Here is a 115,343-nt window from a genome sequence, read left to right on the forward strand (position 1 = left end):
GCCGAAGCGCCGGCCCGCCCGGGACCCGGAGCCCGCGAGGCAGCGGGACACGGCGCACCGGGGAGCGGTGCCGCCGGTCAGGTCCGGCAGCGGGGCACCGGCGCCGTCGGCGGACTCGGACTGCCACCCCGTACCGCGGGCGGCCGCCTCGGGCAGGCGCCCCGGGCCACGGAAGGCGACCTCGGACAGCCACCCCGCGGCGGGAGTCCGGGACACGGACCGGGCCCGGTCCCGACGGCGTCCGGCAGCGCCCCGGAGCAACCGGCCGAGGGCGGCGCCAGTCCGCTGCGGCGCCGCGTGCGCGGCGCGACCCTGCAGGCCACCACGGCCTCGACCCGGTTGCCCAGAGAAGCCGTCACCACCCCCAACCCGCGCCCGCCCGCCTGGCAGACCGCCGACGCGGAAGCGGCGCGCTCCGAGATCGACGAGTTCGAGGAAGCCGTCCTGCGGGCCGAGCGTGAGAGCGCTGCCGGGTACCGGGGCAGCGGCGACGGGCCGGACCGTTCGAGGAGCCGGCCCGACACCTCGACCGAACACAGCACAGAGAACAACAGACCCTCATTCCCGGAAGGCACGAGCAAGTGACCATGTGGACAGGCGGACCCGAGTCCGCGGCCGTGGAACCGGCGACGGACGTGAAGACCGCCGCTGCCGACTTCAATTGGCTGCTCAGTCGTTTCGCCACCGAGACGGCCGGGGTCGTCGACGTGATCGGCGTGTCCTCCGACGGTCTGCTGATCGCGGTGTCCCAACTGCGCGGCAAAGCGGACTCGGAGCGGCTCGCGGCCATCGTCTCCGGGATCACCAGCCTCGCCATGGGCGCGTCCGGCAACTACGGCCTCGGCGGGCTCAACAAGGTCATCATCGACCTCGAGGAAGGCCACGTCCTGGTGTCCGCACTGGGCGCGGGCGCGGTGCTCGGCGTGGTCGCCTCGAAGGAGGCGAAGCTCGGGAACATCGCGTACGAGATGACCCTCTTCGCCAACCGCGCCGGCGCCGCCCTGAGTCCGCAGCTGGTCATGGAGCTCAAGAACACCGTGGGGATCGCGCCGACCCGTTGACGGTCGGCGGGGGCGTCGCGAAGGCCGCGACGACCCGCGAGGTGAGGGGTGAGGACGTGATGACGGCCGGCGAGCCATCAGCCGCCGACGACGGCGCGTGGGGTGTGGAACCCCCCGCGTCGGTCGTCCGGCCATTCCTGCTGACCGCGGGACGGATCGCCGGAGGTGACAGTCTGGTGCCGCCGATCCCGATCGAGACGCAGGTCGTCGCGACCGAACTCGGGCTGGCCACGCTGGAGGCCTTCGTCTTCGACCAGCACCGCGACATCATCACGGTCTGCCGACAGCCGCAGTCACTGGCGGAGATCGCGGCGAAGCTGCGGATGCATTTGAATGTGATCAGGGTGCTCGCCGACGATCTGCGCGCCGACGGTCAACTGGCCTTGTACGCACCGCAGGCCGAATCCGCCCGCGACGCCACCGTATTGCGAAGGGTTATCGATGGTCTCCGAGCAATCCCCGACTCCCGGGGCGCGATCCGTGAGCGCTGACGCCGAGGCGTCCCGGCCGCCCATGCCGCCCATGCCGGTCAAGATGGTCATCGCGGGCGGTTTCGGCGTCGGCAAGACCACCACGGTGGGCGCCATCTCCGAAATCGAGCCGCTCACCACCGAGGCGTCCATCACCTCGGTCGCCGCGGGCATCGACGACCTGTCGCACACCCCCGAGAAGGTGACGACCACCGTCGCCATGGACTTCGGGTGCGTCACGCTCGATCCGACCCTGAAGCTCTACCTGTTCGGCACACCCGGGCAGGAACGTTTCGGTTTCATGTGGGACGACCTCGTCGAGGGCGCCCTCGGCGGGCTCGTCATCGTCGACACCCGCAGGCTCGACGACTGCTACGCGGCCGTCGACTACTTCGAGCACCGCGGGATCCCCTTCGCGGTGGCGGTCAACGCCTTCGACGGCAAGGTCGAGCACGACCTGAACGACGTACGGTGGGCGCTCGACGTCGGCGAGCACGTGCCGCTCACCGTCTTCGACGCACGTGAGCGCGGATCGGTGCGGGACGCGCTCCTCGTCGTCCTCGAACACGCCCTGGCCACCGCGGAGAAGTGACGGTCCGGGACTGACGGCACGAGTCGACAGGGAAGGGGGGACGGGCCGGGCCCGTCCCCCCTTCCGGCTGTTCCTCCCGCTTCGCGTCAGGCCGTACGGCGCCTGCGCACCCCGGGGGACACCGCCACCCGGGTGATGGCCCAGAACAGGACGAGCACGAGCAGTGCCAGCACCGCGGTGAGCGCGGCACCACCCGCCACCTTCTCGTAGTTGCGCTGGTACAGGCCGTCCAGGATGTAGCGGCCGACCCCGCCCAGACTCACATAGGCCGCGATCGTCGCCGTCGACACGATCTGGATCGCCGCCGAGCGCAGGCCGCTGAGGATCAGTGGCAGCGCCGCGGGCACCTCGACCTGGAACAGGATCTTCCGCTCCACCATGCCCATGCCCCGGGCGGCGTCGACGGGGGACGGGTCCACGGTGCGGATCGCCTCGTAGGTGGTGATGAGGATCGGAGGGATCGCCAGAACCACGAGCGGGATCATCACCGGCACGATGCCGAGGCCCAGCCAGACGAACATCAGCACCAGCAGTCCGAAGGTGGGCAGCGCGCGGGCGCCCGCCGACACGAACGCGAGCGCGTTGCCGCCCCGGCCGGTGTGCCCGGTGACCAGGCCGATCGGCAGACCGATGGCCGCGGCGATGGCGAGCGCCCCGGCCGTGTACTGGACGTGCTCCCACACACGCTGCGGGATCCCGTCGTAGCCGTGCCAGTGGGACCCGTCGGTGAAGAAGGACTGCATGAAGTTCAGTACGTTCACGAGACGTTCTCCGGTGTGCGGGTGGGGCCCGGGATCGTGGACGTACCGCGCCCGGCCCTGCGGGACGAGGGCGGCTGCCAGGGGGTGAGCACCCGCTGGAGCAGCACGAGCAGGGCGTCGACCAGCACCGCGAGCACGGCGGTGGTGACCACCGAGTTCACGGCGAGCAGCGGGCGGTGGTAGAGCATCGCGGTGGTCAGCAGATTGCCCAGCGCCCCCTGGTTGCCGATCAGGGACCCGACGCTGACCAGACTGATGCTGGAGGCGGTCGCCACCCGCAGGCCGGCCATGATCGCCGGTACGGCGATGGGCAGTTGGACCTGGAGGTAGCGGCGCACGGTGCCGATGCCCATCGCGGCCGCGGCCGCGTTCGTCTCTTCGGGGACCGAGCGGACGCCGTCGACGACCGCCGGGATGATCACCACGAGACTGTACAGACACAGCGGGATCATGACGGTGGTCCGGCTCAGACCCGTGTAGTCGATGAGCACCACGAAGAAGGCGATCGACGGGATCGCGTACAGCACCGTGGTGGTCCACAGCACCGGCGGATAGATCCAGCCGAAGCGGACGCAGGCCAGTCCGACCGGCAGCGCCAGCAGGAGGCCGACGAGCACGGGGACCAGCGCTTCCAGCATGTGCCCGCCGATCAGGCCGGCGTAGCTGCTCTGGAGGTCGCTCGGGATGTCGAAGAAGCCGTTCATCGAACGACCTTCGCGGGAGCGGACTCCTGCGGGGTGTCGGCGGCACGCCGCTGCCTGGCCGCGCGGATCGCCGTCGCGACCGTCTCCTGTCCGGCGAGCCCGAGCACCCGTCCGGACGGGTCCACGCCTACCGCCTGACCCGTGGGGGACAGCACCGCCCGGTCCAGCGCGACCCGCAGCGAGTCGCGTCCCACCTCGAAGCCCTGCCCGTACGGCTCCAGGGTCTGCACGTCACCCGTCCACACCGCCAAGTCGGCCCAGCCCAGGGGCTTTCCGTCGGCGTCGGTGACCAGCACGGGTGCCTGCGCGGTCTTCTGCCCGGAGAGCTGTTCCCAGTCGGTGCCGACCGGGAAGACCTGGGAGGGGTCGAGCGCGAGGTCGCGCGTGGACAGGAACGACAGACCGCGGATGCCCCGGTCGCCGCCGAGAAACTCCTCCACGAACGCGTCGGCGGGCGCCGACAACAGCTCGTCGGGGGCGGCGAACTGGGCGAGTTTGCCGCCGGTGCGCAGCACGGCCACCCGGTCGCCGACGGTGATGGCCTCGTCCATGTCGTGGGTGACGAACACGATGGCCTTGCCCAGTTCGCCCTGGATGCGCAGCAACTCCTCCTGCAGCCCCCGGCGGACGACCGGGTCGACCGCGGAGAAGGGCTCGTCCATCAGCAGGATGGGCGGGTCCGCCGCCAGCGCGCGGGCGACGCCGACGCGCTGCTGCTGACCGCCGGAGAGCTGGTACGGATAGCGGCGGGCCATGCCCGGTTCGAGCCCGACCCGTTCCATCAGCTCCGCCGCACGGGCGCGGGCACGCTCCTTGGACCAGCCGAGCAGCCGCGGCACCGTGGCGATGTTGTCGAGGATCGTACGGTGCTGGAAGAGCCCGGCGTTCTGGATGACGTAACCCATGGACTGACGCAGGGCGTTGACCGGCCGGCGGGTGATGTCCTCGCCGTCGACGCGGATCGTGCCGCTGCTGGGCTCGACCATGCGGTTGATCATGCGCAGTGTGGTGGTCTTGCCGCACCCCGACGGTCCGACGAGCACGGTGATGGAGTGGTTCGGTATTTCTAGGGACAGGCGATCGACGGCCACCGTGCCGTCGGCGTATCGCTTGCTGACATCTTCGATGGCTATCAAGCGTCGAAACCCTTCGGGAACGGCTGTGACCGGACGTGACCGAATCACGTGCACGAGGGTGCGTAGTCTAGCCAGTTGGTCCGTACGTTCGGTCACCCCAGGGGGTCCCCTGGCGCGTGATGCCCAGGTCGAGCGCACCGCGCGGCGCGAGCCGCCGCGGACGGCGCGCCCTCCACCGGGCGGGTGACCTCCGGGCGTGGCGGCGCCGCGCGGTCGTGGGCGCCCGGTGAGACTGTCGCCCTCACGCCCGCCGCCCGGGGACGCAGTCCCTGCCACAGCCCGGAGAAACCTCGTGCGATTCCCCTTTCACCGGGCCGCGCTGGCCGGCGCCGCCGTCCTCGTCGTGTCGACGACCGCCCCGATCACCCCCGCCGTCGCGGACGACACGGTCGCCGACCCGGCGCGCTATGTGAACCCCTTCGTCGGCACCGCGCCCGGAGGGGCCGATTTCGGCCACGGCGGGGGCGCCGGGAACACCTTTCCCGGAGCCACGGCACCGCTCGGCGGAGTGCAGTGGAGCCCGGACACGATGACCTACCAGCACGGCGGCTACGCGTACGCGGACAACCGGATCAGAGGGTTCAGCCTCACCCACCTCTCCGGAGCCGGGTGCAAGGACTACGGCAACGTTCCCTTCATGCCGTCGCTCGACGGCGACACGACCGGGCAGGCCACCTTCTCCCACGCCCATGAGCAGGCGTCGCCGGGCAGCTACCGGGTCACGTTCGACAACGGCATCCGGACCGAACTCGCCGCCACCCAGCGCTCCGGCGTCGCCCGCTTCACCTACCCGGCCACCGCCGGCCGGCCCGCGGCGCTGAGCGTCGACGCCGGCAAGGCGTTCAACGCGGCCACCGGAACGGTCGACATCGGCGCCAACACCCTGTCCGGCTACACGGACAGCGGAGGCTTCTGCAAGTCGCACAACCGCTACCGGCTCCACTTCCACGCCACGTTCGACCACCCCTTCGCCCGCGCCGCCCACCCGGACGGCAGACGCGGCGCGGCCCTGGTCTCCTTCGGGCCCGAGGTCCGCACGGTGACCGTGCGGGTCGGCGTCTCGTTCGTCGACACCGGGGGCGCGCTCCGCAACGTCACGGCCGAGCAGCAAGGACGCCCGTACGACGAGGTCCGGCGGGCCGCCCGCGCCCGCTGGAACGACTGGCTCGGCCGTATCGCCGTCGGCGGCGGCACCGAGGTCCAGCGCCGCGTCTTCTACACCGCTCTCTACCACGCGCTCCTGCACCCGAGCGCGTTCAGCGACACCGACGGCCGGTACCCCGGAATGGACGGCGCCGTGCACCGCACCCGCGCGGGACACGCCCAGTACGCCGACTTCTCCGGCTGGGACGTCTACCGCTCCCAGGTCCAGCTGATCGCCCTGCTGGCCCCGGGCGAGGCCTCCGACATCGCGCAGTCCGTCCTCGACCAGGGGCTCCAGGCCGGCTACTTCGACCGCTGGACCGTCGCGAACGGCGGTACCGGCGTCATGGTCGGCGATCCGCTGCCGGTGATCGCCTCCGCCGTGCACGCCTTCGGTGCCACCGACTTCGACGCCCGCGGCCTGCTGCGCGCCGCGATGGCGGGCCGTGAGGACGAGCGGCAGCGGCCCGGACACCGGCAGTACGACGCCCTCGGCTACGTTCCCGCGGGCGCCAAGGGCGTGTGGGGTCCGGCGGCCACCACCCTCGAATACGCGGTCTGCGACTACGCGTTGGCCCAGCTCGCGCACCGTCTCGGCGACGCCGCCGCGTACCGCACCCTCCTGAAGGCCTCCGGGAACTGGCGCAACCTCTTCAACCCGGCCACCGGCTACCTGCAGCCGCGTGCCGCCGACGGAAGCTGGCCGGCCTTCGCCCCCGCGCAGACCACCGACTACGTGGAGGGCAACGCCGCCCAGTACACGTGGATGGTCCCGCACGACCTGCCCGGCCTCTTCCGTCTCATGGGCGGCAGCGCCGCGGTCACCGGCCGTCTCGACACCTTCTTCACCCGGCTCAACGCGGGCGGCGCCGAGCCGTACGCCTACCTGGGCAACGAGCCCTCCTTCGACACCCCTTGGGCGTACGACTACGCGGGCCGTCCCGACCGCGCCCGTGACACCGTCCGCCGTGCCCTGGCCGCCCTGTTCGCAGACCGCCCGGACGGTCTCGTCGGCAACGACGACCTCGGCGCGATGTCCTCCTGGGCGGTCTGGGCCGCTCTCGGCATGTACCCGCAGACGCCCGGCACCGGACGACTGGCGCTGGCGAAGCCCCTCTTCCCCACCATCACCCTGCACCGCCCCGGCAGCCCCAGGATCGCGATCAAGGCGCCCGAGGCCTCGGCCACCAGCCTGGACCTGAGCACGATCACCCGCACGGCGGACACGCGCAAGGGCCTGTGACGGACGAGGCGAGCATGACCGTCAGACGGCGAGGACCCGCACCCCCGCCTCCTCGAACCGGCGCACCGTCTCCGGATCGGCCGACGTGTCCGTGACCAGCGTGTCCACCGCGTCGGTCGGGCAGATCCGGGCGAAGGCGTGCTGCCCCAGCTTGCTGGAGTCGGCCGCGACGATCACCCGCTCGGCGCGCTCGCACAGCAGCCGGTTGACGGCGGCCTCGGCCTCGTCGTGGGCTGCCGTGCCGTGGACGACGTCGAAGGCGACCACACCGAGGACGGCGACGTCCATGGTGATCTGACCGAGGACGCCGTTCGCGAGGGGGCCGACCAGCTCGTACGACTGCGGGCGGGCCACCCCGCCGGTCGTCACGATCTTGAACTGAGGGCGCACGGCCAGTTCGGTGGCGATGTTGAGCGCGTTCGTCACCACGGTCAGGGCGGGCGACCCGGCGGCGAGGTCGGGACGTACGGCCAGTGCGCGGGCCACCTCGGTGGTGGTCGTGCCCCCGGTCAGCCCCACGGCCTCACCGGGGGCGACGAGCCCGGCCACCGCCGTCGCGATGCGCTGCTTCTCCGAGGCCCGGCGGGCGGTCTTGTAGCGCAGCGGCAGTTCGTACGACACCCCGTGCACGACCGCGCCGCCCCGGGTGCGGACGAGCATCTGCTGCTCGGCGAGCTGGTCGAAGTCGCGGCGGATCGTCGCCGCCGACACCTCCAGCTCCGCGGCCGCCTGCTCGACCTCCAGCCGGCCCCGCTCCACGAGCAGTTCCAGCAGCGCCTTCCAGCGGGCGTCGCGCGACATCCGCACTCTCCGTTCCTCGATCCTCCGCGACCCTAGCGCACCACATTTCTGACTCCGAATGCTTGATTGTGCTTGAAAGGTGGCTATATCTTGCACGAACGAGCATCGGTGCCCGGAGTGGGCCTTGGGGAGGGGCAGGCATGACGCATGTCGAGAACGAACTGACCAGTCAGCCCGAGTGCTGGATCCGTGCCGCCGAGCTGGCCGCGACGCACGGCGACGCGCTGCCCGCGGCGGGGGAGCGCGTCGCGATCGTGGGGTGCGGGACCTCCTTCTTCATGGCGCAGTCCGCCGCCGCGCTGCGCGAGGGCTCCGGGCAGGGGGAGACGGACGCCTTCGCCGCGTCGGAGTTCCCGCACACCCGCGCGTACGACCGGGTGGTCGCCCTGACCCGGTCCGGCACCACGACCGAGGTGCTCGAACTCCTCGGGCGGCTGCGCGGACGTACCCGCACGACCGCCGTCACCGCCGACCCCCGGACCCCCGTGATGGACTCGGCGGACGACGTGGTCGTGCTCGACTTCGCGGACGAGCGTTCCGTCGTACAGACCCGGTTCGCGACCAGCGCTCTCACCCTGCTGCGCGCCCACCTCGGACTGCACACCGACGCCGCCGTCGCCGACGCGCGCACCGCGCTCAAGACCCCGCTGCCCGAAGGCCTCGTCGACTGCGGGCAGTTCACCTTCCTGGGCCGCGGCTGGACGGTCGGGCTGGCCAACGAGGCCGGTCTGAAGATGCGCGAGGCCTCACTCGCCTGGACCGAGGCGTACCCGGCGATGGAGTACCGGCACGGCCCCATCAGCATCACCACCGACGGCACCGCCACCTGGATGCTCGGCGAGGCGCCCGAAGGGCTGGCCGAACAGGTGCGGGCCACCGGTGGACGGTGGGTGGCCGGCGGACTCGACCCGCTCGCCGAACTCGTCGGCGCCCAGCGGCTGGCGGTCGCCGTGGCCGCGGCCCGCGGACTCGACCCCGACCGGCCGCGCCACCTCACGCGCTCGGTCGTCCTCGACGCCCCGGCTCACTGAGCCCGCCCAACCGCTAGTCGAGAAGGAGGAGTTGTGCCACTCGCAGCCACCGGTGACCTGGTCGCCGCCGCGGCCGGGGCGCGGACCGCCGTCGCCGCCTTCAACGTCATCACCCTCGAGCACGTCGAGGCCGTCATCGCGGGCGCCGAGTCCGCGCATGCCCCGGTCGTCCTCCAAGTAAGCGAGAACGCGGTGAAGTTCCGCTACGGACGACTGCTGCCACTGGCCCGAGCCGCCGCCGCCGCAGCCGAACGCGCCTCGGTGGCGGTGGCGTTGCACCTGGACCACGTCCAGAGCGACGACCTGCTCCGGCAGGCGCCCGGCGCCGGATTCAGTTCCGTGATGTACGACGCCGCGCGGCTCCCGTACGAGGAGAACCTGGTCGCGACGCGGGCCGCGGCCGACTGGGCGCACGCCCGGGGGATATGGATCGAGGCCGAGTTGGGACAGGTGCGGGGAAAGAACGGCGAGCCGCCGCTCGACGCCCACGCTCCCGGCGCGCGCACCGACCCCGCCGAGGCCCGCGCCTTCGTCACCGACTCCGGCGTGGACGCGCTGGCCGTCGCGATCGGCAGCTCGCACGCGATGACCACGCGCACCGCGGCTCTCGACCACGACCGGCTCGAACGGCTGACCGCGGCGCTCGACGTGCCGCTCGTCCTGCACGGCTCCTCCGGAGTGCCGGACGACGAACTCACGGCCGCCGTCGCGGGCGGCATCGCCAAGGTCAACATCGGAACGGCCCTGAACATCGCCATGACCGGCGCCATCCGCGCGTACCTCGCGGGCCGCCCCGAGGCGGTCGACTCCCGCAGCTACCTCAGTGTGGGGCGGGAGTCGATGGCACGGGCGGTGACGCGTCTCATCGGCGTCGTCGGCGCACCTCCATACGGGAACGGGTGACGACGCGGCGCGGAGTTACTTCCTGACGGCCCGCAGCACCACGAACTTCGCGTCACTGGCCACGAGTTCACTGTTGCCGAACAGCCGGCGCAGCTTCAGGTGATAACCGAGGTGGCGGTTGCCGATCACCCACAGCTCGCCCCCGGGCCGCAGCGCGCGGCGCGCCTGTGAGAACATCCGCCAGGCCGCGGCGTCCGTGGTCGCCTGGTGCGAGTGGAACGGCGGATTGTTCACGACGAGGTCCACGCTCTCCGCCGGGATCTCCGTCAGCCCGTCGCCGACCAGGAACTCCGCGCCGCCGTCGGCGTTCGCCCGGTGCGTCTCGCGCGCCGAGGCGACGGCCTGGTACGACTCGTCCACGAACAGCACCTCGGCCTCCGGATTGGCCAGCGCGATCGCCGTACCGACGACCCCGTTGCCACAGCCCAGATCCACGACGCGCTCGGCGCCGCGGCTGCGCGGCATGTGCTGGAGGAGGAACCGGGTGCCGACGTCGAGGCGGTCGGCACAGAAGACACCCGCGTGGTTGGTCACGGTACGGCCGGAGACCTGCCCGACGCCGTCGGGCAGCTGGTAGCGGTACGGCCACGGGTTGGCTTCCCGCGCCAGTCCCTGGAACGGGGTGCAGAAGATCAGCCGGGCCTTCTTCTCGGCCAGCGAGGTGCGGGTCGGGCCGAGGATTCGCTCGAAGAGGCGCAGCGTCGAGGTGTGGATCTCCTTGACCATGCCCGTGCCGACGACGACGGTTCCCTCGTGCACGCCGGGTGCCAGCCGGTGCAGTTGGTCCTCCAGCAGGGCGAGGCTCCTCGGCACCCGGACGAGGAGTACGTCGATGCGGTCCGGCGGGGTGTCCTGCGTGGTGAGGAGGCGTACCGCGTCCGCCGTGGCGCCGTTACGGGCCAGGTTCGCCCGGGTCGCCTCCTGGGCGAGGAAGGAGTCGGTGATCTGCGTCGGCCGGTGCTCCGACAGCGCGGTGGTGAGCGCGCCCCAGCGGTCGCCGACCACCACGACCGTCCCGGACAGCGCGGTGCCGCTCTCCGCGAGGTGCCGCAGCAGATTCGTGTCGGCGGCGTCCCAGGCACGCAGCTGGTCGCGGGGGTCTTCGGGGAATCGGGTCAGCGCGTACTCGGCCCAGGGTGTCGTCATCCGGTCGTTCATCGTGGGTCCAGGCTATCCGAGCACGGCCCCTGCCCCGGCCGGGACCGCCTCGGGACGCGGGGGAGCCCGGAGGAGTCCCGGACGATGCGGGATGATGGATTCCATGGACGGCGAGTTGTTTCCCCGTACCCGGACGGAGGTCGCGCCGGGCGCGGTGCACCTGCCCGACTGGCTCGACGCCGGTCTCCGGCGGGAGTTGCTGGAGGCCTGCCGGGCCTGGGCCCGTCCACCGGCCGGACTGCGCACGGTCCACACCCCCGGCGGCGGCACGATGACCTCCCGCCAGGTGTGCCTCGGCTGGCACTGGTACCCGTACCGGTACGCGCGCACGGCCGTCGACGGCGACGGCACCCCCGTGAAGCCCTTTCCCGCCTGGCTGGACGAACTGGGGCGGCGCGCGGTGACGGACGCGCTCGGCGCCGACGCGGTGACGGCGGCGTACGACATCGCGCTGATCAACTTCTACGGCGCGGACGCCCGTATGGGCATGCACCGCGACGGCGACGAGCGGTCGGACGCACCGGTCGTGTCGCTGAGCCTCGGCGACACCTGCGTCTTCCGGTTCGGGAACGCCGAGTCGCGGACGAAGCCCTACACGGACGTGGAACTGCGCAGCGGGGATCTCTTCGTGTTCGGCGGGGCGTCCCGCCTGGCCTACCACGGAGTGCCCCGGGTGTACGCGGGCACGGCGCCGCCCGAACTCGGGCTGAGCGGGCGCCTGAACATCACCCTGCGGGTGAGCGGCTTCCCGGTCGCGCCGGGCACCGCGGGTGACCGGACGGTGAGCGGAACGTCACGCCGGCGGTGAGGTTCTCCGGACGGTCGGGCGGGTCACCGTTCGAGCGGATCATGGGAGACTCGCCCTCATGAACGGCAAGGCGGGCCCCCGGGTGGCGGGGGAAGGGAACACACGGACGCGGCTGGACCGGGGGCGCGGCGCGCTCGGTCCGGCGCTCGAGCTCGTGCACACCGGACGTGCGCCGACGCGTGCCGTGCTCACCGCCGAGCTGGGGGTGACCCGGGCGACCGCGGGCGCGGTGGCCGCGGAGCTGGAGGCGCTGGGGCTGATCCGGGTCGACGCGCGTCCCGGGGCGGCGGCCGGTTCGCAGGGGCGGCCCTCGCACCGTCTCGAAGTCGCCGAGGACGGGCCGGTCGCGCTCGCCGCGCAGGTGCACGCCGACGGCTTCCGGGCCGCGCTGGTCGGTCTCGGCGGCCGGATCGTCGCCACCGCGCCCGGCTGCGAGACCGTCGACGCCGATCCGGCGAAGGTGCTCGGCTCCGTCGTCGAGGCGGGCGCCGAACTGCTCCGCGCGACCGGACGGCGCTGCGTGGGCGCCGGACTGGCCGTGCCGTCCGCGGTCGCCGAACCGGACGGACTCGCCCTCAACCCGTTGCACCTGGACTGGCCCGCGGGCGCCCCGGTACGTCAGATCTTCGCCGAGCGGGTACGCGCGGCGGGTATCCAGGGGCCGGCCTTCGCGGCCAACGACGTCAACCTCGCCGCCCTCGCCGAACACCGGCACGGAGCGGGCCGCGGCTCCCGCGACCTGCTGTGCGTCGCCACCGGGCACCGGGGCGTCGGTGGCGCGCTGGTGCTCGACGGCCGCCTGCACACCGGCAGTTCGGGACTCGCCCTCGAAGTCGGCCACCTCACGGTCAACCCCGAGGGCCGCCCCTGCTACTGCGGCAGCCGCGGCTGTCTTGACGTCGAGGCGGACCCCCTGGCGTTCCTCACGGCGGCGGGCCGCGACCCGGGCCCCGAGGTGTCACTGCTCGAGCAGTCCAACGACCTCATCCGCGACCACTACACCGATCTCTCCGTACGCACGGCCACCGAGGCGCTGATCGACCGGCTGGGCCTCGGACTCGCGGGACTGGTGAACATCCTCAATCCCGACCGGATCATCCTCGGCGGGCTGCACCGCACCCTCCTCGACGCCGACCCGGGCCGGCTGCGCGCCGTCGTCGCCGACCGCAGCCTGTGGGGGCAGAGCGGCGGCGTCCCGATCCTCGCCTGCACACTGGACCACAACAGCCTGGTGGGAGCGGCCGAGTTGGCGTGGCAGCCGGTGCTGGACGATCCGCCCGCGGCGCTGGCTCACGCCTGAGACGACCCGAGGCGAGGCCCGCACACGCCTGCGAGGCCCCGCGGCGCCACCGGCCCACCGCCGACACGGTCCGCCGCGGTCCGCCGGAGCTGGCTCACGCAGGTGACGGCGGGTGTCCGTCCGACGCCACTCCACGGCGAAGGCGCGCCCTGGGTTCTCGGTGAGGACGCGTTCCACCAGCCCCCCGCCCAGGGCGAGTCCGAGTCTCGGCCGGACGTGGCGCAGCGGATACGGCAGCCCGGCTCAGCTGTTGACCGCGCGCGCCCTGGGGTGGTCCGGTCGCCCAATGCAGTTGCTTGAGGCATTGCCTCACTTGGCGAGTCGGTTGCATCGTGATGCCGTCCATGCCCGCCCAGTCCACAGGGCTCCTCTCTGCTTCGCCGCCGCAGGCGTCCGCCGCCATCACCGCAGCTGCCAGGCGGCCGCGGGATACACTGCTCCGCCCACCCCGACCGGAGGTCGTCTCAGTGTTCCCTGCACGGGTAGTTGCCGGTGCTCCGTTGGCTCTGGTGATTCTCGCCCTGTCCGGCTGCTCCTCCGTCTGGGGCTGCACCGACACGACGGCGAAGCGCGGTGAGGCCGGTGTGAGAGTGCAGGTCGTGGACACGTATGGGCAGCGTCGCGACGGCACCGTCAAGGTCGTCGACTGGCGCCTTGAGTCCCACCCGCAGAAGCCCTCCGAAGTTGACGTCAACTTCCACTACCGCTTCGACGGCGCCGACGAATATTCCGGCCCTGCAGTGGACGCCTGCGCGGTCGACAAGAAGCGCGTGGCGCTGGAGTGTCAGACAATCTATTCGTCCGCGGCATGGCGCCAGCCGGACGGTGCCCTCACGGGCGACGACTGGCTCGCCGTCGAGCACCCTGAGCAGGTCGCCGGAGTGCTGTTGATTCCCAATGACCAGTCCTACGACCCACGAACCTGCGATCAGGACATCAAGGACGGTGGCGGGACGCATCCTCCGAAACCAGCCAGCAAGGGGGACCAACTGTAGGAGGTCAAGGCGGTTGAGCTCGCGGCACGGGTCTGCCGGCGCCCCGGTGTTTGCGCTGTTTGGTGGTCTGGTTGTGCGCCCACCGCCCCGGCTCGACCTTGCTGCGACCGCTCCGAGTTCTCAAAATCGGCCACCGCATCGGCTTCTTGATGGCTCGGGGCCAGTCCCGGCCGGACCGGGGCGGCAGCAGACGGGACCGCGCCTCGTGGCTGGCCTCCTTCCAGGCGTTGGTCAGCGTGCGCCTGGAAGTGTCGTGCTGGGACGGCACGCTGCGCCGGGCGATCCGAACGCAGCGGAAGTAGGAGAGCCGGTCGGCATCCAGGACCGGGCCACTCGCCGCAGCGGCGTGCGCGAACCGGCGGACGGCCTGCTGGACCGCGAGCAGGGCCCACAGCTCCTGCCGCACGGCTTCAGGGGTGCGCGATGGGAGCGGGTCGCCGGGGCCGGGGTGGTTCTAGATCTCGTCGAAGGCGAGCTCGATCTCCCAACGCTGCCGGTAGAGGGCGATCAGCTCGTCCGCCGGGTACTGCTCGGTGTCCAGCAGGGCCGTGCCCAGGTGCACGGCCTTGTCGTCCTTGGCGAAGGTGATGACGCGGTAGGTCGTCTCCTTCGGCAGGACCCGGCCTTCGCGGGCTGCCCGGAGGCGGACATCCTTGCCGGGGCGCATCAGGGACAGCCGGGAGCCGTCCGGCAACTCCGCCTGGGTGGTGCCGAGGTGGTCGGACTGGAGTCTGGCCGGCAGATGGGCACCGGACGTGGTGAAGGCGTGGACGAATTCGACCGACCAGAACCCGCGGTCGGCGATGACAAGGTCACCGGGGCCTGTCGAGCCGGCGAGCGGGCAGGCCAGGCGTCGTTCGCCGTCCCGGTAGCCGCCCAGGCCGGCGTCGAGGACGGCGTGCGTGCCGATCTCCGCGAGCACGGCGGCTCGCACCTGCCGGAAGCCGAACGGCGTCCCGCCTGTGGAGGGGCCGTCGAAGGTGTCACCGTTGCTCACCGAGTCCGGCACGTCGAACTGCGTGCCGTCCAACGCCAGGAGGCGCAGACCGCGCCACCACGCGCCCGGCGTCTCCGGGACCGCCAGCGGGCCGGCCACCTGCCGGAACACCGTCTCCAGCACCCCGTCACCGAGCCGGACTCGCGCCCGGCACAGCGACGAGCGGTTGACTTGGGGGCCAGAACCCGGCTGCCAGGTACGCCGCTGGGCAGCATGCGTATCACCTCCTCGTACGACTCCCGGGCGAACAGGCACAGCGCGAGCACCGAAGTACACGACCAGCCGGGCCGGGAGCAGTCGGCGCCGCAGCTCACCCCGCCCGTGCTTGGCGACGGCCGCGTCCACGAGCTCCGGCGTGAACACCTTGGTCAAGCTCCCTATGCGTGACCGGCACCCCGGCCCCCACCCCTCCACCAGGAGGTCAACGGACCAGCCAACTCAAAAGCACCTGCATGGGGTCGTGTCGCCCCCCAGCAGCAGGCGGTCGCCGAATCCCGTGTCGGTGAGCGCCCGGAGGGCGTCGGGCATGCGCCAGTCGGTGGCGGCGGAGTCCGGACGGGCGAGGAGGAAGCCCCGGGCCTGACCGGCGGAAGCAGCCGAGGCCGTCCCGCGTACTCCCGCGGAGGTACGCGAACTGCCGCTGGCCGTACGACGCCCCGGGAGCCCTCCGGGAGCGACTCTCGAGGCGGTACAGCGGACCCCGACGAGGAGATGACCTGAGATGCAGACCCTGGCGAACTGGGACGGCGGCCCCGGGCCGTGGATCCTCTTCCTCCCCCTGGTGTGGGCGGCCGCCGTCATCGGTGTCGTGACCGTCCTTCGCCGTACGGCCTGGCGCGGTGGCCGCGGACCGTGGCGCGCGCGGGGCGACCTCGGCCCGGCCGGGACACCTCCGGTGGCCGGCGACTCGCCGATCGCCGTGCTCGGCCGCCGCTTCGCGTCGGGCGAGATCGACGAGGACGAGTACTGGCGCCGGCTCTCCGTGCTCGACGAGCGGTTCGGGCTCACGGGCAAGGGCGGAGCGGCATGAGCACGGTGACCGCGACACGTCTGGCCGCGGGCGTCACCGACGCCGTGAAGGTGTACGGCAGCGGCGACACCGCCGTACGGGCCCTCGACGGGGTGAGCGTCGGCTTTCCTGCCGGGCGTTTCACCGCGATCATGGGGCCCTCGGGCTCCGGCAAGTCCACCCTGATGCACTGCGCGGCGGGCCTGGACACGCTCTCCGCCGGCACCGCCTTCATCGGGGACACCGAGTTGAGCACGCTCGACGACCGGCGCCTCACCCTGCTGCGCCGCGATCACGTCGGCTTCGTCTTCCAGGCGTTCAACCTGGTCCCGACGCTCACCGTCGCGGAGAACATCACGCTGCCCCTGGACCTCGCCGGGACCAAGGGATCTCCCGAGTGGATCGACGCGCTCATCGACGTCGTGGGCCTGCGCGACCGGCTCCACCACCGCCCCTCCGAACTCTCCGGCGGGCAACAGCAACGCGTCGCGGTGGCACGGGCGTTCGCCGGGCGGCCCGACATCGTCTTCGCCGACGAACCCACCGGGAACCTCGACTCCCGGGCCGGCGCCGAGGTCCTCGACCTGCTGGGCACCGCGGTCCGCCGGACGAACCGCACGGTCGTCATGGTCACCCACGACCCGGTGGCCGCGGCCCACGCCGACGAGGTCGTCTTCCTCGCGGACGGGCGCCTCGTGGACCGGCTGGAGTCCCCGACCGCCGACAAGGTGCTGGACCGCATGAAGGCCCTCGACACCAAGGGGGCACCCTCGTGAACGCCTCGCTCCGCATCAGCGTCGCCTCCCTGCGCGCCCACGGACGACGCTTCGCCGGTACGTTCGTCGCGGTGTTCCTCGGCGTCGCCTTCCTGACCGGAACGCTGGTCATGGGCGACACCCTGCGGGCCAGTTTCGACACCATGTTCGGCAACGCGGCCAAGGGCACCGACGCGGTCGTCCGCGGCGCCGACACCATCACCACGCCCGGCGAGAGCCAGGGCGTCCGGCGGCCCGTGGACATCGCCCTGGTGAGGACGGTCGAGAAGGCCCCCGGAGTGGCCGCCGCCGCGCCCGACATCGAGGGCGCGGGCCAGCTCGTCGACGCGCACGGCAGGCCCATCGGCGGCAAGGGCCCGCCCACCCTCGCGGGCAACTGGATCGAGGACCCCGGGCTCAACGCGTACCGGATCGCCGAAGGCCGCGCCCCCGCGAAGTCCGGCGAGGTCGTGGTCAACCGGGGTGCCGCGAAGAAGGGCGGCCTGCGGATCGGCGACACCACGACGCTGCGCACCCCCGACCCCGTCAGGGTGACGATCGTGGGCCTCGCGACCTTCGGCGGTGCGGACGGCATGGCGCAGGTGACCTTCACGGGCATGACACAGGCCGACGCCGAGAAGTACCTCACCGCGAAGCCCGGCGAGGCCGCGGGCATCCGGGTCCGGGCGGCCCCCGGGGTCGGCCAGGAGAAGCTCGTCGCCGGCCTGACACGGCTGCTGCCCGACGGCGTGGAGGCGATCACCGGTCAGGCGTCGGCGCAGGAGAACACCGACATGATCTCCAGTCGGTTCCTGACCGTCTTCACCACCTTCCTGCTCGTCTTCTCCGGCGTCGCCCTGCTCGTCGCGACCTTCTCCATCCACAACACCTTCGCGATCGTCGTCGCCCAACGCACCCGCGAGAACGCCCTGTTGCGCGCTCTCGGCGCCTCCCGCCGCCAGGTGAGCGTCTCGACCCTGGCGGAGGCGAGCGTCGTCGCCGTGGCCGCCTCGGCCGTCGGCCTCGGGGGCGGCATCGGCATCGCGGCCGGACTCCAGGCGCTCTTCCCGGCCATCGGATTCCCCTTCCCGTCCGGCGACCTGGTGATCGGCGGGCTGTCCCTGCTGCTGCCCCTCGCGGTCGGCGTGGTGGTCTGTCTCGGCTCCGCGCTGCTGCCCGCCGTACGCGCCGGACGCACCGCGCCCCTGGCGGCGCTGCGCGAGACGGCCGTCGACCGGTCCGGGGCTTCACGGGCACGGGCCGCCGTGGGCGCGGCGCTGGCCGTGCTCGCGGCGGGGGCCACCCTGACCGGCGTACTGGCCGGCCCCTCCCTGTGGCTCGCGGGCCTCGGTGCCGTACTGGCGCTCGCCGCCTTCGTGGTCCTCGGCCCGGTCGCGTCCTCGACGGCCGTACGCGTCATCGGCGTCCCTCTCGACCGGTTGCGGGGCGTCACGGGTTCACTCGCCCGGCGCAACGCGTTGCGCAGCCCCGTACGGACCGCGGCCACCGCGAGCGCCCTGATGGTCGGCGTCGCCGTCGTCTCGCTCTTCACGGTCTTCGGCGCCTCGTTGAAGGCCACCATGGACCGTACGGTCTCCCGGTCCTTCGCCGGGGACGTGGCCGTGAGCACCCCGTCGTTCGGCGCGGGCGGCAGCGGGCTGAGCCCGGGACTGGCCCCCGCGATCGCGCGGCAGCCCGCCGTGAAGTACGCCGTCGGACTGGGCCGTGGCGTCGCCGAGGTCGACGGGAAGGGCCGCGCCCTGACCGTCACCGATCCGGCGGTGCTCGGCAGGGTCTTCGATCTCGGGGAGGTACGCGGCTCACTCGGCGACCTGGGTGCCGACGGGATCGCCGTCACCAGGAGCGAGGCCGTCAGGCAGCACCTCACGACCGGTGACACCGCCCGGCTCACCTTCACCGACGGCAGGCAGGTGAATTTCACCGTCCGCGCGGTGTACGGGCGTTCGGAACTCGCGGGCGACTACGTCATCACCCGCGCCGCGTGGGCTCCGCACCGCACCCAGGACGCCGACACGCTCGTCGCCGTCACCTTCCGGGACGGGGTGAGCGCGACCGACGGCAAGGCCGCGGTGAAGCGGGTGGCCGCCCGCTACGGCGACCCCGAGGTGCAGACCCGCGACGAGTACGCACAGTCCTCGGCCGGCGGCGTCGACATGATGCTGACCCTGGTCTACGCGCTGCTCGCGCTCGCGGTGCTCATCGCCCTGCTCGGTATCGCGAACACCCTGACCCTCGCGATCCATGAACGCACCCGTGAACTCGGTCTGTTGCGGGCGGTCGGACAGACCCGCGCGCAACTGCGCGCCATGGTCCGCTGGGAGTCGGTCCTCGTCGCCGCCTTCGGCACGGCGGGCGGTCTCGCCCTCGGTGCCTTCCTCGGCTGGGTCCTGGTGAAAGCCTCCGACGGCGCGTCGGACAGCGCCTTCGCCTTCGCGGTCCCGCCCGCGCGACTCGTCGTGGTGGCGCTGGTGGGCCTCGCGGCCGGAGCCCTCGCGGGCCTGCGTCCGGCACGACGGGCGGCACGCCTGGACGTGCTGCGGGCCATCGGCACGGAGTGAGCCGCCGGGGGCCGTGCCGCCCCCCGCTCCAGCCCGTGGCGCAGGAGGAGAGGGTCACCGCCCGGTCAGCCGGCAACGGCCGACCGGGCGGGAGCGTGTTCGGTCCTGCGCCCGTCCAGCGGGTCGACGGCGCGCCGGAGGGTGGGCTCGCGGAGCGTGTCGTACGGCGCGAGGACGGGCGCCGCCACCGCGGGCGAGGGCGCGGGAAGGGTGAACCACACGACCTTGCCCGACTCCCCGTCCGGTCGTACGCCCCAGCTCTCGCTGACGGCGGCGACCATCGCCAAACCCCGCCCGCCGGTGGCGGTGGGTCCGGCGTCCCGCAGCTCGGGCAGGCGGGGGTCGTGGTCGTGCACCGAGACCGTGAGCCGGTCGAGCAGCAGCTCGATCTCCACGGTGCACACCTTGTCCGGCTGGGCGTGCAGATGAACGTTGGTCAGCAGTTCGGTCACGCCGAGCGCGGCCCGGTCGATCAAAGGGTCCAGATGCCAGTAGCGCAATTGCGCAGAAACGATTCTGCGGACCTGGCCGATCCGCGACGGCAGGGCTTGGAGCTCCACCGTGCAATGCCTGTTCGGCTGGCTGATCACGGCTGCGACTCCCCGAATTGAGGTCCGGAAGAAGGCGGAGATCGAATCCAGCAGAGTGGCTGAGTGGGGCAGCCGCCTGCTGTGGTGACCGGCGGCTGGTTCGCAGCGTTATCGCCGGTAAACCCAGAGTGATGTGAGAACAGCGTGACTCAGAGGGTGCCGTCCCGCAACTCGCCGCACTGTCGGCGGACACGGCCCGCGCTCCGGGCCGTCGCGGGGCCGGAGCGAAGGGGCTCCCGCCGCGGCCGTCACGGCCACCACGTCAGCCGCTGCTCCCCGCCGCCCTGCGTACCGCCTCGATGAACCGGCGCGCCGACGGCGGACCCGGTTTTCCCGGCGCGGGATCGTGCTCGCCGAGCGTGAGCGAGTAGCGCGTGCCGTTGACGTCCGCCAACGCCCGGTCCTCGGGCGCGAACCAGGGCCGTGAGGCCCGCACCGCCTGCACCGGGGCACTGTCGATCTCACTGCCGTAGCTCGTGAGCAGCTCCAGCCTGCCGTCGCTGATCCGGACCTGTCCGGCCCGGGTGAGCGAGCGCAGCCTCTTCCCGATCCGCACGCCCGTGGCCGTGAACTCCGGCTCCGCCATGATGCCCCGCCCCCTTGTGCGCCTCGGCTGTGCCCTGTCCCGGATCCCGCGCGGGCGGCGGTCCGGTGTGCGCACCCGGCGCGGGAGTGTCGCCCCGTGCGGTGCGGTCGGACGCGGGCAGCGTCCCGTGCGGTGCAGTCTGCCCGCAGGCAGCGGCGAGCACCAGTGCGCACGACGAGGTGACAGCGGGGACGGGAGCACTCGGCCGGGTGCGCCCCCATCGCTTCGGACATCCTGCCCCAGGGGTGCCTTTGAGTCGCTCAAAGACGTGTTTATGCAGGTGAGAAGCGTGCGCAAGGTGTTTATGATCGGGGCGTCCGACCATCTGATCCGGCGTCGGCGCGATGTGTAAGGAGCCCCGCCGTGAGCAGCCCCCAGCAGATCCGGACCGGCGAAACCCTCGACGTCGACCACAGCGACGCGCGGTACCGGACCTGGCTCAAAGAGGCCGTCCGCAAGGTGCACGCCGACGCGAACCGCTCGGCGGACACGCACCTGCTGCGCTTCCCGCTGCCCGAGGCGTGGGGCATCGACCTGTATCTGAAGGACGAGTCGACCCACATCACCGGGAGCCTCAAGCACCGGCTCGCCCGGTCACTGTTCCTCTACGGCCTGTGCAACGGCTGGATCCGTCCCGGCCGTCCCGTGATCGAGGCGTCCAGTGGTTCGACGGCGGTCTCCGAGGCCTACTTCGCGAAGCTGATCGGAGTGCCCTTCATCGCCGTGATGCCACGCACCACGAGCGCCGAGAAGTGCCGCCTGATCGAGTTCCACGGCGGTCAGTGCCACTTCGTCGACGATTCCCGCAGGATGTACGAGGAATCCGCCGCCCTCGCGGTCGAGACCGGCGGCCACTACATGGACCAGTTCACCTACGCGGAACGCGCCACGGACTGGCGCGGGAACAACAACATCGCCGAATCCATCTTCCGGCAGCTGGAGTTGGAACGTTTCCCGGAGCCCGCGTGGATCGTCGCCACGGCCGGCACCGGCGGCACCTCGGCGACCCTCGCGCGGTACGTGCACTACATGCAGTACGACACCCGCATCTGCGTCGCCGACCCGGAGAACTCGTGCTTCTTCGAGGGCTGGACCACCGGCGATCCGGACGTCACCTGCGACTGCGGCTCGCGGATCGAGGGCATCGGCAGACCCCGGATGGAACCGAGTTTCGTACCCGGCGCCATCGACCGGATGATGAAGGTGCCCGACGCGGCGACCGTGGCGGCCGTGCGGGCACTGGAACAGGCCATCGGCCGCAAGGCGGGGGGTTCGACCGGCACCGGACTCTGGAGCGCGCTGAAGATCGTCGCCGAGATGGTGACCGAGGGACGCAACGGCAGCGTCGTGACCCTGCTGTGCGACCCGGGGGACCGGTATCTGGACAAGTACTACTCGGACACGTGGCTGGCCGACCAGGGACTGGACATCGCGCCCTACACGGCCGCCATCGCGTCACTCCTGAGGACGGGCGTCTGGCCCGACTGAACCCGCATCGCGCAGGCGCGCCGGGCCGTACTGTCGCGCAGGGCATACCGTCGCGCGGCAGGCGGCAGAAACAGGCGACGTCCGCGCCGGTCCTATGCGGGTGCCGCCCCCAGCCGTCGGTCCAGCGCCGTGACCGCGTCCCGGAAGGCCAGGCCGAGACCCGCCCGGCCCACCTTCAGGGCCACCCGGAAGGGAGCCGTCCCGTCGGCGGCGAACGTCCACTGGACCCGCGTGCCTCTCCCGGCCGGAGTCAGCCGCCACTCCTCGACCAGGGCACGGGCGCCGGGCGCGTTCGTGACGTCCACCCGGTACGCGTACACCTCGGGGGCGCTGGACACGAGCACGGTCTCCTGGAAGCGGGTGCCGCCACGGAGCCGGACCTCGCGCCCGGCGCCGTCCCCGCTGGGCCGGGCGAGCGTCACGGCCGAGAACCACTCGCTCCAGCCGGACACGTCGTCGGCCAGAGCCCGGAAGACGGCCTCCGGAGGAGCGGTCATCTCGCGGGCGAACACAAGACGCAGAGGAGCGGTCCCGGCGAATTCGGGACCCACCGGGCGCAGACGGCGTGCCATGGACGAAACCCCCCTGACGGGAACGGAGTCCCGGGCGCGGGCGGACGGGGACCTGGGCGCACCCGTACCGCCGGCCGCCGCACGAGCAGCGTCACCCTAGCTGGCGGCCCGTCAGATGTCTGTACCGTGCGCCGGCTCACCGGCCACCACGAGGTGTGTCGGGTGTTCGGCGATCTCCGCGCGTGCCTCGGCCGACAGCCCGGCGTCCGTCACCAGCGTGTCGACCTGCTCCAGCGCGGCGAACGAACTCAGCCCCACCGTGCCCCACTTGGTGTGGTCGGCCACCACCACGACACGCCGTGCGGACTGCACCAGCCGCCGGTTGGTCTCCGCCTCCGCCAAGTTCGGTGTGGACAGGCCCGCCTCCACGGATATCCCGTGCACCCCCAGGAACAGCACGTCGAAGTGGAGCGCGGCGATGGCCTGGTCGGCCACCGGGCCGACGAGCGAGTCGGAAGGCGTGCGCACCCCGCCGGTCAGGACGACCGTGGCCGCGCCCTGCCGCTGACCGGAGAGGCGCTGCGCGGCATGGAACACGTCGGCCACCCGCACCGAGTTGGTGACCACGGTGAGGTCCGGCACCTCCAGGAGCCGATGGGCCAGCGCGTACGTCGTCGTACCGCCCGAGAGCGCGATCGCGGTGCCCGGCGCGACCAACTCTGCGGCGGCCCGCGCGATGTCCTCCTTGGCGGTCAGCTCCAGCCCCGACTTCGCCTCGAAACCCGGCTCGTGCGTACTCGCCTCGGCCACCGGCACCGCACCGCCGTGCACCTTCTCCACCACGCCCTGGCGCGCGAGAGCGTCGAGATCGCGGCGGACCGTCATGTCGGACACCCTGAGCTTGCGCGTCAGTTCGTTCACCCTGACGCCGCCCCGGCGCCGCACCTCGTCGAGGATCAGGGCGCGACGCTGCTCCGCGAGGAGGTTCTGATTCTCACTCACGTCCGCTCCGGTCCTTTCGTCCGACCTGCCCGACACTCCGTCCGAACCCACTCCCACGTGGCCATTCTCCTTCTCCGAGGCCTGCAGGACGATCCATCCTCGCACGGGGCACCGACAGCCGCGCCACTCCCTGTAAGGTCACCGTTCCTCTCCCTTCGCGGTGCTGTCACACATATCGGGGAGATTCGATGACCATCGGTGCGGGCGCGGCCCCCGGTCGGGATCCTTGTGCCTGCCCATGACACAGGTGACGGACACGGCTCGGGGGAAGTACAGAACTGTGGAGCGCGCACGGGAACAGACCTCGGCGGGAGAGCTCACCGGCCCCGCACAACGGCCCGAAGCGGCCGACACCGCCCTCGAACTCCTGGTCCACGGAGTCGGCGGCACCACACCCGAGGAGATGCTGGACGACCCCCGCACGGTGCGGGTCAGCGGCGACGAGGTCGCGGCCGTCCACCGTCGCCGCGACGACGCCGACGCGGAGCGGCGCCCCGACGACTACCGCGGCAGGCCGGTCCCCGAGGCCTATGTGTGGTGCAACCTCACCTCCGGCAACGGCACCCGTGCCCTGTGGCTGTTGCTGCTGCCCTTCATGGTCGTCAACCTCGCGCACTGGATGCGTCCCGCCGGCCGCGGCCGGCGCGGCGCGGTCCGGCTGTACGGTCTGCTCGTCCGGCTGACCGGGCTCACCCTGACCGTGCTGCTGGTCGCCGCCGCCTGCGAGGTCGCCCTCGACCTGGCCGCCTGGCAGTGCGCGGGCACGCGCGCGTGCGCCGAGGAACACTCCTGGCTGGCCTTCCTCTCCCCGGACCTGTCCCACAACGGCTGGTGGAGCCGGCCCGGCCGCCGCCTCGCCCTGGCCTGCCTGGTGCCCACGGCCCTGACCTGCCTGCTGTGGTACCTGTCCCACCGCACCTGGAGCGCGTACGAGTCCCAGCAGCCGGTGTCCCGCGCGGTCGAACCCGAGGAGGAGAGCGACCTCACCGCGCTCGCCCGCCCCGGCTTCTGGTACGGGCGCCGCCTGGTGGCCCGGCTGCGTGCCGCGCACACCGCCGCGGGTCTGCTGACGGTCTGCGCGGCGGTCGGCGGCCCCGCGGCCCGCTTCGACGGCGAGGCCGGAGGGCCCGTCCCGCTCGGTTTCCTGGGCCAGTGGCTGTACACGGCGCTCGCCGTCGGCGCGTGCGTCGTGCTGTGGGTGGTCTGCCGCCGCGGCCGCAGCGAGCACCGGCTCGACCGGGAACTGGACGCGACACTGGTGCGGGCGCTGCCCGTGGGCGCGAGCGTCCTGCTCGCCCTCACCCTCCTGTACGCCGGCTGGTCGCGGCCCGGCTGGCAGTCGACGGGCCGGCTCCCCGGCGACGCGGTCTTCGGCGGCCTCGCCCTCGCCCAGGGCCTGCTCGTCATCGCGCTCGGTGTGGTGGCCCGCGTCCTGCACCGGGCCCGCCCGCAGGGCGTCGGCTCCGCGCGAGCAGGGGACAGCTCCGTCGACACGCGCACGGCGATGCGCGGTCTGGCCGGACCCGCCGTGGCGATGCTGGCCTGCGCGCTGGGCGGTGTGATGTCCGGCGGAGTCGCCCAACGCGTCGCCGACTGGCTGGACGGCACCCAGGGATCGCTGCCCGGTCCGCCCGTCCTGCTGACCTGGCAGGCGTCCGTGATCCCGCCGGCGCTGCTCGTGCTCCTCGCACTCTGCGGCCGACTTGCCCTGCGCACCTGGCGTCTGCGCGCCCGCGAGACGCGCGCGGTGGAACGCGACTACCGGGGAGAGCCCAAGGACAGCGCCCGCACCCGCCGCATCGCCGGCACCCGCGCCGTGGCCGCCCTCACCGACCAGGCACCCCTTGTCGTCGGGGTCACCTCCCTCGTGACCCTGCTCCTGGCCTCCGGAGCCCTGGTGGGCGCACTCACGACCGGCGACACGCCGACCCGGGCGGCGCGCGACTCGTACGCCTTCGTGCACGGCGCCGCCGAAGCCGCGCAGTCCCTCGGATCCTGGCTGATCGGCCTCGGCTTCATACTGCTCGTCACCTCTGGCCGACGTGCTTACAAGGACCCCGCCGCCCGCCGCACCATCGGCATCCTCTGGGACGTCGGCACCTTCTGGCCGCGCGCCGCCCACCCCTTCGCGCCGCCCTGCTACGCCGAGCGCGCCGTGCCCGACCTGACCTGGCGCATGGTCACCTGGACCCGCGCCACCGGCGGACGCCTCGTGCTGTCCGGGCACTCCCAGGGCAGCGTGCTGGCGGCCGCCGCGGCCTGGCAGCTGAAGCCCTCGGTCCGCGGCCGGGTCGCCCTGCTCACCTACGGCTCACCGCTGGAACGCCTCTACGGCCGCTGGTTCCCCGCCCACTTCGGGCCGGCGGCCCTCGCCTCGCTGCACCGCGACGTCGACTGCTGGCGCAATCTGTACCGGCTCACCGACCCCATCGGCGGTCCCGTACGCCTGCCCGGGGACTGTGGCCCCCAGGTCGACCGCGCGCCCCTGGAGGACCCGCTCGTCTACGGACGCACCCTGGAGCACCCTTTGCCCGCACCGATTCTCGGACACTCCGACTACCAGTCGGATCCGGCCTTCGCAAAGGAGCGGGAACGCCTGCTGGCGCGGTTGCGGCACGAGGTGCCGGGCCCGCGTCCCGACGGTGACGCTCAGGGCAGCTCGGGAAGATCGTCCGAGTAGAGCAGGGTCAGGTCGTCCGTGCTCGGTTCGTCGAGCTGGGCGACCCGGCCCGCGTGCCGTTCGACCATCGCCTCGAAGGTCTGCCGTGCGGTGCGGCCGTTGCCGAAAGCGGGTCCCTTGGGGATGGCCGTGAAGTAGGTGAGCAGTGCCTCGGACGCGCCGGGCCCGAGGCTGTACTCGTGCTCCTCGGCCTGCTGTCCCACGATCCGCAGAAGTTCCTCGGGGAGGTAGTCGCTGAAGGTGATGGTCCGCGAGAAGCGGGACGCCACACCGGGGTTGACCGTGAGGAAGCGCTCCATCTCGGCCGTGTAGCCCGCGACGATCACGACGACCGCGTCCCGGTGGTCCTCCATCAGCTTGACGAGCGTGTCGATGGCCTCGCGGCCGAAGTCGCGCCCCGAGTCCTCCGGCGACAGCGCGTACGCCTCGTCGATGAAGAGCACACCGCCGCGCGCGCGGTCGAAGGCCTCCTGGGTGCGGATCGCCGTGGAGCCGATGTGCTCGCCGACCAGGTCGACGCGGGACACCTCGACCAGATGTCCCTTCTCCAGGACACCGAGCGAGGCGAGGATCTCGCCGTACAGCCGGGCGACGGTCGTCTTGCCGGTGCCGGGAGAGCCCGTGAAGACCAGATGGCGCCGTGCCGAGGCCGCCTTGAGGCCCGCCTTCTGACGCCGGCGGCCCACCTCGATCATGTCGGTGAGGGCCCGCACCTCGCGCTTGACGCTCTCCAGGCCCACCAGCGCGTCGAGTTCGCCGAGGACGGCCTTGGAGGAGCGGGCGGGTTCCTCGGGCTGCGGGGACCCGGCGGGCGACTCCTGCTCGGTGGTGCGCTGGCCCGGGATCGCGCCCAGCAGTCCGGCGGACGGACCGGACGTCTGTACGGCCGTCTCGGGGGCCGGGGACCGCGCTCCGGCGCTCTCGTCGCTCGTGCAGTCCTCGACGACCGGTCCGCCACCCGCAGTGTGCCCGCCGTCGGCGAACTCGTAGCCCCCGCGCGCGCACCGCTCCGTACGGCACTTCTTCAGCGTCGCCCGGCAGCCGTCGATGACATGGAAGCCGTAGCCCCCGCTGCCCGTCACCCGGCATTGGTGGAAGCTGCCGCGCCCGCCGGCCGACACGTAGAAGCCCGCCTCCGCGGGGGAGTCGACCGTGCAGCGCTCGATGGTGGGGTCGGCGCCCTTGGTGACGATGACGCCGGTCTGGGTGCCGTCGACGGTGCAGCCGGACAGTGTTCCGCCGCTTCCGTGGTCGCGGAACCAGGCGCCCGTCGCGGCGTCCCGGATGCGGCAGTCGTCGAGTTGCGCGGTGGCGCCGTCGCTCACCGAGACGGCCGTGTTGCGTACTTGGGAGAGGTCGCTGTCGACGACGTCCACGCGCGAACCGCGGTCGAGGACGAACAGGGCGTCCGGCACGTCGTGCACCCGGCACGACTCCAGCACGGCGGTGGCGCCGTCGCTGACCCAGACCGCCGGGTAGTCGCCCGTACTGTCGAAGATCTCGCACTGGTTGGCGTCCACACGGGTGCCCGGGTCCCACACGGACAGGCCGTTGCGCCCGAACTTGCGGACGGTGGTGCGGGTGAGGGTGAGGACCGAACGGGAGCGCAGATCGACCGCGTTCTCCGGGATGTCGTGGATACGGCAGTCGGCGAGCGTGAGCACCGCGTCCGTGTCCAGCGTGACGCCGTCCGAGGTCGTGCGGTGCACATCGCAGTCGGTGAGGTGGGCGGCGGCCCGCCCGGTGACCTGCACTCCGGAGCCCTTGACCTCGTAGACCTCGCAACCGACCGCCTCCAGCGAGGAGTTCTCGCCGGTCGCCGACAGGCCCGCGCCGGAGGTGTGGTGCACCCGGCAGCGCTCCAGGCGGGGGCGGCCGCCCCCGCGGACCGCGATGCCCGACTGTCCGGCCGCGACGACCTCGCACTCCTCGAACACCCCGCCGCCGCCGTCGAGTACGGCGATGCCGACGCCGGCCGGGTTGTCGACCGTGCAGCGGCGCACGGTCGGACGTGCGCCGCCGCGTACCTCGATGCCGGCCGAGGACCGGGTGACGATCCGCATGTCCAACAGTTCCGGGGTGCCCTCCTCGACGAGCAGCGCGGGCGCGGCCGAGTCCTGGCCCTCCACATGCAGGTCCTGGACGACGGCGGAGGCACGGACGGTCAACGGCACGCCGTCCACGGGCGCGATGCGCACGGAGCCGGGCGAGCCCTCGGGACCGCGCAGTGTCACCGCGCGCTGAACGACGAGGTTCTCCCGGTACGTACCGGGGGCGACGGTGAGTACGTCGCCGTCGGCGGCCGCTTCCAGGGCCGCGGCCAGTGATGCGTACTCTCCCGTGCGGCGCCGCCACCGCGAGGTGCCGGTGTGCGTCACCTGGACCGTGCCCTGTGCCATGGCGCTGTGCTGCCCCCACCTCGTCGTACGCGGGTCCTGCGAGGCCGTGCTGAAACGCCGTCGCGATCAAGAACAGCTTCTCACGACGGTGCCGAACAGTCCGGCCGTCCCACCGTAGCGTGCGCGGGGACGGTGGGTTGACCGGAGCGGGAAGGCGGTCAGCTGCCGGTGCCCGTCCTGCCCCAGTCCGGGCCCGCCCGGTCCCATGCCTGATCCCAACGGGCGTACCGGCCAAGGACCATGCGCCAGACGATCAGACGCCGTGCGGCCTCCAGCAGCACCGCCGTCATGAGCGCCGCGGCGACACCCGCCAGCACCGCGTGCGTCGTCGCGGTGGCCGGGTCCAGGGGGCGGCCGACCAGCCGGCCGTGCCGGTCGGTCCAGAGCGGGAAGCGGTCGCCCCGGCGCGGGGACCTGACCATCGTGATCACCTCGCCTCGGTGCGCGGAGCCGTCGGGGGCGGTCCAGGCCGCGAGGACACGGCCGCGCGGATCCTGTGCCGACGAGGCCTCGGGGTCGGGCTCCAGCGGGGTGCGCGTCACTTTCCTGACCACGGTGGCCACCACCTCGTGCCGGGCCCTGTGCTGGTCCCGGACGGACTGCTGGAGGGCGTGCTCGGCGGCGGCTCCGGCGGCCACGCCGGTCAGGGGAGCGACGACGGTGATCAGCAGGAGAGTCAGCAGCGTCAGCCAGGCCTCGGCCAGATCGGTCCTGCGGCGCAGCGGATTGCGCCGCCAGCGCCAGAGCCCGCCGATCGCGCGCATCACCGCGCACCCCCTTCCGCCCTCCGTGTCCGTGATGACCCCCGGCGGAGCCGTTCACCCGTGGACCGGGTAAGGAGAGAGTGGGATCACCCCTACCGCGGTCCTCTCATGAACTTCTCACACAGCCTCAACGACTGTGCCCGGGGCCGGGGTTCCCGCGAGCGGGGTTCGGGCGCAACAGGATCGGAAGGGTGACCGGAAACCGGTCGCGCGGGTCAGGAGACGACCGTGACCGGATCGCCGACGCGCACGATGCCGGTGGACTCCGGCACCAGGTTCTGTCCGAAGACCAGCCGGGACCCGAAGCGGCGATGACGCCCGAGTGTGCGCAGGGGTTCCCTGCCGCGCTCCGCGGTGTCCTGGTCGGTGGTGGTCACGACGCAGCGGCCGCACGTCCTGGCGACCCGGAAGACGACCTCACCGATGGTGACGCGGGTCCAGTCGTCCTCGGCCCAGGCCGGGGTACCGGACACCACCACGTTCGGCCGGAAGCGGTTCATCGGAAGCGGGCCCTCGGGGGAACGGTCACCCTGGGCGATCAAGGAGTTGAGCGCGTCCAGCGAGGCGAGGGTGGTGAGCAGCAGCGGATAGCCGTCCGCGAAGCTGACGGTCTCGCCCGGACGTCCGTACTCCGGGTCCAGGGGTCTGCGGGTGGCGGGGTCGTCCATGTGGACGAGCCATGTCTCGGACCCCAGGTATTCGCTGCACCAGACATGCGCGGCGGTGCCGGCGAGGACCGCCTCCACCTTGTCGCCGAAGAGGTCCAGCGTGGTCCTGTCCGCGGCCGTCTGCTCCGGCACCGGGACGCTGAGTGACGCACGGCCGGGAGCGGACAGCCGAACGCCGCCGGGCACCAGCTCGGCGGCGGCCAGTGCCAGACGTGGTTGCTGGCGCTGGGTGACGACCTTTCCCCCGTCGTCGATCAGTGCCCAGCGCCGGTCCCCGGCCAGTCCCCAGCGCTCCACCACGGCGTCCCGTGGTGACTGACCACGGAACGCCTTGACCGGATGGACGTGGATCGAGTGCAGCTCCGCGTTCCCCATGACGCCATCGTGCCAGTAGGCGCCGACAATCCCGTCCTCAAGGCCTCAGTAGCCGCGGTACTGCTGATTGTTGTACGGGTCCTGGTACGGAGCCGGGGCGGGGCGGGGAGCGGCGGGGCGCATCGCCTCGTAGCCGGTGCCGGTCGCCATCGGGCGCTGCGGCTGCTGCTGGGGGCCCGGGTAGCCGCGCGGGGCGCCGGCCTGCTGCGGGATGTAGGGAGCGGGGGCCTGGTGCAGCGGGGACGGCTGCTGGGCCTGCGGGTAGCCGCCGTAGGCGGGGACCTGGTGCGAGGGTCCGGCGGGCAGGGCCGGGAGTGCCGACGGGAGCGCGGGCAGGTAGCTGCTGCTCGTGTCGTAGGCGGCGGGAACCCGGATCGGGGCGATCTGCGGGGTGCCCCGCTCGGCGACGAGCGAGTCGTAGATCGGGGTGTCCGGGAAGGACGGCGCGGAGTAGTAACCGCCGCCATAGGTGGAGCGGGGGGAGGTCATGGGACATAAGTTAAGCCCACGATGTGCTGGTTGGGGAGACCGATAAGAGGGTTGTTTTCCGTGTCGGCGGCACCTCGGGATCCCCAATGCGAGCGAACTCGGCAAAAAAGGGCGCCAAACCGGGTTCAGATCGTGTAAAGGCCCGGTTCCCAAGGGGTTACCGGGGGTTGACCATGGGTCTTCCCTGGCAGTCCGGGCGCTTCCCGGCTCCGGGGGAATAGGTTGGTCGGCAACGGGCCGGAGAGGCGGCCCGGGGGCACGGCCTGGCGCGGTGACACGTGATGGGGGCGGACATGACCATGTCTAAAGGATCAAATGTTCCGGTGCCGACGAGTGCGCTGCGCGTCGAAATGGGCTGGAGTTCGGGCCCCGGGGTGCCCGACGTGGATGCGTCGGCGCTGTTGCTGGTGTCCGGGAAGGTGCGTTCCGACAGAGACTTCGTTTTCTACAACCAGCCGGCACACTCCTCCGGCGCCGTGCGGCACGAGGGCAAGCGTGACGAGGGCGGTCAGGTGACCGACACGCTTCTCGTCGACGTCGCGCGCGTGGAGCCCGCCATCGAGACCGTGGTGCTGGCCGCCTCCGCCGACGGCGGCACCTTCGGGCAGGTGCCAGGCCTGTACGTCCGGGTGCTCGACGCGGGCCGGGGCACGGAGGTCGCCCGCTTCGACAGCAGGGACGCGACGGTCGAGACGGCATTCGTGCTGGGGGAGTTCTACCGGCGCCAGGGCGCCTGGAAGTTCCGCGCCGTCGGGCAGGGGTACGGCACCGGTCTGGAGGGCCTGGCCACGGACTACGGGATCACGGTGGACGAGCCGCAGCACACGGCACCGCCCGCCGCGACGCCTCCCGCCCCGCTGCCCTCTTCCCCCCGGCCCGCTGTTCCGCTGCCCGCCGCCTCCCCACCGCCCGAGCCCGGCACGCGCGTGGCCGGTCCGCCCCCGCCGGTCGCCCCGCCCGCCACCCTGACGCCCTCCACGCAGCCTCCGCCGCCCGCCCCGCCCCAGGCCCCGGTGCGTCTGTCCAAGGTCACCCTCACCAAAGAGGCCCCCTCGGTGTCACTGGCCAAACAGGGCGGAACCTCCGGTTCCGTGCGGGTGAACCTCAACTGGCAGATACGCAAACAGTTCTCGGGGTGGGGCAGTAAACGGGGCCGGGCTGTCGCGATGCACGCGGACCTCGACCTCGACCTGTGCGCCCTGTACGAACTGTCCGACGGCCGCAAGGGAGTCGTCCAGGCGCTCGGCAACGCCTTCGGAGCGCTCCACCAGCCGCCGTACATCCATCTCGACGGCGACGACCGCACCGGTGCCGTCGAGAGCGGCGAGAACCTCACCATCAACCTCGACCACCGCCGGAGCTTCCGGCGCATCCTCATCTTCGTGACCATCTACGAAGGGGCACGCTCCTTCGCCGACCTGCACGCCACCGTCACCCTCCAGCCGACGAACGGCGCAGCGGTCGACTTCTCGCTCGACGAGTGCACCGTGCCCTCGACCGTCTGCGCCCTCGCTCTGATCACCAACAGCGGCGGCGACCTGATCGTCCAGCGCGAGGCCCGCTACCTCGTGCCCGAACGCGGCGTGAGCCCGCAGCGCACCGTCGACCACGTCTACGGGTGGGGCATGAACTGGACGCCCGGCAGGAAGTGAGCGGTCAGCGCTCGTCGAGCGCGGTGTCGGGCCGGGCGTAGGTGCGGCCCTTCCAGGCCGCGCCGCGCCCCCTGTAGTGCTGCACCGCGGAATCGACCGTCATGAGGAGGTACAGGAACGCGGTGACCGGCAGCAGCGGAGCGAGCCACCAGGGCTGCCGGTAGTAGCGCACCATCGGCAGATACGTCGCCGTCATCAGCAGCCACGCGAGCCCTCCGGCCGCCGCGGCACCGGTACTCCCCACGACCAGGCCGGTGGCGAACGCGAGCGGGGGCACCAGGTAGACGGCGGCGAGGCCGAGGACCGTGCCCAGGAGCAGCAACGGGTTGTGCCGCAGCTGGGCGTACGCGCTGCGCGAGACCATGCGCCACAGGTCGTGCAGCCGCGGGTAGGGGCGCACACTGTCCACCCGCTCGGCGAGTCCCAGCCAGATGTGACCGCCGGCTCCCTTGACGGCCCGAGCGAGCGCCACGTCGTCGATGACGGCGTGCCGGATGGCGTCCGGAATCCGTGCCCGCTCGGCGGCGTCGGCGCGCAGCAGCACACAGCCACCGGCCGCGGCCGCGGTGCGTGAACCCCGCACCGCGATCCACCGGAAGGGATACAGCTGGGCGAAGAAGTAGACGAACGCGGGCACGACGAGCCGCTCCCACACGCTCTCCGCTCTCAGTCGCGCCATCTGGGAGACGAGGTCGAAACCGCCGGTGTGCGCCGAGGCCACCAGCGTCCGCAGGCTGTCGGGCGCATGGGCGATGTCCGCGTCCGTCAGCAGCAGGTACACGGGCTCGCGCGTGCGGGCCAGGGCGATGCCGTGCCGTACGGCCCAGAGCTTGCCGGTCCAGCCCGCGGGCGGCTCCCCGGGCGAGTCGACGGTGAGCGGGAGCCCGCCGTGCGCGCGAGCCAGTTCACGGGCCAGCTCCCCGGTGCCGTCCGAGCTGCCGTCGTCGACGAGGAAGACCTCGGCCCGTCCCGGATAGTCCTGCGCGAGGAGGGTCGGCAGGCTCGCGTGCAGGACGCCGGCCTCGTCGCGTGCGGGGACGACGACACAGACGGACGGCCAGTCGTCCGGCTCACGGCGCGGTGGCAACCGCAGATCCGTACGCCAGAAGAAGCCCTGGCCGAGCAGCAGCCACAGCCAGGCGGCCAGTGATCCCACGGCGGTCCACGCGACGGCACTCACGCGCGGCAGTCTGCCCCACCCCGGGTGCCCGTAGAGGCGGATCGTCTATGGTGACCGGGTGAAGATCGCGCTCATGGACTCCGGAATCGGACTGCTCGCTGCTGCCGCCGCGGTACGTCGACTGCGGCCCGACGCCGATCTCGTCCTCTCCTCGGCGCCCGACAGCATGCCCTGGGGACCCCGTACGCCCGAGGACGTGACCGAGCGCGCGCTCGCGGTCGCCGAGGCGGCGGCGAGGCACCGTCCAGACGCGCTGATCGTCGCCTGCAACACCGCCTCCGTGCACGCGCTGCCCGCCCTGCGTGCCCGCCTGGAGCCGGACGTGCCCGTGATCGGCACGGTCCCGGCGATCAAGCCGGCCGCGGCCGAAGGCGGTCCCGTCGCGATCTGGGCCACTCCGGCCACCACCGGCAGCCCGTACCAGCGGGGACTCATCCGCGAGTTCGCCGAGGGGGTGGCGGTCACCGAGGTGTCGTGCCCCGGACTCGCCGACGCCGTGGAGCACGGCGACCAGGCGGCGATCGACGCCGCGATCGCCTCGGCCGCCGCCCGGACCCCCGACGATGTAAGGGCCGTCGTCCTGGGGTGCACCCATTACGAGCTGGTCGCCGAACGGATCCGCGCGGCCGTGCAGCGGCCCGGCCTCCCGCCGCTCGTCCTGCACGCCTCCGCCGGCGCGGTCGCTGCGCAGGCGCTGCGCAGGATCGGCGCCTTCCCGGACCCGGGAGCGGCCGCCGACGGCACCGTCACCGTGCTCCTCAGCGGCCGGGCGGGGGTTCTGCCCGAGCCCGCGCTCGCGTACGAGGAGGGCCTTCTCCTGCGGGCGGTCAGCCCCGCCCGCTGACCGTCGGTCACCGCTCGGGCGCCCTCCGTCCGCGGAGCTCCGGGCAGGAGCAGTGACCCTCTGCGAGCCGGTGCCCGCGCTGCGGAACATGAGTAGTCTCTTACGCATGAGGGACCACCCCCACGGCGAATACATCCCGCACTCCGATGTCTGGACCGGGCGGGCGACCAATCGCGTCCAGTGGCTTCCGGCGCTCGCCGGCGCCGCCTGCATCGCGCTCGGCATCGAACTGGCCGTCGAGTCCACCTGGACCTCGGGCGTCGCCGCGCTCGCCATGTCCGTCGTCGGCTGCATCGCCGCGGGACTGCTCGTCCTGTTCGGCACACTCGCCTTCGTGCACGTCGCCGTGAAGGTGGACAAGGACTCCCTCGAAGTGCGCTGCGGTCACGTCGGTCTGCCCCGGCGCCGCATCCCGCTCTCGGAGGTGGTCGGCGCCGACTTCGCGCCCAGCGTCACGCCGTGGCAGTGGGGCGGCTGGGGCTACCGCTGGCGTCCGGAGAAAGGCACCGCCGTCATCGTCCGGCGCGGCGAGGGCATGGTGCTCAGACTCGGGGACGGCCATACGTTCACCATCACGGTGGACAACGCGGAGGCGGCCGTACGGGTGATCCGGGACAGGCTCCGGCCGGCCACTCCCGGCACCGTGATCTGATCCCGCGCGCCGTTCGGGCCTGTGCGCCCGTACGGCCATGAGGCCGGGGTGCCGACTCGCGGGTTCACGGTTCGAGCCGGTGCGCCCAGAGACGCTCGTCCTCCCGCGAGGCCTGCTCCGGACACCCGTCCGCCAACGGCCGTGCCGTCGCGAGCCCCGCGAGCAGCCCCGCGCCTGCCGTCACCGTGGTGAAACTCAGCGCGTTGCCCACCGACGCGATCACGGCCAGAGCGGTCAGGCCCGCCCCCGCCGTCAGCACGATCGCCGTGGACTGCGGAGAGCGCCAGAGTGAGTAGAGGACCCAGCAGAAGAGCACGGCGAGCAGCAGAGCGCCGACCACGCCCTGCTCGGCCACCTGCTGCAGTACGGCGGAGTGGGGCTTGCCGTCGGGCAGCGGCGCCAGCGCGCTCGTCGGGCTGAGCTCTCCGTAGCGGCCCGGTCCCACTCCCAGTGCCGGATCCCGGCCGACCAGATGGAGCGCGTCCTGCCAGAGCAGCACCCGGTGCTCGGTGAGCTGACCTTCGAGGGAGGCGGTCAGCCCGTCCGGGAGGGCGTCCTCGGCGACGGCCCAGGTCGTCGACGTGACCAGTGCCGCGGTGAGCGCGAAGGCCCCGAGGCCGAGGCCGCGGTGCCGCACGCGGTCGGCGGCGAGCGAGCACAGCAGCACCGCGGCGCCCAGGGCGCATCCCGCGGCCGAGCCGAGGACCGCGGCGGTCACCGTGATCCCGACGGCCAGCAGGCGCAGCGCGAGCCGCAGGGCCGCCGGGCGCGCCGTCCGGGCCGCGCAGCACGCCGCCGCGATGGAGAGGGTCAGCAGCGCGGCCGTGGCACCGCTGTGCCCGAGCGGCGCCGTGATCTGCGGGCCCGGGGTGGTGTACCGCTCGGTGAGAGCCAGGCCGAGTCCGACGAGGGCCCCGGCGCAGGGGGCGGTGACCGGCGCGACCGCGCCCAGGATCCGGCCCGAGGCGTAGCCGGCGGCCATCGCGAGCACCGCGAGCAGGACGCCCTCGGGGCGTCCGTCGTGCACGGCCGCAGTGATCAGTGACCAGACGGCGCAGGCCCCGAGCACGATCACACCCGCCGCGTCCGAAACGTTTCGTCTCTCGTTCGCGGCCATCGCACCGGCCGTGGACGTCATCCCCGTCGAACCCACCCCGTCGCCCCCCGACCTGTGACGGACCCCGACCATCGTGGCCGCATCAGGCCACGTCGGAGGCTCGGGCACACCGTAACGGCTGATGCGCCGGTTTGTGGATGACTTGCGCAGAAAAACGATGCATCGGACGGGCGGCGAGCGGCGCCCGGGGCGAGTGAGCCGTCTCGGGGGGCGCGGAACCCAGGGTCGGGGCCGACCGGGAACAACGGGAGTTCCAGCAGCCCGGGGACCGACCGTGCTTGTCGGAGCGCAGGTCACGCGCCGTACACTCCCCGGGTGACCGCCACCGCAACCTCCGTAGACGAGCCGGAGCAGCTCGAACCCCAGGCCGCGCCCGCATCGCGCGGGGCCAGACTGGCACGGCGATACGCTCCGGCCGCCGTCGCGGCGCTCTCCGGCGTACTGCTCTACGTCAGTTTCCCGCCGCGCACGGTGTCGTGGCTGGCCCTGCCCGCCTTCGCGGTCTTCGCAGGGGTCCTGCGCGGCCGCTCCTGGAAGGCGGGGCTCGGACTCGGCTACCTGTTCGGACTCGGCTTCCTGCTGCCGCTGCTCGTGTGGACCGGCGTCGAGGTCGGCCCCGGGCCGTGGCTTGCCCTCGTCGTCGTGGAAGCGGTGTACATCGCGCTCGTCGGCGCGGGCATCACTCTGGTGTCCCGGCTGCCCGGCCGGCCCCTGTGGGCCGCCGCCGTGTGGATCGCGGGTGAGGCGGCACGCGCGCGTGCGCCGTTCGGCGGCTTCCCCTGGGGGAAGATCGCCTTCGGGCAGGCGGACGGAGTGTTCCTGCCGCTTGCCGCGCTGGGCGGAACTCCGGTCCTCGGGTTCGGGGTCGTGCTCTGCGGTTTCGGGCTGTACGAGATCGTGCGCCAGGTCGTCGAGGGGCGTCGCACCGGTGTCGTACGACGGGGGGCCGCAGCCGTGGCGCTGCTCGCCGTCGCGGTCCCCGTGGTCGGGGCGCTCGCGGCGCGGGCCCTGGTGAGTGACAAGGCCGAGGACGGCACGGCGACCGTCGCGGTGATCCAGGGCAACGTTCCGCGCGCGGGACTCGAGTTCAACGCCCAGCGGCGCGCCGTCCTCGACTACCACGCGCGGGAGACCGAGCGGCTGGCCGCCGAGGTGAAGGCGGGCAAGGTCGCCCGGCCCGACTTCGTCCTGTGGCCGGAGAACTCCTCCGACGTCGACCCGTTCACCAACGCCGACGCCCGCGCCGTCATCGACACGGCGGCCAAGGCCATCGGCGCGCCCATCTCGGTCGGCGGTGTCGTGGAGCGCGACGGCAAGCTCTACAACGAGCAGATCCTGTGGGACCCGGTGAAGGGGCCCCTGGACACGTACGACAAGCGGCAGGTCCAGCCGTTCGGCGAGTACCTTCCGCTGCGCTCGCTGCTCGGCGCGATCAACAAGAACTGGACGTCGATGGTCCGCCAGGACTTCAGCCGGGGTCACAAGCCGGGCGTCTTCGCGATGAACGGCACCGGGGTCGGACTCGTCACCTGCTACGAGGCCGCCTTCGACTGGGCCGTGCGCAGCACCGTGACCGACGGGGCGCAGATCATCTCGGTGCCGAGCAACAACGCGACCTTCGACCGCAGCGAGATGACCTACCAGCAGCTGGCCATGTCCCGGGTCCGTGCCGTGGAGCACAGCCGTACCGTCACGGTGCCGGTGACCAGCGGCGTCAGCGCCGTCATCATGCCGGACGGCAGGATCACCCAGCGGACCGGGATGTTCGTCGCGGACTCGCTGGTCCAGAAGGTGCCGCTGCGGTCTTCCGAGACCCCCGCCACGCGGATGGGGATCCTCCCCGAGATGCTCCTGGTGCTGGTCGCGGCGGGCGGGCTCGGATGGGCCGGAGCCAGGGCGGTCCGTGGGCGCCGGGGCGAGAGGGGCTAGTTCCGCGGCGCCGGAGCGGGGCCGGAGCGGGGTCGCGCGGCCACGGGCGGATGGCGGAAGCGGACCGTTAGGGTCGGGCCATGGCTACTCCTGACTTCATCCGTACGATCCGGGCCTCCGCGGGGCATCAGCTGCTCTGGCTCCCCGGAGTCACCGCCATCGTCTTCGACGACGAGGGCAGAGTGCTGCTGGGCCGGCGCACGGACACCGGCAAGTGGTCGGTCATCGGCGGCATCCCGGATCCGGGCGAGCAGCCCGCGGCCTGCGCCGTGCGGGAGGTCTTCGAGGAGACCGCGGTGCATTGCGTCGTCGAGCGCGTCGTACTCGTCCAGGCCCTGGACCCGGTCACCTACGCGAACAACGACACCTGCCAGTTCATGGACGTCACGTTCCGCTGCCGGGCCGTCGGCGGCGAGGCGCGGGTCAATGACGACGAGTCGCTGGAGGTCGGCTGGTTCCCGGTCGACTCCCTGCCGGAGCTGCACGAGTTTGCCATGTTCCGGATCAAGCAGGCACTGTCCCCTGCTCCCGCATGGTTCGACACCACGACCTGAAGTGCAACTGTGTGGGGTGACCACATGTGTGGGGGCGGGTAGGGCTCCCTAGGGTCGAGCCATGACCACGCCCAGCGCCCTCCCGGGCCCCCACACCCCCTCGTCAGGCCTCGACGGCCGTACCGCCCTGGTCACCGGCGCCGCCGGCGGCATCGGCCGAGCCTGCGTGCTGCGGCTGGCCGCCGACGGGGCCACGGTACGGGCGGTCGACCTGGACACCGCGGGACTGGACGAACTCACCGAACTGGCGCGAGGACTCCCGGGCACCGTCGAGCCGCACCCCCTCGACCTCACCGACCTCGACGCCGCTGAGCTCGCCGCCGCGGGCACCGACGTTCTCGTCAACAACGCCGGACTGCAGACGGTGCGGCCCATCGAGGAGTTCCCGCCCGAGGTCTTCCACACCATGCTCACAGTGATGCTGGAGGCCCCGTTCCGGCTGATCCGCGGCGCGCTGCCTCACATGTACGGGCAGAGCTGGGGCCGCATTGTCAACGTGTCCTCGGTCCATGGACTGCGCGCGTCAGCCTTCAAGTCGGCGTATGTGGCCGCGAAACATGGGCTGGAGGGGCTGTCGAAAACGGCCGCCCTGGAAGGCGCCCCCCACGGAGTGACCTCGAACTGTGTGAACCCCGCCTACGTGCGCACCCCACTGGTCGAGAAACAGCTAGCGGACCAGGCGCGGGTCCACGCCGTTCCCGAGGAACGGGTGCTGTCCGAGGTGCTGCTGCGGGACAGCGCGGTCAAACGGCTCGTCGAACCCGAGGAGGTCGCCGAGGCGGTGGCCTATCTGTGCGGGCCCCGGGCCTCTTTCGTCACCGGCACGTCGCTGGTCATGGACGGCGGCTGGACGGCGCACTAGCCGGTCCGGTCGCCGCCGGGTTATCCACAGGGCCGGCCGGGCCGGCCCGACGACAGGTCATCCTTTGAGCATGTCCCGCGATCACGTGCAGTCCGCCGAACGCTCCGCCGACAACGCCGAGACGCCCTTCCTCCACCTGCTGGCCAGAGGCGCCCCCGCCGAGGCGTACGAGCAGCCGGTCCTGCTCGCCCGCGCGGAGAGCTGTCCCGCCGCCCGCATCGCCGCGCTCGAAGAGGCCAAGCTGCTCGCCCTGCGCGTGCGTTCCGAGATGGAGGGCCGGCGTCGTCGCGAGGCCGAACTGTCCGCGCTCTTCGAGACCGCCCACGACCTGGCGGGCCTGCGCGACCTCGACGCCGTACTGCGCGCGATCGTGCAGCGGGCCCGGTCACTGCTGGGCACGGACGTCGCGTACCTCAGCCTGCACGACGAGGCCGAGGGAGACACGTACATGCGGGTCACCGAGGGCTCGGTCGCGGCACGCTTCCAGCAACTCCGGCTCGGCATGGGGGAGGGGCTCGGCGGGCTCGTCGCCCAGACCGCCCGCCCGTATGTCACCGACGACTACTTCAAGGACGACCGCTTCCAGCACACGCGGGCCATCGACGCGGGCGTCCGGGACGAGGGCCTGGTCGCCATCCTCGGCGTGCCCCTCATGATCGGGCGCCATGTCATCGGAGTGCTGTTCGCCGCGGACCGCCGGGCACGGATCTTCGAGCGTGAGCAGATCGCCCTCCTGGGCTCGTTCGCGGCACTGGCCGCGGCGGCCATCGACACGGCGAACCGCCTGTTGGAGACCCGCTCGGCCCTCGACCGCCTGGGCCGTGCCAACGAGATCGTCCGGGACCGCAGCGCGGTGATCGAGCGCGCCTCGGACGTCCACGACCGCCTTGCCGAGCTGGTGCTGCGCGGCGGCGGGGTCCATGACGTGGCCGCCGCGGTGTCCGAAGTGCTCGACGGCACGGTCGAGTTCACCGGGACGGAAACGGCGGCCGACGCCGCCCTCCAGGCCTCCCGTGCCGAGGGGCACGCGGTACGGCACGGCCAGGACTGGGTCGCGGCCGTGGCGGCCGGGGGCGAGCTGCTCGGCGCGCTGGTGCTGGGCGGACACCCAGGTCTCGACCCCGTCGACCAGCGCACCCTCGAGCGCGCCGCGATGGTCACCTCACTCCTCCTGCTCGCCAGACGCTCCGCCGCCGAGGCCGAACAGCGCGTGCGCGGCGAACTGCTGGACGATCTGCTGGACGCCCGGGACCGCGACCCACGTCTGCTGCGCGAGCGCGCGACCCGTCTGCACGCCGACCTGGACGCCGTCCATGTGGTGCTCGCCGCCCGCCTGGACACCGCCGCCACCGATGCCGACCGCGAGGCGGACGCACGCCGTCGGCTGTGGTCCGCCGCGTCCCATCTGGCCGCGACCGGACACGGACTGGCCGCCGCCCGGGACGGCGGCACGGTACTGCTGCTCCCGCTCGGCCCGGGCGAGACCGCCACCGACCTGGCCCGCCGCACGGCCGGACAACTGGGCACCGCCGTCCACGAGGCCGTCACGGTCGGCGCCTCGGCACCCCTCGAAGCCCTCGCCGCGCACCCTGAAGCGGTGGCGGCGGCGTACGCGGAGGGGAAGCGCTGTCTCGAAGCACTGCGCCGGCTCGGGCGCTCCGGGGACGGTGCCGCGGCCGAGGACTTCGGTTTCCTGGGACTGTTGCTCGCCGGGGACCGTGACATCTCCGGTTTCGTGGGGCGGACCATCGGCCGGGTGGTGGCCTACGACCGGGAGCGCGGCACCGACCTGCTGCGCACCCTCGACGCCTACTTCGCGTGCGGGATGAGTCCGGCGCGTACCAAGGACGACCTGCACGTCCATGTGAACACGGTGGCCCAGCGGTTGGAGCGGGTGGGCCGGCTGCTGGGAGCGGACTGGCAGAACCCGGCCCGTGTGCTCGAGATCCAACTCGCCCTGCGACTGCACCGGTTGTCCACGACCGCAGGGCGGTGACCCCCGTACGCGCGTACGGGGGCCGGGAGATGAGGAGGTGCGGAGTCAGGCCGTGGAACGCGCATCCGCCGCCGGTACGGAGACCTCCGCCTCGCCGTGGTCCGCGACATCGGCCAGGTCGCGGTGCCGGGTCTCCTTGGCTACACCCACCGCGATCAGGGTCAGGACCGCCGCCGCGATGACGTACAGGGAGATCGGTGTGGAGCTCCCGTAGTCGGACAGCAGCGCGGTCGCGATCAGCGGGGCGGGGGCGCCCGCCGCGACCGAGGCGAACTGGGCGCCGATCGAGGCACCGGAGTAGCGCATCCGCGTCGCGAACATCTCGGAGAAGAAGGCGGCCTGGGGCGCGTACATCGCGCCGTGCAGGACGAGTCCGACGGTGACGGCGAGGACCAGGTCGCCGAAGCCGCCCGTGTCGATGAGCGAGAAGAAGGGGAACATCCACAGCCCCACACCGGCGGCACCCAGCAGATAGACGGGCCTGCGGCCGATCCGGTCCGACAGCGCGCCCCAGGCGGGGATGACGGCGAAGTGCACGGCGGAGGCGATCAGTACCGCGTTGAGCGCGGTCTGCCGGGAGACACCGGCGGACGTGGTGGCGTACACGAGGATGAACGCGGTGATCACGTAGTAGCTGATGTTCTCCGCCATCCGAGCGCCCATCGCGACCAGGACATCACGCCAGTGGTGGCGCAACACGGAAACCAGCGGCAGTTTCTCCGCGGCGGATCCCGGTGCCTTCCCGCGCTCCTCGGCCCGCGCCAACGCCTCCCGGAACACAGGTGATTCATCGACAGACAGCCGTATCCACAAACCGACGACGACCAGCACGCCCGACAGCAGGAACGGGACGCGCCAGCCCCAGGCGAGGAAGGAGCCGTCCGACAGGGTGGCGGTCAGCAGCGAGAGCACGCCGGTTGCCAGGAGTTGCCCCGCGGGAGCCCCGGTCTGCGGCCAGGAGGCCCAGAACCCGCGCCGCTTCGGGTCCCCGTGTTCGGACACCAGCAGGACGGCGCCGCCCCACTCGCCGCCCAGCGCGAATCCCTGGACGAGGCGCAGTGCCGTCAGCAGCACGGGGGCCGCCGCGCCGACTGTTGCGTGCGTCGGCAGCAGACCGATCGCGAACGTCGCCCCGCCCATCAGCAACAGGCTGAGCACCAGCAGTTTCTTCCGGCCGAGCCGGTCCCCGTAGTGTCCGAAGACCAGCGCGCCGAGGGGCCGCGCCGCGAAGCCGACCGCGTACGTGAGGAACGACAACAGCGTTCCGACGAGCGGGTCGGAGCCGGGAAAGAAGAGCTTGTTGAAGACGAGCGCGGCCGCCGAGCCGTACAGGAAGAAGTCGTACCACTCGATGGTGGTGCCGACGAGACTGGCGGCGACGATGCGCTTGAGGTTGGCGGGTGGTGGGGGAGCGGTTGCCGCGGAGGCCATGTGCGCCACTTCCTTGTGTGCCGTGGGGACGGGTACGTGTGGGCACACCGTAGGAAAACGCAGGTCAGGGGCACATGTGGTGGGGCACCATAGATCGGGGGGTGGCTATGCGTGTGGCGCCCATGCCGCTCGTGGGAGGTTGGTCCAAGACCTTGAAGGGAACTGGAACGAGTGCCGTCCGGGATGCCCTTGTTGGGGATGATCCAGTGCCGGCGTGCTGACTCCCGTGCTGGTTCGGTGCTGACCAAAAGCCCGTGTCATCACCCGTCTCCACCTGTCCCGCGCTGACTTGGCGCTGACCGCGCTCCGTTGAACTCGGGCATCTGGGGTTGATCGGGTCGGAGTCGTTGCGTGGTGACCGGGCTGAGAGGGTGCGTCAGGTGGCGGCTTCGCAGCGCAGGCTCGCCGCCTCGTCCCCGATCTCCCGGTAGGCCCGCGCCGCTCGCAGGTAGGAGCGCTGGCCGTCGTCGTCGACCAGGTCACCCAGCGTTTCCAGGGCTTCGGCCTGCCGGAAGTTCGGCTGGAGCGCATCCATCAGTTCCACCGCCTCGATGAGTGCGGCGACCGCCTCCGCGCGGCGGTCGAGGCCTGCCAGGAATTGCCCGGTGCGCATCAGCGCGTACGGACGGCACTGGGCGGCGATGGTGGGCGTCATCCCCGCTCCCTCGGCGTCGATCAGTTCGAGTGTCGTGCGGTACTGCTGAAGGGCTTCAGCGAGGCGTCCTTCCTTCCGGCGGCAGTGGCCGATCTGCGACAGGGCTTGCACGTAGGCGTCGACGTCCCCGGCAGCCCGGAACATTTGCGCCGCCGGCGTCGCGGACTCCGCGGCTTCGGCGGGCCTCTCCAGCGGGAGCAGGGCACGTGAGGTGTAGTCGTGTGCTGCGGCGATCTGCGTCGTGGCGCCGCTCAGTTCGGCCAGACCGAGGGCCTGTGCGGTGCGGCGGAGCATGGCTTCCGGGTCGCTGGGCGGCACCCAGTCGACCCCAGGCGAGGTAGTTGAGCTGCGTCGCCTGTTGCGCCGTATCGGCGAGAGCGGCGGCGTCCGTGCCGAGGCTGAAGACCTCGCGCCAGGGGGGGCGTGAGCCCAGCGGTCGGAGAACCAGTGCATCGACTCGGCGCAGTCCAGGACGAGTGAGTACTCTTCGGCGGCTGTCCCGGACCGCAGCGCCCCCAGCCGTTCTGCACGGTCGTCCGCAGCCACTCCTCGGCTTCCTCCGCACTGCCGAGGGTGGGGAACTCCGGGTCGGGTCGGCCGTATCCGGGCTCGAACCAGCGCGCGGCGGCCGTCGCCGTCCGCAGCAGCCAGGAGGTCACCCGATCCGGTACGGCCGCGGCGTCGCCGCCCTCCTCCGCCTGGAGGCGGTCCCGGGCGAACAACCGGACGAGGTCGTGGAACCGGTACCTCCCCGCCGCGCCGTCCTGGAGCAGGCCGAGGTCCACGAGATCGTCCAGCGCCGCCCGGGTGTCCCCGAGCGGGAGCCCGCCGGCGACCGAAGCCAGGGCGGCGTCGAAGTCCGGACCTGGCACCTACGCCGATCTGCGGAAGACCTGCGGGGAACTGCCGGCCGCGCCAACGCGTCGTGCCGCTTTTCGCGCTGGAGGCGCACAGGTTTCTGGATTTCGCTCGGATGGTGAATTCGTAAACCACCTGCCCCAGGCGGGGCAATTTGCACGGGGACGTGTGAAACGGAGCCAGCGGAGTATTCGACTTCCCGAGGAAGATCGAGGCGGGAAGTCGCCATCACACCCCCTGGTGTCGTGACCTGTGCTTTTCGGGAGTGAGGCATAGGCGTTGTGGCCCCAGGTGCTGATGTGGTGGCATGGCGCTACCGTCGTGTGGAGACCCCGGGGCGTGTCGTCGGTCGGCAGCGCGTTTCGATTTCGATGTGCTTGCCCGCCGTACTTGTTCATGGATGCGTTCCCTCCGGTGGAACAAGGAGGATTCCGATGGCGTCCCTTACTCGACCGCGGTATCTCCCGATGACTCTGGCGGCGGCCACGATCGCCGTCACCTGCATGGTTGCCGCGGTTCCGCCAGGCGACGCTGCGAAGGCGGGAACACGCGACAGACAAGCGAAGCCCACCGTCGTCCTCATCCATGGGGCGTGGGCGGACACGTCGAGCTGGAACGGCGAGATCAACCTCCTGCGGAAGGCGGGTTACACGGTGCGTGCCATCGGCAACCCGCTGCAAAACCTGACCGCCGACGCGCAGACGGTGAAGGACTTCCTCAAGACCATCAAGGGCCCGATCGTCCTGGCGGGACACTCCTACGGCGGTTCGGTCATCACGAACGCCGCGCAAGGGGTCAGCAACGTCAAGGCCCTCGTCTACGTCGACGCGGCAGCGCCGGCCGTCGGGGAGACCACAGGACAGCTCAGCGGTCCGACGTCTGTGCTGACGAAGAAGCCGCCGTCGGAACTGTACGACGCGGTGCCGTACGCGAACGCGCCCTCCAAGGCGTCGGCGTTGTACCTCAAGGAGAACGTCTTCGTCACGAAGTTTGCGAGCAGCGTGCCGCACGAACAGGCCGTAAACCTCTGGGCCACCCAGCGCGCCGCCACCACCGTGGCCTTCCAGACCCCGTCCAAGTACGCGGCGTGGAAGACGATTCCCTCCTGGTACTTCATCAGCAGCGGGGACCAGATCATCACGCCGGACTCGGAGAAGAAGATGGCGCGCCGCGCCAACTCGAAGGTCACGATCTACCACGGTGGTTCGCATCTGACCTTGGTGTCGGACCCCGCCGCGGTCACGAAGGTGATCCGGTCGGCGATCTCGTCCGTGAAGTGATGGAGCGCGAGGCGCATGCCGAGTCACCGGCGTGAGTGAACGGGGGCCGAAACTGCCGCGCGACGCGGTGCGCACCGGCTGATCGCCGGCGGGCACCGCATCGCCGCGCCGGGGTCGGCCCACAACCTGGGGACCTGGCTCAGGCGTGGGCAACGTGATGTTCTGCAGACACTTTCTCCACCACGACGCTCATTTCGTCCCCGCTTTGCCCCTCCGGGCGGCCGCGGCCGAACTTGACTGGGGTCGTCGCGGATCTCGATAGCTGGCATGAATCGGGGGCCGCGATCGAGGAGTGGCTTTTCCGGTCGGCCACTCACCTGCGGACTTGGCACGGTCCGCTCGGCTCACTGGTGGCTGCACCGGCCGACGAGGCCGCGCCGCTCAACACCGCGTGTCAGTCGGTGCGAGAGCCCGCTCCACACTCGACGCGGCCGGTCGAGTTCCGACCGCGGTTACGCGCTGGGCGGCGAGCACTCGATGTCGGAGACCGTCGTGGTCGCCGAGGACGCCTGGCCGGGTGTGGGGGCGGTGGGCTCGTCGAGCCCACGGGCGGTGTGGATCCGCAGCAGGCCGTCGATGCCGCGCACCAGGGTCTCGCCGGCCGGCACGGGGTCGCCGAGGTAGCCGGCGCTCATCGCGCCGTCGCGCAGCATGACGAAGTGCCGCCCGGCGTGCTCGGCCTGCGCGGCCGTGATCTCGGCGAACAGTCCGGTGATCGTCTGCAGGAACCACTCGCGGTGTTGCACGACGGCACGGTGGACCGGGTGGTCGGGATCGGGGAATTCCGCTGCCGCGTTGAGGAAGGCGCATCCGCGGTAGCCGGGCGAGCGGATCTGCTCGACCAGGGACGCACCGATGCCTCGCAGGATGCCGTCGTTCGGCACGTCCGCGGCCGTCAGGGAGCCGATCTGGGTGCGGACCGCGTGGTCGACGCTTCCGATGTAGGCGACGGCGAGGTCTTCCTTGCTCCGGAAGTGACGGTAGAAAGTGGCGTTGGTGATCTTCGACTCGGCGACCAGGCGGTCGACGCCCACCGTGTGGATGCCCTCCGCGTAGAAGAGCTGCCCGGCGGTCCTCAGGAGCCGCTCCCGGGCCTCGGAGACCCTCCTGCCGGTGCCTGTGCCGGCTTCCGTCCGTGTCATATCCCCATGGTAGCGGGTAGAACGCTCTCTCTTGTTTTCGGGGAAGGGATGTGCCAGGCTCCAAACAAGAGAGATCGTTCTCTCTATTCACCACTCACTTGGAGAACCCCATGGCATCCGCCGCGACCGCCGAGCACGTCGGCGCCACGCCCGCTCTGCGTCGGCTGTACTTCGGCCGCTTCTTCTTCGCCGCCGCGTGGGCGGCGTTCCTGCTGGTGTCCGGCTCCGACCTCACCACCGGGGTCAAGGTGCTGCTGTTCGTCTATCCCGCCTTCGACGTGGTCGCGGCCGTCGTCGACTTCAGGTCCGCGGGCGTTGCCGGGCCGGTCAAGGGCCTGTACGCCAACATGGCCATCAGCGCGCTCGCCGCCGTCGGCGTCGCGCTCGCCAGTGCCTCGGGCGTTGCCGACGTGCTGCGCGTCTGGGGCGCGTGGGCGGTCGTCTCCGGACTGGTCCAGCTCCTCGTAGGCATCGCGCGACGGCCGATGGGCGGCCAATGGGCCATGATCGTCAGCGGTGGCATCTCGGTGCTGGCCGGCGCCTCCTTCATCCGAGGCGCCTCACAGGATGACCCCTCGCTGACCGCCCTCGCCGGCTACGCCACGCTCGGAGGGATCTTCTTCCTCGCCTCGGCGTTCCGCCTGTCCCGCTCGGCCCGCAGGGGCTGACCGGTGGCGACCGGGGATCGCTGCAACATGACCGGTCGGGCTGTCGAGTGAGCGGCTCGGCGGCCCTGTCGGTGCGGGTCTTCGTGCGCTTGTTCGGGTGATAGCTGGAGCCGATCATGAGGACGTCGGGACGGACCAGTTCGCGGACCCGTCTCTCCCCGGTGCGGTCCGCATGGCCGCCGGCAGGATCAGCACGGCGGCTCGGCGGCCCGCGTAGGCGATCGCGGAGGGAAGCCCTCATGGGAGTGGGCGGTGACGTATGCCCTGCATGCGGACCTTTCGCCGGAGGCGGCGGGCAGCGGCGGCTTTGGCTGGAGTTGGTGATCCGCGGGAGTGGTGTCACTCGGCGGGCGGAAGACCTCCTGACGCACCGCAGGCTTGCATTGAGGGGGCTGGCCGGACCGGCGGCCTCCGCATGGTGACGACGGTGTGCGGTCGATGGCCGAGCCTGACTGGAGCGTCACATGGCTCGTCGCCGCATGCCGGGTGGGCCTCTCGCGGCAGGGAGGGATCCCGGTGCGGATTCCGTGCTGACTCACAGACCGCAGATCGGCTCCGGCTGGCACCGCGAGCCGTCGCACCCCCGTCCACCACCGCTGCGTCGCGGGCGCCTTCGGCGGACCGCGCACAGAACTCGGCTCCTTCCAGACCGCTTACGAGCTGGACCTGGATTCGTTGCTCGTCGGTCCGGTCTTGCGGGCGTGCAGCACGCTGCCGTCCAGGGGCAGCGGCGCCCGGTCCACCAGGGTGAGGCCCGCGTCGGCGAACAGCCGGGCGTAGTGGTCTGCGCGCCGTTCGCGGCCGCCTACGTTGCACATCATGTGCAGGTCCCAGGCCGTGGCCAGTGACGCCGAGCCGTCGGCGGGCAGGACGCGTTCGACGACGAGCAGATCGGCGGTGTCGGGCATCGCGCGGGCGCAATGGCGCAGGATCTCGCGGCAGCGCTCGTCGTCCCAGTCGTGCAGGACGCGGGAGAGGAGGTAGACGTCACCGCCCACTGGTACCTCCGCGAAGTCGCCTGCCCGGAAGGTGCACCGCGCCGTGTGGCCCGCCGCACCGAGGAAGCGACGGGCGGTCTCGACGGTGTGCGGGCGTTCCAGCAGGATGCCGTGCAGGCGGGGGTGTGCGGAAAGGATTCGTCGGAGCAACTCGCCGTTGCCACCCGCGATGTCGACCACGGTGCCCCCTTCGGCCGCTGCGACGAGGACCGGGTGGTCGGGCAGCGGGTCGAACATGCGTGAGCCGGCGGCCATGGAGAGGTCGAAGAGTTCGGCGAGTTCGGGATCGCGGGCGAAGTGGTCGAAGTGGTTCTCGCCGAAACGCTGCTCGAACGCGACCTGTCCGGTGAGCACGGTGTGCCCGAGTCCGGCGAAGGACTCGTAGAACGGCCCCCCGTACATCAGCGCCAGCGGCCGCATGGACCCTTCGGCGTCCGCGCGCAGCAGTCGGCCGGTGTCCGTGAGCCGGAATCCGTCGCGGTCCTCGCTCACCACGCCGAGCATGGTGAGGTAGCGCAGCAGGGTGGCCAGGTTCGGCGCGAGCGCACCGACGTTCCGCGCCAGTTCCGCCACACCGACGCCCTGTTCCTCGTCCATCGCGTCGGCCACCTCCAGGCGCGCGAACGTGGCCAGGGCCTGGGTCGTCCACGCCCCGGTCAGCAGGCGCAGCAGGGACTCGGCGGGCTGCCGTTTGCGGTGCTCGTCGAGGTGGGCCGCGAGGACGTCGCGGTGGTCGCCGGGGACGTACAACTCCACACGCCGGTACGCGGCCTTGGCCGCGGCGGGCGCGGTGAAGTAGAACACCGTGCCGTTCTCGTGAGGGTTGTAGCCGCCGCCGTCCGGGGTGGCGCCGTACTGTCCGAAGGCCGCGCACAGGCCGCGCAGCACCAAGGGGTCCGGTGCCTCGACCTCGAAGGCGACATGCGCCTCGTGTTGCCGCTCCCGTTCGTGCGCCGCGACCGGGGCGAGGTCCGACCCCGGCGGGACCGTCAGCGCGAACACCTCGACCGTGCGCCGCACTCCGTCCACGCACTCCACCGCGGGGCGCAGAACGCCGACGTCGAGCTCCGCCTCACACCGCTTGTGCCGTTGGGCGAGGCGCTTGCGTACGACGACGCTCGGCCGTGGCGGCGCGTCCGCGGCGAGCCCGCAGTCGGCGAGCGTGGCGTCCAGCGCCGCCTTGTCGGGCGGGAAGACGAGCAGCGCCGCATGAGAGAAGTCGCAGCGCTCGACCAGGGTCCGCAGTTCCGGGCCGTCGAGCCCGGGAAGCAGGAGCGGGAGCAGTGTGGCGGTGTCCTGTTCCTTGACGAAGTCGACCGTCGCGCGCAGGCGGGACGTATCGCCCGACAATGCCGTGATCATTGCGGGGGGGATCCTCATTCCGGTGTTCGGATGAATGCGTGCGGATGAATGCGTACGGATGTACGCGGGTGCGGAGCGTGGGGATGGCGGGCTATACACCGACGTAGTGCTCGGCGAACCAGTCCTGCCGGCTGCGCGAGGTGCGCAGCGAGGTGAGGCGGGAGCGGCGCAGGGAGTTGTGGAACAGCGACTCGCCGTCCGCACCGGACGGGCCGTGCAGCAGCCCGATCATCCAGTGCGAGAACTCCTGCGCACGCCAGATGTGGGTCAGACACCGCGCCGAGTAGCCGTCGAGGCCCTCGGGGTCCCCGTCGACGAGGTCGTCGATCAGGGCGCGGGCCAGGACCGCGGCTTCGAGGACCGCGAGGTTGGCGCCCTTCGCGGCGGACGGGCTGATCAGACCGGCGGCGTCGCCGACAAGGAACAGCGAACCGTGGCGCAGCGGTTCGAGCACGTCGGACTCCAGGTCGACGACGGACCGCTGCACGACGCGCCCACGGCGCAGGGGGCCGTACTCCCGGGCCCGCATCCGCAGCTCCAACTCGTCCCAGATCCGTTCCTCCGGCCAGGCGTCGGCCGGGGTGCCACGCTCACATTGCAGGTAGTAGCGGGTGACCTCGCTGGTGCGGGCCATGTGCCCGGCGAACCCGCGCTCGTGCACCGCGTACCCGACGGCGTCCAGACTGGGCGGTGCCTCGGCGAGCAGACCGAGCCAGGTCACACCGTGATCGCGATGGTGGCGAACGGTGCCGGGCGGCAGTGAACGCCGGGCCGCGCCGTGACGACCGTCGCAGCCGGCCACGTACCGCGCCCGCAACAGGCCGGGCCGCCCGTCCGCCTCACGTACGACCACCTCAGGCCGCTCGCTGTCGGCGGCGCGCACGGCCACCGCCTCGGTGCCGAAACGGATCTGTCCGCCGCGGTCCACATACCGCGTCAACAGGTCGGTGACCAGTTCCTGTTGGGGGTAGACGGTGTGCGGCTCCCCTTGCCCGAGCCCGCTGTAGTCCAGCCGGAACCGGCCGTCCTCGGTACGGAACTCGCAGGTGCTGTGGATCTCCCCGTGCCGTCGCAGCCCTTCGGCGAGACCGTGCCGCTCCAGGATCCGCACGGTGTGGGCGGCGAGGAACCCGGCACGTGCCCGCGTCTGCACATGAGTGCGCTCGGCCCGCTCCAGGACGACGCAGTCGATCCCCCGGTCCACAAGGATGTTGCCGAGCACGAGGCCTGCCGGCCCGGCCCCGAGGACGACCACATCGGTCGTGTGGTCGTCCGGTCGCGGCCGGATCTTCCCGTCTGTCACGGAACCAGATACTAAGTGGCTTAAAAACTGCGGTCACACAGAAGTCACCTGAATGCCCGTCTTGATCCAAACCAGGCGGTGTACTCATTTGCGGGCGGTCGGGCGGGAGATGTCCGTCCCGGCCGCGACACGCACGACGGGACGGCCTGCGCGGACACGTTCGACGAGCAAGCAGGCAGGCAGGCCCGCTCTTCCATGGCCGCGGGCTCGAGTTCTTCCTTCGCCCCGGTTCTTCGCGTGGAAGGCGCCGCCCGTACTGGCGAGGACCGGCTGAACACCTGTGTGCGGCCGACGTGTGCTCCAGGAACAAGTGCGGGCAAAACCGCTCGGCGAGGCCGCGCTCGGTGACGCCACCGTCGAGTTCCCCCCGCTTCCGGACCCGGGCCGCGCACCGCGGAAGTTCTGCTGCTGCCCGTCCGTCGGCCCGTCTGCATCGCCTGCATACGTGGAGACGGCGAGGTGGAGAACGCCGTGCGCCTGAGACCCCGTAGGGCTTTCGTCCGCGCACCGATGAGTTCCGCTGGCTCGGCCGGTCTAACCCGTCGTACACCACCGAACCTCGGACTGGAGACCCACCATGGCCACTCCCGCGCACGCCGGTCGCATGCTGTTCGTGAACATCCCCGTGGCGGACATCGAGCGCAGCAAGGCGTTCTTCGCGCGGCTCGGGTTCGGCTACAACCCGATGTTCACCGACGAGACCGCCGCCTGCATGCTGGTCGGCGAGCAAGCCTCCGTCATGCTGCTCAGCCACGACACGTTCGCGAAGTTCGCGAAGCTGCCGATGGCCGACCCCACCACGCACACGCTGGCGCTCTACTGCTTCAGCGTGGCCTCCCGCGACGAGGTCGACACGGTCGCTGAGGCCGCGCTCGCCGCGGGCGGCTCCGAGGCGGACGGCCCCGAGGACCACGGCTTCATGTACTCACGAAGCTTCTTCGACCTCGACGGCCACGGCTGGCAGGTCATGTGGATGGATCCGTCGAGCACCTCGGACAGCTCGGCTTCCGGGACGCCCGCGAGTACGTGATCCTGCTCGGACCGGTGGTCGTCGCCGGTTCGAGCACGGGCTGATGTCGTCGGGGCAGGTCGGCGCGGTCGCGGGGCGGGCTTGTGACCACGGCGCTCGATGCGGTCTCGCGGGCCGGGGTGGCGCGGGACCCGCCGGTCCGCGGGTCTGACGCACAACCGGTGGTGCGGACCACCCCAGCCTGTGCGGGCGGACGACGTGAGCGTCCTCCCCCCGCGCGGTCACGGCCCCGCCAGCCGTGGCAGAGTGTGCGTGTGCCGACCACCGACAGCGCCCGCGCCGCTGACCCCGCCGATGTCTCCCACGCCGAGAACGAGGCGGAGGCCGCCCGTGACGAGCTCGGTCACCTCGTCGACCTGCGCAGCGACACCGTCACTCGGCCCAGCGAGGCCATGCGCCGGGCCATGGCCGAGGCCGAGGTGGGGGACGACGTCTTCGGCGATGACCCCACCGTCAACGCGCTCCAGGAGCGGATCGCCGGGCTCCTCGGATTCGAGTCCGCGCTGTTCGTCTCCTCGGGCACCCAGAGCAACCTGTGCGCCCTGCTGACCCACTGCGGTCGCGGAGACGAATACATCGCCGGTCAGATGGCCCACACGTACCGGTGGGAGGGTGGCGGCGCAGCCGTGCTCGGAGGCATTCAGCCCCAGCCGCTCCCGCATCGGGCGGACGGGACGCTGGACCCGCGGGACATCGCGGCGGCCGTGAAACCGGACGACCCGCACTTCGCCCGAACGCGGTTGCTCTGCCTGGAGAACACCGTCGGCGGCCGGGCTGTGTCCATGGACTACCTCAAGACGGCCACGCGGGTCGCCAGGGACCGCGGACTCGCCACGCACCTCGACGGGGCGCGGCTGTTCAACGCCGCGGTGGCCGGCGGGGACGACCCGTACGACCAGGCACGACTGATCGCCGGTCACTTCGACAGCGTCTCGGTCTGCTTCAGCAAGGGACTGGGGGCGCCCGTCGGCTCGGCGCTCGTGGGGTCCCGGGAGTTCGTGGCGGGTGCGCGACGCTGGCGCAAGGTCCTCGGTGGCGGGATGCGTCAGGCGGGCGTCCTCGCGGCCGCGGCTCTCCACGCGCTCGACCACCACGTGACACGGCTCGCGGACGATCACGCGCACGCGGCGCTGTTCGCGGAGGGACTGAAGGGGCTGGAGGGCCTGACCGTCGGGCCGAGCGCGACCAACATGGTCTTCGCGGAGCCTGCTCCCGGCCTCGATGCCGACGAGGTGAGCGCCCGGCTGGAACGTCGTGGCCTCCTGTGCGGCGCGTACCCGGGCCAACTGCGCTTCGTGTTCCACCTGGACGTCACGCGCGTCGATGTCGAACGCGCGATACGGATCGTCCGTGAGACCGTGACCGAGGCGATCGGCGGGCCGGCCGAGAGCTGATCGTTCTCACCTCAACCGCGACGAGCCGCTCAAGTGGTCGCGAATCCAGGTCGCTTCTCCGGCGCGGGCATCCTCCGCCGGGTCGTCGAGCGCGCCCTCTCCTGGTTCCACGGCTTTCGGCGCCTGCGCATCCGCGGGGGACGACGCGAGGGCATCCACGAAGCCTGATTCCCCCTTCCTCGGCCTCGCCACCCGTTTCGTCGCCCACCGCTTCATCACCCACCGCTCCGTTGGACGGCTTGGTCGGAACCGCTCAGAGAGCCGGTACGGGGGCGGGTCCGGGACGCGGGGTGAGCGCTTCCAACCGCTTGATCCTCTTCCGCACGACGTACAGGGGGATCACCCCGAGAAATCCGAAGGACATGTCGATGACTGTCCACCAGAAGGGAATTCCGCGGAGCGGCCCGCAGATCAGCGCGAGCGGGACGATGCCGGCGCAGGCGATCATGCCGAACTCGACGACCCAGATGTTGCGGACGGGGTCGCGGTACGGCCCGTAGAAGGCCACCGCGATCACGAGATGGGCGAAGGCCAGCCAGTCCGTGCCGTACAGCAGGAAGGGGTACTCGGCGTCCGCGGTGTCGAGCCCGCGGCGTACGCGCTCGATCCAGTCCATCAGGGTGGGCAGGTGCTCGGGTACCGAGAGGGCTCGCAACAGGTCCTCGGTCCAGTGCAGTTCGTGCACCAGGGGGAAGGCCGTGGCGCCGCTGAGCACCAGGCAGACGATGAAGATGACCAGCCATGCGCGAATGCCCTTCACCAGGGCGGCTCTGTCGCTCATGGCGCCAGCGTACGCCAAGTTGAACATGTTCAAAACCAACGGGAAAAGGGGGTGCCGGCCCGCTGCCCGTCCGACATCATCGCTGCATGACCGGCAGACGCATCACCCACCGCATGGCGGACGGCTCCCGCATACCCGGAACCTGGCGCCCTGTGTTCATCCGCAATGGCGACTACTTCCTCACCGATCTCTTCATCTACGCCGACGGCCTCATCGACTGTTGGGGCCTTGTCACTCTGGGGGAGTTCGAGGAGAAGCTGCGTTGCGGCTGGGTGGCGACGACACTGCCGGAGGGTGCGCGGGCGTCGGCCCACGATCTGGCCGCCTGGAAGTTCAGTGAGCCCTGTGTGTGGCACACACCCGAGGAGCTCCTTGCCGAGGTACGCGACACCATCGACGAGTTGAACGGCCGGCCCGACTCCATCGGCCGCTGCCTGGCCGCCGTGGAGACATTCCTCGCCGACCGTACGGAACCCCACCGCGCGGCCGCCCGGGAGGCGTACCTCGCGATACCGGCGACCCGGCGGCGGTATGCGCTCGGCGACATGGACAGCAAGGACTGGCCCCTCAAGGTGCTGGTTGCCGGCCTCGGCGGCACGGTCGAGGGCCTGGCCGAGCCCGTCGCCCAGGACGACTACGACAGTGCCGTCTCCTACTTCGAGGAACGGAACCGCGTGCACGCCGAGTACGCCCAGCGGGTGCCGGCGGACGGCCCCGACAGTCCGTACTCGCCGTCGATCCACCTGTACGAGTCGTATCCACAGAAGGTGTCGGACGATCCGGGCACACGCGCACTGCGCAACGAATACCCGTCGCCGATCACCGTGGGCCAGGACGGCGCCGTCCATGCGACCGTCCTCCACGCCTACTGGGCGCTGTCCGTCGCCGAGCCGCACGCCCGGGAGGCCGTGCGCACCGCGAAGTCCGTCTTCGACGCCCGCGCCGTGGCCGCCGAGGTGCCACGCCGGCCCCACTGGGAACACGTCCGTACCGCTGTCATGACCGACCTGCTCCGCGCCAAGTTCGGCCGACATCCCGATCTCGCCGCCGTCCTGCTGGCCACCGGCGACGCCACCTTGGTCTACGACGAACACTCCGCCTTCTGGGGCGACCGGGGTGGGCGTGGCCGCAATTGGACGGGCCGCCTTCTGGAACTGGTCCGTTCCGAACTCCGAGCCCGCGAGGCGGGATGGGAGGCCGGCAGACACTGACGGCAGACCGGAGGCAGGTGATTCGGCGCCGTCATGGTCGTGTGAAGGACGTGTCGATACTTCGCGCAGCAGGGAATGCGCACGCTGCTATACGGCGTTTGCAAGCACATGGGAAAGCGGGGAGGAATCGGCGGATTTCACCCTCCGTTACCCGCCCACACCTGTTCACGCATTGAGGAGACACTTTCGTGAGCATGCTCTTCGAGCCCATCACCCTTCGGTCCAGGGAGAGGCCGTCAGGGATGCACACCACGTAGTTCTCGTCGACGACGATGGCCTGGGAGTAACCGCCGTAGGTGGGCCGGCCGTCCTTGCCGGTGGCGTTGTAGGTGCCGACCGTGCCGCTGCCCGTGCAGTACTGCTCGTTTCCCGCCTTGCAGTTGTCGCAGGTGCGGCAGGAGTCGACCATGCATCCGACGCCGACACGGTCGCCGGCGCGGAACTTGGAGACGCCCGGGCCGACTTCAGAGACGATGCCCGCGATCTCGTGGCCGGGGACCATCGGGAAGATCCCTTCGTCCCAGCCCTCGTCGACCTGGTGGATGTCGGAGTGACAGATGCCGGCGAACTTGATGTCGATCAGGACGTCGAACTCGCCGACGTCGCGGCGCTCGATGGTGGTGCGTTCCAACCGAGACTTCGGAGAGCGCGCGGCGTACGCGGTGGTGGTGGACAATCTGCTGTTTCCCTAAGTAGTGGTTGCGAGACTGTCAGCGGTCGAGAGGCAGGGGTGACCTGCTGAGGCGCCGGGCGCCGCCCGGCGCGATGCGTCAGCGGCCGGTGAGCGCGGCGACGAGACTTTCGGCCAGCGGCTTGTGGAGGCGGGGTTCTGGCCGGAGTAGAGGTTGCCGTCGACGACGACGTGTGCGTTCCAGGCCTTGTCGGCGGACCGGACGACGGCACCGCGTGCCTTGAGGACGGTCTCCACCAGCCACGGTGCCTGGTCGGCGGTGCCGTTGAGCCGTTCCTCCTCGTTGGTGAACATGGTCAGTGTGCGTCCGGCGAAGAGCCAGCGTCCGCCGGGCAGGTTCGCCGACAGCAGCGCGGCCGGACCGTGGCACACAGGGGCGATGATCTTCCCCGCGGCGTCGGCCTCGACCAGGATGCGGCCGAGGTCGGGGTCGTGGGCCAGGTCCTCCATCGGGCCGTGCCCGACGGGCACGAAGATCGCGTCGTAGTCAGGCGTGTTGACGTCGGACAGCGCCGTGGGGTTGGCGAGCGCCTCGGCCGCCGCGTCGATGTAGGCGGCGAAGGCCTCGGCCTCAGGGCCCGCGGCCTCCGGTCGCAGACTCACGGGGTCGGCGGCCGGCTTGCCGCCCACGGGGGCGGCGATGTCGACGGTGAACCCGGCCTCGGTCAGGATGCGGTGCGGGACCGCGAACTCCTCGGCCCAGTAACGGAGCTGGTGGGCGAGCTGGCGATGAAGAGTCAGCACTTCCGCCACGGGTGGGCCGACCACAAGGTCTTCGACCGCACCCACGGTCACAAACGCCACCGCCATCCCGTCGTCGGCGACCTGACCGTCGACTACCAGGCCTTCACGATGCCGGGGGAGAACGACCAGACCCTGTTCCTCTACCTCCCGGCCCAGGACCAGGCCTCACAGGACGCGTGGAAACTGCTGGCCAGCTGGAGCGCCCGGGAGCCGGCAGCGCCACGGGATGCCCGAGGCCACACCACTACCACTGGCCGAACCACCCCGCTCACCGGGCGACTTGATTAGCGTTCATCCCCGGTGGCCGGGAAACCCGCCCGGCTCCTGATGAGCGAACGGGCCGGGTGGCTTCTCGAGGAACTCGGTCATCGCGACGAGGGGCCGCCCGCAGGGACCGCAGCCCCGCGCCCTGGCCGCCGAGCCGGCGCCGTGTCGCGTCGGGACTTCCGAAGCCGCGCGGGGACAGCGCGGCCATCGGCTCGCCGTTCACGACGCCGTGCGCGGCTGTCGCTTCATGGTCAGTGCCTCCTTGTGGTGCGGCGCCTCGTGGTGCGGCGGGCCACCGGCGGGCTGGGAGAGCGCCAGCCGCGGTCTCCCAGCCCGCCGTACGGGGATCAGGGAGCGGACAGCTCCGCGCGAACCGTCAGGGCGGCGGTGACCAGACTCTCCAGCGAGGCACGGGTCTCGGGCCAGGCGCGGGTCTTCAGGCCGCAGTCGGGGTTGACCCACAGGCGTTCGGCGGGGATGGCCTCGAGTCCGGTGCGCAGCAGTCGGGCGGCTTCGTCGGCGCTGGGTACGCGGGGTGAGTGGATGTCGTAGACGCCGGGTCCGGCCTCGCGCGGGTAGCCGTGGGCGGCGAGTTCGCGGGCGACCTGCATGTGGGAGCGGGCGGCTTCCAGGCTGATGACGTCCGCGTCGAGGTCGTCGATGGCCTGCACGATGTCACCGAACTCGGCGTAGCACATGTGGGTGTGGATCTGGGTGTCCGGGCGTACGCCGCCGGTGGTGAGCCGGAAGGCCTGGGTGGCCCAGTCCAGGTAGGCGGGGCGGTCGGCGGCGCGCAGGGGCAGGGTCTCGCGCAGCGCGGGTTCGTCGACCTGGATGACCGAGGTACCCGCGCTCTCCAGGTCGTCGACCTCGTCGCGCAGGGCGAGGGCGACCTGGCGGGCGGTGTCGGCGAGGGGCTGGTCGTCGCGGACGAAGGACCAGGCGAGCATGGTGACGGGTCCGGTGAGCATGCCCTTGACGGGTTTGGTGGTGAGCGACTGGGCGTAAGTGGTCCAGCGCACGGTCATGGGTTCGGGCCGCGAGATGTCGCCGGCCAGGATCGGCGGGCGGACGTAGCGGGTGCCGTAGGACTGGACCCATCCGTGCTGGGTGGCGAGGTAGCCCGTGAGCTGTTCGGCGAAGTACTGCACCATGTCGTTGCGTTCGGCTTCGCCGTGCACGAGGACGTCGATGCCGGTCTTCTCCTGGAAGGAGATCACCTCGCCGATCTCCGCCCTGACGCGTTTCTCGTATCCGGCGACGTCGATCCGGCCGGTGCGCAGTTCGGCTCGTGCGGTGCGCAGTTCGGCGGTCTGCGGGAAGGAGCCGATGGTGGTGGTCGGCAGGAGGGGGAGACGCAGGTGCGCGCGCTGGGCGGTGGCGCGCTGGGTGTACGGCTGGGAGCGGCGGGCGTCGGTGTCCGTCACGGCGGTGGTGCGGGCGCGTACCGCCGGATCGTGGGTGATCGCGGAGGCTGCCCGGGAGGCGAGACCGGCGCGGTTGGCGGCCAGTTCGGCGGCGATGGCGTCGGTGCCCTGGCCGAGGCCCTTGGCGAGCGTGGCGATCTCGGTCGTCTTCTGGCGGGCGAAGGCGAGCCAGCGCAGGATCCGCGGGTCGATGTCCCGTTCCGCGGACGCGTCGAGCGGGACGTGGAGCAGGGAGCAGGAGGCGGCCACGTCGACGCGGTCGGCCAGTCCGAGCAGAGTGCCGAGGGTGCTGAGGGACTTCTCCAGGTCGTTGACCCAGATGTTGCGGCCGTCGACGACACCGGCGACGAGGCGCTTTCCGGGCAGTCCGCCCACGCCCGCGAGCGCGTCCAGATGGGCGGAGGCCGACTCCGTGAAGTCCAGGGCGAGTCCCTCGACGGGGGCCTTGGCGAGGACGGGCAGGGCGTCGCCGAGGCGGCCGAAGTACGAGGCGACCAGCAGCTTCGGCCGGTCGGCGAGCCCTCCCAGTTCGCGGTAGGAACGCTCAGTCGCCTTCAGCTCGGCGGGGGTGCGGTCCTGGACCAGAGCCGGTTCGTCGAGTTGGATCCACTCGGCGCCTGCCGCGCGCAGGTCTGCGAGTACTTGGGCGTAGACGGGCAGCAGCCGGTCCAGCAGGGTCAGCGGTTCGAAGTCCGCGCCGACTCCGGGCGCCGGCTTGGCCAGCAGGAGATAGGTGACCGGCCCGACGAGGACGGGCCGGGGCGTGAGGCCGAGGGCGAGTGCTTCACCGAGCTCGGCGACCTGCTTGGCGGAGTCGGCCGTGAAGACGGTGTCGGGTCCCAACTCGGGGACCAGATAGTGGTAGTTGGTATCGAACCACTTGGTCATCTCCAGGGGCGCCACGTCCTGGGTGCCGCGCGCCATCGCGAAGTACCCGTCGAGCGGGTCGGCTTCGACGGCGGCGCGGTGGCGCTCGGGGATCGCGCCGACCATGACACTGGTGTCGAGGACGTGGTCGTAGTACGAGAAGTCGCCGGTGGGTACCTCGTGGATGCCGGCCTCCGCCAGGCTCCGCCAGTTGTCGCGGCGCAGATCAGCGGCCGTGGCCCGGAGAGCGTGGGCGTCGGCGCGGCCCTTCCAGTAGCCCTCGACCGCCTTCTTCAGTTCCCGGTGCTGGCCCTGGCGGGGGTAGCCGTACACGGTGGCCCGTGCTGCCGCGGCTGCGGACTTCGCTGTCACGGAAATCTCCTTCGCGAGATATCTCCCTGGGATCCCGGGACGGGACGCGGACGCGAAGGGGTGACGAACCAGACGGAGAAACCCCGCGCGGCACAGCGCGGTCGTCCGCCTGACATGTACGCCGACCCGCCCACGGGGTCACCGGGATGTCCGCGCACGAGGGCTCGCACGCGGGCAACGGGCAGGTCTTCGGACTCGCGAGCACGTTCTCCGAAGAGAGAACACCTACTGGCCGTCGCTTCCCAGGCCCGGTCGGGCCCAGTGCGTATGACGGCGGTCGTTCCCGCTCACCGCTGCGGGGCAGTCCCGGATTCCCACCGGGTTCCCTCTTACGACGCATCCCGCCTGGCGGACGGGGCGAACCAGCTGCACCGGCCACCCTACGGGGCGCACGCCCCGTCCGGCGGATCACGTCCGGCATTCGGGCGGTGAACCGGGACCCGCGCCCGGGGACGCGCCGGGGCGGGAAGCGCCGTACTCGGGCTTCCCGCCCCTCCTCGGTGAACAGCCGCCGGACCCTCGACCGGCGGTGCGGTCCGGGCCCCTCAGCCCGGATCGCGCCAGGATGCTCAGTCCTGGCCGTAGGTGTGGAACCCCCGGCCGGCCTTGCGGCCCAGCAGCCCCGCCTGCACCATCCGTTGGAGCAGTGGAGGCGGGGCGTAGAGGGGTTCCCTGAACTCGTCGTAGAGGGACTCGGCGATGGAGGCGACGGTGTCCAGGCCGATCAGGTCCGCCAGCCTCAGCGGCCCCATGGGGTGCGCGCAGCCCAGTTCCATCCCGGTGTCGATGTCGGCCGCCGTGGCGAACCCGGACTCCGCCATCCGGACCGCGGCCAGCAGATACGGCACGAGCAGGGCGTTGACGACGAAGCCCGCCCGGTCCTGGGAGCGGATGACCGTCTTGCCGAGAGTGCCGGTGGCGAAGGCCTCCACGGCGGCGACGGTCTCCGTTGCCGTGTGCAGGGAGGTCACGATCTCCACCAGCGGCAGTACGGGCACGGGGTTGAAGAAGTGCAGCCCCACCACCCGGTCGGCGCGGCTCGTGGCCATCCCGAGGCGCATCACGGGGAAGGAGGAGGTGTTGGTCGCCAGGACGGCCGCGGGATCCTCGACGATCTTGTCGAGCGCGGTGAACACCTCGGTCTTGGCGTCGGCGTCCTCGATGACGGCCTCGACGACGAGCTGCCGGTCGGCGAGGTCTTCCAGGCTGGCGGTGAAGACCAGGTGAGCGAGGGCGTCCCGGGCCGCCGCAGGCTCCAGCCTGCCCCGCTGTACGGCACGGTCCAGAGAGGCCGTCACCTGGTCCCGCGCCCCGCGCGCGGCCATGGCGTCGGCTTCGCAGACCACCGTGTCGAGCCCGGCTCGCGCGCAGACTTCGGCGATGCCGGCGCCCATCCGGCCGCCGCCGACCACGCCCACGCGCCGGACGGTCGCGCTCATGAGCGGGGCTCCGCGTGACGCACGAGGTTGCGGGTGTAGGCGTCGGGAGTGAAGAAGAGCGGCAACTCGCCCTGGAGCGCAGTGCGTTCGAAGAGGGAGCGGACCTCGTCGAGGGGTGCCCACGGGTACTCGGCTCCGAGTGCGGCGAGTTCGTCGTCGAGCAGCAGCTGTACGGTCTCCCGCTCGACGACCCGGTGCCGTAGCCACTGCCAGATCTGCACGCGGGCGATCTCGGCGGTCGCCGCGTCCTCCATGAGGCCGTCCAGGGCGACGGCTCCCTGTCCACGCAGCCAGGCGGCGAAGTACCGGAGGGTGACAGCGATGTTGGTACGCACGCCGTCCGCCGTGGGCGGCCCGCTGATCCGGCGCACCGACAGCAGGTCCGCGGCGGTGACGTCGACGTCGTCGCGCGTCCGGTCGATCTGGTGGGGCCGCTCGCCGAGGACGTCGCCGAAGACCTCGCGGCACACCGGGACAAGTCCGGGGTGGGCGACCCAGGAGCCGTCGAAGCCGTCCTCGGCCTCGCGCTCCTTGTCGAGCCGGACCTCGGCGAGCGCCGACTCGTGGGCGGCCGGGTCCTCGCTCGGCACCTGCGCGGCCATGCCGCCGATGGCATGGGCGCCCCGCCGGTGGCAGGTGCGCACGAGCAGTTCGGTGTACGCCCGCATGAAGGACGCGGTCATGGTGACCTTCGCCCGGTCGGGCAGGAGGAAGTCGGTGCGGTGGCCGAAGGTCTTGATGAGGCTGAACAGGTAGTCCCAGCGGCCCGCGTTGAGGCCGGCGCTGTGCTCCCGCAGCTCGTAGAGGATCTCCTCCATCTCGAAGGCGGCGGTGATCGTCTCGATCAGGACGGTGGCCCGGACGGTTCCCCGGGGGATGCCCAGCAGCGCCTGCGCGGTGACGAAGATGTCGTTCCACAGGCGGGCCTCGTACCGGTTCTCCAGCTTCGGCAGGTAGAAGTAGGGGCCGTACCCGGCGTCGATCTGCCGCTGCGCGCAGTGGAAGAAGTACAGGCCGAAGTCGACGAGGGCCGCGGGCACCGGCCCGCCGTCGAACTCCAGGTGCTCCTCGTCGAGGTGCCAGCCGCGCGGCCGGACGACGAGGGTGGCGAGCCGGCCGTGGTCGGCCGGCCGGTATTCCCTGCCGTCGTCGGTGGTGAAGTCGATGCGGCGGCCGATGGCGTCGAGCAGGGTGAGCTGGCCACCGATCAGGTTGTCCCACGTGGGCGCCGTGGCGTCCTCGAAGTCCGCCATCCACACCCTGGCACCGGAGTTGAGCGCGTTGACCGCCATACGGCGGTCCGGCGGTCCGGTGATCTCCACACGGCGGTCGGTCAGACCGGGCGCGGCCGGCGCGACGCGCCAGGAGGGATCGGCGCGGACCGCGGAGGTGGCGACGGGGAAGTCGAGCGGGGATCCACCGGCCAGGCGCAGGGCCTGCCTGCGGCGCTCCTTCATCAGGTCCCGGCGTCGCCCGGCGAAGGCGGCGGCGAGGTGGCCGACGAAGTCCAGGGCCGCGGGCGTGAGGATCTCGTCGTGGCGGTCGCCCGGTGCCGCGAGGACGCGGACGCGGTGTGTCAGTGCTGTGGTGGACGTCGGACTCTCCAGGGGGAGGAGGGAGCGGGGGTCGGACGGGGACGGGTCGTACGACCCCCGCTCGGCCGGGGCGCGGGACCGACGCGCGGAGAAGGGGCCTAGTGGAACTGCTCTTCCTCGGTGGAACCGGCGAGAGCGGTGGTGGAGGAGGCGGGGTTCACGGCGGTGGACACGAGGTCGAAGTAGCCGGTGCCGACCTCGCGTTGGTGCCTGACCGCCGTGAAGCCGTGTTCCTGGGCGGCGAACTCCCGCTCCTGGAGGTCCACGTAGGCCGTCATGCCGTACTCGGCGTAGCCGCGCGCCAGGTCGAACATCCCGTGGTTGAGGGAGTGGAACCCGGCCAGGGTGATGAACTGGAAGCGGTAGCCCATCGCGCCCAGTTCCCGCTGGAACTTGGCGATCTGGTCGTCGTCCAGCGCGGCCTTCCAGTTGAAGGAGGGCGAGCAGTTGTACGCCAGCATCCGGTCCGGGTGCTCCGCGTGGATCGCCTCGGCGAACTCACGGGCCTGGGCGAGGTCCGGGGTACCGGTCTCGACCCAGATCAGGTCGGCGTACGGGGCGTAGGCCAGCCCTCGCGCGATGACCGGGGCCATGCCGTTACGTACCTGGTAGAAGCCCTCGGCCGTTCGCTCGCCGGTGACGAACTCGGCGTCACGCTCGTCGACGTCGCTGGTCAGCAGGGTCGCGGCCAGCGCGTCGGTCCGGGCGACGATGAGCGTGGGCACGTCGGCGATGTCGGCCGCGAGGCGGGCCGCGTTGAGCGTACGGATGTGCTGCGAGGTGGGCACCAGGACCTTGCCGCCGAGGTGTCCGCACTTCTTCTCCGAGGCGAGCTGGTCCTCGTAGTGGATGCCCGCCGCGCCGGCCGCGATCATCGCCTTGGTCAGTTCGAACGCGTTCAGCGTGCCGCCGAAGCCCGCCTCCGCGTCCGCGACGATCGGAGCCAGCCAGTCCGTGGTGTCCGTGCCGCCCTCGGCGGTGGCGATCTGGTCCGCGCGCAGTAGCGCGTTGTTGATCCGACGCACCACCTGGGGAACGGAGTTGACGGGGTAGAGGCTCTGGTCGGGGTAGGTGTGCCCGGCCTGGTTGGCGTCGGCGGCCACCTGCCACCCGGACAGGTAGATCGCCTGCAGGCCCGCCCTCACCTGCTGCACCGCCTGCCCACCGGTCAGCGCGCCGAGCGCGTGGATGTAGTCCTGCTCGTGCAGTTGCCGCCACAGGCGCTCGGCTCCGCGCCGCGCGAGGGTGTGCTCCTCACGGACACTCCCGGACAGCTTGATCACGTCCTCGGCCGTATAGGTACGCTCCACGCCCTGCCACCGGGCGTCGGTCGCCCAGCGCCGCGCGAGTTCTTCGGCCGTCCGCGTCGTCGTCTCTGCCATGTGCTCGTCTCCTCGGTTCGTACTGGCTGCCAACCTCCCTGGTACGAGAAACAGGGGATGGCACTGTGTGTCGTCTTGCTTGATGCGGCCCGCCGTCACGCCGGGTGCGGAGCTGAGCAATGCTGCCTCTTCGTGGCACCGCCGTTGCGGGAAGTTCCCACGTCAGATCCGCAATCGTGCCCTGGATGCGGGCGGTGGCCGCCGGTGGTCCGGTGGGCCGCACCACGACTCTGGCACTGGCACTGAGTGCCAGCAAGCGGGGAAGGATGCCAATTCCTGCGAATCTTCCGTCCCTGTTCTGCCAACTTTGCGAAGGGTCGGGGTGGTCTACTGGGGCAGGCCGACCGATCCCGGACCACGGAGGACACGCGGTGAGCAAGACCTATGCGGGGGCGCGGTTGCGGCGGCTGCGCTCGGACCGGCGGATGAGCCAGGCGGAGCTGGCCCGCGTCTTGGGCATCTCACCCAGCTATCTGAACCAGATGGAGCACGACTCACGGCCGCTCACCGTTCCGGTCCTGCTGCGGCTGACCGAGACCTTCGGCGTCGACCCCGGCTTCTTCTCGGAACGCGACACCACCCGCCTCGTGGCCGACCTGCGCGAGGCACTGGCGGGCGAGCTGGCCGAGGCCCGGGTCTCCGCCGCCGACCTGGCGGAACTGGCCGGCCGCATGCCCGCGTTCGCCCAGGTCATCCTCGACCTCGGCCGCCGCAACCAGGTGCTCTCCGAACGGCTCGCCGACGCCACGGACGGCCGCGGCATCGCCCAGGGCGCACCACCCCGCTCACCCCATGAAGAGATCCGCGACTTCTTCTACCGCCGGCAGAACTACCTCCACGACACCGACCTCGCCGCCGAGCAGCTCGCCCACGAGATCGGCAGCCGCCCCGGCGAGGTCCTCCGCGCCCTGAGCACCCGCCTTGCCGGGAGACACGGCGTCCACACCGGATCCGAGACCGGTGACCGCCTGCACCACTTCGACCCGACGACCCGCACACTCCACCTGTCCAACCGGCTGCGCCCCGGACAACGCGCGTTCCGTATGGCGACCCAGCTCGCCCTGCTCGAATACGGCCCCGAACTCGACCGCGAGGCCGCCGAGGACTTCCCAGCCGATTCGCCGGCCCACGCGCTGGCCCGCATCGGTATCGCCAACTACTTCGCCGCCGCCCTGATCCTGCCGTACGGCAGCTTCCACGCGGCGGCGGAGGAGGCGCGCTACGACATCGAACGCCTCACCGACCGCTATGGCCTCGGCCACGAGACGGTCTGCCACCGCCTGAGCACCCTCCAACGCCCCCGTCTGCGCGGGGTTCCCTTCTCCTTCGTCCGGGTCGACCGAGCCGGCAACCTGTCCAAACGGCAGTCCGCGACCGGCTTCCACTTCTCCCGGGCCGGGGGCACCTGTCCGCTCTGGAACGTCTACGAGGCGTTCGCGGCCCCCGGCCGCATCCATGTCCAGATCGCCGAAATGCCCGATGGCCAGCGCTACTTGTGGACGGCCCGCGCCCTCACCCGCCATCGCGGCGGCTGGGGGGAACCCGGCAAGACCTTCGCCGTCGGCCTGGGCTGCGAGATCCGCCACGCCTCCCGCCTCGTCTACTCCGACGGACTCGACCTCGACAACGCCTCCGCGGCGACCCCCATCGGCATGGGCTGCCGCAGTTGCGAACGGACCGACTGCCCCCAGCGCGCCGCACCACTCCTGGGCACCCCGCTGCGCATCGACCAGAACAGCAGCACGTTCGTCCCCTATCCCGTTATCCCGTGACGGGGCGACGCCCTGAACCGATGGGTGTCCTGCCGTGGATGCCGATCGCGTCGCAGTGCCGGCATGCAACGCGGCCTTTGGCGGCAGGAGTCGGGCAGCCGGCTCCGTGAGGGGTGAGGTGTCGGCACCTTCCGTCAGAGGGTGGAGCCGTCGAGGTGCCCGGCGGATACGTCGGCCCCCGGCCGCCCCCACGTGGCCGCCACCGATGCCGGTGCCGCCGTCCCCGAACGGGGAGGGCGGCCACCGTCCCGACCGACTACGTCATCTCCGGGCCGCCCGTGGGCAGGGACGGCACGTGTCCCGCGTCGCCCCTGCCAGGGCGAGGGGCCCGGACACGCCGCTGTCCGGCCGTCGTTACGGCAGTTCGATGCCCGCGACGACTCCGTTCTGGTCGCCGACGACCAGGGTCGCGCCGGCGATCGCCGGAGTGCTGAACGAGTACGCCAGGCTGTGCTGCAGTCGGCCCCGCGGGGTGCCGTCCGACAGGTTCACCCCCAGCAGCCTGCCGTCGACCGACTGGGCCCAGGCGACGCCGTCGGCGATCACTGCTCCGGCGTTGAAGACGCGCACCGCCAGGCTGGTCTGCCAACGGGTTTTGCCCGTCGCCAGGTCGACCCGGGACATGACGCCGAACTCGGTCGTGAGGAGGGCCGATCCGTCGTCGAGGACGATGGTCGGGGCGTACATCGCGCTGCCGGCCACCTTCCAGAGCAGCGCACCGGTCGTGGCGTTCAGCCCCCAGGAACCGGCGACCGAGCCGACGACCACCACACCGGCGCCGACGGCGACGACATTGTCCCAGCCGCTGTAGAGGGCCACATGGTTCTCGGTACCGGTGGCCATCGCGAAGGCCCACAACTGCTCACCGGTGGCCGCGTCATGGGCTCGGGCATAGCCGTCGTCCGCGGCGGTGTAGACCCGGTACCCGTCGGAGGCGGCCCTGCCCGAGGAGAAGCCGCGGCCGGGAACCGACCAGAGTCTGACCCCGCTCGCCGCGTCGAGCGCGAACAGGTTCTGCCCGGCGGAGAGGAACACCCGCTCCCGGCCCTGGACTTCGGCCACCAGGGGCGCGCTGAGCACCGGGGCCCCGGCGTCGAAACGCCACTTCTGCCGGCCGTCGGCGGCCTTCAGCGCGTACAGCCGGTGGTCCGCCGAGGGGATGAACAGGGTGCGGGCGCCGGCGTCGACCGCGGGCCTGCGGTACACCGGTCCGACCTGCGCGCGCCACAGGCGCTCGGGGGCGTCGCGGGTGCCGGGCCGGATCGCGACCACATCACCGGTGGTCGAGGCGGCGACCACCACGGGCTTCGCGGCGGAGCCGACGAGGGCGATACCGCCCTGGACCGAGCCCGGCAACTGGTGTCGCCAGCGCAGCCGCGGGTCGTCCGTGCCGCGTTCGACCTCGAACGGGGCGGTGTCCTCCCACCAGGACCCGTCCGCACCGGTGACCTGCAGGCGCAGCCGCTGGGTGCCGGGCACGACCGAGGAGACGTCGACCGAGCCGGTCCACCGGTGGTCCGAACCGGCGGTGAGACTCTTCCATACCGGGGTCGCGGCGCCGCCGAAGACCGTCTGCGGGTAGAGATCGACCGCGACGGAGGTGGCCTGGGCGTCCTTGTCCAGCCGGACGGTGACCGGGAGTTGACCGCGGTCGACCTTGCCGAGGCTGACGGCGCGGGGGCGCTGCGGACGGCCCGGTCCGTCGCCGGCCAGCGGCATGTCGGACACCGGCACCTCGGTCTCGGTGCCGTCGGCGGCGATGGTGACCCGGCTGACGCGCAGGACGGGGGCGCCGTCCGCCGACCGGACCCGCTCGACCCAGTAGTACAGGGCTCCGTTGCGCACCGCGTTGAGTCCGACCTGGGTGAGGCCGTTGAAACCGCTCACCACCTCCTTGTGGATGTGGCCGGCGAAGATGCCGCGCACGTTGTGGTCCGCGAGGACGTCGAGCACTTCGGGCTGGTCGTCGACGTAGTAGAAGGTGTTGCCCATCGGGAAGTGCTGGAAGAGCACCGTGGGCGTACCGGGGCGCAGCCGCTTCAGGTCCGCCTTCAGCCACTTCAGGCCGCCGGGCCCGTAGTGCCCGGGTTCCTGGAGGACCTCGGTGGGGTCGAAGCCGATGAAGTGCACACCGCCCGCGTCGAAGGAGTAGGGCCCGGAGCCGAAGTGGGCGTGGTACTCCTCCTTGGCCGACGGGTCCCACCGCACGTCGTGATTACCGGGGGAGTAGTGCATCTTGCCGTGCAGCGCGGTGGGCAGGACCTCGGCGTAGCGGTCGAACTCATCCGGCCGACCGGTGTCGGTGATGTCACCGCAGTGCAGGACCAGGTCGGGGTTGCGCGCCGCGATCGACGCCCACACCTGGGTCAGCCACACCGTGGACTGGGGCGAGTCGACGTTGACGTGGGTGTCACTCACCAGTGCGAAGCGCAGAGGCCCGTCGGGGCGGCCGCCGACCGGTGCCGCGCTCGCCGGGGCTGCGCCCAGGAGGGACGCGAGCCCGGCAGAGGCCAGCGTGCCCCCGGCGAGTCCGAGGAAGCCGCGGCGGCCGACGCCGGCGTGGTGGCACGCGTCGTGAGTGGGATCTGACATGTCGTATTCCGATCAAGTAGTTCTGAGTCGCCGAAACTTCGGGACTCGGGCTCAAGACTCGTCAGATCGCGGAACGCCGCACTGGAGATGGATGGTCCATGCATGGAACATTGGGTGGATGAACGGCGCCCGTCGCCGGAATCAGCTTGCCGCCGCCGGTACTCCGCCGGTGCGTGCTTCCGGTCCTCCGCCGGACCGGGGCGTGCTGGCGGGACGCGGCGACGCCGCGGTACCTGGCGGCGGGGAGCCACCAGGTACCGCGGCGCGCGATGGCGGTCCCCGCTCAGCCTGCCGAGGACACGTGGACGGAGGCTGTCGCCGTCAGCGTTCCCGTGGACACCGTGACGTCGGTGGTCCCACGGTGTGCGCCGACCAGCCGCAGCGTACGCCGGTCCAGAACGGCGACCACGTCGCGGCGGCGCAACGCGGCGGCGAGGGACCGGTCGTCGGCGACGACGGCCAGGTGGACGCCGCTCCAGAAGACCGTCGCCGGGTAGCGCAGCGGAATGACCAGCCCGCCCATGCCGTTGTCGACCGCGGTGGCCGTGACGTCCCCGGAGCCGCCCGGCGTCAGAGTGCCGGGTACGGTCAGGTTCACCCGGTCCAGCAACGGCCGGACGTCCGCGCGGAACCATCCGAAGCCGCTCGGGTCCGGCATGCCGGGCGTGACCTTGGCGTCCTTCGGCGCCATGGTGACGAGGGACCAGGCGGAGAACCCTCCGTGACGGGCGTCCCCGTAGGGCGTCTTGCCGACCACCGGGGCGTTGAACTCGAGTAGGCCGTCGACCCGGCGGATGTGCGCGGTGTGCGCGTGGCCGCTGATGAGAGCGACCTGCTTGCCGGTGTGCTGACGGAAGTCGGACAGCCACTGCTCCAGAAGGGCACCCTCGTTGGGGTCGGACAGCTGGCTGGCACCGGTCCCGGTGGGGTCGAGCACGGGGTGGTGGAGGGCCACGACCACGCTCTTCACGGACCGGTCATGGGCGGCCTCGTCCAGTTCCGTACGCAGCCAGGGAATCTGAGACCAGTCCGACTGACGGAGCGAGCCGAGGGTGGAGTTGAGCAGGATGAACCGGGTTCCACGATGGTCGAAGGCCTGCCGGGTGGGCCGGTCGGTGGAGGCGGTGAACTGGTCGAGGGTTCCGCCGGTCACGGCGCCGGACTCATGATTGCCGACCGCCCAGTAGAAGGGGATGCTCGCCGGCAGATGGTCTTTCAGCACCTGCTGGAAGAGGGCGAAATCGGCAGGACGGTTCTGGTCGACCCCGTCGCCGGACAGCAGGACGAAGTCGGGCCTGGCGGCCGCGATCTCGTCAAGGGCGCGCGCGGTGTGCTGGTACGCGTAGGACGTGGTGCCACCGTCGGCGTTGACGTGGGTGTCGGACAGCACGGCGAACCGCCATCCCCGCCGGCCCCCGGTCGTCACCTGGTCGGCAGGTTCGACGACGGCCGGGTCGGGCTGGTCGGGAACGTCGGGAACGTCGAGGCTCACACCGACCCGCGCGTCGAGCAGCGCGAGATCGACCGAACCCGCGGTGCGCAGGGACGGGTCGGTCTGCACGAGGTAGACGCGCTCGATGGTCAACGGGGCGGTGAAGCCGGTGGGGATGGCGCCTTCCACCCGCCGCCATCCGGTCCAGTCCACGTTCAGGGCGAAGGTGAGCGGGACATTGGTGGTGCCCTGCGAGCGCACCTGCGCGCGAAGCCAGTGTCCCGAGCCGTCGCCGCGGACCCACAGGGACAGGCGCTGGGCGCCGGCCGGAATGGTCAGGGGGGTCTTGGCGACCGCGTAGGCCGCGGACGTACCGAGGGGCTGGCCGGTCATGTCGTAGGACAGACGCAGCCCCTTCTCGCCGGGCGCGGCGCCGGGACGGCCGGAGGTGTCGACGGCCGACACCGAGGCCGTCGCCTTCGCCGAGGTCGCGGACCACTGACTCGCGTCGGCGAACGAGCTGACGGGGACGTCGGCCAGGCCGACCGTGGTGGGAAGCCGCAGGACGTGGCCCTGCACCGTCGCCGTGACGACGGTGCCCTTGCCGTCGCCGCCCGGCTGCCCGGTCACTCTCAGGGTGCCGTCGGGCCGGGCGGTCACGGATACGGCGGAGCGGTCGTACTCCAGGCTGATGTCGCGGGGCTCGATCGGGGCGGAGAAGCCCTCGGCGTCGCGTCCGGTGACGGTCACGTCCCGGTAGTCGCCGGGTGACAGGGACAGCGCCTGGACGTCGGCCTCCAGCCGGTCCAGGTCGCCCAGTACACGGACCGGGACCTGCTGGGTCACGCCGCCGCTGCGCGCGTCCAGCGTGCCGCTGCCGGGGCGGTCGCCGCGCAGCACCCCGGAGTCGTCCGCACGCGCGAGGTTTCCGGGCGCGGTGCGCCAGCGCGCCTCACCGAGCGGTGCGGGGGCCATGGTCTCGTCGTAGCCGGCAGCGGCCACATCGCGGGACAGACCGGGGAAGAGGCGGTCGGACCGGAGGCGTACGTCGATGCCGCGCAGTCGCCCGGACCCGGACGGCGGGACGAGACCCACCGCGTTGGGGACGATGCGCTGCGAGCCGTCGGAGGGGACGTTCGCGACCGAAGCCGCGCGGTCACCGGGCCGACGCGCCACCAACTGCGAGGAGCCCCCGCCATCCAGCATGACGGCGTCCACCGCGCCCAGGTCCTTCATGTGCTGGGCGAGCTCGGCCGCGGTCAGCCCGCGGGACCGGCTGGAGGAGCCGTCGGCTACGTAGAGCACGAGTTGCCGTCGCGCGGTCCAGCCGAGAGCGGTGCGCGGCTTGAGGGCACTGTTGGTGGCCTCGCCGGTGTCGATGGGCGCGAGTTCGCCGCCGTGGACCAGAACGAGGTGCGCGCCGAGAGCCAGCGAGTAGGGAGAGGGGGCGGAGCTGCGAGCACGATAGGAAACCTGGACGGGGGTTCCCGACGCGGTTCCCGCCAGGGCGTCGGCGACCTGGCCGGTGGCCAGCAGCAGTTGCGACCCGGCGGACACCGGACCGGCGCCGGCGCCCTCGCGGACGGCGACCGTCTTCCCGTCCCGTACCTCGATCTCGACGACGTGACCCGCGGGTACGGCATAGTGCCGATCGCCCGAGCCCCAGTCGGAGGTGTACAGGGCGATCGCGTCGGCCGGGACCGAGCCCGGGTTGAGCCCGGCCAGATCGCGCTGGACGCCGTCCACCGTGACGCTGCCCTCGAGCAGAAGGTCGGCGATCTGGCCGACACCGTTCCTGTCGAGGCCGACAACCGAAGCCGGGCGGGCGTCGGCCTTGATCAGCTCGCCGTCCCTGACCTCCGGGCCGATGGGCGCGTTGGTGGTGTCGATGGCGAAGAAGTCGCCGTTGGTGGCGGCCACGGCTTTGGCGCGGTCGGCCAGGTTCGTGGGCGTGTCGCGGGTGCTCACGGTCGGGGCGAGCAGCCGGGGCCGCGTCGGGCCGTCCAGGTCGGCGCGCAGTACGTATCCGTCGAGGAACCCGGCGGCGTCCACCGAGCGCTGACGGGTCAAGGTCACTCCGGGCGCGATCCGTTCGGTGTCCGATGCCGTCTGGATCGAGTCCGAGCCACTCCGCGCGGGGCGCCGGTCGGCCGTTGCCGAGGCGCCGTCGTCCGGCTGCGGCGGCACGACAGGACCCGACGGCGCCCGGACGCCGTCCTCGGCTTCGTCGTCCGGATGCGTCTCAGCCTGTTGGACGAGGCTGAGCGGGAGCGTGGGGCGCGCCGACGCGGAGGCGCTCGCGGCCGGGGGTATCAGCAGAGTGGCGAACAGTCCGGCGGCGGCGGTCACGACGGCGACGGGCGCGAGGGGGCGGAGCCGTGACCTGCGCGGGAGGGCGGCGGTGTCCATGGGCGCCGACCGGCCCACCCCGTCGGAGAGGAAGTGGAGTTTTTTCACCCGCGTGACCCTAGGCCGGGATCTTGGGTGGTGGGTGGGGTGCGTGGGAGCCGTTCATGTTCGTGGAGTGAACAGTGGGTGCGTGTCTGCGGTTTGTCTGCGGGTCACCGCCTGCCGGGATCCGGCCACGGGTGACGACGGTGCGGTTCCGTGGTCCGTGCGGTGCCGGGGTCTCATGTGGGGATGGTCGGAGGCCCCGGAGGCCCCGGAGGCGTACCGGAACGGAGGACGCGGAGCGCCGGTGGCCGGTCGATCCCGACGAGGTGGATCCGCTGTGCCGGGGCGGGGGCTGATGCCGCGTCACCGTGACCGCCGCCGCCCTCGCCCCGGAATGGCGCGTTCTGTCCCTCGGTACCAGCCCTCGCGGGGCATGGGGCAGTCGTGGTGGCGTGGCGGCCAGCTGGCAGTCGCCCCTCCAGCCTCACCGCCGACCCGCTCCTCGCCGCGGCCGGCACCGTACAGGACGCTCGCTCTTTCAGGCTCCGAGCAGGCCGACCGCTCCGTACCACACCGGGCCCGGGTTGAGCCGATCCGGGTAGAGGGCCGTCATCCGGTCGAAGTACTCGCGGGGGGTGGGGTTCTGGCCGAGCAGGCGGACGGCGTCGAGCAGGTACTGGCGGGTCTCCTCGATGGTGGCCGGGTCGTCGGGCAGGTGCTTGTTCTTGTGACCGGCCACGACGGAGCGCGGCTGAAGCGCGGCGACGCGGTCGAGGGCCAGGAGCCATTCCTGCAGACCGCCGCCGCCCCCTTCGAGGATGTACTGGTGCACGCCGTTGTAGACGACGTCGCCGGCCACCACGAGGCCGATCGACGGCACGTGCAGGACCGTGGTCTCGTCGGTGTCGGTGTGACCGACCTCGACGGCCTCGACGAGGTTGCCCTCCAGCGCGAAGCCCTCGGGAGGTACGGGCCGGGCCAGGACCGGGGTGTCGGGGATCAGGCCGGGGAAGCGCCTGTCCCACAGTTCCTCGCGTCCCGCGGTGGCCTGCTGGTGCATGACCTCGATGGTTCCGGGGGTCGCGTAGACGGTGACGCCGGGGAACCGCTTCACGAGATCGGCGGTGCCGAACCAGTGGTCGCCATGCCCGTGGGTGGCGTAGATGTAGGCCAGACGCTTGCCGGAGCGCTCGATCCAGTCGCCCACCCGCTGGGTCTGTTCGATGGTGAGAGGCGGGTCGACCAGCACGGCGTCCTCGTCGCCGAAGACCAGCGTCGACGTCAGGGGCGAGGAGACGAGCACGTCACCGTTGGGCAGCCGCTCGTCGCCGGCCCGGGGTGTTCCCTCCTGGACGAGAACCTCGTAGGCCAGGGGAGTGGATGCGGATGCGGATGCGGTCATGATGGTGCCTCCTTCACGGGTCCGGGCGAGCGGTTGAGACGGTCCGGCGCTCTCGCGGGGAGCGGCATCGCCCTGAAGATGCCTGTCGCCCGGTGCGGCCGGGATACGCGAGTGATCGGAGAGCGGGCTGCCGTCAGGGGGACGTGCTCGCGGCGCCGGGGCCGGTGATCGGCACCACGTCGGAGCCGGGGACCTCGTGCCCGCACGAGCAGCGCAGCTCGACGTGTACCTGGCCGCCGCACCCCGCATGGTTCAGCAGTGTCGGCGGGCCCTCAGGGCCGCCGAGATGGGTGTCTCCGTACTGCAGGAGGGCGGCCAGAATCCACTGCATGTCGTGGGCGGGCGACGTGAGGTGGTACTCGTGGCGTGCGCGCTGACCGGCCTCCTGGTAGCTCCGGCGCTCCAGCAGTCCGGCGTCGACGAGCTGCCCCAGGCGTTCGGTCAGGACGCGACGGGAGACCCCGAGGTGCTCCGCGATCTCGTCGAACCGGTGCAGTCCGGCGAAGACCTCACGCAGGATGAGCAGGGTCCACCGCTCCCCGATCAGCCCCAGGGTCGCGGCGACGCTGCAATTGCCCAGATCTACTTCACGCCACTCCATGGTCTCAGGATAGCCCCAGAGTCGCCATCTGGAACCCAGCCCTTGACTCCCTGAGTTCCAGATGGGAACTTAGTGGTATCGGGTCGTCGGCGGGCACTACCGCTCCCTCGGCCCGCGAAGCCGCTCGGTGACCACCCGGGCACCGTCGGGCTTCCGGCCCGCCGCGCGTCTCACGAGCCGATCGGCCCGCCCCGCGCCTCCGGTCCCTCCGTGTACGACCGGACGGAACCCAGGTGCGTGAACACATGTTCACCCAGCACCGCACCCAGTCATGAGCATGGAGGAAGCATGTCGAGCAACCAGGCGATCGTGGATGCCTGCCACCGCGCCTACACCGGATTCGAGAAGAACGACTCGACCGACCTGGTGGCGCTGATGTCGCCGGACGTGGCCTTCCACTTCCCCACCTCGCTGCCCTACGGCGGGACGTTCCACGGGCGGGAGGGTTTCGTGGCCTTCTACAAGGATCTCTTCGACCACTACTACGAGTACTTCCACTACGACCTGCACACGGTGCTCGACGCCGGGTCGCACGTGGTGGTCCCCGTCCGGGCCCGGGCGGGGGCGAAGAACGGCCGCACGATGGAGAACGAGCACCTCCTGCTGTTCGCCGTGAGCGGCGGACTGATCACGGAGGCGCGGCTGTACGCCGACACGGCCAAGGGGCGCGACGTGCTCGAGGGCCTCGAGTTCTTCGCCTCCGCGGCCAACTGATCCCGCGACCGCGCCAGGCACGGCGCACCTGCGACCAAGGAAACCCCCGTCCACACCGCCACGCTGATCGCGGAGCGCACCCCGGGCGGTTCCGAGAAGGCGGACGGCACACCGGCGGTATGCCGCCGTGCACGTCAGAGAGGCTGTCAACGTGATCATCAACAGCGACGAACTGGACGCGAGGTCCGCGTACAAGCTGCTCATCGGGGCGGTCACACCGCGTGCGATCGGCTGGGTGAGCACCTTGTCGCCCTCCGGTGTCGCCAATCTGGCGCCGATCTCGTTCTTCACCGTGGTGAGCCGGGTCCCTCCGATGGTGTCCCTGACCCTGCAGCCGCGGTCGGACGGGACGCTGAAGGACACGTTCGTCAACATTCGGGACAGCGGTGAGTTCGTCACCAACCTGGTCACGCTGCCACAGGCCCACGAGATGCATCGCAGTGCGATCGAGTTCGACGGCTCCCAGGACGAGTTCGATGAGGTCGGCCTGGCCAAAGCGGCCTGTGAAGTGGTCAGGGTGCCGCGTGTGAAGGACTCCCCGATCGCCATGGAATGCACGCTGGACCGGATCATCAAGGTCGGCGACGTCAACGACCAGGTCGTCTGGGGCAAGGTCGTGCGTTTCCACATCCGGGACGACGTCTACGCCCAGAACGGGCGGATCGACACCGCGGCGATCCCGGCGGTCGGCCGACTCGCCGCCGAGTACACCCTGGCCGACAATGCGTTCGTCACGCCCTTGCCGGCGGACATCCTGGGCGCACGTCTGGGCAGGCGCAGCCACCGCCTCGACGAACGCCCGGACGGATGGTCGCCGGTGGACAGCGCCGACTGGTCCCCCTCCGGAGCCACCAAGGCCTGACGGCACCGACGCCCGCACCGACCGCGTCCGCGCCCCACAGGACCGCGTTCGCGCGCCGTGGACACCCAGGGCGGCCGCGCCACAACCGGGGCCTCGATCAGGTCCTCCGAACGGTCGGGCAACCCGACACCGCACTCCCGAAGGAGCCCCCCATGCCGGTCTTCAACGCCTACATCCCCGCCAACCGCTTCTCGTCGCAGCAGAAGCGCGCGCTCGCCGACGCGCTCAACCAGTCGCTGGTACAGGGGCTCGGCATCCCCGAGGGCGACCGCTTCATCGTGATCAGCGAACACGGCGAGGACGAACTGTTCCTGGACCCGACGTTCATGGGCATGCGGCGCACCTCGGACGCCATGATCATCACGGTGCTCCTCGGGGCCCACCGGCCCCTGGAGGACAAGAGGGCGGTGTCCGCGGCCATCAACAGGCTCGTCGTCGAGGCGCTCGGTGTCTCACCCGACGACATCTTCATCGCCCTGGTCCCGGTCCCGAACGAGAGCTTCTCGTTCGGGAGGGGCGAACTGCAACTGTCCGAAGGGACTCCGCGCTGGTGAACCCCGCGACCCCGGCCGCCGGCCGGGGCCTGACCGCGCAGGCCGGCGCGAACTGTGCCTCGGGGGCCACCGCGGGACGGGACCACCCCACGGGACGGGACCACCCCGAAGGAAACCGGCGCCTGCCTGCCGAAACCCGAGGCGGCCGTCGCAGGCCCTGCCAGCCCGCTCCGCACGAGAGCGGGACCCACGGCGACCGACTTCCCCGTCGAAAGCCACGACCGGCCCCCTTCCGGGGCGACGTCCGCTCCCGGACAGTGAGGACATCCATGAACACGGAACGCGTCGCCGACACCGACGTACGGTATCGGCGCACCGGCGACGGAGACCTGGCCGTGGTCTTCGTCCACGGCTTCCTCGACGACCAGTACGCCTGGGACCGCCTGATCTCCCAGCTCACCACACCCGGCATCGAGTGCGTCACTCTCGACCTGGCCGGCTGCGGCGACCGTGACGCGGTGGAGGGGCCCTACGACTACGACCGGTTCGCCGACGAGGCGGGCCGGGTCGTCGACGCCCTCGGCAAGCCGTTCGTGCTCGTCGGTCACAGCATGGGCGCCGCCGTGGCCGAACTGGTCGCGGCGCAGCGACCCGACCGGGCCCGCGGACTCGTGCTGGTGACGCCGGTCCCCCTCGCGGGCGTGCACCTGCCCGACGAGATGATCGAACCGTTCCGCTCGCTGGGCGGCGACGCGGACGGGCAGCGGGGCGTGCGCGAACAATTGTCCGTCGCGTTCCCGGAGGCCGAGCTCGACCGGCTGGTGGCGACCGGGCGGCACATGCGTCCGGAGGCCCTCCGTGCCATCGCCGACTGCTGGAACACCGGCCACCCCCAGGGCGAACGGCCGAGCGGCCACGCCGGCCCGGTGCTCATCCTCCGCGGTGAGGGCGACGGGTTCGTCACCGAGGACATGGTCGACGACGCGATCGTGCCCCGCTTCACCGCCGTGACCGCCGTGTCGGTGGCAGAGGCCGGCCACTGGGCGCACATCGAGCAGGCGGCCCACGTCGCCACCCACCTCGACCGCCTCCTCGCCGAGGCCCACCGCACCGACAGCCTCCCCGACGCGAACACCTCCCGCCCGCAGGGGTAGGCGGGTCCCTCGCGCGGAGGTCCGCCGCCGCGTCCGGTGAGGAGGCCGACTGGCGCCGGACCGGACGCGTTCACCGAGAACGTGGCCCCGGGGGCGAGCGTCGACACCGACCACTTCCACCAGGGCTGACGGCCCTTCCTTTTGAGAAGGTTGTTCCATGATTCAGCGCAAGGATGTCCAGTTCAGGGCCGACGGCGCGCTAGAGCTGCGTGGCCGGCTCTTCCTGCCGGACGGTCCGGGCCCGCATCCGGCGATCACCATGGCCCACGGCTACGCCGCGGTCAAGGAGCACGGGCTCGAACCGTTCGCGCGGGCCTTCGCCGAGAACGGCTTCGTCGTCCTGGTCCATGACCACCGCGGCTTCGGGGCGAGCGACGGCCGACCACGCCAGGACGTCGACCCATGGCGGCAGATCGCCGACTGGCGGCGGGCCATCTCCTTCCTGGAGAGCCTCCCCGAGGTCGATCCGGAGCGGATCGGCCTGTGGGGCACCAGCTACGCCGGCGGCCACGCGATCGTGCTGGGCGCGACGGACCGCCGACTGCGGGCCGTGGTCTCCCAGGTGCCGACCATCAGCGGCTTCGAGCAGGGACGGCGCCGTATCGTCCCCGAGGCCGTCGCGGCCCTGGAGGAGGGATTCTCCGAGGACGAGCGCGCCCAGTTGCGTGGCGAGGCCCCCCGCACCGTGGCCGTCGTCGGCAGTGACCCGGCGGTGCCCGCGTCCTACCGTACGCAGGAGGCCATCGATTTCTACCTCCAGCCCATGCCCGACGGTGTGTGGGAGAACGAGGTCACGGTCCGCTCCACTCGGGCCGCGCGCATGTACGAGCCCGGAATCTGGGTCGACAGGGTCTCGCCCACGCCGCTGCTCATGGTGGTCGCGCTCAACGACACCGTCACCGTGACCGACATGGCCCTCGCGGCCTACGAGCGCGCGCTGGAGCCCAAACGACTGCGGACGATCCCGGGCGGCCACTTCGACCCGTACACCACGCGGTTCGACGAGGCGAGCGGCGCCGCCGTCGAGTGGTTCCGCGAGCACCTCGCCTGAGGGGTGCCGATCCGCCACGAACAACGCCAACTTCGCCCGAGCACGGTTCACTTCATGTGCGTCCGCACCACCAACATGCCCCCGTACAGGACCACGAGACAGACCTGACGGAGTCCTACGATTACACGCGGGAGTTCGCCGACCGGTGCGAGCAGGTGTCCGCCCGCGCCCGCGCACCACCGGACGGCGCCGCCGCCGTGCTCCGAGCCGTGGACGCCGAGGTCATGCCGGGGGCACACCGGCCAGACCACCCAGGCCCGTTCGAGCAGGCTCTCCTGAATCATGGCCGTCAGGCCGGCCAGTGCCATGGCCGGGTCGCCACACGTGCTCGGCAGGACGGCGTCGGTGCTGTGGGACCAGTCGAGCGGTTCGCAGGCGAGGGCGACGACTTGCCGCGGGTCGAGGTCGTCCTCGCGCGGCCCGAGGTGGACCGCTCGCTCCAACTCGTCGAACGCCGTCACGGCACCCGTCAGGTCCGCAGCGCAGGGGGTGAGCAGCGCGTACTGGTCGGCCGCCGCCCTGAGCACATCTCGGGTGGTCCTCTCGGGACGGCATCGAGCACGAACCCGCCCCCTCGGAAGGGGAGTTGGCGGCGCTGCCGCGGCCCTGCGTCGCCGCCGGGCGGTGGGAGAACCTCCGGTGTGTGCAGCAGTGCTGAGCCGCCGGCCGGGCGATCTCTTGCGTGACCGCCACGCGTGACGCAAGAAATCGATGAATCAACGCAGGAATCCTACTGCAAGTTGAAAAGACGTGTCCGGCGTCTTGTAAGGGTGCCCGGAGACGCCCTACTGTCACCGCACCGGCACGGCCTGCCCCTCCCCACTGCCCGCACGTAGAGCGGCCCCAGCGTCGTCGCACGCTCCGTTCGCCCGGCTCCGCCCTGCCCTGTTCGACCGTGCCCGCCCTCCGTCCGCCTTCGTCCCCCGTCGTCCCCAGTCCGCCTTCGTCCGCCCCCGCCCGTCCTCGTTCGTCCGGTCCGAGAGAAACGAGAAACTGATGTCGCGGTACAGCACGCGCGCGGCGGCGGAACGGGTCCGCAGCCGCGCCCGGAGACCGGCCAGGATCGCCACGGCGGTGACGACGGCGGTCGCAGGACTCGTCCTCACGCTCGGCGCTCCGGCCCTGGCAGCCCCGGCGGCCCCTGGCCACGGCACCGGCGTGGGCACCCCGGCGGTGACCCGCGCGGCGCTCGATCCCGCCCTGGTCGCGGGGCGTGGCGCCGCCGTGGACTTCGCCGAACAGGAAGCGGAGAACGCGTCGACCAACGGCACCGTCATAGGTCCCGACCGCACCGCCTACACCCTGCCCTCCGAGGCGTCCGGCCGGACCGCGGTACGTCTGAAGCCGGGCCAGTACGTCGAGTTCACGCTGCCGCACGCCGCCAACGCCCTCACCGTGCGCTACAGCATCCCCGACGCGCCCGAAGGCGGCGGCACCACCGCACCGCTCGACGTCTCCGTCGACGGCAGACACCGAGCCACGATGACGCTCACCTCGCGGTACTCCTGGCTCTACAACCAGTACCCGTTCACCAACGACCCCCAGGCCGACCTGCTGCACCCGGACTGGTGGATCACCGAGTGCGGATGCGTCCCCGCCGCCACCACCCCGACGCCCACCCTCGACAAGCCTTTCAGGCCCAGCCACTTCTACGACGAGCAGCGGCTGCTGCTCGGCAAGCGGTACGGGGCCGGCGACACCGTCCGCCTCACGGCGCCCAGGGGCGGTGGCGCGGCCTGGACCGTGATCGACGTCCTCGACACGCACCTCGTGGCCGCGCCGCACACCGAGGCACGTGCGGCGAACGTTCTCGCGTTCGGTGCCGACCCCACCGGCCGGCGGGACGCGGGCGGCGCGATCGACCGTGCCCTCGCGTTCGCCAGGAAGCGGCACCTCGACGTCTACCTGCCGCCGGGCACGTACCAGGTGAACCGGCACATCGTCGTGGACGACGTGACGATCGTCGGAGCGGGCAGCTGGTACACGATCGTCAAGGGTCACCAGGTCACCCTGGACAAGCCGGCCCCCGACGGGTCGGTCCACACCGGCGTCGGCTTCTACGGCAAGGACGCGGCGGACGGCGGCAGTCACCACGTCCACCTGTCCGGCTTCGCGATCGAGGGTGATGTCCGTGAACGCGTCGACACCGACCAGGTCAACGCCCTCGGCGGCGCGCTCAGCGACTCCACGATCGACGGCCTGTACCTGCACCACACCAAGGTCGGCATGTGGTTCGACGGGCCCATGACGCGCCTGCGGATCACGCGCAACGTGATCGCCGACCAGATCGCCGACGGCCTCAACTTCCATACCGGCGTGACCGATTCCACCGTCTCGGACACCTTCGTCCGCAACAGCGGTGACGACGGCCTGGCCATGTGGTCGGAGAAGACCGGCAACGCGCGCAACGTCTTCGCCCACAACACCGTGCAGACGCCCGTCCTCGCCAACGGCATCGCGCTCTACGGCGGTACCGACAACACGGTCACCGGCAACCTCGTCGCCGACCCCATCCGAGAGGGCAGCGCCGTCCAGGTCGGCTCCCGCTTCGGAGCGGAGCCGTTCACCGGACATCTGTGGATCACGGACAACACCACGGTCCGCTCGGGGCCGTTCGAGCTCAACTGGAAGATCGGGCTCGGGGCCATCTGGTTCTACGCCCTGGAGCGGGACATCGACGCCGACATCGAGGTCACGGGCGACCACTTCCTCGACAGCACCTACAACGCGGTCATGCTGGTCTCGGACTTCCCCGTGAAGGACAAGTACGCGATCCGGGGGGTCCGCTTCAAGGACATCCGCGTGGACGGAACCGGCACGTCCGTACTCAGCGCCCGCTCCGCCGGCTCGGCATCCTTCGAGAACGTGGACGCCCGCAACGTCGGCGCGGTCGGCATCAACAACTGCGGATCGTTCAACTTCCCCTCCACCGGATCCGAGTTCGCGGCGCAGGACCTCGGAGGCAACGACGGAGGCGGCACGACAGGCGCCTGGATGGCGTCGTGGGAACTGCCGAACACCATCACCTGCGACGACCGGCCTCCGGTGGTCCCGCCACCGGGCCCGGCGCCCTGGTGACCGGCGTCCGTCCTTGACCGTCACGGTGCGCACGGCCGCCGCAGCCGGCGGCCGTGCGCACCGCCGCGCCGAACAGCGGACCGGACCATCGTCTCCTGGCCGGCCCGGTCGGATCACCGGCGGTTCGGTCCAGGACGACCGCGGGGCGGCCTGCGTCAACGGCCCGTGAACGCACGGGCGTACTGCGGTGGCGCGGGCAGGGCGGCGCCCAGGGAGTGGGCGGCGCGGCGGGGCCAGTACGGGTCGCGCAGCAGTTCGCGGCCGAGGAAGACGGCATCGGCCTCACCGAGGGCGATGATCTTCTCGGCCTGTTCGGGTTCGGTGATGAGTCCCACGGCGGCGGTGGGGATGCCGGTCCGTGCGCGCACCTGCGCCGAGAAGGTCACCTGGTAGCCGGGGCTGACGGGGATGGTGGCGTCGGGCACGATGCCACCGGTGGAGACGTCCAGCAGATCCACTCCGTGGGCCATGAGTTCCCGGGCGAGGTGCGTGGTGTCGTCGACGGTCCAGCCGGGCCGTGTCTCGGTACCGTGGCCCGCGAGCCAGTCGGTCGCCGAGGTGCGGAAGAACAGCGGGAGTTCCTGAGGCCATTGGGACCGGACGGCGTCCACCACCTCCAGCGCGAAGCGCATGCGCCGTTCCAGGCCCCCGCCGTAGGCGTCGGTGCGGTGGTTGGTCTGGGGGGAGAGGAACGAGTGGACGAGGTAGCCGTGCGCGCCGTGGATCTCCAGGGCGCGGAACCCGGCCAGGTGGGCGCGCCGGGCGGCCTGGGCGAACTCGTCGACGACCGTGGTGATGGCGTGGGTGGTGAGTTCGTGGGGCGCGGGGACCGTTCCGAAGGCGATCGGACTGGGACCCACTCGCCGCAGTCCGGGGCGTGGTGGGTGGGCGTCGGACCAGGGGCGTCCGATGCCCGCCTTGCGGCCGGGGTGGTTGAGCTGGATCGCCGGTACCGCACCGGAGTCGTTCAGCGCGTGGACGACACGGGCGAAGGCCGGTGGTTGTCGGTCGTTCCACAGACCGAGGTCGTAGGCGCTGCTGCGGCCCTCCGCGCTGACGGAGGTGGCCTCCACCATGACCAGTCCGGCGCCGCCCACCGCGCGCGAGGCCAGATGCTGGAGATGCCAGTCGGTCGGTGTGCCGGTCTCCGGTCCCTGGGCCGGGGCGGAGTACTGCATCATCGGCGACATCCAGACCCGGTTGGGGATCGTCACACCACGCAGTGTCAGGGGCTGGAAGAGCTGGCTCACGGAAGTCTCCAGGCAGGACGGGACGGCTACGGAACCGGCCGCGATGCCCCGCAGGCCCTGTGCGGCGCGCGAGGCCACCAGAAAAGTGTCACCGCGCGGGGCCCGGGGCGCATCTCGGAGGCCCAACGGGTGCCGGGTCAGGGGGTCTCCCGGATGCCCGCGCCAGCGCTGGGAAGAACCATCGGCTCCCGATCGATAAAGAGGCTTTCGTGAATTTCTCCGGAGGCTTGCGCTCACTCGTTTGCCACACATCTACCGGCGATGACCAGCGTTAATGGAATATGACCCAAGCAAGTCTTTGTGCCCCGTCGTGCGCCGGAACGGCGGCGCGGCGCCTGTCCGCGGCCCGAGCCGCGGAGATCGAGCGATACACCCGCACGACCGTTGCCGCGTACTCATCGCCAGATGGGGACGTTCCGGCTGTCACCCGGCCCTGATCCGGCGGGGCGGAATCTCTGTGAACGACGACTATCCGGATCTCTCCTTCGCTCGATACGAACAACCTCCCGTATATCCCGGTGCGACGGGTACCGGCCGGCACGGCGGTTCCGCCGACGCCCTGTACGAACAGGGCTGGGACCCGGTCGAGGAGCTGACCTACCTCCTGCAGGACGCCGCGGCGGCGGAGGAGGTCACTGTGCCGCCACCCCGCGGCGAGCCGTCGTACGACGACGAACTCATCAGTGAACCGATGGACAACCTGGTGCAGATCACTGCCGAGTTGCCGCCCATCCGACGCTCCTCGACCGGGCATCGGAAGGTGCGAGTCCGCAAACCGCGCTTCACCTGGCTGCAGACCGTGAGCTTCGTGATCGCCGCGGTCGCCGCCGTCATCGTGTCGATGGTGAGTGTCTTCGGGGGCATGGTGGCCTACTCGCCCCTGCGGCACATCGCGTCCAGCACGCAGAACGGCTCGGGACCCTGGTGGCCCCTTCTCGTCTACGGCCCCTGGATGGTGGCGTCGCTCTCCGTCCTGCGGGCCGCCCTGCACCAACGCCGTGCCGTGCACTCGTGGTACGTCGTTCTGCTGTTCTCCTTCGTCGCCGTGATGTTCTGCGTGGCCGACGCCCACAAGACCATCACCGGCGTGGCCGCCGCAGTGGTACCGGCCCTCGCGTCCCTGACCTGCTTCCAACAACTGGTCCGTCAGATCACCCTGACCCGGCCACCTCGCCAGCGCACCTCCCGCCATCGGCAGCGCCCAGAACCCGCTTCCTCGGGGCGCGTTGAGAGCAAGAGCGGTTCGAGCACCCGTAAACCCTCCCGTCCCTGACCCGTACCGTTCTCCGTCCGATTCCTCCGCCTCGTCGGTCGTACGCTCGCGCGTCGGACCGGCGGCGGCACGGACCGCCTCACGCCGGGATCTGCCGGCGCTCCTCGGGGGTGGTGCGTGGCCAGGGCCCCTCGACACCCGGCGCACGACGCGGAAGGGTCCGGTCGCGATGAGTTTTGGCCGGGGCGCGAGTCCGCAGAGGTGCATGTCGTGGGACGTCGTACGACGCTCACCCGCACGAGACATCACGGAGGACACCATGGCGATCACGCCCGGCCACCCGAGCACCGACCTCACCGGCAAGCCGCCCGTCGTCGACCTGGCCACCTGGCAGGCGGCGCGCGATGAGCTGCTGGTCCGCGAGAAGGCCCACACCCGCGAGGGTGACGCCCTCGCCGCGGCCCGCCGCCGGCTGCCGATGGTCGAGCTCGACGGGACGGCCGAGGTCGTCGGACCCGACGGCCCGGTCCCGTTCCTGGACCTGTTCCAGGGCCGCGACGAACTCGTGGTCTACCAGCACATGTGGTACGACGGCGCGCCGCACCAGGGGCAGTGCGAGGGCTGCACCACCACGGCCTGGCACTTGAAGGACGCCGTCTACCTCAACGCCCGCGGTGTCTCGTCGGCGATCCTGACCACGGGCCGCTGGGACGAGGTGGCCCCGTACGTCGCGTTCATGGGATACACCCAGCCCTGGTACTCGGTGCGCGACGTGGCCGCGCCGGTCGGCGGGACAATGGGGCACATCGTCTGCTTCCTGCGTGCCGGCGACCGCGTGTTCCTCACCTACTCCACGACGGGCCGTGGCAACGAGCCGGTCAACGGGTCCTTCGGACTGCTCGACATGACGTCCTACGGCCGCGGCGAGTCGTGGGAGGACAACCCCGAGGGCCGGCGCGTGATCGGCGACGTCCGCGAGGGACACCCGTCCCAGGGCCGGCAGGCCTGCTGGTACTGGCGCGCCGACGCCGACGGTGCCCCCACCTGGGGACCGACCAGCCGCCCCGTACCCCAGTGGACCCGCCCCGGCGCGACCCCTGTGGAGACCCTCGGCCGGCAGGGCCACCACCACTGACGTGGCCGCGGTCCGGCACCGCGGAGGTGTGCGCGGACGTCGGCGACGGGACGACATCCCCTCGCGTCGCTGCTCGCGCCGGCAGGGCTCGCCGCCCACGGCACCTGGGACGCCGTCGCGGAACAGGCAGGACAGGCAGGACAGGCAGGACAGGCAGGACAGGCAGGACAGGACGGACAGGACGGACAGGGTGGGTCGGACAGGACGTGCCGCGTACCACCGGTGCCGTCGCCCCGAGGGACCGGGGGACCGGGGGACCGGGGGGAGTGCAGGGCGGCGAGGGCGCTGTCGACGAGTCGGTCGAACTCGCCGCCGAACGCGGTGTGGTGCCGTACCGGCTGAGCCTGTGACGGGCCGGGAGCTCAGCCGGTACGGGGTTACATGAGCCCGTCGGCGATGGTGCCGAGGGACAGTGCGGGCAGGAAGTTGAGCAACGCCAGGATGACGGCCGCGGCCGTGGCCAGGACGACGAAGTTGACACCCTGGGCGCGCAGCGTGCCGACGGTGACGACGCCCGGCCGCTGCTGGGCGAGCCGCCCGGCCAGGGCCAGGACGGCCACCATCGGGAGATACCTCCCCGCCAGCATCGCGACCACCATCAGGAGGTTGTGGAAGTCGGTGGCGCCGTTGAAGCCCGCCATCGCGCTGCCGTTGCTGTTGGTGTTGCTCGTGTAGGCGTAGATCAGCTCGGTGAGACCGTGCGCCCCCGGGTTGCCCATCGAGGTCCGCCCGTCGTCGAAGGCGAGCGCGACGCCCGTGCAGGCCAGGATGACGGTGGGCGGGATCAGCGCGTACACCACGAACCAGCGCATCTCCCCGAACCCGATCCGCTTGCGCAGGTATTCGGGCGTGCGGCCGACCATCAGACCGCCGATGAAGACGGCCACCAGCACCACCATGATCAGGCCGTACAGTCCGCTGCCCGTGCCACCGGGCGCGATCTCACCGAGCATCATCGCGGACAGCAGCACCCCGCCGCCGAGGCTGGAGAAGCTGTCGTACGAGGAGTTGGCCGCGCCGTCCGCCGAGCCGGTGGCCCCCACGCCGAACAGTGTCGAGCCCGGGACGCCGAAGCGGGTCTCGGTCCCCTCGTACGGTCCGCCGACCGCCTGGGTGACCGTGCCGGTGTGCGCGGACTGGGCCAGCGTCGCGGCGGCCAGGAGCAGACCGAAGAGGATGCCGACGACCGTCAGCAGGGTCCAGCCCTGCCTCGGGCTGCCGATCATCCGGCCGAACATGCGGACGCAGGCCGTCGGGATCAGCAGCATCAGCACGATCTCGAGGACGTTGGTCCAGGCGCTCGGGTTCTCGAACGGGTGGGCGCTGTTGGCGTTGAAGACGCCGCCGCCGTCACCGCTGAGCAGTTTGAGCGGCTCCCAGGAGCCGACCGGTCCGCCGAGGATCGTCTGCCTGCCGCCCGCGACCGTGGTGACGGTGTGGCCGGCGCCGAGACTCTGGATGACCCCGCCCGCCATCAGGATCAGGCCACCGATGACCGCCAGCGGGAGCAGTACGCGGAAGATCGTGCGCAGCAGGTCCACCCAGAAGTTGCCGAGGCCGGTGGTGCTGCGCCGGACGAGCCCCCGCACGAGGGCGAGCGCCACGCAGATGCCGACCGCCGCCGACGCGAACGCCTGGACGCCCAGACCCGCCATGACGGCGAGGTGCCCGGTGGTGGACTCGCCGGCGTAGTTCTGCCAGCTGGTGTTGGTCGTGAAGGAGACGGCGGTGTGCAGCGCGAGCCGCCACGGCATGCCCTCGTGGCCCGTCGACCAGGGCAGCTTGCCCTGGAGGGTGAAGAGGGCGAAGAGCGCCGCGACGCTCATGACCGAGAAGGCGAGCAGGGCGGTGAGGTAGTGCCGCCAGGTCTGTTCCCTGTCCGGGTCGATTCCGCACACGCGGTAGAGGGCTCTCTCGGCGCGCCCGTGCCGGCCGCCGTCGAGTGCTCGGGCCATGTAGTCGCCGAGCGGCACGTGCAGCCCCACCACCACGGCGAGGACGAGCGATGCCTGGATCCAGGCCGCCATGATCAGGCTCCCTGCTGGGGGTAGGTACGGTCGAGCGCGACGTTCAGCTCGAGGACGTCGACGCCCGGCTCGCCGAGCACGCCGAGCGTGCGGCCGGTGGTGTACGTGGCGATCAACCTGCGTACATCGGCCACGCTCGCGCCGCGCTCGCGGGCGACGCGGGGCGCCTGGAGCTTCGCGTACGCCGGGCTGATGTGCGGGTCGAGCCCGCTGCCGCTCGCGGTCACCGCGTCGGCGGGGACGACCGGGTCGGCCGGCGCGTCGCCGCGTACGGGGACGGTCACGGCGCGGCTGTAGTCCGCGCCGTGCTCGGCGCAGCCGACAACGACTCCCCGGTAGGAGCGGATGAACGGTCTGGCCGGGCAGGCCTGGTCGAGGCTGACGACCCTGGTGACCCGTCCGCCCGTACCGCCGTCGTGGAAGACGCCGAGGACCGCCCCCACACCGTCCGGTGTGCAGAACGGGCGGGAGCCGTCGACGCCTTCGAGCTCGCCGACCGCCTTGCTGCGCCCGCAGACCAGGGTGAGCAGGCTCGGCCTGTCGGCGGTGTCGACGACGGACTCGGGGCCCTGGTTTCCGGCTCCGGACGCGGTGGCGTCGTACCCCGTACCGGCGTTGGACGGCCGGGACTGGAAGTACCGTCTCAGCGGATGGCCCTTGGCGTCCGTGAAGGACTGGCCGATCAGGGAGGACCCGGCGTCCCGGCCGTCGGCGGCGGTGACCCCGGACCTGCCCGCCAGGCCGGGGACCTGGGCGAAGGCCGTCATGGCCAGCGGATAGGCGAGCCCGGTCAGGAGGGTCAGCACGAGGACCACCCGGAGCGCCGCGAGGTGCTGGGCGAGCCAGTGCGGGATGCGTGTCATGGTCAGATCCCCGGAATGAACTGGACGAGGGTGAGGTCGATGAACTTGATGGCCAGGAAGGGCGCGACGACGCCGCCGAGCCCGTAGATCCACAGGTTGCGGGTGAGCAGGGCGGACGCGGACGACGGCCGGTAGCGCACACCGCGCAGGGCGAGCGGGATCAGCGCCACGATGACCACCGCGTTGAAGACGACCGCGGAGAGGATCGCGGACAGCGGCGAGTGCAGGGCCATGATGTTGAGCCGGTCGAGCCCCGGATACACGGCGGCGAACATCGCGGGCAGGATCGCGAAGTACTTGGCGATGTCGTTGGCGATGGAGAACGTCGTCAGCGCGCCCCGGGTGATGAGGAGTTGCTTGCCGATCTCGACGATCTCGATGATCTTCGTGGGGTCCGAGTCGAGGTCGACCATGTTGCCGGCCTCCTTGGCGGCCGACGTGCCCGTGTTCATCGCCACGCCGACGTCGGCCTGCGCGAGGGCCGGGGCGTCGTTCGTGCCGTCACCCGTCATCGCGATGAGGTGACCGCCGGCCTGCTCCCGCTTGATCAGCGCCAGTTTGTCCTCCGGCGTGGCCTCGGCCAGGAAGTCGTCGACGCCCGCCTCCTCGGCGATCGCCCTCGCGGTCACCGGGTTGTCGCCAGTGATCATCACCGTACGGATGCCCATCCGGCGCAGCTCGTCGAAGCGTTCCCGCAGGCCCGGCTTGACGACGTCCTTGAGGTGGACGACGCCGAGCACTTCGGCCCGGCCGTCGCTCGTGGACCGCGCCACGGCAAGCGGCGTACCGCCCGACGCGGAGACCTGTCCCACGACCGCCTCCAGCGCGAGCGGGACCTCACCGCCCTGTTCGCGCACCCAGGCCGAGACCGACGCCGCGGCGCCCTTGCGCAACCGCTGCCCGCCGGGGAGGTCCACTCCGGACATGCGGGTGGCGGCGGTGAACGGCACCCACTCCGCGCCGTTCGCGACCTGCTGGGTCGACTCGTGCTTCTCGTGGGCGAATTCGACGATGGAACGGCCCTCGGGCGTCTCGTCCGCCAGGCTGGACAGAAGCGCGGCCCGCGCCAGCCGCTCCATGGACACGTCCCCGACCGGGAGGAACGCGCTCGCCCGCCGGTTGCCGAAGGTGATCGTGCCCGTCTTGTCGAGCAGCAGGGTGTTGACGTCACCGGCGGCCTCGACGGCCCTTCCGGACATGGCCAGCACGTTCCGCTGCACCAGCCGGTCCATCCCCGCGATACCGATCGCCGAGAGCAGCGCGCCGATCGTGGTCGGGATCAGACAGACGAGCAGCGAGACGAGGACGATGGCGGTGACACCGTTCGCGTTCAGCGCCGCGGTGTCGTGCGCGACGGCCATCGCGTCCTTGGAGAAGATCGCCATCGGCTGGAGGGTCACGACCGCGACCAGGAAGACGAAGGTCAGCATGACCAGCAGCAGGTTGAGGGCCAGCTCGTTGGGGGTCTTCTGCCGGTCGGCCCCCTCGACCAGGGAGATCATCCGGTCCAGGAAGCTGTCCCCGGGCTCCTGGGTGACGCGTACGACGAGGTGGTCCGAGAGCACCCGGGTGCCGCCGGTGACCGCGCTGCGGTCGCCGCCCGACTCACGGATGACCGGCGCCGACTCACCGGTGATCGCCGACTCGTCGACGCTCGCCGCGCCCTCGATGACATCGCCGTCACCGGGGATGAACTCCCCGGCCGGTACGGACACGATGTCGCCCCGCCTCAACTCCGAGGCGGCTACGGCTTCTTCGAGGTACGCGTCCTTGGCGGCCCCGGGCTCCCAGCCCGCGAGCCGCCACGCGGTGGTCTGCTGCCGGGTCCTGCGCAGCGAGTCGGCCTGCGCCTTCCCGCGGCTCTCGGCCACGGCCTCGGCGAGGTTGGCGAAGACCACCGTCAGCCACAACCAGCCGGTGATCATCCAGGCGAAGACACCGGGGTGGACCATGGCGATGCCCGTGGTCAGCGCGGCGCCGACCTCGGTCACGAACATGACCGGGTTACGGAACAGGGTCACCGGATTCAGTTTGGTGAACGCCTGCGGAAGCGCGCGCCACAGCTGCGTCGGATCGACCGTTCCGGCGCTGATCCGGCGCGGCGGCCTCTCGGGTCCGGGCGGAGGGGAGTCCGGTACCTGTGCGGGCAGCGTCTGGGCGGGGGCGGACATCAGAACTTCTCCGGCTTGATCAGGGCGATGGTCGGACAGACGAGCAGGGTGACGGCCACGATCAGGCCGACGGTGTTCTCGACGGTCATCGAGGCCTCGTTCTCATGGGTGAGGGAGCGGTGCGGCGGGGTGGAGGAGACGCGGGGGATCGGCACGGCCCTTCGGGCACGGGTGCCTGTCGCGGCACCCGTGATCGCGACCGTGTGCCTTCGCCGGGCGGGAGCCGCGGCACGGGACCGGATCGGACGGGGGGCTACAGCCCGATGTCCCGGCGGCTCATGTCGTCCAGGGACTCGCGGCGCACCAGGACGCGGGCGCTACCGTCGGACACCCCCACCACCGGGGGCCGGCCGACCAGGTTGTAGCCGGAGGCCATGGAGAGGTGGTACGCGCCGGCCGCGGGGACGGCGAGGAGGTCGCCGGGGTGCACGTCGCCCGGGAGCGCCACGTCCTCCGCGAGGACGTCCCCCGCCTCGCAGTGGCGGCCCACGACGGTGACGAGACGGGGCGGTACCGCCGAGGGCCGGCCGACGAGCCGGGGCGCGTACCGCACCCCGTACAGCGCGGGCCTCGGGTTGTCGCTCATGCCGCCGTCGACGGCCACGAAGGTGTGGTCCCCGGTGCGTTTGACCGCGAGGACGCGGTAGACGGCGACTCCCGCGGGGCCGACGATCGCCCGGCCGGGTTCGAGGGTGAGCCTGGGCACGGGCAGTCCGGCGCGAGCGCAGCCGTCCTCGAGTTCGGCGCGGACCCGGCCGGCCAGGACTCCGGCATTCAGGCTCTCCTCGCCGGGCCGGTAGGCGATGGCATGACCGCCGCCGATGTCCAGCTGGGGGAGAGCGACGCCGTGCTGGTCGCGGATTCGGGCCATCAGCCCGACCACGCGGCCTACCGCGGTGACGTACGGCTGCGCGGAGGAGATCTGCGAGCCGATGTGACAGTGCAGGCCCACGAGTTCGAGCTGCGGCTGGTCGAGTATCCGGGCGACGGCGTGTTCCGCGGACCCGTCCGTGATCGACAGACCGAACTTCTGGTCGTCGGTCCCGGTACGCACCTTGGCGTGCCCGCCCGCCGCGACGCCGGGCACCACCCGCACCATGACCTTCTGGCGGCTGCCGGGGGGAACGACCGCGGCCAGCCGGGTGATCTCGGAGTCACTGTCCACGACGATGCGGCCGACGCCGTGCCCGAGCGCCGCGCGCAGGTCCTCGGGGCTCTTGGCGTTGCCGTGCATCACGATCCTCTCCGGCGGGAAGCCGGTGGTCACGGCGAGTTCGAGTTCCCCGGCGGAGCAGACGTCGAGGCCGAGGCCCTCCTCCCGCACCCAGCGCACCATGGCCCGGGACAGGAACGCCTTGGCCGCGTAGACGACGTCGGCCTCGGGGAACGCCGTGCGGTACGTGCGACAGCGTTCGCGGACCTCCCGCTCGTCGAGTACGTAGACGGGGGTGCCGAAGCGGTCGGCGGTCTCGGTGAGGGAGACCCCGCCGACACGGACGTCGCCGTCGGCGGCGGAGCGGGCGGAGCGGGGCCACACGGACAGGCCTTCGGCGTCTCTGATGTCTGTGGCGTCGGCGCGGGACGGTGCCTGAAACGCCATGTCCTGAAGGGGGGCGTCCTGGATGGACATGATGTCTCCTCAGCCGATCAGCAGGTTCAGGCACGCGACGACGGCGGCCGCGCCGGTCACCCGCAGGGCCAGGTGTTCGGGATGCCGGCGGCGCCGGGAGGTCCCGCGCTCGCGGACCGGGACCGCCGCGCGGTCGGCCGCGGGGGCGGAGAACGACGGGTCGACGACGAGGGCCGTGACGCCCAGGGGCGCGGCGAGCGCGCGCAGCGCGGGTTCGGAGAGCCTGATGTGGGCCTGGCCGGCGCCCAGCGTGGCGGTGAGCTTCGCGGCCGAGGTGAAACCGACGGCCGTACGGCCGCCCAGGGGGGTGCGGAAGAACCGGGTCGTGCAACCCGCGGACCCCGGCCGGACAGGAACGAAGAGAAGTCCGGCCGGGAAGCGTTCGGAGGGTTCGGGGTCCTCGGCATGCTCGACTGGAGACATGGTGCTGCTCCTCGAAGAAGGCGACGTGCGTCGTCCGGCCGGATCGGCCGGACACTTCGATGAAGCTATGCCTCGCCGGCCTGGGCGGGGGTCCGTCGCTGACGCATGCTTGACGGGAAGCGGCGTACCCATAACGCGTCACTGACGGCCGGGGGACGACCGGCCGGTGTGCGCCGGAGCCGTGGCCACCGAGGGCCGCGCGTCCGTGTCCGTGTCTCTGTCTGCGTCGGCCGAGGGGTGAACGGACGGAGGGGCCGATTCCGTAACCGTCCGGCGCACGCTGGATCGCACCGCCTCCCCCGTCCGCCGACCGGTCCCCGCGGCAGGGAAGGATGGGCCCACCATCCACCCCGCGGCCTGGGGCATGGCTCTCCCTCCGGGCCTGTTACTGCGAGGATCCATCCTTTGATTCACCACCGGACGACGCCCCTGATCCTGGCGCTCTCGGGACTGCTGCTCTCGGCATGTGCCGCAGGCTCACCCGCGCGGGCGAAAACCGGCCCGCAGGTGGTTCTCGACCGGCTGGCCGCGGCCGACGACGCCCCCTACTCGGCCGCGATCAGAGCCGTCACGCAATCCGGAACCAGACGACTGCAGCTCATGACCGGAAGGGTCAACCTCAACGCGCCCTTGACGGGGCGTACGACGGACAAGACCGAGCAGTACACCGAAGACGTCGTGATCACCCGGCGGAAGGTGTACCGGCGCGCAAGCGGCTCCGACGGCGGGTGGCAGGAGTTCCCCGCGTCGGCGGCCGAGGGCGGCATTCCCACGGACCGGCTTCCGAGGTACGCGCGCCTCATACTCGGTCACAGCGGATCCGTGGACCGGGAGAGCGAACCCGTCCGTGTGTCGGCCCGCCTCACCCCGGAAGACCTCGAAACGGTCGACAGGACCATCGGGCGCAATCTGCGCCCCGCCACCACCATCGACGCCGCCGTGTGGATCGACAAGGAGGGCCGGATCGTACGCGTACGACAGGACATCCACTTCGCTTCCGACGCCGACCTTCACAACACGCTCACCCTCAGCGATTTCAGGAGCGCCGTTCCGGTGAGCGCGCCGGTCGCGAAGTGAGCATCGGCCGGGGCGCGGTAGGGCTTTGGCCAGGCCGTGTCCTACCTGCGATCGTGGTGATCCCGGCCCACATGAGGGGCGCGGCACCGGCCGGGTCCGGGCGCTCGGGCAGGTGGTAGGTGACCTTCGCGGGCAGGACGTACTGCGGGCCAGGCTGCCGCCGCCTCCCCGGGTTCAGTCGCGCAGCGACGACAGCGCGGCGGCCACTCGTTCGGACGCCTCCCGCGGCGTCGACGCGTGCGGGGAGAGCCGGAGCGAGTCGGCGCGCACCGTCGGAGTGACACCCTCGACGTGCAACGACTTCGCGACGACGGAGGGGTCGCGGTCCGGCATCGTGAAGGAGAGGACGCCCGCGCGCCGCGCCGGGTCGGTGGGGGAGAGGATGTGGCCGCCACGCTCCTTGACGACTTCGGTGAGTTCGTCGATCCGCGTGGCGATCGCGGCCTCGATCGCCGCGACGGTGTGCCGCTCGACGAGGTCCAGCGCGGCCGCGAGCGCGGCGGCCGTCACCGGGCTGAGATTCGTGATCGACCACCGTCGCGCGTCCGGGGCGGGCGGGTGCTCCGTTCCGTCGAAGAGGCCGACGTCCTCGACGCCCGTCCAGCCGGTGAGGACCGGTTGCAGGGTTTCCAGCGCGCGATCGGACAGTGCCGCGAAGCCGGTGGCCCATCCCGCGCGCAGCCATTTCTGACCACCCGCGACCACCACGTCGGCCGCGTCCCAGGGCATCGCGGCGACGCCGAACGCCTGGATGGCGTCCACGATCAGCAGCCGGTCCGGTCCGATCGCCTCGCGCAGCGCCGCCAGGTCGGCACGGAAGCCGGTGCGGAAGTCCACGGCGCTGACGGACACGGCGACGACGTCGTCGCTCAGCGCGGCGCGGACGAGGTCGGGGGTGACCCCGCCACCGGGCGCCGGCGTGAGCCAGCGCGGCGTGGCCCGGCCCAGGTCCGCGGCGCGGCGCCACGGATAGTGGTTGGCGGGGAAGTCGGTACGCGGCGCGAGGACCACGCCCCCCGGGATGCCGAGAGCGGCGTGGAACATGCCGGTGGACGCGTTCGGCAGCAGCACCGTGTGACCGCTGTCGGTGCCGGCGAGGCGGGCGGCCGTGTCCCGCGCGATCCCCTCCGCCCGCATCAGACCGTCCACGGTGGTGTGGTCGGCGCGGGCGGATTCCTCCATGGCTCGCGCGGTGGCGGCCACGGCGTCCCGCGACGGCGGACCGAACCGTGCGAAGTCGAGGTACCCGGCGGGCGTGTCGAAATGGGCTGCGTACGACGTGAGCACGGGGCTCGTCCTTCCAGGAGGCTGCGGTACGGGCGGGCGGTGCGGGCGCGCCCGGTGGGGAGTGCCGTGTGTCGCGCCGGGTGGAGGGCGCCGCCTGTCGGACGGGCCGGTGCCCCGCCGTCCACCGCAGCGAGCGCATCCGTCCCCACCTGCCCGAACGGTACGTGTTTCGCGCCGCGCGGGTCCGTCCGGGGTGCGGGTCGCCGTCCGCGGCGTGCGCCACCACGTCTCCGCTGGGGCTCGCGGCCGGTTGGAGCGGACCGGTGTCCTGAACAGCGCGGCGGCCCTCTGCCCGCTCCCCCTGCGACGCGGGCGAGGGACCGTGCTGCGCCGCGGGCCGGGACGGGCGGGCACCTCTGAGGAGATGTGCCCGCCCGTCCGGTTCGCCGCCGCCTGTGCGGGCAGGGGTCAGTGCCCGGCGGATTCCTCGGGGCGCGCGTGACGCGGCAGGAGGAACGCGAGCAGGAAGGTCAGGGCGAGCATGCCGTCGACGATCCAGAGCACCGTCTTCATGACAGAGCCGAAACCGCTCCGGAAGGCCGACGACGCGGTCTCCTGCAGCACGACGGGTATCCGGGCGCCGGCCTGGGGCGAGGTCAGGGCGGAGCGGGTGTCCTTCTCCAGGCGTGCGCAGGACGCCGGGGTCGTGGCCGGGTCCTTGGCGACGGCGCGGTCCGAGGCGCACTCGCGCAGGTCGGCCACGACGCGCTCCTGAGCCGCGGGCGCGACGTGCGCGGCTGTCAACTGCCCGCGCAGACCGTCCGATCGGTGGTCGACGGCGGTGGCGATCCCGCCGCCCAGCAGGCCGAAGAAGACGGTGCCGAGGATGGCCACGCCGAAGGCGCCGCCGAGTTGCTGCACCGCGGTCATCGTGCCGGACGCCGAACCCGTCTCGTGCTGCTCGACGCTGGCGAGCACGATGTCGAAGAACGGTGCCATGAGCAGGCCCATCCCGATGCCGGTGACGAGCAGCGCGGGCAGCAGCTGCCAGGGGCCGACGCCGGACCCCACCTGGTCGAGGGTCAGCCACACGCCGAACACACCGACGGCCATGACCAGCGCGCCCGCCTGAAGGACGGTCCGCCCGAACCGGGCGACACCCTGGGCGAGCCCGAAGCCGACGATCATGCCGCCCGACCAGGGCACCATCACCAGTCCCGCCTTGAGCGGCGAATAGCCGAGGCCGATCTGGGTGTAGAGGTTGAAGACCAGCATGAACCCCTGCATGGTCGAGAAGAAGACCAGACCGAGGATCATGCCGCCGCTGAACCCGCGCTTGCGGAAGAGGCTGGGGACGACGAGCGGGTCCTGTCCGGCCTTGCTGCGCCGCGACTCGTACGTGCCGAAGGCGATGAAGACGACCACCGAGCCGGCCATCATCACGAACGTCCAGACGGGCCAGTCGTACTCACGGCCCTGGACCAGCGGGAAGATGATGAGCAGCGCGGCCAGCGAGACGAGGAGCATGCCGGGGACGTCGAGGCGCGGCTTGCTGCCGGACAGGCCCCTCGGCAGGTAGCGCATGGCGCCGAGGATGGCCGCGGCGCCCAGGGGCAGATTGATCAGGAAGATCATCCGCCAGCCGGTGCCGAAGTAGTCGGCGTCCACGAGCCAGCCCGCCAGGATCGGCCCGCACACCGCGGAGAGTCCCATGACCGGGCCGAACAGGCCGAAGGCCTTCTGTGACTCCTTCGGTGGGAACATCTCCTTGATCATGCCGAGGCCCTGCGGCAGCATCACCGCGCCGAACAGCCCCTGCACGACGCGTGCGCCTATCAGCATCTCGGGCGACATCGACACGGCGCAGAGCAGCGAACCCACGGTGAAGCCGGCGGCCCCCACCAGGAACATCCGGCGGCGCCCGTGGATGTCCCCGAGCCGTCCTCCGGTGACGAGCCCGACGGCCATCGAGAGGGTGTACGCGGCGGCGAGCCACTGCAGGGTGGAGGCGCCGCCGCCGAGGTCGGCCCGCATGGAGGGTCCGGCGATGTTCGTGACGACGGCGTCGAGGAGGTCCATCACCTCCGCCGCGAGGATCACGAAGAGGGCGGCCCAGCGCCACCGGTAGGGCTCTGGTGAGTCGATGGGCGTCTCGGTGGACGCGACACCGGTGGTGGACATCGGAACTCCTCACGAAAAGGTCGCGCCACGGTGACGCGTGGGCGCGGTGGCGCGGATGGATGGGGCTGCCCGACTCGCCGGTGAAGCCCAGAGAGCGGGAGAGCCGGTGGGACGGACGGCCGGACGCGGAGAACGGCGTTCACCTTAACAGAACAGCGCTCACCGAGAGAACGGCGTTCATTAAGATATAGCGCAACTTCGCGACGGGGACAAGATATATCGCGTTTGTTCGAGGTGAACGCCGCTCACCGCAGGAGAACGCCGCTCTCCCATGCCTAGACTGACGTCATGACCGACGCGGCCCCCGGCACCCCCGCACCCCCTCCGCCGTCCCCCTGGGAGCGCGAGCGCCCCGCCCGTGCCCGCGTCGCCCCCGCACGCACACCGCTGTCGCGCGAACGCATCGCGGAGGCCGCCCTCACCGTGCTGGACCGCCAGGGGCTCGACCGTCTGTCGATGCGCCAGGTGGCGGCCGAGCTGGATGTCACGGTCTCCGCGCTCTACGCCCACGTCAGCTCCAAGGACGACCTCCTGGAGCTCATGTACACCCGGCTCTTCGACGGTTTCGAGCCACCCGCGGCCGACCCGGAGCGGTGGCAGGAGGAGGTACGGGACTACGCCCGCTCGGGGCGCCGGCGCCTGCTGTCCCACCGGGACATGGCCAGGATCTCCATGGCCCACGTGCCCTTCACCGCCGAACTGCTGCCGCACGTCGAGGCGTTGCTCGCTGTCTTTCGCACCGCCGGACTGCCCGACCGCATCGCGGCGGAGGCCGGTGACCTCATCTCCACCTATATCGACGGGTTCACCCTGGAGGAGGGCATGTGGCAGGACCGGGCCGCTCAGCAGGGCGGAGCGAGCTCCTCGCCGGCCCGCCCCGACTGGCGTGAGATGGCCGGCGAGATGCAGGACTACTTCGCCTCCCTGCCCGCGGCGGACTTCCCCCATCTGCGGGCCCTGGCCGGGGTGATGGTGACGGACTCCTCCGACGAGCGCTTCGACATCGGTCTGGAGATCATCCTGCGCGGCCTGGCGAGCTACCTGCCGGACCCGGCGCCCCGTACGGGCGCGGACGCCCCCCGGACGCCGGACGCCGACTGATCCGCCACGCCTCCGGCAGCCCTGTGGCGATGAGCTCGGGGCGGGCGGACGGTGGTGAGCGGCGACGGGCGCCGCGGAGTCCCGCCGGCCGTCTCCCCATGGCGTACGAGGGGGAGTTGGCCTTCGGCCGTCCCCGCGGCCCGGCACTCCAGTGACATGGGGTCAGCGGGTGACGGATCGGGCCCGGAGTGACCGTGACGTCGCCGGCGCGGTCCGGGCCGGCGACGTCGGAGGGACTCCCGTGCGGCTCCGGAAGAGGGCATGATGGGTCATCGGTACCGGTCGGGCGAGGCTATGCTGTCGTCAAAAGTGAATCATTTATCGTTCAAATACGTCGAGCGAACGTCGCTCCGTCCTACCCGTCACCCGCTGTCCGGTCACACCGGCGCAGAGGTGCGTCCCGGTGGCACCGCGGCAGCAGCATGTCGTCAACCCTGGAAGGAAGTGCCGTGGCGCCGGTGCTTGTTGGACACGAAGGCTTGCTGGCCGGAGAACGGATACCGGTCATCGGCACCCGGGTCACCTTCGGACGCAACCCCGATAACACCGTCGTCATCTCCAGCCTGAGCGTCTCGCGCTTCCACGCGGAAATCGTCCTCGACGAGACCCAGGGCTACGTGCTGCGGGACTGCGGCAGCAGCAACGGAACGCTCGTGAACGGCGAGGAGATCGAGTCCCAACTGCTCAAAGCAGGGGACGACATCACCATCGGCGACCAGGAGTTCCGGTTCGAGGTCGCGGACGCCATGGAGACGATCATGGCGCTCTCCCTGCCGAGGTCCCTGACGCACGGCGGCGAGGAGCTCGCGCACGGGCCGGTGCTGCGGGTCACCGTCGCGGGCGGCGGCCCCGTCGGCCTGTCGCTCGCCCTGCTGCTGGAACACTTCCTCGGCGCCCAGGCGCAGATCACCGTGTACGACGGCAGGTGGCGCAAGCAGGGCCGCAAGATCGTCTGGAAGGACGCGAGCCAGGGCAACATACGGCGCCAGCAGGTGGTGACCGTGCAGAGCCGCCAGTACCTCGGCCTTCCCCAAGAGGTGCGCGACCGGCTTTTCGACGCGGACAACTACACCGAGATGTGGCCCTCGGGGCCCGACTCGGTCGGCGATCACCACCCGCGCAACATGCGCATCGCGTACATCGAGGACCGACTGCTGGAGGTGGCGAACGAGAAGAAGGGCCGGATCCAGCTCGTTCCCGCCCGGTTCAGCATCGAGGAGCAGCAGGACGGCCTGGCCGCACAGCACGTCCTCGCGATCTGCGACGGCGGGCGGTCGCGCACCCGTGAGCACTTCGCCGCCAAGTTCGGCAAGGCGGACGAGTCCATCTACTCGCTGGACGGCCGTCATCTGCAGGACGTGGTGCTCGGCCTGCGCGTGAAGTCGGGCCTGACCGACCCCATGGCGGTGCTGCTGACCGTCGCGCAGAACCGGTTCCTGCTCAACTCCCTGCGCGGCGAGGGCTTCCTCAACATGCGTCTGACGGACGCGGAGACCGCCGAAGTGGTCGGCATCGACCCCGTGCGCCGGGTCTTCGAGGAGTGCATCGCCTCCCGCCCGTGCCTGATGGGACGCGACGAGCACGGCGACTTCCAGTGCTCCACGCACAGCACCCTGTTCCTGCCGGCCCTGATCAGGGGCTCGGCGCTGTGGAAGCGGGTGCACGAGGGGCTGCGCCTGTTCGGCGTCGAGGCGGACGACCTGAGCGCGGTCACCTCGTTCCGTCTGGACATGGTGCAACGTCCGCGATTCACCGCCGAGTTGCTGCCGCCCACGGCCAACTCCACCGGCACGTACGGGTTCCTGCTGGGTGACGCCGCCAACGCCATCCACTTCTGGCCGGGACGGGGGCTCAACAGCGGCCTGGCGTCCGCCATCTCCCTCGCACGTTCACTCAACGGGGCCTGGAACGGGAAGCCCTTCCGGGACGCGGACTTCCTGCGGCACGAGGCCGCCATGTCGATGCTCCAGTACCGCCACAAGAGCCGCGCCTGGAAAGCGATGGTGACCACTGACGACCAGGGTGCCACCTGGGCGATCAAGGACATCATCGCGCACGGCATCGACGGGATCGCCGACGAGCCGGACCGCGAGGCGGACACCGCGACGCTGCTGGAGCGGATGCGCGGGATCCGCTCCCGGCTGGCGGCTCGTATGTCCGGTCTGCCGGACGACGAGGCGATCCTGGAGCGGCTGGGGACCCTGGAGAGCAGCACGCTGCGCATGCTGGTGCTCAGCGGTGCCTGGGACACGCTCACCATGGGTGGCGAGGAGGTCGACATCGACATCTTCTACGGCCAGGACTCCGCCGCGGCCGCCGCCGCCGTCGAGGCGCTGGAACCGGTCGCCCAGCTCTGAGGATCCGCAGGGCCGTCAGGACCGTCGGTACGCGCGGCCTTCCGGGCGGCCGACGGGCCGCGCCCCGGCCTCGTCCCGCCTCCCGGAGCCTCCTGGACGTCTTCGGATCGGACGTCCTCGGAGGGGGGCGTTCGCGCGGGATCCGCGTCCGGAGGGCAAGGCGGCACGGCAGCTCGCGCAGCCCTGATGGGCCGGATGCCCGGGTCCGGATGCGGCCGTCGTCCGGACCGCCACAGAATCCTGGTCATGTGGAGATCTCCTGGGACCCGGCACTCCCGCCGGGCCGCGCGCCGCGGCGGATCGCGGCACCTCGGCGGTGCACGGCAGGCCACGGCCGCGACCGCCGCGTGCGGTGTCCTGCTGAGCGCGGTGACGGCATGCGGTGCCCTGACCGCGGGGACGCACCCCGGCGGGGCGCCGCGGACCGACGGCCCGGCAGCGTCCGCCCGGCCCCGCCCGGCACCGGCCCCGCGCCCGGTGTCCGTCTCCCGAGTCCCCGGCATCGGAGACATGATGTGGGACCAGGTTCCGGCCGACACCGGCCAGGTGGTGGCCGTCTACGGCGATCACGAGGACTCGCCCGACGCTCTCGTCGTGCTCTACGAGTGGCGTGGCATGGGCTGGGAACGGACCGCCGACTGGCGCGCGCACAACGGCAGGCTGGGCTGGACGACCGACCACCACGTGGACGACGAACACACCCCGGTCGGCGTCTTCACCCTCTCCGACGCGGGCGGGACACTCGACGACCCCGGGAGCCTGCTGCGTTACCGGCAGGACGCCCACGCCTTCGCGCCCCCGGAGGACGCGGACGCATCCCACCGTCACGACTTCGACTACGTCATCGCCATCGACTACAACCGGCTCAGGGGAACCCCGCCGTACGACTGGAACCGCCCCCTGGGCGAGGACAAGGGCGGCGGCATCTGGCTGCACCTGGACCACGGTGACGGCACGTCGGGCTGCGTCACCGTCCCCGAGTCCGCGATGAGAACCCTGCTGCGCACCCTCGACCCCCTGCGTCGTCCCGTCGTGGTGATGGGCGACAGGGAGCACTTGCGGCGCTGAGGCCGGGTGTCATGCCGGGAGGCGACGGACGACCAGGGTGTGACGAGGCGCGGTTCCGCAGCGGGGGAACGACGCCCCGGTCCGCCCCGGCCCCGGCGGCCGCGGTGCGAGGATGGAACGGTTCACCTTGGCGTCGTCGGATGTGGGGTAGGGACCGTGCTGGACGATCAGTCGGCGGAGGCCGCGGCAGGACAGGAGGGTGATGTCCCCGGCACCTCGGCACTGCCCGCGGAACCCACCGGGAGGAAATCCGCCGGGAGGGGACGGGCCGCGACGGGGCGCCGGCTGTTCGGCGGGCTTGTCGTCCTCGCCGTGCTGGTGTTCCTGTTCTTCCTGCCGTGGTGGGTGCTGCTGGCCTCGGGCACGGCGTGGCCCTTCCCGGTCGCGCTGGGCGGCGGCGTCCTGTTCGGGGCCGCGCTGGTCGCGTTCCCGGTGATGATGGCCCTGGGCCACGGCGGTAGGCAGTCGGACCCCGCGGCTCGTACGGGCGACACGATCCTCGGTGTGATCTGGGTGCTCTTCGCGTGGTCGGCCCTCGGAGGTGTGCTGCGGCTCGGCCTGGGCGCCGCCGGGGCCGGTGGGCAGACCGCCGCCAGAAGCGTGGCGGTCGCCGTCGCGGTCATCGCGGCGCTGCTGCTGGCCTGGGGCTACACCGAGGCCATGCGGCTGCCCCGGGTCCGGCGGGTCGATGTCACGCTCCCGCGGCTGGGCGCCGGACTGGACGGGACCCGTGTGGTCGTGCTGGCCGACACCCACTACGGGCCCATCGACCGGGCCCGCTGGTCGGCGCGGGTCGTGGACGCGGTCAACGCCCTCGAACCCGACATCGTCTGCCACGCGGGCGACATCGCCGACGGCACGATCGCCAGGCGCCGCGAGCAGGCCGCGCCCCTGGGGAGGGTCCGCTCGCGCCTGGCCAGGGTCTATGTCACGGGTAACCACGAGTACCTCGGGGAGGCCCAGGGCTGGCTCGACGAGATGGCCCGGCTCGGCTGGGACTCGCTGCACAACCGTCATGTCGTGGTCGAACGCGGCGGCGACCGGCTCGTCCTCGCGGGCGTGGACGACCGTACGGCCGCCTCCTCCGGCCTGGCCGGGCACCGCGCCGATCTCCCCCTCGCCCTCGCGGAGGTCACTCCCGATCTGCCGGTGCTCCTGGTCGCCCACCAGCCCAAGCAGGTGGCCCAGGCGGTGGCGGCCGGGGTCGACCTCCAGGTCTCGGGTCACACCCACGGCGGACAGATCTGGCCGTTCCATTACCTGGTACGACTGGACCAGCCTGTGGTGCAGGGCCTCAGCCGGCACGGCGAGCGGACCCAGCTCTACACCAGCCGTGGCGCGGGCTACTGGGGTCCGCCGTTCCGGATCTTCGCACCGAGCGAGATCAGTCTGCTCGTCCTCCGGTCGCCCGTGTGACCTGCGGCGGTCCGCGGTGTTCTGCGGCGGGTCGCGGCGGGTCGCACGCGGGCCGGTCCGGAGTGTGCCCTTCACCCGGCGCGACTGCGCCGGGTGAAGGGCACGGGGGACCGTTCGGGTTACTTCCCGCTGCCCGGCTTGGGGTGGTAGGCCTTCCTGCCGCAGTCGTTCACGTCGATCCGGACGACCTGGGGGTCGTGGTCGCTCGCCTGGTCGGCGAACTCCGCGTTGATGTGGACGACGTCGTAGTCGTAGCGCGTGATGGAGGGGCTGGTCAGGATGTGGTCGAGGGTCTGGCTGTTGCCGTCGAAGACGTAGCTGTAACGCTCCTTCACCGGCAGGGTGTTGATGAGGTCGGTGAGGACGTCGCCGTTGTCGGTCAGGGCCTTGACCGCGTCGGAGAACTCGTAGTCGTTGAGGTCACCGAGGGCCACGATCCGCGCCTTGGGGTCGGCGGCGAGGACGGAGTCGACGAAGGCGTTCTCCTCCGCGGCCTGCAGCTTGCGCTGGGTCTCCGAGGAGCGGGTCGGCTCCTGGTAGCGGCCGTGCATCGGATCGTCGCCACCCTTGGAGTTGAAGTGGTTCGCGATGACGAACACCGGGTCGCCCTGGAACCTGAACTCGCCGACGAGGGGCTTGCGGCTGTTGGTCCAGGCGTCATTCGTGGGGTCGATGCGGCCCGGTGACGCGGAGAGGTGGGCCTCGCGCTTGTGCTTGTCCCTGACCACGGAGACGGCGGTGGTGGAGGCGTCACCGGCGGACGCGCGGTCCACGAAGGAGACCCGCTTGGGGTTGAAGAGGAACACCTGGCGGATGTTGCCGCCGGGCTCGCCGCCGTCCTGGTCGTTGACCGGGTTGACGTAGCGCCAGGAGTACTTCGGGCCACCCGCCGCGGTGATCGCGGCGGTGAACCTGGTCAGTGTCGCCTCGGCGGAGACGGTGCCGTCGTCGGTGGCGCCGTTGTCGTCCTGGATCTCCTCCAGCGTGACGATGTCGGGGGAGGAGAGATTGGTGACGATGCCCTTGGCGAGGCGGGCGAACTTGTCGGCGCTGTCCGTCGGGTCGAGGTTCTCGACGTTGTAGGTGGCGAGGGCGAGTTCCTTGCCCTTCTGCTTGCGCGTCACCTCCTGCTTGAGACCGTTGTCGACGGCCGTGCCGGTGGTGGCGGCGGAGGGGGCGAGCAGATAGCCGCCGAACGAGGCGTAGTCGACCGGGCCGGTGGTGGTGCCGGACAGTTCGTCGCCGACGTTGAGGGTCGGGGTGGAGCCGTCGGCCGCGACGATCTCGATGCGGCCGGTGTTCTGCTGGTCGTAGGCGCCGTAGAGGGTGCCGCCGCGTCTGGTGGGCCGCTCGTGGGGCTTGGCGGTCACGAACATCTCGCCGTACGAGTTGGTCGCGCCGGTCACCCGGGCGTCGTGGACCGAGGCGCGCATGCCCTCGACGGACTCGTAGAAGTCCTGGGAGTAGACGTGCGGTTGGAGGGGGAGGCCCTCGATGGTGCCACCGTTCGCGGTGGGCGTGTACGTGCTCGGGACGGTCGAGTCGTCCAGGACGACCGCGTCCGGGAGGGCGTTGCCGGTGGAGACGGTGGTGGAGACCGGGCTGCCCAGCTCGGTGACCGACTGCGTGCCGGTGCCGGGGTAGTACTCCGTGACCTTGCCGCTGACCAGGACCGAGTCGCCCACGGAGACGGTGGGTGCGGCGGAGCCGGTGTAGACGAACAGGCCCTCGCTGGTGGCGGGGTCGGTGTCCGGGGTCGGGTCCTGGATCCAGTAGCCCTTGCTGCCCGTGGTGCGGACGGCGGTGACGATGCCGGGGACGCCCACCACGCTCTGGCCCTTGAGCGGCGAGAGGCGGGTGGTGCCCTGGACGTCGTGGATCCGGAACGCGCCCGGGGCGGTGGGTCCACCGGGTCCGCCACCGCTGCCGCCGCCGTTCGCGGTCTCCCCCGCGCTGTTCGTTGCGGTGGGTGTACCGGCGGTGAAGTCGGCGGAGTTGTCGTCGGTGTCGGCGAGCGAGGCCTTGCGGGACACGGAGGTGGTGTTGCTCGCGACCGGGGCGGCGGTGCCCTCGCGGACGACGGCGGTGCCGTAGCCGAGGAGGTCCACGATGGTGGGGTCGCCGGCACAGTCCGCGGCCGTCTTGCAGGTCAGCGCCGTCGTCGACTTGACCAGGGCGACGGTGCCGCTGGCGGCGGCCATCGCGATGTTGCCGGAGGCGTCGGCGGTCGGCAGGGCCGTGCTGCCGCCGCTGCCCGCGCCTTCGGCGACCAGGTAGCCGCCGCCGGGGGCGAGCGCGCCGGTGAGGGGAGTGACCTGCCAGAGGGAGCCGGCCGACGGGGAGGCCGGGAGGTATTGGACGCTGTAGCCATCGAGCGGGTACGCGGCCGTCGAGCGGTTGGCCAGCTCGACGAAGTCGTTCGTGAGCGTGGCGCCGGAGTTGCCGCCGCCGCCGTACGCCTCCGAGATCACGACACTCGTCGACGGCGTGGCAAAGGCGGCGGGCAGCGGCGCCAGGACGACGGCCGCCGTGGCGGTCGCGGCCACGAAGGCGGCGCCGGCTACGCGCACTGCGCTGGGTCTGTGCATCGGCACGTGTGACTCCTTCAACGTCCGCCGGACGAACGGCGCATGAGGTGCGGTCAGACAGGCTGGAACCCTGCGATCGGCTGAGGTTACGCGCGTAGAAATGGGCGCATCAAGGGGTGTGTCGTTAAATCTGTGGGTCCAGTGGCCGACTTTCCGTCTCGTGCCGCACCCCGGGGGCCGCTCCGGCGGGCCGCCGGTCCAGGGGTGCACCTTCCGCATACGTCCGACCAGGGGTGATGGCCCGGGCGCGAGCCCAAGTGCCGTGCGCAGGTGTGGGTGTTGGTGGCACTCGGCTCGGATGCCTCGCCCACCTCTGGCTCGGTGTCGCCGAGCGGTTTCCGTGCGTCGCCTCCGAACAAACCGGCGTGGGGGCGCAGTTGTGCGCGTAAAGGCGCCGCTGTCCGGGAGGGACGGTCATTCCTTGTCCGTGGTGGTCGCGGTGGTCGCGAGGGATGCGATGGCCGAGCTGTGACGGCGGGCGGCGCGATCAGGTCCGGGAAAATCCCGACCGCGGATATGTATGGCGCGCGAGTGCGTGGCGGCGTTCGAACCGGGACGGTGCGGCGCCGTGAATGGCGTGACGTCCAGCGGGTGGAATCCGCCGGCGAATCGGATTCCCGTGCGGCCTGGGAAGGACGCTGAAAAGGAGGTCAGAGCCGCCCGGACGCCGCGAGAACGGAAAGGGCCGCGTGCCTGCCGACATCCCCTTCCGCTGGAGTCACCCGCCGAGCGGTTACTCCATTCGTGTCAGCGATCGTCGAACACTCCGCGACACGCGTACTGAAGTATCGGAAAGTCGGCTGGAATTATGAGCTGTCATGAGCGTGCTGTGAAGAGCGTGAGTATGACGTGCGGGTGTGTTTCTTTTTGCCGCATGGGTGAAGGGCGCGTGCCGGCCGGCCGGGCGTGCGCTGTTCGGCAGCCGGCGGCGTTCTGTACGTGGATGCGCCGTGAACGCGCTCTGATGCGAGGTGGCGGCCGGACCCTACCTTGATGGCGTCGGGGTCATGACATCCCCGACAAGCGCAAGGGCCTTATTCCTCAAGGGTTGTTGGGGGAAATGTGGCCTGTCGGGGGATCGGCCTTCCTGTGCGGTCGTCCGTCGTTGCGTGCCGGTTTCGCCGGGACACGTGTTGCCGCTGTATTCCGCCGTGACTATGGGAGGGTTCGAATGGACATGCGTTACGAGGCGTATTCCTACGCCGACCGGCTGTTCTATGACTCACCCGTGCAGTGGGCCGTGCGGGAGGAATTCCCGGCCGCCACCGAGGCCGCGCCCCCCGGTTGGGTGCGCAGCACCCGGGAGGTGTGGGTGGGCTTCCAGCCCGTGACGCCCGAACTGCCCGAACAGGGCTGGAAGATTCATGTCGCGGCCCGCCTCGACAACGCCCCGCACGTCCTCGACGTGGTCCGGCGATACTGCTTCGCCAACGGCGTCGCCTTCAAGTTCCTGCGCAGCCCCGGACTCGTGCAGACGCAGAACGCCAAGTACGCGGCCCGCGCCTCCAGCGGGAAGTTCCTCACGCTCTACCCTCGCGACGACGCGGCGCTGGAACACTGTCTGAGCAACCTGGACGCCGCGCTCGACGGCGCGCCCGGACCGTACATCCTGAGCGATCTCCGCTGGCGCAAGGGACCCCTGTACTTACGTTACGGCGGTTTCGTCGAACAGTTCTGCCGCTCCGAGACCGGTGAGCTCGTCCTCGCCTTCCGCGAGCCGTCGGGGAAACTGCGCCCGGACGTCCGCGCCGCCGTCTTCGAGGTCCCGCCCTGGGCCCCCGTTCCGGCGGTACTCGCCGACACGCTCGCCGCCGCCTCCCAGGCAAGCGTCGACGACTTTCCCTACACGGTCGAAAGCGCCCTGCACTTCTCCAACGGCGGCGGCATCTACCTGGCCCGCCGGACGGCGGACGGTCAGCAGGTGGTGCTGAAGGAGGCCAGACCGCATGCCGGCCTCGACCAGCGGGGCGACGACGCGGTCACCCGACTGGACCTCGAACACGACACGCTCGGCCGGCTGGCCGGACTGGACGCCGTGCCGGCGGTGCTGGGCCGGCTCACCGCCTGGGAACACCACTTCCTGGTGCAGGAGTACATCGAGGGCGAGCCGCTGCACCGCTGGTTCGGCCGCAACTACCCCTTGGTCCACCCCGAGGTGACCGACGAGGACACGGCCGAGTACCGCGTGAAGGCGCTGCGCATCCTCGACGGCATCGAAGAGGGCCTGCGCTCGATCCACGCCCGAGGCATCGTCTTCGGCGACCTGCACCCCCGGAACCTGATCGTGCGGCCGGACGGCCGGGTGGTGTTCGTGGACTTCGAACTCTCCTCGCCCGTTGACGCGTTCGTCCGTCCCGCACTGGGTGCGGCGGGTTTCGCGGCGCCGCCCGAGCTGACCGGGTTCGCCGTCGACGACCACGCGTTGGCCGCCCTGCGACTGTGGATCTTCATGCCGCTGCTGCCCCTGACGGTACTGAGCCCGTACAAGGCGGAGACGCTCCGGGCCGCCGCGCGGGAGAGGTTCGCGCTGCCCTCCGCGGAACCACCGGGGCTCGACGGCAGGCCCGCGACCCGCCCGCACGAGGTTCCGGCGGTGGAGTTCGACGAGTTGTTCGGCGGTGAGCCGGCCGCGTGGCCCCGGCTGCGCGACGAACTGGCCGCGGCGATAGCGGCCAGCGCCACCCCGCACCGTACCGACAGACTGTTCCCCGGCGACCCGAGCCAGTTCACCCACGACGGCCTGGGACTGGCGTACGGCGCGGCGGGTGTGCTGTGGGCCTGCCATACGACGGGCGCCCGGGTGGACCCCGCCCATGTGGGCTGGCTGCTCAAGGCGGTCGACCGTCAGCCGCTGCGGCCCGGTCTGCTGGTCGGCGGGCACGGCGTGGCCTACGTCCTCGACCTGCTCGGACACCAGCAACAGGCCATGGACCTGCTGGACCGTCTGATGAAGGACGATTCCGAGGGATACGGCCCGGATCTGCTGGGTGGTCTGGCCGGCATCGGGCTGTGCCTGCTCGACTTCGCCCGGACGACCGGGGACCGGACGTTCTACGACGCCGCGGTCGAGGCCGCCGAGCGGGCCGTCGCCGGACTGCGCCTCGACCGGGCCGCGCCCCCGGACGGATCGAGGGCCGGCCTCGTGCACGGTGCCAGCGGAACCGCGCTGCTGTTGCTGCACCTGCACCAGGTCTCGGCCGACAGCAACCTGCTCGATCTGGCGGGCCGCGCCCTGGAGCACGACCTCGCGCGGTGCGTGGTGGCCGAGGACGGCACTCTCCAGGTCGACGACGGCATCCGCGTCCTGCCCTATCTGGAGTCCGGCAGCGCGGGCATCGCCGCGGTGCTGCAGGCCCACCTGAAACACCGGCCCGACGCCGGACTCGCGGAACAGCTGGAACGCATCGGCCGCGCCGCCGTACCGGAGTTCATCGTCCAGCCAGGGCTGTTCAACGGCCGCGCCGGACTGATCGGACTGCAGGCGCTGCTGGATCCCGACGCGACGGAGCGCGCCGACGTGATCCGGCGGCACGTACACCGGCTGCTGTGGCACGTCGTTCCGTACGAGGGCCATCCGGCCTTTCCCGGGGAGCAGTTGCTGCGTCTGTCCATGGACCTGGCCACGGGGAACGCGGGTGTCATGACCGCCCTCGGCTCGGTGTACGCGGGCACCCCGACGCTGCCCTTCCTGACCGTTCCCACCGAGCCGGCCGAACCCCTCGCTCGCCAGGCCGACATCGCCCGGCAGCGCCCACCGTCCGGCGCACTCCCGACACCGACCGGCTGACGTCGACCGGCCGACGTCGACCGGCCGAAACGACCGGCTGGTACCGGACGACTGACTTCGACCGACCGGCACCCGACGACCGGCACGGCACCAGCCGTCCGACAGCGCGTCGGCGCATCCCGCCCGCGGCCCGGGAAACAGGCCGCCCACAGAGTTCCGGCAGAGCGCCGGAAGCACCCACCACCACCCGGAAGGGGACCATCATGTCCATCCTCAGCCTGCAGGCCCTGGAGACCCCCGAGGAAATCCTCGAGTACCGCTCCGTTCTCAGCTCCCTGAGCGCCGTCAACTGCACCAACAGCACCGTGAGCACGCTGCTCTGCCTCTGATCCACCCGCCGGCCGCGCCACCTCGGCGCGGCCGGCACCCCTCGACGAACCGGTCCGGGCGGCTTAGGCCGCCCGGACCGGCCACTTTCCCCCGGAGGGCTTCATGCACAGCGACCGAACCGACGCCGCTCCGCCACAGCCCGCCCCGACCGGCTCCCCGGACCGGCCCCCCACACGACCGGTTCCCCTCACCGCAGACGACACCCGGCCGGACGACGACACCCGGCGGGACCATGACACCCGGCCGCACGACGGTGACCGGCCCGAAGTGACCCGGTCACCGCGCCTGTTGCTGCCGGCCGCGGGCGGACGCTGGGCGCTGGTCCTGGCCCTGGCCGTGGCCGCGAGCACCACCGCGACCCTGCTGCTGCCCGCCCTGCTGGCCCGCGCCGTCAACCAGGCCCTGGCCGGAGCAGGAACAGCCACCGGCCGCCAACTCGTCGCGTTGCTGGTTCTGTTGACCGTCGCTGAGGCCGCCGCCCAGTACGCCGCCCCGCGCTCCGGCGCCGACGCGGCGGCCCGCATCCGGACCATGGCGATCCGCCGCACGCTGGCCGCCGGTCCCGCCGCCGTCGCCCGCATGCCGGTCGGAGACCTCGTCGCCCGTCTGACCGCCAGCGCCCCGCAGGCCGCACTGGCCGCGCCCGCCCTGGTCTATTCGGCCGCACAACTGATCATGGCCGTCGTCGCCGTCGTCGCCCTGACCCTGCTCTCCCCCTTGCTGTCCCTGGCGTTCCTGGCCACCGCGCCCACCGGCTACGCGGTGATCCGCCGCCAGCTGCGCCGCACGACCCACGCCGGTGACGGATACCAGCGGACCCAGGCACAACTGGCGTCCGGACTGCTCGACGCACTGAGCGGCAGCCGCAGCATCGCCGCCTCGGCCACCGTCACCCGGGAGATCGAGCGCGTCCTGCGTCCCCTGCCGCACCTGTCGAGACTGGGACACGAACTGTGGGACACCCAGCGCCGCACCGCCTGGTGCACCGGCCTGCTCGCCCCGGCCACCCAGCTCACGGTCCTCGCCGTGGCGGGGACCCAGGTCGCCGCGGGCCGCCTCGGCGTCGGTGACCTGCTGGCCGCCCTCGGTTACACCGGAATCGGCCTCAGCGGTCTCGGCACAGCACAGAGCCTCCTCGACGTCGCCCAGGCCCGGGCGGGCGCCGCCCGGCTCAGCGACGTACTCACCCTGCCGGTCCGCAGTGTCACCTCCCGTCCACTGCCCGCCGGTCCGGGCCGTCTGGAACTGCGGGACATCGTCGTACGCCGTCAGGGAGCCGTCGCCCTGGACGGCCTGGACCTGACGGTGCCCGACGGCTCCTGGACCGCCCTCGTGGGCGCCCCCGACTCGGTGACCTCGCTGGTGGCCGCGCTCGCCGTGGGCCTGACCGAACCCGACGAGGGCACCGTCACACTCGACGGCGTCCCGCTGGCGGCGATCCACCCCGACGAACTGCCCACCGCGATCTCCTGCGCCTTCGCCGACCCGGTGCTGACCGGCGCCACGGTCCAGGACGCGCTCGGCCCCGGCCCGGAGCCCCCGCCGCCGTGGCGGCTGCGCGGGGCCGCACGGGCCGCGCAGGCCGACACCTTCATCCGCCGGCTGCCGGACGGCTACCGCACGCCGATGTCCTCCCTCGTCCTGTCCGGTGGGGAGCGCCAACGCCTGGGCCTGGCGCGGGCGTTCGCCCGCGACAGCCGCCTGATCGTGCTGGACGACGCGACCTGCGGCCTGGACGGCGCCACCGAGGCCGCGGCGCTGCGCGCCCTGCGCGAGGAGTCGGCCGGGCGGACCGTCCTGCACATCACCCGGCGCGCCACCGTGGCCGCCGCGGCCGACCGGGTCGCCTGGCTCCACGAGGGCCGCGTCCGCACCGTCGCCGCCCACGACGAACTCTGGCCCCTCGCCGCGTACCGTGACGTGCTCGACGGCGGAACGCCCGGTCCCCGGCCGGCTCCTGCAAAGGCCTCGGCCGGTGACTGACGACACGACACCGGCCGTCCGGGCCACCGCCCCTTCCGCCCGCCGCCCGTCATCGGAAACCACACCGACGCCCGGCCCCCCAACTCCCCTCACCCTCACGGCCCCTGTGGTCCACGAAGCCTCCGTCCCGGCCGCCCGACCGGTGCCGCGGCGGCCCGCACGTGCCGCCGCCGAGGTGCTGCGCTCGGCCTTCGCCGAGAGCCGGCCGGCGGTGCTGCGACTGCTCGCGTGGACCCTGTTGTCGGCCCTGCCGGCCCTGGTGTCCGGCAAGGCGATGGCCCTGGCCGTCGACCGCGGGTTCCTCGACCACCGGCCGGGACAGGCCGCGTGCTGGCTCGGCGTGTTCGCGGCGGCCGCGCTGACCGGCGCGTGGGCGACCCGGCAGACCTACCCCCAACTCGCGCACGTCGTCGAGCCGTTGCGCGACCGGCTGGTACGCCGACTGGTGTCCGGCCTGCTGCACCGAGGGGTCGCGGCCCGCGGCCGCCCGGACGCGTCCGCCGCCACGGCCGTGGCCCAACTGACCCGCCAGGTCGAGGCGGTTCGCGACGCCACCGCCGGACAGCTCCTCGTCGTCTCCCACTTCGCCCTCACGGCGCTGGCCGTGCTGGGCGGCACCGCGATGCTCGCCCCGGCAGCCACCCCGCTGATCGCCGTACCGCTGCTGCTCGCGCTGACGGGGTTCGCGGCGACCACTCCGGTCACGATGCGGCGCCAGCGACAGGCGTTCGCCGCCGACGAGAACCTGGCGCGCCTGTGCGCCGAAACCCTGACCGCGCTGCGCGACATCGTCACCTGCGGGGCCCGCCGGCCCACGGAACAGGATCTGCTCGCCGCGGTCGCCGCCGGCGTCCGAGCGAACCGCGCGCTGGCGGTCACGGCAGCCGTCCGGCGGCTCCTCGTCGCGCTGGGGGCACACCTGCCGCTCCTGCTCGTCGTCCTGGCGGCTCCGGCCCTGGTCCGCCGAGGGCTGACCCCCGGCGAGGTCATGGGCGTACTGGCCTACCTCACCGGAACGCTGGAACCGGCCCTGCGGCTGCTCGTCCAGGGAGTGGGATCGTCCTGGCTGCGCCTCGCCGTCGCCGCCGAGCGCCTCGCCGCCGCCTCCGAGCCGCCACCCACCTCCGTCGACGCGGACGACGGTCCACGCCACATCGAGTACGGCACGGACGCTGAGTACGGCATCGACGGCCCGGACGGTGAGCACCGCATCGACGGCACGGACGGCACGCGTGGTCATCGTCCCGCCGACGGGTCCGTCCGCCTCCTCGGCATCTCCTACTCCTACGGAGCCGCCGCGGATCCCGTCTTCGACGCCCTGGACCTCACCCTGGACGACGGGGAGCACCTTGCCGTGGTCGGCCCCTCGGGGGTCGGCAAGTCCACCCTCGCGGACGTTCTGGCGGGCGACGTCCCGCCGGATCGGGGGAACGTCCTGCTCGGCGGCGCGGCAGCGGGCCGGCTCACCCCCCGGGAACTGGCGCACGTCCGCGTCCTGTTGCCGCAGGACGCCTATGTGTTCGCGGGCGAGCTGCAGGAGAACCTGCGTTGGCTGTGTCCCCGCGCGTCGGAGCGGGACGTCATGTCCGCCGTACGTGCCCTCGGCGCGGCTCCTCTGGTGGAACGCCTCGGGGGACTTCAGGCCACGGTCGATCCGGCCGCGCTGTCCGCGGGCGAGCGTCAGATCATCGCCCTGGTCCGCGCCCACCTCTCGCCGGCCCGGCTGGTCATCCTCGACGAGGCCACCCGCCACCTGGACGCGCAGGCGGAGCTGCACGTGGAAGAAGCCTTTCGCACCCGTCCCGGCACGGTCGTCACCATCACCCACCGGCCCGGTCCCGCACGTCGCGCCGACCGTGTCCTGTTCCTCGACGGAGACCGTGCCCGGGTGGGGACCCATAGCGAGCTGCTGGCCACCGTCCCCGGATACCGGGCGCTGGTCGGCGGCCACGGCGGGGATCTCGACTCCACGGACTGACCCCAGCGCCGCCGGCGGCCGCCGGGCGGATCCGGCCCGCCCGGCCCGCCTGGCAGGTGCGGCCGGCGTGGCGGCAGCGGAGTGTGCGGCGGGCGGACCGGAATCCGGCCCGCCCGCTTCCGTCCGCTCAGCCGGGGCGGAGCATCAGATCGCTCACCGTCCCGTCCCGCGACAGGTCCAACGCGCCCGCCACCACCCGGGCGACGGAATCCACGGTGAGGCAGGTGGCGGGGTCGTAAGCGATGCCGAGCCTGGCGTGCAGTTCGGCCTGCATCGGTGTGTCGACCTCTCCCGGGTAGACGGACGTCACGCGGACACCGTGCTGGTACTCCTCCGCGCGGAGCGACTCGGCGAGTGCCTTGAGGGCGAACTTCGACGCCGCGTACGCGGCCAGTCCCGGTGGGGCGTGCAGGCCCGCACCGGAGTTGAGGAACACGACGTGCCCGCGCCGGGTGCGCAGCGCCGGGAGCAACAGCCGGGTCAGCTCGGCGGGTGCCAGCAGGTTCACCGCGCAGATCTCCTGCCACGGTCCGGCTCCCAACTGTCCCACCGCACCGGGCTCCAGGACACCGGCCACGTGCAGCAACGAGTCCAACTGCTCCGGAAGTCCCTGGAGTTCGAGTGCGGCCGCCAGTTCCCCGGGCACGGCGAGGTCGGCCACCAGCGTGCGGCTGCCGGGGAATGCGGTGCGCAGGGCCTGCGCCCGACCCGGATCTCTGGCCAGCAGCCACAGATCCTCCCCGCGCGCCGCCAGCAGCCGGGCCACCGCCGCCCCGATCCCCGAATTCGCGCCGGTAATGAAATGAACGCTCATAGAGGCATGTTTCCCCTAAGACGCCTTTTTAAGGAGCGATTTCATGCCATGCTGAGAGCCGTTCAGGCCGTGGTCCGATACCTGGACGCTCCCCGGGCGGGCCCGCGCCCGACGATCCGCGAACCCAGAGCTCAGCCGGCGGACCGGGCCGCTTCGACGAGAGCGTCCGCCGCGAGAAGGCCGAGGCCGTGGGAGGCGAGCGGACTGTCACCCGTGAGGAGCTTCCGGTCCCGGTGGGTTCGGCCGGTCATGTCGTCGTTGACGATCTTCAGGCCCTGCTCGCTCAGGAGGTCGGCGACGAGCCAGGGCAGGCGGCCGGGGAGATAGCCGATCTCAAGGTTCGGCCCCTCGTCGAGTGCGTCGGGGAAGACGCAGGCCGAGTACCCCTTGAACGGCGACTGGTCCTTGCCCAGTGTGGCGGCGAGAAGAGCGGCCGGACCGTGGCACAAGGTGATGACGAACCTGTCGTTCGCCAGGGCCCAGTCGAGCGTTCGCC

General features: G+C 71.6%; 91 protein-coding genes, 4 pseudogenes and 1 riboswitch (1 of these 96 running past the window's edge). Of the genes and pseudogenes, 48 read left to right on the forward strand and 47 right to left on the reverse strand.

Going from position 1 to position 115,343, the window contains the following annotated elements; translation table 11 throughout:
* The 4 genes and pseudogenes from ABZV34_RS15625 to ABZV34_RS15640 form a co-directional block, all read left to right on the forward strand.
* Positions 1-585: pseudogene (locus ABZV34_RS15625) on the forward strand (hypothetical protein); the annotation flags it as partial.
* A gap of 2 nt (positions 586-587) precedes the next feature.
* Positions 588-1,061, forward strand: a complete 474-nt coding sequence (locus ABZV34_RS15630; protein ID WP_356276125.1) for a roadblock/LC7 domain-containing protein — start codon at positions 588-590, stop codon at positions 1,059-1,061.
* A 59-nt stretch (positions 1,062-1,120) separates the two neighbouring features.
* Entirely contained in the window at positions 1,121-1,552 is a 432-nt protein-coding gene (locus tag ABZV34_RS15635; RefSeq protein ID WP_148012873.1) for a DUF742 domain-containing protein, read from the forward strand.
* 22 nt (positions 1,553-1,574) lie between these two features.
* Positions 1,575-2,123 (forward strand): ATP/GTP-binding protein, encoded by a 549-nt coding sequence (locus ABZV34_RS15640; RefSeq protein ID WP_356276128.1) that lies wholly within the window; start codon positions 1,575-1,577, stop codon positions 2,121-2,123.
* An 86-nt stretch (positions 2,124-2,209) separates the two neighbouring features.
* Here ABZV34_RS15640 and ABZV34_RS15645 read toward each other — a convergent pair whose 3' ends face one another.
* Genes ABZV34_RS15645 through ABZV34_RS15655 form a run of 3 tightly spaced genes read right to left on the reverse strand, consistent with a single transcriptional unit; the run spans position 2,210 to position 4,724 of the window.
* Positions 2,210-2,884, reverse strand: a complete 675-nt coding sequence (locus ABZV34_RS15645; protein ID WP_356275716.1) for an ABC transporter permease — start codon at positions 2,882-2,884, stop codon at positions 2,210-2,212.
* Positions 2,881-3,588 (reverse strand): ABC transporter permease subunit, encoded by a 708-nt coding sequence (locus ABZV34_RS15650; protein ID WP_356275719.1) that lies wholly within the window; start codon positions 3,586-3,588, stop codon positions 2,881-2,883. The genes ABZV34_RS15645 and ABZV34_RS15650 overlap by 4 nt, the downstream gene beginning before the upstream one ends.
* The gene (locus tag ABZV34_RS15655; protein ID WP_356275722.1) at positions 3,585-4,724 is read right to left on the reverse strand and encodes an ABC transporter ATP-binding protein; all 1,140 of its coding nucleotides are present in this window, start codon (positions 4,722-4,724) and stop codon (positions 3,585-3,587) included. Before ABZV34_RS15655 ends, ABZV34_RS15650 begins: the two co-directional genes overlap by 4 nt.
* Before the next feature lie 292 nt (positions 4,725-5,016).
* On the opposite strand from ABZV34_RS15655, the gene ABZV34_RS15660 reads away from it, so the two are divergent.
* Entirely contained in the window at positions 5,017-7,110 is a 2,094-nt protein-coding gene (locus ABZV34_RS15660; protein WP_356275724.1) for a GH92 family glycosyl hydrolase, read from the forward strand.
* Positions 7,111-7,131: 21 nt separating this feature from the next.
* On the opposite strand, the gene ABZV34_RS15665 is transcribed toward ABZV34_RS15660, so the two are convergent.
* Positions 7,132-7,911, reverse strand: coding sequence for a DeoR/GlpR family DNA-binding transcription regulator (locus ABZV34_RS15665; protein ID WP_356275727.1), 780 nt, complete (start codon positions 7,909-7,911; stop codon positions 7,132-7,134).
* A gap of 140 nt (positions 7,912-8,051) precedes the next feature.
* Here ABZV34_RS15665 and ABZV34_RS15670 point away from each other — a divergent pair, with 140 nt between their 5' ends.
* Positions 8,052-8,942, forward strand: a complete 891-nt coding sequence (locus ABZV34_RS15670) for a sugar isomerase (RefSeq protein ID WP_356275730.1) — start codon at positions 8,052-8,054, stop codon at positions 8,940-8,942.
* 33 nt (positions 8,943-8,975) lie between these two features.
* Complete coding sequence (locus ABZV34_RS15675; RefSeq protein WP_356275733.1) at positions 8,976-9,845, forward strand: class II fructose-bisphosphate aldolase; 870 nt, start codon at positions 8,976-8,978, stop codon at positions 9,843-9,845.
* Positions 9,846-9,860: 15 nt separating this feature from the next.
* Here the strand turns inward: ABZV34_RS15675 and ABZV34_RS15680 are convergent, their stop codons facing one another.
* A complete protein-coding gene (locus tag ABZV34_RS15680; protein WP_356275736.1) occupies positions 9,861-11,003 on the reverse strand; it encodes a methyltransferase in 1,143 nt (380 codons plus the stop codon).
* A 103-nt stretch (positions 11,004-11,106) separates the two neighbouring features.
* On the opposite strand from ABZV34_RS15680, the gene ABZV34_RS15685 reads away from it, so the two are divergent.
* From ABZV34_RS15685 to ABZV34_RS15695, 3 genes are all read left to right on the forward strand, one after another.
* Complete coding sequence (locus ABZV34_RS15685; protein WP_356275739.1) at positions 11,107-11,811, forward strand: alpha-ketoglutarate-dependent dioxygenase AlkB; 705 nt, start codon at positions 11,107-11,109, stop codon at positions 11,809-11,811.
* 58 nt (positions 11,812-11,869) lie between these two features.
* Positions 11,870-13,111: an ROK family protein gene (locus ABZV34_RS15690; RefSeq protein ID WP_356275742.1), complete on the forward strand. Its 1,242-nt coding sequence runs from the start codon at positions 11,870-11,872 to the stop codon at positions 13,109-13,111.
* Between the two features lie 467 nt (positions 13,112-13,578).
* Positions 13,579-14,106 carry a hypothetical protein gene (locus ABZV34_RS15695; protein WP_356275745.1) on the forward strand — a complete coding sequence of 176 codons (528 nt, stop codon included), beginning with the start codon at positions 13,579-13,581 and terminating at the stop codon, positions 14,104-14,106.
* A gap of 4 nt (positions 14,107-14,110) precedes the next feature.
* On the opposite strand, the gene ABZV34_RS15700 is transcribed toward ABZV34_RS15695, so the two are convergent.
* The 3 genes and pseudogenes from ABZV34_RS15700 to ABZV34_RS15710 all read right to left on the reverse strand — a co-directional run.
* Positions 14,111-14,512, reverse strand: a complete 402-nt coding sequence (locus tag ABZV34_RS15700; protein ID WP_356275748.1) for a hypothetical protein — start codon at positions 14,510-14,512, stop codon at positions 14,111-14,113.
* A gap of 48 nt (positions 14,513-14,560) precedes the next feature.
* Positions 14,561-15,475 (reverse strand): IS4 family transposase, encoded by a 915-nt coding sequence (locus tag ABZV34_RS15705; protein WP_356275750.1) that lies wholly within the window; start codon positions 15,473-15,475, stop codon positions 14,561-14,563.
* 84 nt (positions 15,476-15,559) lie between these two features.
* A pseudogene (locus ABZV34_RS15710) lies at positions 15,560-15,652 on the reverse strand (phosphotriesterase); the annotation flags it as partial.
* A gap of 172 nt (positions 15,653-15,824) precedes the next feature.
* On the opposite strand from ABZV34_RS15710, the gene ABZV34_RS15715 reads away from it, so the two are divergent.
* Genes ABZV34_RS15715 through ABZV34_RS15725 form a run of 3 tightly spaced genes read left to right on the forward strand, consistent with a single transcriptional unit; the run spans position 15,825 to position 19,446 of the window.
* Positions 15,825-16,133: an SHOCT domain-containing protein gene (locus ABZV34_RS15715; RefSeq protein WP_356275753.1), complete on the forward strand. Its 309-nt coding sequence runs from the start codon at positions 15,825-15,827 to the stop codon at positions 16,131-16,133.
* Positions 16,130-16,888 carry an ABC transporter ATP-binding protein gene (locus ABZV34_RS15720; RefSeq protein ID WP_356275755.1) on the forward strand — a complete coding sequence of 253 codons (759 nt, stop codon included), beginning with the start codon at positions 16,130-16,132 and terminating at the stop codon, positions 16,886-16,888. The genes ABZV34_RS15715 and ABZV34_RS15720 overlap by 4 nt, the downstream gene beginning before the upstream one ends.
* A complete protein-coding gene (locus tag ABZV34_RS15725; RefSeq protein WP_356275758.1) occupies positions 16,885-19,446 on the forward strand; it encodes an FtsX-like permease family protein in 2,562 nt (853 codons plus the stop codon). The genes ABZV34_RS15720 and ABZV34_RS15725 overlap by 4 nt, the downstream gene beginning before the upstream one ends.
* A 65-nt stretch (positions 19,447-19,511) precedes the next feature.
* Here ABZV34_RS15725 and ABZV34_RS15730 read toward each other — a convergent pair whose 3' ends face one another.
* Together ABZV34_RS15730 and ABZV34_RS15735 are read right to left on the reverse strand one after the other, a co-directional pair.
* Positions 19,512-20,036 carry an ATP-binding protein gene (locus tag ABZV34_RS15730; RefSeq protein ID WP_356275761.1) on the reverse strand — a complete coding sequence of 175 codons (525 nt, stop codon included), beginning with the start codon at positions 20,034-20,036 and terminating at the stop codon, positions 19,512-19,514.
* A 262-nt stretch (positions 20,037-20,298) separates the two neighbouring features.
* The gene (locus ABZV34_RS15735; RefSeq protein ID WP_168526651.1) at positions 20,299-20,622 is read right to left on the reverse strand and encodes a hypothetical protein; all 324 of its coding nucleotides are present in this window, start codon (positions 20,620-20,622) and stop codon (positions 20,299-20,301) included.
* 363 nt (positions 20,623-20,985) lie between these two features.
* Here ABZV34_RS15735 and ABZV34_RS15740 point away from each other — a divergent pair, with 363 nt between their 5' ends.
* Positions 20,986-22,110 (forward strand): PLP-dependent cysteine synthase family protein, encoded by a 1,125-nt coding sequence (locus ABZV34_RS15740; RefSeq protein ID WP_356275764.1) that lies wholly within the window; start codon positions 20,986-20,988, stop codon positions 22,108-22,110.
* A 92-nt stretch (positions 22,111-22,202) separates the two neighbouring features.
* Here the strand turns inward: ABZV34_RS15740 and ABZV34_RS15745 are convergent, their stop codons facing one another.
* Both ABZV34_RS15745 and ABZV34_RS15750 read right to left on the reverse strand, forming a co-directional pair.
* A complete protein-coding gene (locus ABZV34_RS15745; protein WP_356275767.1) occupies positions 22,203-22,682 on the reverse strand; it encodes an SRPBCC family protein in 480 nt (159 codons plus the stop codon).
* Between the two features lie 111 nt (positions 22,683-22,793).
* Positions 22,794-23,624 carry a DeoR/GlpR family DNA-binding transcription regulator gene (locus tag ABZV34_RS15750; protein ID WP_356275770.1) on the reverse strand — a complete coding sequence of 277 codons (831 nt, stop codon included), beginning with the start codon at positions 23,622-23,624 and terminating at the stop codon, positions 22,794-22,796.
* 280 nt (positions 23,625-23,904) lie between these two features.
* On the opposite strand from ABZV34_RS15750, the gene ABZV34_RS15755 reads away from it, so the two are divergent.
* Positions 23,905-26,304, forward strand: a complete 2,400-nt coding sequence (locus ABZV34_RS15755) for a hypothetical protein (RefSeq protein WP_356275773.1) — start codon at positions 23,905-23,907, stop codon at positions 26,302-26,304.
* Here the strand turns inward: ABZV34_RS15755 and ABZV34_RS15760 are convergent.
* The 4 genes from ABZV34_RS15760 to ABZV34_RS15775 all read right to left on the reverse strand — a co-directional run bounded on the left by ABZV34_RS15760 (position 26,274) and on the right by ABZV34_RS15775 (position 30,999).
* Positions 26,274-28,703: a right-handed parallel beta-helix repeat-containing protein gene (locus ABZV34_RS15760; protein ID WP_356275776.1), complete on the reverse strand. Its 2,430-nt coding sequence runs from the start codon at positions 28,701-28,703 to the stop codon at positions 26,274-26,276. The genes ABZV34_RS15755 and ABZV34_RS15760 overlap by 31 nt on opposite strands.
* 158 nt (positions 28,704-28,861) lie before the next feature.
* Positions 28,862-29,467: a hypothetical protein gene (locus tag ABZV34_RS15765; RefSeq protein ID WP_356275778.1), complete on the reverse strand. Its 606-nt coding sequence runs from the start codon at positions 29,465-29,467 to the stop codon at positions 28,862-28,864.
* Positions 29,468-29,682: 215 nt separating this feature from the next.
* Complete coding sequence (locus ABZV34_RS15770; protein WP_356275781.1) at positions 29,683-30,510, reverse strand: MOSC N-terminal beta barrel domain-containing protein; 828 nt, start codon at positions 30,508-30,510, stop codon at positions 29,683-29,685.
* A 45-nt stretch (positions 30,511-30,555) separates the two neighbouring features.
* Entirely contained in the window at positions 30,556-30,999 is a 444-nt protein-coding gene (locus ABZV34_RS15775; RefSeq protein ID WP_356275784.1) for a DUF6643 family protein, read from the reverse strand.
* 281 nt (positions 31,000-31,280) lie between these two features.
* On the opposite strand from ABZV34_RS15775, the gene ABZV34_RS15780 reads away from it, so the two are divergent.
* The gene (locus ABZV34_RS15780; RefSeq protein ID WP_356275787.1) at positions 31,281-32,651 is read left to right on the forward strand and encodes a TerD family protein; all 1,371 of its coding nucleotides are present in this window, start codon (positions 31,281-31,283) and stop codon (positions 32,649-32,651) included.
* Between the two features lie 4 nt (positions 32,652-32,655).
* Here ABZV34_RS15780 and ABZV34_RS15785 read toward each other — a convergent pair whose 3' ends face one another.
* A complete protein-coding gene (locus tag ABZV34_RS15785) occupies positions 32,656-33,831 on the reverse strand; it encodes a glycosyltransferase (RefSeq protein WP_356275790.1) in 1,176 nt (391 codons plus the stop codon).
* Positions 33,832-33,889: 58 nt separating this feature from the next.
* Between ABZV34_RS15785 and ABZV34_RS15790 the strand changes: the two genes are divergently transcribed.
* Together ABZV34_RS15790 and ABZV34_RS15795 are read left to right on the forward strand one after the other, a co-directional pair.
* Complete coding sequence (locus ABZV34_RS15790; protein ID WP_356275793.1) at positions 33,890-34,675, forward strand: aspartate/glutamate racemase family protein; 786 nt, start codon at positions 33,890-33,892, stop codon at positions 34,673-34,675.
* 106 nt (positions 34,676-34,781) lie between these two features.
* Positions 34,782-35,327: a hypothetical protein gene (locus ABZV34_RS15795; protein ID WP_356275795.1), complete on the forward strand. Its 546-nt coding sequence runs from the start codon at positions 34,782-34,784 to the stop codon at positions 35,325-35,327.
* A gap of 64 nt (positions 35,328-35,391) precedes the next feature.
* Here ABZV34_RS15795 and ABZV34_RS15800 read toward each other — a convergent pair whose 3' ends face one another.
* Positions 35,392-36,465 carry an O-antigen ligase family protein gene (locus tag ABZV34_RS15800; protein WP_356275797.1) on the reverse strand — a complete coding sequence of 358 codons (1,074 nt, stop codon included), beginning with the start codon at positions 36,463-36,465 and terminating at the stop codon, positions 35,392-35,394.
* Between the two features lie 294 nt (positions 36,466-36,759).
* On the opposite strand from ABZV34_RS15800, the gene lnt reads away from it, so the two are divergent.
* The 4 genes from lnt to ABZV34_RS15820 all read left to right on the forward strand — a co-directional run bounded on the left by lnt (position 36,760) and on the right by ABZV34_RS15820 (position 41,785).
* The gene (gene lnt / locus ABZV34_RS15805; protein WP_356275800.1) at positions 36,760-38,373 is read left to right on the forward strand and encodes an apolipoprotein N-acyltransferase; all 1,614 of its coding nucleotides are present in this window, start codon (positions 36,760-36,762) and stop codon (positions 38,371-38,373) included.
* A gap of 80 nt (positions 38,374-38,453) precedes the next feature.
* Complete coding sequence (locus tag ABZV34_RS15810; protein ID WP_356275803.1) at positions 38,454-38,927, forward strand: NUDIX domain-containing protein; 474 nt, start codon at positions 38,454-38,456, stop codon at positions 38,925-38,927.
* 61 nt (positions 38,928-38,988) lie between these two features.
* Positions 38,989-39,789 (forward strand): 3-hydroxybutyrate dehydrogenase, encoded by an 801-nt coding sequence (locus ABZV34_RS15815; RefSeq protein WP_356275806.1) that lies wholly within the window; start codon positions 38,989-38,991, stop codon positions 39,787-39,789.
* A gap of 70 nt (positions 39,790-39,859) precedes the next feature.
* Positions 39,860-41,785: a GAF domain-containing protein gene (locus tag ABZV34_RS15820; protein ID WP_356275809.1), complete on the forward strand. Its 1,926-nt coding sequence runs from the start codon at positions 39,860-39,862 to the stop codon at positions 41,783-41,785.
* A gap of 45 nt (positions 41,786-41,830) precedes the next feature.
* On the opposite strand, the gene ABZV34_RS15825 is transcribed toward ABZV34_RS15820, so the two are convergent.
* Both ABZV34_RS15825 and ABZV34_RS15830 read right to left on the reverse strand, forming a co-directional pair.
* Entirely contained in the window at positions 41,831-43,216 is a 1,386-nt protein-coding gene (locus tag ABZV34_RS15825) for an MFS transporter (protein WP_356275812.1), read from the reverse strand.
* A gap of 376 nt (positions 43,217-43,592) precedes the next feature.
* Positions 43,593-44,165 (reverse strand): hypothetical protein, encoded by a 573-nt coding sequence (locus tag ABZV34_RS15830; RefSeq protein ID WP_356275815.1) that lies wholly within the window; start codon positions 44,163-44,165, stop codon positions 43,593-43,595.
* A 998-nt stretch (positions 44,166-45,163) separates the two neighbouring features.
* Here ABZV34_RS15830 and ABZV34_RS15835 point away from each other — a divergent pair.
* Positions 45,164-46,009 carry an alpha/beta hydrolase gene (locus ABZV34_RS15835; RefSeq protein WP_356275818.1) on the forward strand — a complete coding sequence of 282 codons (846 nt, stop codon included), beginning with the start codon at positions 45,164-45,166 and terminating at the stop codon, positions 46,007-46,009.
* A 452-nt stretch (positions 46,010-46,461) separates the two neighbouring features.
* Here the strand turns inward: ABZV34_RS15835 and ABZV34_RS15840 are convergent, their stop codons facing one another.
* Positions 46,462-47,151 carry a TetR/AcrR family transcriptional regulator gene (locus tag ABZV34_RS15840; RefSeq protein WP_356275821.1) on the reverse strand — a complete coding sequence of 230 codons (690 nt, stop codon included), beginning with the start codon at positions 47,149-47,151 and terminating at the stop codon, positions 46,462-46,464.
* A 110-nt stretch (positions 47,152-47,261) separates the two neighbouring features.
* Here ABZV34_RS15840 and ABZV34_RS15845 point away from each other — a divergent pair, with 110 nt between their 5' ends.
* Positions 47,262-47,819 (forward strand): hypothetical protein, encoded by a 558-nt coding sequence (locus ABZV34_RS15845; RefSeq protein ID WP_356275824.1) that lies wholly within the window; start codon positions 47,262-47,264, stop codon positions 47,817-47,819.
* Positions 47,820-48,472: 653 nt separating this feature from the next.
* Here the strand turns inward: ABZV34_RS15845 and ABZV34_RS15850 are convergent.
* Positions 48,473-50,179, reverse strand: a complete 1,707-nt coding sequence (locus ABZV34_RS15850; protein WP_356275827.1) for a methyltransferase — start codon at positions 50,177-50,179, stop codon at positions 48,473-48,475.
* Positions 50,180-50,270: 91 nt separating this feature from the next.
* Positions 50,271-51,434 carry a 4-hydroxybenzoate 3-monooxygenase gene (locus tag ABZV34_RS15855; protein ID WP_356276131.1) on the reverse strand — a complete coding sequence of 388 codons (1,164 nt, stop codon included), beginning with the start codon at positions 51,432-51,434 and terminating at the stop codon, positions 50,271-50,273.
* 625 nt (positions 51,435-52,059) lie between these two features.
* Here ABZV34_RS15855 and ABZV34_RS15860 point away from each other — a divergent pair.
* The 3 genes and pseudogenes from ABZV34_RS15860 to ABZV34_RS15870 form a co-directional block, all read left to right on the forward strand.
* The gene (locus tag ABZV34_RS15860; RefSeq protein WP_356275830.1) at positions 52,060-52,512 is read left to right on the forward strand and encodes a VOC family protein; all 453 of its coding nucleotides are present in this window, start codon (positions 52,060-52,062) and stop codon (positions 52,510-52,512) included.
* 254 nt (positions 52,513-52,766) lie between these two features.
* Positions 52,767-53,906 carry a low-specificity L-threonine aldolase gene (gene ltaE / locus ABZV34_RS15865; protein WP_356275833.1) on the forward strand — a complete coding sequence of 380 codons (1,140 nt, stop codon included), beginning with the start codon at positions 52,767-52,769 and terminating at the stop codon, positions 53,904-53,906.
* Positions 53,907-53,963: 57 nt separating this feature from the next.
* Positions 53,964-54,074: pseudogene (locus tag ABZV34_RS15870) on the forward strand (IS5/IS1182 family transposase); the annotation flags it as partial.
* 85 nt (positions 54,075-54,159) lie between these two features.
* On the opposite strand, the gene ABZV34_RS15875 reads toward ABZV34_RS15870, so the two are convergent.
* On the reverse strand, positions 54,160-54,687 hold the full coding sequence (locus tag ABZV34_RS15875) for a hypothetical protein (RefSeq protein ID WP_356275836.1): 528 nt from the start codon (positions 54,685-54,687) through the stop codon (positions 54,160-54,162).
* Positions 54,688-54,773: 86 nt separating this feature from the next.
* On the opposite strand from ABZV34_RS15875, the gene ABZV34_RS15880 reads away from it, so the two are divergent.
* Positions 54,774-55,898 carry an NADAR family protein gene (locus ABZV34_RS15880; RefSeq protein WP_356275839.1) on the forward strand — a complete coding sequence of 375 codons (1,125 nt, stop codon included), beginning with the start codon at positions 54,774-54,776 and terminating at the stop codon, positions 55,896-55,898.
* A gap of 220 nt (positions 55,899-56,118) precedes the next feature.
* On the opposite strand, the pseudogene ABZV34_RS15885 reads toward ABZV34_RS15880, so the two are convergent.
* Positions 56,119-56,574 (reverse strand): annotated as a pseudogene (locus ABZV34_RS15885) (alcohol dehydrogenase catalytic domain-containing protein); the annotation flags it as partial.
* Positions 56,575-56,586: 12 nt separating this feature from the next.
* Positions 56,587-57,333, reverse strand: coding sequence for a type 1 glutamine amidotransferase domain-containing protein (locus ABZV34_RS15890; protein ID WP_356275842.1), 747 nt, complete (start codon positions 57,331-57,333; stop codon positions 56,587-56,589).
* On the opposite strand from ABZV34_RS15890, the gene ABZV34_RS15895 reads away from it, so the two are divergent.
* Complete coding sequence (locus tag ABZV34_RS15895; RefSeq protein ID WP_356275844.1) at positions 57,319-57,621, forward strand: hypothetical protein; 303 nt, start codon at positions 57,319-57,321, stop codon at positions 57,619-57,621. The genes ABZV34_RS15890 and ABZV34_RS15895 overlap by 15 nt on opposite strands.
* A gap of 326 nt (positions 57,622-57,947) precedes the next feature.
* Here the strand turns inward: ABZV34_RS15895 and metE are convergent, their stop codons facing one another.
* From metE to aceA, 4 genes are all read right to left on the reverse strand, one after another.
* Positions 57,948-60,266 carry a 5-methyltetrahydropteroyltriglutamate--homocysteine S-methyltransferase gene (gene metE / locus ABZV34_RS15900; protein ID WP_356275847.1) on the reverse strand — a complete coding sequence of 773 codons (2,319 nt, stop codon included), beginning with the start codon at positions 60,264-60,266 and terminating at the stop codon, positions 57,948-57,950.
* A 176-nt stretch (positions 60,267-60,442) separates the two neighbouring features.
* Positions 60,443-60,633, reverse strand: a riboswitch (cobalamin riboswitch).
* 202 nt (positions 60,634-60,835) lie between these two features.
* Positions 60,836-61,705 carry a 3-hydroxybutyryl-CoA dehydrogenase gene (locus ABZV34_RS15905; protein WP_356275850.1) on the reverse strand — a complete coding sequence of 290 codons (870 nt, stop codon included), beginning with the start codon at positions 61,703-61,705 and terminating at the stop codon, positions 60,836-60,838.
* Positions 61,702-63,312: a malate synthase A gene (gene aceB, locus ABZV34_RS15910; protein WP_356276133.1), complete on the reverse strand. Its 1,611-nt coding sequence runs from the start codon at positions 63,310-63,312 to the stop codon at positions 61,702-61,704. Before aceB ends, ABZV34_RS15905 begins: the two co-directional genes overlap by 4 nt.
* 86 nt (positions 63,313-63,398) lie before the next feature.
* Positions 63,399-64,682, reverse strand: coding sequence for an isocitrate lyase (aceA, locus tag ABZV34_RS15915; protein WP_356275853.1), 1,284 nt, complete (start codon positions 64,680-64,682; stop codon positions 63,399-63,401).
* 371 nt (positions 64,683-65,053) lie between these two features.
* On the opposite strand from aceA, the gene ABZV34_RS15920 reads away from it, so the two are divergent.
* Positions 65,054-66,454: a short-chain fatty acyl-CoA regulator family protein gene (locus ABZV34_RS15920; protein WP_356275856.1), complete on the forward strand. Its 1,401-nt coding sequence runs from the start codon at positions 65,054-65,056 to the stop codon at positions 66,452-66,454.
* Positions 66,455-66,808: 354 nt separating this feature from the next.
* On the opposite strand, the gene ABZV34_RS15925 is transcribed toward ABZV34_RS15920, so the two are convergent.
* From ABZV34_RS15925 to ABZV34_RS15940, 4 genes are all read right to left on the reverse strand, one after another.
* Complete coding sequence (locus ABZV34_RS15925; protein ID WP_356275859.1) at positions 66,809-69,046, reverse strand: PQQ-binding-like beta-propeller repeat protein; 2,238 nt, start codon at positions 69,044-69,046, stop codon at positions 66,809-66,811.
* A gap of 283 nt (positions 69,047-69,329) precedes the next feature.
* Positions 69,330-72,935: a phosphodiester glycosidase family protein gene (locus ABZV34_RS15930; protein WP_356275862.1), complete on the reverse strand. Its 3,606-nt coding sequence runs from the start codon at positions 72,933-72,935 to the stop codon at positions 69,330-69,332.
* 475 nt (positions 72,936-73,410) lie between these two features.
* Entirely contained in the window at positions 73,411-74,274 is an 864-nt protein-coding gene (locus ABZV34_RS15935) for an MBL fold metallo-hydrolase (protein WP_356275865.1), read from the reverse strand.
* 133 nt (positions 74,275-74,407) lie between these two features.
* Positions 74,408-74,875 (reverse strand): helix-turn-helix domain-containing protein, encoded by a 468-nt coding sequence (locus ABZV34_RS15940; RefSeq protein ID WP_356275868.1) that lies wholly within the window; start codon positions 74,873-74,875, stop codon positions 74,408-74,410.
* 288 nt (positions 74,876-75,163) lie between these two features.
* On the opposite strand from ABZV34_RS15940, the gene ABZV34_RS15945 reads away from it, so the two are divergent.
* From ABZV34_RS15945 to ABZV34_RS15965, 5 genes are all read left to right on the forward strand, one after another.
* Complete coding sequence (locus tag ABZV34_RS15945) at positions 75,164-75,589, forward strand: nuclear transport factor 2 family protein (protein WP_356275871.1); 426 nt, start codon at positions 75,164-75,166, stop codon at positions 75,587-75,589.
* 151 nt (positions 75,590-75,740) lie between these two features.
* A complete protein-coding gene (locus ABZV34_RS15950; protein ID WP_356275874.1) occupies positions 75,741-76,451 on the forward strand; it encodes a flavin reductase family protein in 711 nt (236 codons plus the stop codon).
* A gap of 152 nt (positions 76,452-76,603) precedes the next feature.
* Positions 76,604-77,005: a tautomerase family protein gene (locus ABZV34_RS15955; RefSeq protein WP_356275876.1), complete on the forward strand. Its 402-nt coding sequence runs from the start codon at positions 76,604-76,606 to the stop codon at positions 77,003-77,005.
* Between the two features lie 269 nt (positions 77,006-77,274).
* The gene (locus ABZV34_RS15960; protein WP_356275879.1) at positions 77,275-78,099 is read left to right on the forward strand and encodes an alpha/beta hydrolase; all 825 of its coding nucleotides are present in this window, start codon (positions 77,275-77,277) and stop codon (positions 78,097-78,099) included.
* A gap of 157 nt (positions 78,100-78,256) precedes the next feature.
* Positions 78,257-79,150, forward strand: coding sequence for an alpha/beta hydrolase (locus ABZV34_RS15965; protein WP_356275881.1), 894 nt, complete (start codon positions 78,257-78,259; stop codon positions 79,148-79,150).
* 47 nt (positions 79,151-79,197) lie between these two features.
* On the opposite strand, the gene ABZV34_RS15970 is transcribed toward ABZV34_RS15965, so the two are convergent.
* Entirely contained in the window at positions 79,198-79,677 is a 480-nt protein-coding gene (locus tag ABZV34_RS15970; RefSeq protein WP_356275884.1) for a hypothetical protein, read from the reverse strand.
* A gap of 469 nt (positions 79,678-80,146) precedes the next feature.
* On the opposite strand from ABZV34_RS15970, the gene ABZV34_RS15975 reads away from it, so the two are divergent.
* Positions 80,147-82,228 (forward strand): glycosyl hydrolase family 28-related protein, encoded by a 2,082-nt coding sequence (locus tag ABZV34_RS15975; protein WP_356275886.1) that lies wholly within the window; start codon positions 80,147-80,149, stop codon positions 82,226-82,228.
* Between the two features lie 155 nt (positions 82,229-82,383).
* Here the strand turns inward: ABZV34_RS15975 and ABZV34_RS15980 are convergent, their stop codons facing one another.
* Positions 82,384-83,478, reverse strand: a complete 1,095-nt coding sequence (locus tag ABZV34_RS15980; RefSeq protein WP_356276136.1) for an NADH:flavin oxidoreductase/NADH oxidase — start codon at positions 83,476-83,478, stop codon at positions 82,384-82,386.
* Between the two features lie 457 nt (positions 83,479-83,935).
* Between ABZV34_RS15980 and ABZV34_RS15985 the strand changes: the two genes are divergently transcribed.
* The 3 genes from ABZV34_RS15985 to ABZV34_RS15995 all read left to right on the forward strand — a co-directional run bounded on the left by ABZV34_RS15985 (position 83,936) and on the right by ABZV34_RS15995 (position 86,176).
* Positions 83,936-84,751 carry a DUF2637 domain-containing protein gene (locus ABZV34_RS15985; protein WP_356275889.1) on the forward strand — a complete coding sequence of 272 codons (816 nt, stop codon included), beginning with the start codon at positions 83,936-83,938 and terminating at the stop codon, positions 84,749-84,751.
* Positions 84,752-85,010: 259 nt separating this feature from the next.
* Positions 85,011-85,826: a DUF899 family protein gene (locus ABZV34_RS15990; protein WP_356275892.1), complete on the forward strand. Its 816-nt coding sequence runs from the start codon at positions 85,011-85,013 to the stop codon at positions 85,824-85,826.
* A gap of 206 nt (positions 85,827-86,032) precedes the next feature.
* Positions 86,033-86,176, forward strand: a complete 144-nt coding sequence (locus ABZV34_RS15995; protein WP_356275895.1) for a hypothetical protein — start codon at positions 86,033-86,035, stop codon at positions 86,174-86,176.
* 27 nt (positions 86,177-86,203) lie between these two features.
* Here the strand turns inward: ABZV34_RS15995 and kdpA are convergent, their stop codons facing one another.
* The 6 genes from kdpA to ABZV34_RS16025 all read right to left on the reverse strand — a co-directional run bounded on the left by kdpA (position 86,204) and on the right by ABZV34_RS16025 (position 92,940).
* Positions 86,204-87,853, reverse strand: coding sequence for a potassium-transporting ATPase subunit KdpA (gene kdpA, locus ABZV34_RS16000; RefSeq protein WP_356275897.1), 1,650 nt, complete (start codon positions 87,851-87,853; stop codon positions 86,204-86,206).
* A 2-nt stretch (positions 87,854-87,855) separates the two neighbouring features.
* On the reverse strand, positions 87,856-88,716 hold the full coding sequence (locus tag ABZV34_RS16005; protein ID WP_356275900.1) for a potassium-transporting ATPase subunit C: 861 nt from the start codon (positions 88,714-88,716) through the stop codon (positions 87,856-87,858).
* Between the two features lie 2 nt (positions 88,717-88,718).
* Positions 88,719-90,887 carry a potassium-transporting ATPase subunit KdpB gene (kdpB, locus tag ABZV34_RS16010; protein ID WP_356275903.1) on the reverse strand — a complete coding sequence of 723 codons (2,169 nt, stop codon included), beginning with the start codon at positions 90,885-90,887 and terminating at the stop codon, positions 88,719-88,721.
* Entirely contained in the window at positions 90,887-91,042 is a 156-nt protein-coding gene (locus ABZV34_RS16015; protein ID WP_356275906.1) for a potassium-transporting ATPase subunit F, read from the reverse strand. Before ABZV34_RS16015 ends, kdpB begins: the two co-directional genes overlap by 1 nt.
* A 98-nt stretch (positions 91,043-91,140) precedes the next feature.
* Positions 91,141-92,487, reverse strand: a complete 1,347-nt coding sequence (lysA, locus tag ABZV34_RS16020; protein WP_356276139.1) for a diaminopimelate decarboxylase — start codon at positions 92,485-92,487, stop codon at positions 91,141-91,143.
* 39 nt (positions 92,488-92,526) lie between these two features.
* The gene (locus ABZV34_RS16025; RefSeq protein ID WP_356275909.1) at positions 92,527-92,940 is read right to left on the reverse strand and encodes an SAV_915 family protein; all 414 of its coding nucleotides are present in this window, start codon (positions 92,938-92,940) and stop codon (positions 92,527-92,529) included.
* A 405-nt stretch (positions 92,941-93,345) separates the two neighbouring features.
* Between ABZV34_RS16025 and ABZV34_RS16030 the strand changes: the two genes are divergently transcribed.
* On the forward strand, positions 93,346-94,017 hold the full coding sequence (locus tag ABZV34_RS16030; protein ID WP_356275912.1) for a hypothetical protein: 672 nt from the start codon (positions 93,346-93,348) through the stop codon (positions 94,015-94,017).
* 174 nt (positions 94,018-94,191) lie between these two features.
* Here ABZV34_RS16030 and ABZV34_RS16035 read toward each other — a convergent pair whose 3' ends face one another.
* Together ABZV34_RS16035 and ABZV34_RS16040 are read right to left on the reverse strand one after the other, a co-directional pair.
* Positions 94,192-95,304, reverse strand: a complete 1,113-nt coding sequence (locus ABZV34_RS16035; protein WP_356275914.1) for an aminotransferase class V-fold PLP-dependent enzyme — start codon at positions 95,302-95,304, stop codon at positions 94,192-94,194.
* A gap of 408 nt (positions 95,305-95,712) precedes the next feature.
* Positions 95,713-97,425 carry an MFS transporter gene (locus ABZV34_RS16040; RefSeq protein WP_356275916.1) on the reverse strand — a complete coding sequence of 571 codons (1,713 nt, stop codon included), beginning with the start codon at positions 97,423-97,425 and terminating at the stop codon, positions 95,713-95,715.
* Positions 97,426-97,713: 288 nt separating this feature from the next.
* Here ABZV34_RS16040 and ABZV34_RS16045 point away from each other — a divergent pair, with 288 nt between their 5' ends.
* From ABZV34_RS16045 to ABZV34_RS16060, 4 genes are all read left to right on the forward strand, one after another.
* Positions 97,714-98,526, forward strand: a complete 813-nt coding sequence (locus tag ABZV34_RS16045) for a TetR/AcrR family transcriptional regulator (protein WP_356275919.1) — start codon at positions 97,714-97,716, stop codon at positions 98,524-98,526.
* Positions 98,527-98,975: 449 nt separating this feature from the next.
* On the forward strand, positions 98,976-100,883 hold the full coding sequence (locus tag ABZV34_RS16050; RefSeq protein WP_356275922.1) for an FHA domain-containing protein: 1,908 nt from the start codon (positions 98,976-98,978) through the stop codon (positions 100,881-100,883).
* A gap of 246 nt (positions 100,884-101,129) precedes the next feature.
* Complete coding sequence (locus ABZV34_RS16055; RefSeq protein ID WP_356275925.1) at positions 101,130-101,951, forward strand: L,D-transpeptidase family protein; 822 nt, start codon at positions 101,130-101,132, stop codon at positions 101,949-101,951.
* A 285-nt stretch (positions 101,952-102,236) separates the two neighbouring features.
* Positions 102,237-103,367, forward strand: coding sequence for a metallophosphoesterase (locus ABZV34_RS16060; protein WP_356276142.1), 1,131 nt, complete (start codon positions 102,237-102,239; stop codon positions 103,365-103,367).
* Between the two features lie 119 nt (positions 103,368-103,486).
* Here ABZV34_RS16060 and ABZV34_RS16065 read toward each other — a convergent pair whose 3' ends face one another.
* Positions 103,487-105,955 (reverse strand): endonuclease/exonuclease/phosphatase family protein, encoded by a 2,469-nt coding sequence (locus tag ABZV34_RS16065; protein WP_356275928.1) that lies wholly within the window; start codon positions 105,953-105,955, stop codon positions 103,487-103,489.
* A 1,171-nt stretch (positions 105,956-107,126) separates the two neighbouring features.
* Between ABZV34_RS16065 and lanKC the strand changes: the two genes are divergently transcribed.
* The 4 genes from lanKC (at position 107,127) to ABZV34_RS16085 (ending at position 114,033) form a co-directional block, all read left to right on the forward strand.
* On the forward strand, positions 107,127-109,742 hold the full coding sequence (lanKC, locus tag ABZV34_RS16070; protein ID WP_356275931.1) for a class III lanthionine synthetase LanKC: 2,616 nt from the start codon (positions 107,127-107,129) through the stop codon (positions 109,740-109,742).
* Between the two features lie 203 nt (positions 109,743-109,945).
* Positions 109,946-110,071 (forward strand): SapB/AmfS family lanthipeptide, encoded by a 126-nt coding sequence (locus ABZV34_RS16075; RefSeq protein ID WP_148014162.1) that lies wholly within the window; start codon positions 109,946-109,948, stop codon positions 110,069-110,071.
* Positions 110,072-110,174: 103 nt separating this feature from the next.
* Positions 110,175-112,055 (forward strand): ABC transporter ATP-binding protein, encoded by a 1,881-nt coding sequence (locus ABZV34_RS16080; RefSeq protein WP_356275934.1) that lies wholly within the window; start codon positions 110,175-110,177, stop codon positions 112,053-112,055.
* A 106-nt stretch (positions 112,056-112,161) separates the two neighbouring features.
* A complete protein-coding gene (locus ABZV34_RS16085; RefSeq protein WP_356275937.1) occupies positions 112,162-114,033 on the forward strand; it encodes an ABC transporter ATP-binding protein in 1,872 nt (623 codons plus the stop codon).
* 127 nt (positions 114,034-114,160) lie between these two features.
* Here the strand turns inward: ABZV34_RS16085 and ABZV34_RS16090 are convergent, their stop codons facing one another.
* Positions 114,161-114,847, reverse strand: a complete 687-nt coding sequence (locus ABZV34_RS16090) for an SDR family oxidoreductase (protein WP_356275940.1) — start codon at positions 114,845-114,847, stop codon at positions 114,161-114,163.
* A 131-nt stretch (positions 114,848-114,978) separates the two neighbouring features.
* Positions 114,979-115,343, reverse strand: partial view of a glyoxalase III HchA gene (gene hchA, locus ABZV34_RS16095; RefSeq protein ID WP_356275943.1) — the end only. It continues 517 nt past the right edge of the window; the window shows 365 of its 882 coding nt (coding positions 518-882); the start codon falls outside the window, past its right edge; the stop codon is at positions 114,979-114,981.

Origin of the sequence: Streptomyces sp. NPDC005195 (assembly GCF_040608315.1) — a bacterium.
In the GTDB taxonomy this organism is placed as follows: Bacteria; Actinomycetota; Actinomycetes; order Streptomycetales; family Streptomycetaceae; genus Streptomyces; species Streptomyces kaempferi.

What these genes read in the sequence shown, in the direction of transcription:
- ABZV34_RS15630 (WP_356276125.1), top strand. Translation starts at nt 588, where the DNA reads ATGTGGACAGGCGGACCCGAGTCCGCGGCCGTGGAACCGGCGACGGAC.
- ABZV34_RS15635 (WP_148012873.1), top strand. Translation starts at nt 1,121, where the DNA reads ATGACGGCCGGCGAGCCATCAGCCGCCGACGACGGCGCGTGGGGTGTG.
- ABZV34_RS15640 (WP_356276128.1), top strand. Translation starts at nt 1,575, where the DNA reads ATGCCGCCCATGCCGGTCAAGATGGTCATCGCGGGCGGTTTCGGCGTC.
- ABZV34_RS15650 (WP_356275719.1), bottom strand. Translation starts at nt 3,588, where the DNA reads ATGAACGGCTTCTTCGACATCCCGAGCGACCTCCAGAGCAGCTACGCC.
- ABZV34_RS15665 (WP_356275727.1), bottom strand. Translation starts at nt 7,911, where the DNA reads ATGTCGCGCGACGCCCGCTGGAAGGCGCTGCTGGAACTGCTCGTGGAG.
- ABZV34_RS15670 (WP_356275730.1), top strand. Translation starts at nt 8,052, where the DNA reads ATGACGCATGTCGAGAACGAACTGACCAGTCAGCCCGAGTGCTGGATC.
- ABZV34_RS15680 (WP_356275736.1), bottom strand. Translation starts at nt 11,003, where the DNA reads ATGAACGACCGGATGACGACACCCTGGGCCGAGTACGCGCTGACCCGA.
- ABZV34_RS15685 (WP_356275739.1), top strand. Translation starts at nt 11,107, where the DNA reads ATGGACGGCGAGTTGTTTCCCCGTACCCGGACGGAGGTCGCGCCGGGC.
- ABZV34_RS15690 (WP_356275742.1), top strand. Translation starts at nt 11,870, where the DNA reads ATGAACGGCAAGGCGGGCCCCCGGGTGGCGGGGGAAGGGAACACACGG.
- ABZV34_RS15715 (WP_356275753.1), top strand. Translation starts at nt 15,825, where the DNA reads ATGCAGACCCTGGCGAACTGGGACGGCGGCCCCGGGCCGTGGATCCTC.
- ABZV34_RS15720 (WP_356275755.1), top strand. Translation starts at nt 16,130, where the DNA reads ATGAGCACGGTGACCGCGACACGTCTGGCCGCGGGCGTCACCGACGCC.
- ABZV34_RS15735 (WP_168526651.1), bottom strand. Translation starts at nt 20,622, where the DNA reads ATGGCGGAGCCGGAGTTCACGGCCACGGGCGTGCGGATCGGGAAGAGG.
- ABZV34_RS15745 (WP_356275767.1), bottom strand. Translation starts at nt 22,682, where the DNA reads ATGGCACGCCGTCTGCGCCCGGTGGGTCCCGAATTCGCCGGGACCGCT.
- ABZV34_RS15760 (WP_356275776.1), bottom strand. Translation starts at nt 28,703, where the DNA reads ATGGCACAGGGCACGGTCCAGGTGACGCACACCGGCACCTCGCGGTGG.
- ABZV34_RS15765 (WP_356275778.1), bottom strand. Translation starts at nt 29,467, where the DNA reads ATGCGCGCGATCGGCGGGCTCTGGCGCTGGCGGCGCAATCCGCTGCGC.
- ABZV34_RS15770 (WP_356275781.1), bottom strand. Translation starts at nt 30,510, where the DNA reads ATGGGGAACGCGGAGCTGCACTCGATCCACGTCCATCCGGTCAAGGCG.
- ABZV34_RS15775 (WP_356275784.1), bottom strand. Translation starts at nt 30,999, where the DNA reads ATGACCTCCCCCCGCTCCACCTATGGCGGCGGTTACTACTCCGCGCCG.
- ABZV34_RS15780 (WP_356275787.1), top strand. Translation starts at nt 31,281, where the DNA reads ATGGGGGCGGACATGACCATGTCTAAAGGATCAAATGTTCCGGTGCCG.
- ABZV34_RS15795 (WP_356275795.1), top strand. Translation starts at nt 34,782, where the DNA reads ATGAGGGACCACCCCCACGGCGAATACATCCCGCACTCCGATGTCTGG.
- ABZV34_RS15800 (WP_356275797.1), bottom strand. Translation starts at nt 36,465, where the DNA reads ATGACGTCCACGGCCGGTGCGATGGCCGCGAACGAGAGACGAAACGTT.
- ABZV34_RS15810 (WP_356275803.1), top strand. Translation starts at nt 38,454, where the DNA reads ATGGCTACTCCTGACTTCATCCGTACGATCCGGGCCTCCGCGGGGCAT.
- ABZV34_RS15815 (WP_356275806.1), top strand. Translation starts at nt 38,989, where the DNA reads ATGACCACGCCCAGCGCCCTCCCGGGCCCCCACACCCCCTCGTCAGGC.
- ABZV34_RS15820 (WP_356275809.1), top strand. Translation starts at nt 39,860, where the DNA reads ATGTCCCGCGATCACGTGCAGTCCGCCGAACGCTCCGCCGACAACGCC.
- ABZV34_RS15825 (WP_356275812.1), bottom strand. Translation starts at nt 43,216, where the DNA reads ATGGCCTCCGCGGCAACCGCTCCCCCACCACCCGCCAACCTCAAGCGC.
- ABZV34_RS15830 (WP_356275815.1), bottom strand. Translation starts at nt 44,165, where the DNA reads ATGCTCCGCCGCACCGCACAGGCCCTCGGTCTGGCCGAACTGAGCGGC.
- ABZV34_RS15835 (WP_356275818.1), top strand. Translation starts at nt 45,164, where the DNA reads ATGGCGTCCCTTACTCGACCGCGGTATCTCCCGATGACTCTGGCGGCG.
- ABZV34_RS15840 (WP_356275821.1), bottom strand. Translation starts at nt 47,151, where the DNA reads ATGACACGGACGGAAGCCGGCACAGGCACCGGCAGGAGGGTCTCCGAG.
- ABZV34_RS15845 (WP_356275824.1), top strand. Translation starts at nt 47,262, where the DNA reads ATGGCATCCGCCGCGACCGCCGAGCACGTCGGCGCCACGCCCGCTCTG.
- ABZV34_RS15850 (WP_356275827.1), bottom strand. Translation starts at nt 50,179, where the DNA reads ATGATCACGGCATTGTCGGGCGATACGTCCCGCCTGCGCGCGACGGTC.
- ABZV34_RS15860 (WP_356275830.1), top strand. Translation starts at nt 52,060, where the DNA reads ATGGCCACTCCCGCGCACGCCGGTCGCATGCTGTTCGTGAACATCCCC.
- ABZV34_RS15875 (WP_356275836.1), bottom strand. Translation starts at nt 54,687, where the DNA reads ATGAGCGACAGAGCCGCCCTGGTGAAGGGCATTCGCGCATGGCTGGTC.
- ABZV34_RS15880 (WP_356275839.1), top strand. Translation starts at nt 54,774, where the DNA reads ATGACCGGCAGACGCATCACCCACCGCATGGCGGACGGCTCCCGCATA.
- ABZV34_RS15895 (WP_356275844.1), top strand. Translation starts at nt 57,319, where the DNA reads ATGAAGAGTCAGCACTTCCGCCACGGGTGGGCCGACCACAAGGTCTTC.
- ABZV34_RS15905 (WP_356275850.1), bottom strand. Translation starts at nt 61,705, where the DNA reads ATGAGCGCGACCGTCCGGCGCGTGGGCGTGGTCGGCGGCGGCCGGATG.
- aceA (WP_356275853.1), bottom strand. Translation starts at nt 64,682, where the DNA reads ATGGCAGAGACGACGACGCGGACGGCCGAAGAACTCGCGCGGCGCTGG.
- ABZV34_RS15925 (WP_356275859.1), bottom strand. Translation starts at nt 69,046, where the DNA reads ATGTCAGATCCCACTCACGACGCGTGCCACCACGCCGGCGTCGGCCGC.
- ABZV34_RS15935 (WP_356275865.1), bottom strand. Translation starts at nt 74,274, where the DNA reads ATGACCGCATCCGCATCCGCATCCACTCCCCTGGCCTACGAGGTTCTC.
- ABZV34_RS15940 (WP_356275868.1), bottom strand. Translation starts at nt 74,875, where the DNA reads ATGGAGTGGCGTGAAGTAGATCTGGGCAATTGCAGCGTCGCCGCGACC.
- ABZV34_RS15945 (WP_356275871.1), top strand. Translation starts at nt 75,164, where the DNA reads ATGTCGAGCAACCAGGCGATCGTGGATGCCTGCCACCGCGCCTACACC.
- ABZV34_RS15955 (WP_356275876.1), top strand. Translation starts at nt 76,604, where the DNA reads ATGCCGGTCTTCAACGCCTACATCCCCGCCAACCGCTTCTCGTCGCAG.
- ABZV34_RS15960 (WP_356275879.1), top strand. Translation starts at nt 77,275, where the DNA reads ATGAACACGGAACGCGTCGCCGACACCGACGTACGGTATCGGCGCACC.
- ABZV34_RS15965 (WP_356275881.1), top strand. Translation starts at nt 78,257, where the DNA reads ATGATTCAGCGCAAGGATGTCCAGTTCAGGGCCGACGGCGCGCTAGAG.
- ABZV34_RS15975 (WP_356275886.1), top strand. Translation starts at nt 80,147, where the DNA reads ATGTCGCGGTACAGCACGCGCGCGGCGGCGGAACGGGTCCGCAGCCGC.
- ABZV34_RS15990 (WP_356275892.1), top strand. Translation starts at nt 85,011, where the DNA reads ATGGCGATCACGCCCGGCCACCCGAGCACCGACCTCACCGGCAAGCCG.
- kdpA (WP_356275897.1), bottom strand. Translation starts at nt 87,853, where the DNA reads ATGGCGGCCTGGATCCAGGCATCGCTCGTCCTCGCCGTGGTGGTGGGG.
- ABZV34_RS16005 (WP_356275900.1), bottom strand. Translation starts at nt 88,716, where the DNA reads ATGACACGCATCCCGCACTGGCTCGCCCAGCACCTCGCGGCGCTCCGG.
- kdpB (WP_356275903.1), bottom strand. Translation starts at nt 90,887, where the DNA reads ATGTCCGCCCCCGCCCAGACGCTGCCCGCACAGGTACCGGACTCCCCT.
- lysA (WP_356276139.1), bottom strand. Translation starts at nt 92,487, where the DNA reads ATGGCGTTTCAGGCACCGTCCCGCGCCGACGCCACAGACATCAGAGAC.
- ABZV34_RS16025 (WP_356275909.1), bottom strand. Translation starts at nt 92,940, where the DNA reads ATGTCTCCAGTCGAGCATGCCGAGGACCCCGAACCCTCCGAACGCTTC.
- ABZV34_RS16040 (WP_356275916.1), bottom strand. Translation starts at nt 97,425, where the DNA reads ATGTCCACCACCGGTGTCGCGTCCACCGAGACGCCCATCGACTCACCA.
- ABZV34_RS16045 (WP_356275919.1), top strand. Translation starts at nt 97,714, where the DNA reads ATGACCGACGCGGCCCCCGGCACCCCCGCACCCCCTCCGCCGTCCCCC.
- ABZV34_RS16055 (WP_356275925.1), top strand. Translation starts at nt 101,130, where the DNA reads ATGTGGAGATCTCCTGGGACCCGGCACTCCCGCCGGGCCGCGCGCCGC.
- ABZV34_RS16065 (WP_356275928.1), bottom strand. Translation starts at nt 105,955, where the DNA reads ATGCACAGACCCAGCGCAGTGCGCGTAGCCGGCGCCGCCTTCGTGGCC.
- lanKC (WP_356275931.1), top strand. Translation starts at nt 107,127, where the DNA reads ATGGACATGCGTTACGAGGCGTATTCCTACGCCGACCGGCTGTTCTAT.
- ABZV34_RS16075 (WP_148014162.1), top strand. Translation starts at nt 109,946, where the DNA reads ATGTCCATCCTCAGCCTGCAGGCCCTGGAGACCCCCGAGGAAATCCTC.
- ABZV34_RS16080 (WP_356275934.1), top strand. Translation starts at nt 110,175, where the DNA reads ATGCACAGCGACCGAACCGACGCCGCTCCGCCACAGCCCGCCCCGACC.
- ABZV34_RS16090 (WP_356275940.1), bottom strand. Translation starts at nt 114,847, where the DNA reads ATGAGCGTTCATTTCATTACCGGCGCGAATTCGGGGATCGGGGCGGCG.